The following is a 115,343-nucleotide window of genomic DNA, read 5'->3' as shown; positions in this document are numbered from 1 at the left end:
CCAGGTGAAGGCGGGCCAGAAGTCGTTGCGGGCGAAGGGGCCCGGGTCGAGCAGGTCGATCTTCATCTCAGGCTCCTCGCAGGCTGAGCGGGCGGGTGTCGGGCCAGTGCGCGTCCACGAACGCGGCGCACGCGTCCTCGGTGCCGTCGAAACCGGCCGGGGTCCAGCCGTCGGGCGTCTCGCGCGTGGCGGGGTACAGCGCGTACTGCCCCTCGTGGTTCACGAGGACCTGATGGGTGGTGGGCACGGTGTCCTCCGGGCTGGGGCGGGCGGATGCGGGTGGGCGGGGCGTGCGGGTGCGGGGGGGCGTGCGGACGTGTGCGGGGGGCGCGGGGCGTGCGGATGCGGGCGGGGCGTGCGGGCGTGCCGTTCGTCAGGGGGTGGGGGCGAGCGGGGCGCCCTCTCCCCGCAGCAGCCCGGCCAGGTGTTCCAGTACGGGCTCGGGGCGCCGCAGGACGGCGTGGTGGCCGCCGGTGGTGCGGTGCCGGGCGAATCCGGCGGTGGTGACGGCGGCCCAGCCGTCGAGCTCCTCGGAGCTGACGGTCTCGTCGCCGTCGGCGCCCCAGGCGTGCACCGGCACGTCGAGGCGGTCGCCGGGGCGGTGGACGTAACTCAGCGACAGCCGGGCGTCCTTGCGGAGCATCGCGACCATCAGGTCGCGGGTGGCCTCGTCGAGGAGCGCGGGGTCGACGCCCGCCGTGTCGAAGAGCTTGTCCAGTTCCTCCGCGTCGTCGACGATGCCCCGGCCGGCCCCGTCCCAGAAGCCGGGGGCCCGGCAGCCGCTGACCACCAGGGCCCGCGGCCGCACCAGGCGGGAGAGTTCGTAGCCGAGGAGCCCGCCGAAGCTGTGGCCGAAGACGATCAGCGGCCGGTCGGCGGCGACGGTGGCCGCCAGCTCCTTGGCGGCGGCGGCGACGGCCTCCCCGAAGGTGTCCGGCATGGGCTCGCGCCAGCGGTTCTCCCGGCCCGGCAGCTGTACGCCGTACACCTGCGCGGTGCCGGCCAGCTTGGGCTGCCAGGAGCGGAACTGCTGGCAGCCGGCCCCGGCCGGGGGCAGGCAGAGCAGCGCCGGGAGGGCGGCGTCCGCCGGATCGGCGCTCCAGGTCGAGATCCAGGTGCCCACGGCTCAGGCCCCCTCGGCGGAGTCGTCGGCGGCCGGTGCTTCCCGGGCGGCGAGGAGCCGGTCGAGTTCGGCGGCGAACTCCGAGGCCGTCGGCCGGTCCAGCAGCGTGTCCAGGCCGACGCGCAGGCCGGTGATCCGGCGCAGCTCGGACACCGCCCGGGCCGCGGCCAGGGAGTGGCCGCCCAGCTCGAAGAAGTCGGCGCGCAGGTCCGGCACCTCGATGGCGAGCACCTCGGCCCAGACGCCCGACACCAGGCGCTCGGTCGGGGTGGCCGCGGCGAACGCCCCGCGCGGGTCCGCGCCGGGCTCCGGCGCCTCCGGGGCGGACAGGGCCAGGGACAGCGCCTCGCGGTCGGCCTTGCCGGTGGTCAGGGTCGGGATCCGGTCGAGGACCCGTACGGTGCCCGGCACGGCGGCCGCGGGCAGCTGCTTGCGGCAGCGCTCCACGACGCGGGCGGACAGCCCGGCCGGGTCGGCGCCGGGAGCGGCGACCACGGCGAGTCCGAGGGCCTCGCCCGAGGCGAGCGGGCAGCAGGCCGCGGCGACGACCTCGGGGAGTTCGGCGGCGACCCGCTCCACCTCGCCCAGTTCGATGCGGTGTCCGCGGATCTTGACCTGGTCGTCCCGGCGGCCCCGGTACTCCAGTTCGCCGCCGGTGCGGCGGACGACGACGTCGCCGGTGCGGTACATGCGGGTGCCGCCGCCCAGGAAGGGGTCGGGCAGGAACCGGCTCGCGGTGAGTCCGGGGCGCCTGCGGTAGCCGCGCGCGACGGCGGGCCCGCCGAGGTACAGCTCGCCCTCGGTGCCGGCGGGTACCGGGAGCAGGTCCTCGTCCAGGACGTAGGCCCGGTAGCCGGGGAGCGGTCGCCCGATGGTGCTCACGTCGTCACCCCGTTTGCTGTCGGCCCAGGTCGCGGCGATGGTCACCTCCGTCGGCCCGTACACGTTCAGCAGGCGGCGGCCGCGGGCGTACCGCTCGGCCAGCGCGGCCGGGCAGGCCTCGCCGGCGACGAAGACCACCTCCGCCGAGTCGAGTCCGGCTCCGTGCGCGGCCAGCAGGGAGGGGGTGAGGGAGACGGTGCGCAGACCGGCGGGCAGGGCCTCGCGGCCCTCCGCGGCGGCCGCGCGCAGTCCGTCGAGGGAGAGGTCGACCAGGGCCACGCCCTGGCCGTGGGTGAGGTAGAGCAGGGTGCACCAGAGCCAGCCGTCGAAGGCGGGCGAGACGGCGTTGAGCCCGAGCCCGCCGGGCGGCAGTCCGAGCCCGACGAGGGCCTCGACGAAGGTGTCCAGGCCCCGGTAGGTGACCTCGACGCCCTTGGGGCGGCCGGTGGTTCCGGAGGTGTAGATGAGGTACGCGCAGCCGTCGGCGGCCGGTACGGACACCGCGAGCGGGCCGGGCGCAGTGCGGCGGACGTCGGTGGGGGTCAGCAGGTGGGCCGCGCCCGGCTCCAGTCCGTCGGGCGCCGCGGGGGCGACCAGTACGGCGGCGTCGGCGTCGCGCAGCACGTGGCCGAGGCGCTCGACCGGGTGGCCGGGGTCCAGCGGGACGGCGGTCGCGCCGAGGCTCCAGACGGCGAGGAGGGCGGGCACGCTTTCCCGGGAGCGGCCGAGGAGCAGTCCGACCGAGGTTTCCGGGCCGACGCCGGCGGCGGCGAGCGCGGTGGCGTAGCGGGCGGTGCGGGTGGTGAGCGCCGCGTAGGTGAGGGTGCCGTCCGAGGCCTTGACGGCGTACTCGTCGGGCTGCTCGCGGGTCCACCGCTCCAGCCGTGCGAACAGCGGCGGGAGCGTCTCGGCCGCGGGCCGCCCGGCGGCGGCGCTCGGAGTGCCCTCGGCCGCAGTGCCCGCGTCCGGGACACCGGCCGTCGGGCCGACCTCCGCCCACCCGGCGGGTGCCAGGTCGAACCGCTCCGGGTCGGCGGGGGTCGGGGTGTCGTCTGCCGGTACGCCGGGGGCGTTGGCGCCCCCGGGGTACGCGGCGGTCCGCTCGGTCATCCGTCGTTCCTCTCCGTGTCCGCGGGGCGGGCGGCCGCGGTGGACCGCAGCCGCGGGCCCACCACCTGGCCGCCGCCCTGGGGCAGTTGCATCGACTTGGTCTCCAGGAAGGCCTCCAGGCCGGCCGTGCCGCACTCGCGGCCGATCCCGGACTGCTTGAAGCCGCCGAACGGGGCGGCCGGGTTGAACTGGCCGCCGTTCACGTCGACCAGACCGGAGCGGAAGCGGCGCGCGACCCGCTCGGCGCGGGCGCCGTCGCCGGACCAGACCGCGCCGTGCAGCCCGTAGCGGGTGCCGTTGACGATCCGGACCGCCTCGTCCTCGTCGTCGTACGGGATGACCGAGAGCACGGGGCCGAAGATCTCCTCCTGGCCGATCGTGGTCAGCGGGTCCACGTCGGCGAAGATCGTCGGCTGGACGTAGTAGCCGGTGGCGAGTCCGGCGGGCCGGCCGGCGCCGCCGCGGACCAGGCGCGCACCGCCCTCCTCGATGCCGCGGCGGATGTACTCGGTGACGCGGGCGTGCGCGTCCGCGGACACCAGCGGGCCGAGGTCGGTCGCGGGGTCGCGCGGATCGCCGGTGACGTAGCCGTCCATGGCCTGCCCGGCGAGCTGTACGGCCTCGTCCTGGCGGGAGCGGGGCACCAGCAGCCGGCTCCACTGCAGGCAGGTCTGGCCGGTGTTGAAGAGCATCTGGTCGACGGTGGCGGCGACGGACGCCGCCAGGTCCGCGTCGTCCAGGACGAGGCTGGCGTTCTTACCGCCGAGTTCGAGGTGGACTCGCTTGATGCGGTCGGCGCCCAGTGCGGAGACCTCGCGGCCGGCCCGGGTGGATCCCGTCAGGGAGACCACGTCGACCAGCGGGTGGGTCACCAGGGCGGTGCCGACGGTGGGTCCGGTGCCGACGACCATGTTGAAGACGCCGGGCGGCAGATCGGCCTCGGCGATCGCCTCGGCGAGCAGCCGGGCGTGCAGCGGGGTGATCTCGCTGGGCTTGTGCACCACGGTGCAGCCAGCCGCCAGCGCGGGGAGGATCTTCTGCACCGTCAGGAGCAGCGGGGTGTTCCACGGGGTGATGCAGGCGGCCACTCCGGCCGCCTCGCGCACCACCAGGGAGTGGCCCACGCGCTGCTCGAAGGCGTACGAGGCCGCGGTCTCCACGCAGTGGGCGGCCATGCCGAGGGAGAGCCCGACGTGGGTCTGGCGTGCCATCCTGGCGGGCGCCCCGACTTCCGCGGTGATCACGTCGGCGAAGCGGTCGGCCCGCACCTCCATGGCCTCGACCACCCGGCGCAGCAGGGCGGCCCGTTCGCGGGGCGGGGTGGCGGCCCAGCGCTCGAAGGCGCCGGCGGCGGCGCGCGCCGCGAGGTCGGCGTCGCGGACGCTGCCCGCGGGCACGGTGGCCAGGGCCCGTTCGGTACTGGGGTCGGTCACGACGAGGCGGCCGTCGGCGTCGGAGGCGGTCCAGGCGCCGCCGATCCACTGGTCGTCGTAGCGCGGGGGCAGGGGGGTCCCGCCCGGGTCGGTTCTGCGCAGGCCGGAGTCCTGCGGCGCGGTGGGCACGGTCAGCACGGTCACGGTGGAGTCCTCACTCGGTCACGGAAATCGCGGGGATCGCGGGGATCGCTGCGTCGCGGAATCACGCGGGCGCCCGGACGGCGGCTCAGTCGGCCGCGCGGGCCAGGGCGGCCGGGGCCCTGTTGTCGGGCCGGGCCCGCCGCACCGGGCGGGCGAGGGCGGTCGTACGGGGATCCGCGCCCCACGCCGTGGCGGCGGCGGGCCGGCGGGCCGGGGACCGCAGCGCGCGGACGGTGGCGGGGGCGCCGGAGGGGGCGGCGTCGGGGGCGGAGGTCCGGGCGGCGGCCGGGATCAGGGCGCGCAGGAGCTGCTGGGTCTCGTGGCCGGGCGCCACGGCCAGCTCGTCGCGCATCCGGCGGGCGCACAGCTCGTACCAGCGCCGCACGCAGGCTAGTTCGCCCCGGCGGCCGTGCGCGGACATCAGCGCGCGGTACGTCTCCTCGTGGTGCCGGTCGATCTCCAGCGTGCGCATGCAGAGCTCTATCAGCTCGACCGCGTCCTCGCGGGCCTCGGCGTCGGTGCGCAGCACGCCGAGGGCCCGCAGTGCGAGCGCCCTGAGGTACTCGCGCTGTTCGACGACCCAGTCGGCGTTCTCGCCGCGCAGGAACTCCCCGCCGTACAGGTCGAGCGCCGCCCGCAGCCGGGTCCGGGCGAGCGGGGCGTCCCGGGCCACGGAGGCCCGCAGGCCGGTGTGCACGAGCTCCTGGAACCGGTCGAGGTCGGACCACAGGCCGTTGACGTGCAGGACGTAGCCGAAGTCGCGGTAGACCAGCCGGATCCCGGAGTCGCCCGGCCGGTCGGGGTGCGCGTCGAGCACCCGGCGCAGGGCGTGGGCCGCCACCTTCAGGGAGCTGCCCGAGGTGCTGTCGGTGCCGGGCCACAAGGACTCGTAGAGCCGGTCGCGGGTGAGCATCTGGCCGCGGTGGACCACGAGGTACTGGAACAGGCCACGGGCCTTGCCGGCCCTCCAGCGCTCCACGCGGGCGCCGTTGACGGTCAGTTCGAAGTCGCCGAGGAACCGGACCCGTACCCTCGGCTCCGCTGTCTCGATCGCTGCGGTGCTCATGGAGCCCTCCCCGTGGTCTGCGCCTGCCGCTCTGCCTGCGACGAGTGTGTTCGGGGGGGCTACAAGCTCTCTACAACGGCCGGAAGCGCACTGTGTAGAACGGTGAAAGGCCGGTTCTCCACCCTGATGAGCACGACCACCCGAACCGCCGACTCCGAAATGAGGGCTGTTTCATGACCAGCACCGACACCCGGCTTCAGAAGGTCGTCATCCTGGGCGGCGGCACGGCCGGCTGGATGACCGCCGCGTATCTCGGGAAGGCGCTCCAGGGCACGGTCGACATCACCGTCCTCGAGGCGCCCTCCATTCCGCGCATCGGCGTCGGCGAGGCCACGGTGCCCAACCTGCAGCGGTCGTTCTTCGACTACCTGGGCATCGCCGAGGACGAGTGGATGAGGGAGTGCAACGCCAGTTTCAAGATGGCCGTGCGCTTCGTCAACTGGCGCACCGGAGGGCAGGGCGAGGCGACGGCGCGCGAGCTGCCCGGCGGTGGCCCGGACCACTTCTACCACCCCTTCGGACTGCTCCCGGACTACGACCACACCCCGCTGTCGCACTACTGGTTCAAGCGGAAGTACGAGGGCCGAACCACCGAGCCGTTCGACTACGCCTGCTTCCGCGAACCCCCCGTGATGGACGCGATGAAGGCCCCGCGCTGGCTCGACGGCCGCCCGGCCACCCGGTACGCGTGGCACTTCGACGCCCAGCTCGTGGCCGACTTCCTGCGCCGCTTCGCCACGGAGAAGCAGGGCGTCAAGCACGTGCAGGACGAGATGACGCGCGTCGAACAGGACGACCGCGGCTACGTGACCCGCCTGCACACCAAGGGCGGACTCGCCCTGGAGGCCGACCTGTTCGTGGACTGCTCGGGCTTCCGCGGTCTGCTCATCAACCAGGCGCTGGCGGAGCCGTTCATCGACATGAGCGACCACCTGCTGTGCGACAGCGCGGTGGCCACCGCCGTCCCGCACGACGACGAGGCGAACGGCGTGGAGCCGTACACCTCGTCGATCGCGATGTCCTCCGGCTGGGCCTGGAAGATCCCCATGCTGGGGCGCTTCGGCACCGGCTACGTGTACTCCAGCAAGTTCACCGACCAGGACGCCGCCACCCGCGAGTTCGCGGACATGTGGGGCCTGGACGTGGAGGAGACGAAGTTCAACCACATCCGCTTCCGCGTCGGCCGCAACCGCCGCGCGTGGGTGAAGAACGTCGTCAGCATCGGCCTGTCGTCCTGCTTCCTGGAGCCGCTGGAGTCGACCGGGATCTACTTCATCACCGCGGCGATCTACCAGCTGGCCAAGCACTTCCCGGACAAGACCTTCAACAAGGGTCTGATCGACAGCTTCAACAACGAGATCGAGGTGATGTTCGACGACACCCGCGACTTCATCCAGGCGCACTTCTTCTACGCGCCGCGCAACGACACCCCGTTCTGGCAGGCGCAGAAGACGCTGACCCTCCCGGACAACATCCAGCAGAAGATCTCCGCCTACAAGGCCGGACTGCCCATCAACTCGCCGATCACCGACGAGTCCACGTACTACGGCAACTTCGAGGCGGAGTTCCGCAACTTCTGGACGAACGGCAGCTACTACTGCATCTTCGCGGGCCTCGGCCTCGAACCGGACGCCCCGCTGCCCTCCCTCGCCCACCGGCCGGAATCGGTCGCCGGCGCCGAGCCGCTCTTCGACACCGTCAAGCGCCAGCAGCAGAACCTGCTGGAGACCCTGCCCAGCGCATACGACTACCTGCGCCAACTGCACGGCGCGTAAGGCCTCCCGGCCGCCGCGCCCGCCCCACGGGCGCGGCGGCCGGCCCCCCGCTCCCACGGCCCGGCAGCACGGCTCTCCCGCCGGCTGCCGGGCCGCAGTGTTTCAGCCACCTCAGGAGTCAGACATGCCCCACCACTCCGCGCCCCATCCCACCGCACCACAGCAGGCGCCGCCCTCGCCGCCGGACGCCCCGGACGAGTCCGCGGCCACCGTCGGCCGGCGGGCCGACCTGCGCCCCTTCATGGCCGCCTTCCCCACCGGGGTGTCCGTCGTCACCACCCTGGACTCCGACGCCGCGCCCCACGGCCTGACCTGCAGCTCCGTGGCCAGCGTCGCACTGGAGCCGCCCACCCTCGTGGTGTGCATACGGGCCGCGAGCCCGACACTCGCCGTGCTCCTCGCCCAGGGCCACTTCGCCCTCAACCTGCTCCACGAGCGGGCCCGCGGCACCTCCGACCTGTTCGCCTCCGGAGCGGCCGACCGCTTCGACCGCACCGAGTGGCGGCTGCCGCTGGGCGCGGGCGGCCCGCACCTCACCGAGGACGCCCACGCCGTCGCGGACTGCACCGTGGTGCGGACCGTCGGCTTCGGGGACCACACCGCCGTGTTCGCCGAGGTCGGACGGGTGACCGTACGGGACGATCCGCAGCCGCTGCTGTACGGACTGCGCCGCTACGCGCTCTGGTCCGAGGCCGCCTCGGCGCCGCCGCCGGCCGCCGCCCTGCCCGCCGTCCCGCTCGTCCGGCCCGCCGCCACCGCCGAAGGAGGTACCCGTGTCATCCGCTGACCCGATGCCCGCGCTCCTGGTCGCCGTTCCCGTGGTGATCCTCGCCTGCCAGGCGGGGGCCGCCCTCTTCCGCCGCTTCGGCCAGCCGCCGGTGGTCGGCGAGATCGCCACCGGCATCCTGCTCGGCCCCTCGCTGCTGGGCTGGCTCTGGCCGGACGCCCAGCACTGGCTCTTCCCGCCGGCCGTGCTGCCGTACACCTCCGTGCTCGGCCAGCTCGGACTGCTGGCCTTCATGTTCCTGGTCGGGCTGGAACTCGACCTTAAGAGCCTGCGCGGACACACCCGCGTCGCGGTGGCCGTCAGTCAGGCCGGGATGCTGCTGCCCCTGGCCCTCGGCGCGCTCCTCGCGGTCGCGATGTACGGCGACTTCGCGCCGGACGGGGTGGGCCAGGTGCCGTTCACCCTGTTCATCGCGGTGGCCATGAGCATCACCGCGTTCCCCGTACTGGCCCGGATCCTCATCGACCGGGGGCTGTACGGGACCCCGCTCGGCGCGCTCGCCATGGCCTGCGCGGCCGTGGACGACGTCGTCGCGTGGTGCCTGCTCGCCCTGGTGGTGGCCCTGTCCTCCGCCGGCTCCCCGATGGAGGCGGCGACCACCGCGGCGCTCGCCGTGGCCTTCACCCTCGTCATGTTCTACCTGGTCAGGCCGCTCCTGGCCCGCTGGGCGGCCCGTGCCGAGCGGTACCAGGACGGGATCGTGCTCGTCGCGCTGTTCAGCGGGCTGAGCCTGTCGGCGCTGGCCACGGACCGGATCGGCGTGCACGCCCTGTTCGGCGCGTTCCTGTTCGGGGTCGTCACCCCGCGCACGGGCCACCGCATCGAGGCGTCCGCGGCGCGGCTGCGTGCCTTCACCGTGCCCGTGCTGCTGCCGCTGTTCTTCGTCCACACGGGACTGCGCACGGACATCGGGGGCCTGACGGCCACACCCGAGCTCTGGCTCTGGGCGGCGGCGATCCTCGTGGTGGCCGTCCTCGGCAAATGGGGCGGCGCGACGGCCGCGGCCCGCGCCTGCGGCAGACCCTGGCGGGAGTCGATGTCGATCGGGGCGCTGATGAACTGCCGGGGGCTGACCGAGCTGGTGGTCCTCAACGTCGGCCTCGAACTCGGCGTCATCGGGCCGGAGCTGTTCACCATGCTCGTGCTGATGGCGCTGGTGACGACGGCCGTCACCAGCCCGGCCCTGACCCTGCTCCGCTCCGGGAAGGCGCCCCGACCGGCCGCCCCGGTCAAACCCGTGCCCGAGAACGCGCTCTCCGGCCCCTGACGGGCGGCCGGGCCCGGCGCCGCCGCGGTGCGGTCCCCGCGTACGGGACCGCACCGCGGACGGCGGCCGTCACCGCGGGAGGGTGCGGTGCCGGGGCCGTACGGCATCAGGGCCCGTTCTCGGTCGGTACGCACAGCACCGGGACCGGCGAGAGGTGCAGCAGCTTGTGCGGGGTGGAACCCAACAGGGCGCCCCGGATCGGGCTGTCCCCCCAGCTGCCGACGATGATCACCCGGGCGTCGTGCCGCTCGGCGGCGTCGAGCAGGGCCTGCGCGGGCTTCTCGTCGACCACCTCGACCGCGGACGGCACGCCGGCCGCGTCGGCCGCCTCGACGGCGTGCGCCAGGGCGCTGCGGCCCGCCTGCCGGACGGCTTCGCGGTGGGCGCGGTACTCCTCCCCGGTGGAGCCGGGGGCGGCGGCGCCGAAGACGAGGACGAGGGGCTCCCCGAAGGCCGCCGCGACCTCCAGCGCCACCTGCAGGGCACGTTCCGCACCGGGCGACTCGTCGTACCCCAGGACGACGGACATCGGGCCTCCTCAGGATTTCTTCGCGTGGACGAGTTCCGGGTCGGCCACGCTGCGCCGCTCCTGCCAGAACCTGCCGTCCCGTACCCGCCAGAAACACATGACGAGCACGCCGACGACGGCGATCGCGATGCCGATGACCAGGGGCGGGCCGAGCCCGAACCAGGAGATGCCGCCGGCCGAGTTCTCCGGGTTCGCCATGTCGCCGATCGACTCCACGAGCAGCCACGCCAGCAGTCCGGCCCCGACCACCGGGCCGAGCCCGATGAGCACGAAGTTGTGCACGTTCTCCAGCAGGTGACGGCGGTAGTAGACGGCGCAGGCCAGCCCGGTGAGCGCGTAGTAGAACGCGATGAGCAGGGAGAGCGCGGTCAGCGAGTCCAGCAGCGCGTTCTCGCTGATCTGGTTGACGACGAGGTACCAGCCGATCGCGATGCCGGCCACCCACCACGTGCTCAGGTCGGGGGTCCGGAACCGCGGGTGGATGTGCGCGAGCCGCGTCGGCAGCGCGTGCCGGCGGGCCATCGACAGGGCCGTCCGGGAGGCCGGGATGATCGTGGTCTGCGTCGAGGCGAGCGCGGAGGTGCAGACGGCGAGGAGCACCACCCAGTCCCAGCCGCCCATGACCTCGTGGGCGAGGACCGCGAAGACGGCCTCCTCCTCGGAGGCGTTCTCGGCGAGGAAGACGGTGCCGGCGTACGCGACGACGGCGAAGCCCACCGCCAGGTAGGTCACCAGCAGCACCACGGTCGACCAGATCCCGGCCTTGCCGGGGGCGGTGGCGGAGTTCTCGACCTCTTCGGTGAGGTTGACCGCGGATTCCCAGCCCCAGTAGATGAACACGCCGAGCAGCAGTCCCCCGGTGAGCGCGGCGCCGCCGGCTCCGAACGGGTTGAGCCAGGCCGCGGACGGCTTGATCGAGTCGAGGGTGCTGGTGTCGGCGTAGACGCGGTAGAGGGCCACGACGGCGAAGACCAGGAGGAAGAAGACCTGGGCGAGGATCAGCACGTTCTGCAGCTTGGCGGACATCTCGGTGCCGATGACGCAGATGGCGGTCATCACCAGGATCACCAGGACGGCGAGGCCCTGGCGGACGAGCGCGTTGGTGGCCCAGCCGTCGAGACCCGCGGCGAGCAGGCCGAAGTGGACGGCCACGTCGGCGAGCGAGCCGATGACGAGGACTCCGGTCATCGCGATCGCCCAGCCGCCGAGCCACCCCGCCCAGGGCCCCATGGCCCGGGTGACCCACGAGAACGTCGTCCCGCAGTCCTGGTCGACCTTGTTCAGGTAGTAGAAGGCGGCGGCGATCAGCAGCATCGGGACGAAGGACGCCAGCATCACGCCGGGGGCGTAGATCCCGACCAGGGCCACGATCGGGCCGATCACCGCTGCCAGGGAGTACGCGGGCGAAGTGGAGTTCAGGCCGATGACGAGCGCGTCGAGGAACCCGATCGCGTTGGCCTTCAGCCCCGCTTCCGGGACCCGGGTCTCCGGTCCGCCGCCACCGCCCGCACCGTCGTCGTGGGCCATGTACGCATCGTCGCCCCGGGCCCGCGTCCGCGCGAGGCGAGCGGCCGGGAACAGGGCCGGCCGGGCGGGCCGGCGCCGGGCGGGTCAGGGGTGGGTGTTCCAGCCGGCGATCACCGGGAGCCCGTGCTCGGTGGACAGCACGCTGACCGTGCCGGTGCGGAGCAGGAACAGCCGGCCCTGCTCGGGACCGAGCCCCAGGTAGCGGGCGGTCAGGACGCGCAGGAAGTGACCGTGGGCCACCACGACGGCGTTCCCGGCGTCCGCCCGGAGCACCGGGGCGATCCGGGCCAGGACGCGGTCCGCCCGGGCGCCCACCTGGGCGGCGCTCTCCCCGGGGTGCTCGGCGTCGCCGGGGGGCACCCCGTCGGTCCACAGCGACCAGTCGGGGACGGTGCGCCGGATCTCGGCGGTGGTGACGCCCTCGTAGCCGCCGTAGTCCCACTCGTACAGGTCGGGGTCGGTCACCCCGCCGGTGAGGCCCGCGAGCTGCGCGGTGGCCACCGCCCTGCGCAGCGGGCTGGTCAGCACCAGTGCCGGGTGCCGGTCGCGGAAGAAGGGGGCGAGCGAGATGGCCTCCTCGACGCCGCGCGCGGTCAGCGGCACGTCGGTGCGCCCGGTGTGCCGCCCGTTGGCGCTCCACGCCGTTTCTCCGTGCCTCACCAACAGCAGGTCGCTCATCCTCCGGACCCTACGCCCTGCGGCCCGCGCGAAGCCCCCCGGCCCTCCCGGCATGTCGGCCCGGGACGATCCCGGGAGGCGTGTCACATTCGCGCGACATGGATGGTGTGGCGCTTCCTGGCGGGCGAGGGTCGGCCTGCGGAAACGGCCTGACGCTGCGGCCGCCGCTCATCGGCTGGCTGCACGCCGCGCAGGAGGGCTCCCGAGGAGCGCGGGCGCCCGGTCGCGGGGGCCGGTTCCGGGCTGTTGCGAGCCGTTCGGGGTCGCTGGGGAATCGATGCGAAAACGCTGCGAGTTTGCCGGGAGGGTCGTGCTCGCGAGGCTCGTGCCATGGACGACGAGGAACGCGAGGAACGCGTCACCGCCGGATTCGCGGCGGGCGACGAGGGCTGCATGGAGGCGGTCTACCGTCGCTGGCGGCCGCTGGTGCACTCCCTGGCACGCCGCTCACTGGGCGACGAGCGGGAGGCCGAGGACGTGACCCAGCAGGTGTTCCTGGCGGCCTGGCGCGGCCGGCACGGCTACCGCCCGGGGCCCGGCGGGCTCGGGGCCTGGCTCACCGGCATCACCCGGCACAAGGTGGCCGACGCCCTGGAGGCGCGGACCCGGCGCGCCCGCGCGGCCGCCGCGGCCGCGCGGGCCTTCCCGGCCCTGGTCCCGCGGCCCGGCGGGCACGCCTGGCCGGAGCCCGAGCCGGAGCGCGTGGTGGACCGGGTGCTCGTCCTCGGAGAGCTGTCCCGGCTGCCCTCGGCGCAGCAGCGGGTGCTGCGCCTGGCCTTCTACGGAGACCTCACCCAGACCCAGATCGCGGCCCGCACCGGGCTGCCGCTGGGCACCGTCAAGAGCCATATGCGGCGGGCGCTGCACGTCCTGCGCCGCTCGCTGGAGGCGCCCCCGCTGCCAGTGCCGCGATGACGTCGACCCCGGAGCGCAGTCCGAACAGCCGCTCGGTGCGCGGGTCCTGCGGCCCCGAGGCCCAGCCCGGTCCTGCGAGCAGCAGGGCCGAGTGCCCGCGGGCGCCGCGCAGTCCCCACTCGATCCCGGCCACGGAACGGACCAGGCCCCGGTCGGCGGTCGTCCGGGACTGGGACCACAGCACGACGGCACGGGGGCCGGTGCGCCGTACGGCCTCGTGCAGCGCTTCGGCGGGCAGCGCGGGCCCGAACATCCGTACCGGCAGGCCCCTCTCGCCGAGGGCCGCGGCCAGCGCCTCCATCGGCAGGCTGTGCAGCTCGCCGGGCACGCACGCGAGCAGCACCGGCGGGGTGCGCGGTCTGCCGGGCGCGGTCCGGATCCGGCGCAGCGCCGAGGAGACGTACCAGGACAGCAGGTGCTCGACCTCGACGTAGCGCTCCCCGGCCGAGGCCCACTTGCGACCCACCGCGTGCAGGGTCGGCGCGATGACCTCCTCCCAGGCGGTGACCAGGCCGTGCTCCGCGAGGGCGGCGTCCAGGAGTTCCTCCACGGCCGGCGCGTCCAGGCGTACGGCGGCCCGCGCGAGCCCCCGGCACTCCGGGCGGACCTCGCCGAGGGGCAGCGCGTTGGGCCCGCCGGGGGCCCGGCCCGTCTCCTCCCGTACGGCGGGTGCCGCGGGAGCGGTGTCCTGGGCGGCCCGCGCCGCCTCGGCCGGGGGCACGCCCTGCGCGGTGAGCCGGCACATCAGCTCCAGGCGGGCGATGTCCTGGGCGGTCCACCGGCGGTGCCGGCCGTCCTCGCGGCGGGCCGGGCCGATCGCGTACCGGCGCTCCCAGGAGCGCAGCGTGGTGGGTGACACCCCCAGGCGCCGGGCGACGGCTCCGGTGCTCAGCGCGGCGGCGGGGAGGTCCTGCGGCGGTGTGGTCGGCGGCACGGGCTGCACCCGCTCACGATACGTCCGGCGCGGGGCCGGACGTCCGGGTGCGGATCCCGCGCGCGGGGCTGCGGCGGGAGGGGCGCGGACCGGGGCGGTGGGTCCCGGGGCGGTACGCCGGCCCGGCGGCGCTCATCCGGTCCCCCGGCCGTTGCGGAACCGGTCGAGGCCGTCGGCGAGCTCCACCACCGGGTCCGGGTAGTCGTACCGCGCGCGCTCCGGGGCGGGCAGCCGCCAGGGCTCGTGCACGCGCGGCGCGGGCAGGTCGGCGAGCTCCGGCACCCAGCGGTGCACGTAGCGGCCCTCGGGGTCGTAGCGCAGGCCCTGGCGGACCGGGTTGAGGACGCGGTTGGGCCGGGTGTCGGTGCCCGTCCCGGCGACCCACTGCCAGTTGAGCTGGTTGTTGGCGAGGTCCCCGTCCACGAGCAGGTCCATGAAGTGGCGCGCGCCGACCCGCCAGTCGACGTACAGGGTCTTGGCGAGGAAGCTCGCGGCGAGCAGCCGGCCGCGGTTGTGCATCCAGCCCTCGTGGCGCAGCTGGCGCATCGCCGCGTCGACCACGGGGTAGCCGGTGCGCCCCTCCTTCCAGGCCTCGGTCTCCTCTTCGGCGGCGCGGCCCGTGCGCCAGTGGTCCTGGCGGTTGTGGTAGTCCTCGGCGGCGGCCGCGGGGCGGGCGGCGAGCACCTGGTGGTGGAAGTCGCGCCAGCAGAGCTGCCGTACGAAGGCGTCGGCGCCGGGGCCGCCCGCGGCGCGGGCGCGCTGCACGGCCTCGGTGGGCGAGAGGGTGCCGAAGTGGAGGTGCGGGGAGAGCCGGGAGGTGGCGTCACCCGCCAGGTCGTCGTGGACGTCCTCGTAGCGCGTGATGCCGGAGCGCAGCCAGTTCGTCAGCAGCAGGCGGGCCTCGCTCTCGCCGCCGCGGGCGAGCCCCGGGGAGGTGCCGGTGACGGCGGTGCGCTCGGGCAGCGGCTCGGAGCCGATGCCGTCGGGGACGCGCAGTGCGCGCGGGGCGTTGCCCACGGGCCGCGGCGGCAGGTCGGCCCAGCGGCGGAAGTACGGGGTGAAGACGGCGAAGTGGTCGGATCCGGCGGGGGTGACGGCGCCCGGGGCGACGGTGGTGACCACCATGTCGTGCACGTACAGCCGCCGGCCCTCGGCTTCGAGGGCGGCGCGCAGGCGTTCCTCGCGGGCGTGGGCGTAGGCGCTGACCCCGGCGGACATGTGGACCTCGTCGGCGTCGGCCTCCCGGACCAGGGCGGTGGTTTGCGCGACGGCGTCCCCGGAGCGGACGACGAGCCGGCCGCCGCGTTCGCGCAGGCCGGCGTCGAGATCGGTGAGGCAGTCGGCGAGGAACGCCCGCCGGTTGGGCGAGGCGAAACCGGGGGCGGTCTCGACGGCGCGGTCGCGGACGAAGAGCGGGACGACCCGGTCGCAGGAGGAGAGGGCCGCCAGCAGCGGCGGATGGTCGTGCAGGCGCAGGTCTGAGGTGTACAGGACCACCGCGACGTTCATGAGGCTCTCGCTCCGCGTCAGGACTGTGGGGGACGGCTGTCGACCGGTACTTCGGTGACGGGGCCCCCCTTGGATGCGCCGCCGCCCTCGGCGGCGTCGAGGCGTTCGGCGGCGCGGGCGATGTTGCGGGCCATGCCGCCGAAGACGACGGCGTGGAAGGGCGACACGCTCCACCAGTACAGGTGGCCCAGCAGCCCGTGCGGGTGGAACAGCGCCCGCTGCCGGTACCGCGTCCGGGCCGTCCCGGAGCCGGTGGCCGGCGCGCCGGGAACCGGAACCCCGTTCCGGCCGCCGTTCCCGTTCCCGCTGCCGTTCCCACTGCCGTTCCCGCTGCCGTTCCCGTTCCCACTGCCGTTCCCACTGCCGTTCCCACTGCCGTTCCCGCTGCCGTTCCCGCCGGGCGTTCCCGACTCGGCGGCGGCCGCCGTCCGGAGCGCCGGGCCCGAGCCGTTCCCCGCGCCGGGGGCGTCCTGGCAGGGGTCCGCGTGCATCTCCAGCCAGGCGAGTCCCGGCAGCCGCATCTCGGCGCGCAGACGCAGCAGGCGGCCCGGTTCGATCTCCTCCACCCGCCAGAAGTCGAGGGAGTCCCCCACCCGAAGGTGGACCGCGTCCCGCCGGCCGCGGCGGATGCCGACCCCGCCCGCGAGCCGGTCCAGCCAGCCCCGCACGGACCAGGCCAGCGGGAAGGAGTACCAGCCGTTCTCGCCGCCGATGCCCTCCACCACCCGCCACAGCGCCTCGGGCGAGGCACCGACGTCCCGCTCCCGCTCGTCCTTGTAGAGGCTGCCGCCGGCCCAGTCGGGGTCGGTCGGCAGCGGGTCGCTGGGCGCGCCCGGGACGGAGGCGGAGGACCAGCGGGTGTCCACCCTGGCCTCCCGCACCCGGCGCAGGGCCAGCGCGAGCGCCTGGTCGAAGCCGATGGGGGCGCCCGGCGGATCGGACACGTACCGCGCGATGTCGTGCTCGGAGCAGACCACCTCGTGGCGCAGGGATTCGGCCAGCGGCCGGGCCAGTGCCCGCGGTACCGGGGTGACGAGGCCGATCCAGTGGCTGGAGAGCCGGGGTGTGAGCATGGGCACCCTCAGGATGAGCCGTTTGGGGAGCTCCGCCACCACGGCGTACCGGCGCATCATCTCCTCGTACGTGAGCACGTCCGGGCCGCCGATGTCGAAGGCCCGGTCCGCCTCGGGCGGCATGGTGGCGCTGCCGACGAGGTAGCGCAGGACGTCGCGGACGGCGATGGGCTGGCAGCGGGTGCCGACCCAGCTGGGGGTGACCATGACCGGCAGTCGCTCGGTGAGGTAGCGCAGCATCTCGAAGGAAGCCGAGCCGGAGCCGATGATGACGGCGGCGCGCAGGACGGTGGCGGGGACGGTGCCCGCGAGGAGGATCTCACCGACCTCGGAGCGGGAGCGCAGGTGCGGGGAGAGTTCCCGGGTCGGGATGCCGGAGGGCGTGAGCCCGCCGAGGTAGACGATGCGGCGGACCCCGGCCGCGGCGGCCTGCTCGGCGAAGATCCGGGCGGCGTCCCGGTCACGGTCCTCGAAGCCGGAGCCGCCGCCGAGGGCGTGGACCAGGTAGTAGGCCACGTCGATGCCCTCCAGGGCGGCAGCGACCGATCCCGCGTCGGTGGCGTCGCCCGCCACCACCTCGGCGCGGCCCGCCCACGGGTGGTCGCGCAGCTTCGCCGGGGTGCGGGCCAGGCAGCGCACCCGGTGCCCGGCGTCGAGGAGTTCGGGCACCAGTCGGCCGCCGATGTAGCCGGTGGCCCCGGTGACCAGGCAATTCAGGCCCGTCATGGTCGTCTCCGCTCCTTGTCGTCCCGTACGGGTTTCCGATGGTCCGGCCCGTCCGGATGCGCCGTTCCCCCGATCGGCGCATCCGGATGACGTGTCCTGGCCGAAAGCCGATGCAGATACCCCCGACACTCGCACCGCGGCGCCGGGAGCGCCGCACCACCAGAGCCACCAGAGCCACCGCACCGAAGCACCACAAGCACCCGAAGCACCACAAGAACACAGACACCCCTCGGAACCGGGAGTGCCATGCACCCGTCCCCGCGGATCACCCGCCTGGTGATTCCGTTCCTGCTGCTGATCGGCTGGCTGGCCGTCGGCGGGCTGCTCGGCCCGTACGCCGGCAAGCTCGGCGAGGTCGCCACCAACGACCAGGCGGCCTTCCTCCCGCGCAGCGCGGAGTCCACCCGGGTGGTGGAGGCCCAGCGCGCCCTGCGGCAGACCGAATCGCTGCCCGCCGTCGTGGTGTGGACCGTCCCGGAGGGGCAGCGGGTGACCGCCGGCCAGCGGGAGGCCGCGACGGCCGCCCTCGCCTCGCTCGGAGGGCGGGCGGGCACGGCCGGACCGGCCTCGCCGGCGCTGCCGTCGCAGGACGGCCGGGCCCTGCAGGGCGTGGTACCGCTGCGGCCCGACCTCGGGGACGCGCTGCCGGACGTGCTGGACGAGGTACGGGAGGCGGCCGCGACCGTACCCGGGGCCACCGCGCTGCTCGCGGGACCGGCGGCCACCCAGGCGGACCTGGGCGACGCGTTCGCCGGGATCGACGGGCTGCTGGTGGGGGTGGCGCTGGCCACCGTCCTGGTCATCCTGCTCGGGGTCTACCGCAGCGTGCTGCTGCCGCTGGTGGTCGTCTTCGGGGCGGTGCTCGCCCTCGGGCTGGCGTGCGCGATCGTGTACGCGCTGGCCGACCGGGGCCTCGTACGGGTCGACGGACAGGTGCAGGGCATCCTGTCGATCCTGGTCATCGGCGCCGCGACGGACTACGCGCTGCTGCTGACGGCCCGGTTCCGCGAGGAGCTGGCCGAGCGGCCCGACCGGTTCGACGCGATGCGGGCCGCCTGGCGGCGTACGCTCGGCCCGGTCACGGCCAGCGCCGCCACGGTCGCCCTCGGGCTGCTGGCGCTCCTGCTCAGCGACCTCACCAACAACCGGGCGCTGGGCCCGGTGGGCGCGATCGGGATCGGCTGCGCGGTCCTGGCCGCCCTCACCTTCCTGCCCGCCGTCCTGGTCCTGCTGGGCCGCGCCGCGTACTGGCCGGCCCGCCCGAAGTCCGCCGCGGACGGCGGCCACCGGCTGTGGGCCCGGGTCGCGGCGCTGGTGGACCGGGCGCCGCGGCGGGTCTGGGCGCTGACCCTGGCCGGACTGCTGGCCTGCGCCGCCTTTTCCCCGATGCTGCACTCGAAGGGCGTGCCGCTCGACGAGATCTTCGTGAACGACGCTCCCTCCGTGTCCGCGCAGGCCTCGCTCGGCGCCCACTTCCCGGGCGGTGCGGGCAATCCGGCCGTGGTGATCGCCGACGCGGACCGCTCCGCCGAGGTCGTCGCCGCCGCCCGGGCCGTCCCGGGCGTGGCGAGCGCGGCCCAGACCGGGGCGCCCGGTCCGGGCGGGCGGGTCCGCATCGACGCCGTCCTGTCGGACGCGGCCGACAGCGACGCGGCCAAGGACGCGGTGGCCGGGCTGCGGACGGCAGTGCACGCGGTCCCCGGGGCCGACGCGCTCGTCGGCGGCTACACGGCCCAGCAGTACGACACCCAGCGGACCGCCGCCCGGGACCGGGTGCTGATCGTGCCGGTGGTGCTGGCGATCATCCTGGTGATCCTGGCGGGGCTGCTGCGCTCCCTGGTGATGCCGCTGCTGCTGGTGGCCACGGTGGCGCTCAACTTCCTCGCCACGCTGGGCGTCGCCGCCCTCGTCTTCGGCGGGGTGTTCGGGTTCACGGGCACGGACTCCTCCGTCCCGCTCTACGGCTTCGTCTTCCTGGTCGCCCTGGGCGTCGACTACAACATCTTCCTGATGTCCCGGGTCCGCGAGGAGACCGCGGCGCACGGCCACCGGGAGGGCGTCCTGCGCGGCCTGACGTCCACCGGCGGGGTGATCACCTCCGCCGGGGTGGTGCTCGCGGCGACCTTCGCGGCCCTCGGGGTCATCCCGCTCGCCTTCCTGGTGCAGATCGCCTTCATCGTGACGTTCGGCGTCCTGCTGGACACGCTGGTGGTCCGCTCGCTGCTCGTTCCGGCGCTCGTACTGGACCTCGGCCCGAAATCGTGGTGGCCCGGTTCGCCCGGCGACACATCCGGACCCCCTCCGGCTCCGAAGTACCGCTGAAGGAGGGAACGCGATGACCGAACGAGAAGGACCGCGGCCGCGCACGGCCGTGGTCGGCGGGGGCGTTTCGGGGCTTACGGCAGCATACGTGCTGGCCCGCAGCCACGAGGTCACCCTGTACGAGGCCGACGACCGGCTGGGCGGACACGCCCACACCCACGACCTGAAGGGCCCCGACGGACGGATACGGGCGGTGGACTCCGGCTTCATCGTCCACAACGACCGCACGTACCCGCAGCTGCTGCGGCTCTTCGCGGAACTGGGCGTCGCCACCCGGCCGACGACGATGAGCCTGTCGGTGCACTGCGAGGGCTGCGGTCTGGAATACGCCGGCGCCCGCGGGCCCCGGGGCCTGTTCGCCCGGCCGCGCAGCGCCCTGCGGCCCGCGTACCTGCGGATGCTGGCGCAGGTCCCGGTGTTCCACCGGCAGGCCCGGCGGCTGCTGGCCGCGCCGGAGACCACCCGCGAGATAACCCTCGGCGCGTTCCTGGAGCGCTGCGGCTTCGGCCCCTACTTCACCGCGCACTTCGCGATCCCGCTGGTGGCCTCGGTGTGGTCCTGCCCGGCGGACACCGCGCTGCGCTACCCCGCCCGCTACCTGTTCCGCTTCCTCGACCACCACGGGATGCTCGCGGTGGGCGGCTCGCCGAGCTGGCGCACGGTCACGGGCGGCTCGCAGCAGTACGTGGAACGGCTCCGGGAACGCCTGGACACGGTGTACTCCGCGACCCCGGTACGGGCCCTGGCGCGCACCCCGGAGGGCGTGCGCGTCACCACCGCGGGCGGCGCCGAGGTGCTGTACGACTCGGTGGTCGTGGCCGTCCACGCCGACCAGGCGCTGGGGCTGCTGACCGACCCGACGGACGCCGAGCGGGCCGCGCTCGGCGCGTTCCGCTACTCCCGCAACCGGACGGTCCTGCACACCGACGACTCGGTGCTGCCGCGCGCGGGCGGGGCCCGCGCCTGCTGGAACTACCGGCTGTCGGGCTGCGGGCCGGACGAGGCGCGGGTCCGGGTGAGCTACGACATGAACCGCCTCCAGGGGCTGGACTCGCCGGAGGCGTACGTGGTGACCCTGAACGCGGGCGCCGGCGCGGTGCGGCCGGACCGGGTCCTGGCGGAGATGGAGTACGAACACCCCGTGTACACGCCGGAGTCGGTGGCCGCCCAGCGGCTGCTGCCCGCCCTGTCCGGGCCGGTGACGGCCTTTGCCGGGGCCTACCACGGGTGGGGCTTCCACGAGGACGGCTGCCGTTCCGGCGTGGAGGCCGCGGCCGCGCTGGGCGTGGTGTGGTGAAGCCCGCCCTGTACGAGGCCGACATCCGGCACGTGCGCGCCGGCGGACCCGCGTACGCGCTGCGGCACCGCACCTACCTGTGGCTGGTGGACCTCGACGAACTGCCGCGCCTGCCGGGGCCGCTGCGGACCCTGGCCCGCTTCGACCCGCGGGACCACTTCGGCGGCGGCCGGCCCACCATCCGGGCGGGCCTGGACGGCTTCCTCGCGTCCCGGGGCGTGCCGCTGCCGCCCGGGAGCCGGGTGCGGATGCTCGCGCACGCCCGGGTCTTCGGGTACGTCTTCAACCCGCTCACCGTGTACTGGTGCCACGGCCCGGACGGGGCCCTGCGCCAGGTGGTGGCCGAGGTGCACAACACGTACGGCGGGCGCCACTGCTACCTGCTCGGCCCGGAGGCCGCCGAGGCCGAGGGCAGCGTGCCCAAGGAGTTCTACGTCTCCCCCTTCCTCGACGTGGACGGCGCCTACCGGATGCGGCTGCCCGCGCCGGACGGCCGCCTCGCCCTGAGCGTCCAGCTCGCCGGTGGGGCCGACGGTGCCCGGCTGACGGCCACCGTCCGCGGTGTGCGCCGACCAGCCGGCGCCCGCGGTGTCCTGCGGGCCGCCCTGCGCCACCCCTGGTCCACCGCCGCCGTGGCGGTGGGCATCCGTTTCCACGGCATCCGGCTGTGGCTGCGCGGCGTGCCGGTGCGGCCGCGCCCCCGACCCGTACCCCAGGAGGGTGTGAAGTGACCGCGACGACGACTCTTCCCTTGGTGCCGCCGTGCTCCCGGACCCGGGCGGCGGTCGGCCGGCTGATCATCCGCCGGGCCCTGGACCGGCTGCCGCTCCAGGTCCGGATGGGGCCCGACGGGACCCTGGGCCGGGGCGGTCCCGCCATGGCCGTGCACGACCCCATCGCCTTCGAGCGGCGGATCGCGGCCGAGGGCCTGATCGGCTTCGGCGAGTCCTACGTGGCCGGCGAGTGGGACGCCCGGGACCCGGTGGCGGTGCTGACGGTGCTGGCCGGGCACGTCGCGGCCCTGGTGCCGGCGCCGCTCCAGCGGCTGCGCGGGCTGTGGGCGGCCCGGCACCCGGTGACCGACCGCAACACCCCGGACGGCTCCCGCAGCAACATCGAGCGCCACTACGACCTGTCCAACGAGCTGTTCGGCGAGTTCCTCGACATGACGATGACGTACTCCTCGGCGGTGTTCCGCGCCCTGCCCGCCCGTCACGAGGACCTCGCCGCGGCGCAGCACCGGAAGATCGACATGCTGCTGGACCTGGCCGCCGTCGGCCCGGACACCCGGCTGCTGGAGATCGGCACCGGATGGGGCGAGCTGGCGATCCGGGCCGCCCGGCGGGGCGCCCGCGTCGTCACCCTGACCCTGTCGCGGGAACAGAAGGACCTCGCGGAGCGGCGGATCAAGGCCGCCGGGGTGGAGGACCGGGTGGAGGTCCGGCTCTGCGACTACCGCGAGGCGCGGGGCAGTTACGACGCCGTGGTCAGCGTGGAGATGATCGAGGCGGTCGGCGCCGAGTACTGGCCGGTCTACTTCGCCACGCTCGACCGGCTGGTGGCACCGGGCGGACGGGTGGCGATCCAGGCGATCACCATGCCGCACGAGCGGATGCTGGCGACCAAGGACACGTACACCTGGATCCACAAGTACATCTTCCCGGGCGGGATGCTGCCGTCGGTCCAGGTGGTGGAGGAGATGGCACGCCGGCACACCGGGCTGCGGGTGGCCCGCTGCGAGGGGTACGGGGCGCACTACGCGCAGACCCTGAAGCTGTGGCGGGAACGGTTCACCGAGCGGGCCGGCCGCGTCGCCGAGCTGGGTTTCGACGAGACCTTCCGGCGGATGTGGACCTTCTACCTGGCGTACTGCGAGGCCGGGTTCGCCTCGGGCTACCTGGACGTGCACCAGATCCTGCTGACGGCCGGGGACGCGGACGGTGACCGGGCGTGAACTGGTCCGGTTTCGGGATCAACCTGGCGGTCTCCGCCGCGGTCGCCCTCGCGGTCATGCTCGCCACCTTCGCGGTCGGCGTGCGCAAGCGGATGCACCGGGTCGTGGACGTGGCCTGGGGCCTCGCCTTCGCCGCGGTGGCCGCGGCGACGTACGGGATGTCCGACGGCGGCGGACGGGCGCTGCTGCTTGCCGTGCTCACGGCGGTCTGGGGGCTGCGGCTGGCCGGGCACATCGCGTGGCGCGGCGGCGGGCACGGCGAGGACCCGCGGTACGACCGGATGCTGGCGAAGGCTCCGGGGAACCGGAACCTGTACGCGCTGCGCATGGTCTACCTCCTCCAGGCGGCCCTGGTGTGGCTGGTGTCGATGCCGGTGCAAGCGGGGTCGTACGCGACCGGCGGGCTCGGCCCGCTCGCGCTCGCGGGCGTGCTGCTGTGGCTGACCGGGCTCGTCTTCGAGGCGGTGGGCGACCACCAGCTGGCCCGGTTCAAAGCGGATCCCGCGCACCGGGGGCGGATCATGGACCGGGGCCTGTGGTCCTGGACCCGGCATCCGAACTACTTCGGCGACTTCTGCGTGTGGTGGGGCATCTACCTGGTCGCCGCCGGTTCGGTGGGGGCGGCGGCGGTCTCGGTGGTGGCTCCGCTGGTCATGTCCTACCTGCTGACCGCGGGCAGCGGGAAGCGCCTGCTGGAGCGGCACATGGCGGACCGCCCGGGGTACGCCGCGTACCGGGAGCGGACGAGCGGCTTCTTCCCGTGGCCGCCGCGCGGCGGCCCGGCGCGCACCGGCTGACGGGGGCGGGCCGGGGGACGAGGCGGGCGGCGGACGGGGCGGACGACTGGTGGGGCGGGTCGGCTGATGGGCGGGTCGGCGGACAGGGCGGGCGGCGGACAGGTCTGGCCGGCTCGTGGCTCGGAGCGCGGCGCGGTGGGCCATTGGTACAGTCGCGGCATGGCGGTGGACGAGCTCGACACCAGAATCCTGCGCCTGCTGATCGAGCAGCCGCGCACCAGCGTCCGCGAGTACGCCCGGCTCCTCGGGGTGGCCCGCGGCACCCTTCAGGCCCGGCTGGACCGACTGGAGCGGACCGGGGTGATCACCGGGACCGGCCCCTCCCTGTCCCCCGCCGCGCTCGGGCACCCGGTGCTGGCCTTCGTTCACATCGAGGTCACCCAGGGGCACCTGGACGACGTGGGCGACGCCCTCTCGGCCGTCCCGGAGATCATCGAGGCCTTCTCCATCACCGGCGGCGGAGACCTGCTCACGCGCGTCGCGGCCCGGGACAACGCCCACCTGGAGGACGTGATCCAGCGGCTGATCCAGCTGCCCGGCGTGGTCCGCACCCGGACCGAGGTGGCCCTGCGCGAGCGGGTGGCGCACCGGCTGCTGCCGCTGGTCGAGTCCGTGGGCCGGGCCGCCCGCAAGACCTGACAGAATGGTCTAGACAGGACATGACCGGCAGGACGGGCGCATCGGATGATTTCCGTCATATTCGATCTCGACGGCACCCTCGTGGACAGCGAGCCGAACTACTACGAGTCCGGGCGCCGCACGCTGGCCCGGCACGGGGTACCCGATTTCACGTGGGAGCAGCACGCCCGCTTCATCGGCATCGGAACCCTGGAGACGCTGGAGATCCTCAAGGACCGGTACGCGATCGCGGCGCCGGTGGAGGAGCTGCTCGCCGAGCAGAACGCCGTCTACCTGGAGCTGGCCCGCACCGAGACCGAGGCCTTCCCCGAGATGCGCGCGTTCGTCGAGCGGCTGCACGCCGCCGGCGTGCCGATGGCGGTGGCCTCCGGCTCTTCCCTGGAGGCGATCGACGCCGTGCTGGCCGGCACCGGCCTGGACGCGCTGCTGACCACGGTGGTCTCCGCGGAGGAGGTCGCGCACGGCAAGCCTGCGCCGGACGTGTTCCTGGAGGCGGCCCGCCGGCTGGGCGCCGAACCGGCCGACTGCGTGGTCGTCGAGGACGCGGCGCCGGGCGCCCTGGCCGCGCGGGCGGCCGGTATGGCGTGCGTGGCCGTCCCGTACGTGGCGGAGACCGCGCACGACCCGGCGTTCACCGGCGCGGACCTCCTCTTCCCCGGCGGGCAGCGGGAGTTCAGCGCGGAGGCCGCGCACGACTGGCTGACGGCCCACCGGAGCGCCTGAACGGCGTTGGGGGCGGCGGCCGTTCACTGCGGCGCACGAACGGCGCCGCGCCATCCCTGGTGTCCCGCGCGGTCCGCTGCCACCATGCCCGGGTGACCGCCACCCTGCTGCCACCCCCGGGCACCGAGCGCGGACCGCGCCGGTGGCCCCTCCTCGGCAACCTCCCCGCCTTCGCCCGCGATCCGCTGGCCTTCTTCGCATCCCTGCGCGACGGCTACGGCGACTGGGTGCCGTGGTCGCTCGGCCTCCACCGCAACGTACTGGTGTCCCGGCCCGAGCACGCCGGTGAGCTGCTCGGCGCCCTCGAGTCCACCTTCAAGCCGACCGAACTGGGCTGGGCCTTCCGGCAGTTGCTGGGCAACGGCGTGGTCGTCGCCACCGGCGACGACTGGCGGCGCAAACGGGCGCTGGTCCAGCCCGCCGTACGGCCGCGCAAGGTCCGCTCGTACGCCACCGCGATGGTGGAGTGCGCGGACGCGCTGGTCCGCGGCTGGCGCGAGGGCGACCGGATCGACGTGCACCGGGAGATGGCCGGGCTCACCCAGCGGATCGCGGTCCGCACCCTGTTCGGGAGCGACGCCGCCGGCCGCGAGGCACCCATCAGCGCGGCGATGGCCACGGCGCAGCGGGAGCTGGGCACCGAGTTCCGCGGGATCACACTGTTCCTGCCGCCGTGGGTGCAGACCCCGGGGCGGCGACGGATGCGGGCCGCGGTCTCGGTCCTCGACCGGGAGATCGAGCACGTCATACGCGAGCACGAGAGCGCCTCCGCGGCGGGCGCCGAGCGGGACGACCTGCTGAGCCGGCTGCTCGCGGCCCGCGACGAACGGGGCGGCCCGCTGTCCCGCAAGGAACTGCGGGACGAGTCCATCACCCTGTACATCGGCGGCCACGAGGGTGGAGGCGGCGCTCGTGCTGGCCGTGCTCGGGCAGCGGTTCCACCTGGACACGGGGGCCCGGCGGACCGGGGTGTTCCCCGGCCTCACCCTGCAACCGGCGGGGCCCGTCCCGGCCGCCCTGCGCGCCGCCGGGACTTGAGGGGTGTCGTCACACGCGCTCCTGCCCCGCCCCCGGGCGTAACGACTTTGACGACACCCCTCGGCCGTCCCCTTCGGACCGCGCCGGGCCCGCACAGCCGGCACCACGCCTCGCCCGCGCCGGCCGCCCCAACTGCCGCCGCCACTGCCGCTCCGGGCCGTTTTACAGGCCTACGTTCGTTCCGCTACAGGACCGCGGCGGACCCTCCGCCGCCCACACCGGGAGAAGCCCCATGAAGAAGAACAAGCTCAAGGCCGGCGGCGCCGCGGCCGTGATCGCGGCGGGCATCGCGATCACGGCGGTGGGCGCGGCGAACGCGGCCGACACGGCCCCGAGCCAGTCCACGCGCATCACCTCCGTACAGCAGCTGCACGAGAACCTCGCGCAGGCGGTGGAGCAGGAGCAGGCGCTCGGCCTCCAGGGCACCATCGGCGGGCCCGTCGGCCGTGCGCTGGACGAGTCGACCGCCGCGATCGACGGCTGACGGGACGGGTGAGCACCGTGGGAACCGACCTGTCAGCAGCCGCGCCGGCGACGTGGTGCCCGAGCGGCGACGCCCGGGCCCCCGAGTCGGTCGTCCTCGGCGTCCGCTCGGGCGCCGACGGCCGGGTGACGTACCTCGCCGACCCGGTCCCGGCGTCCGAGGTGCTCGGCGCCGTGCCGGAGGGGATCGAGCCGACCCGCGTCCTGCGGTTCGCCTCGCACTGCGTCACCGGCTGCGCGAACCGGCGGGGGAACGACTGCACCCTGGTGGAACGGGTGCTGACCCTGCCGCCGCCGGCGGCGGCCGATGCCCGCGCGGTCCCACGGTGCCACCTCCGCTCCCGCTGCCAGTGGTGGCAGCAGACCGGCGTCGACGCCTGCCACCGCTGCCCGGCCGTCACCACGGCCACCTTCCAGGAGGACGAGCTGGCCACCCTGGTCGCCGACCCGTCCACCACCCCGGAGCAGCTCGCCTCCTGGATCGCCGCGTCCGCCTGACCGGCGCGCCCACGCCCGCCGGGTCCGCCTCCGGGCCGCCTCCGGGCGCCGTCCCGGACCGGCCCGGCCCCTGGCCCCGAACCCTGGCCCGACAGCACCCTCCCGCCCGGAGCACCCGGAGCACCCGGAGCGGCCGAGGGGCTGCCGGGCCTTCGGCGCGTCCGGCGCCGCCCGCGGGGTCCGGGACCGCCGCGTCCACGGCGGCGTGTCCCAATATCGGAGACACGGGGTCCATTGGTCGAGACACCATTGACCCGCCTCCGGCCATCTGGCTGGGTTTCGCCGCATGTTGCGTTCAGCCATGCTCACCACGCGCGGTCACATCGACCTGCTGCGGGTGGCCTCCGCCGCGTGTCGCCGCGGCTGCTGACGCCCTCTCTTCCCTGACGTGACACGAGCGCTCCGCGCTCGGCTTCCGCGCGCCCTGAGCTCCCCGGTCCGGTGATCCGGCCCCGCGGCCCGGTCCTGCACTCCGGTCCGCAGCCACCTCTACCTGAACGTGTACGCCGGAATCCGCGGGGTTGACGAGCAACTGATCGAGGCCGGCGGCGCGTTGGGCCTCGGACGCTGGGGACTGGTGCGGCACGTGGTCCTGCCGGGCGCACTGCCCGGGTTCATGACCGGCCTGCGGTACTCCCTGGCCACCGCCTGGCTGGCCCTGGTGTTCGGCGAGTCCATCAACGCCGACGCCGGCATCGGCTTCCTGATGAACCAGGCCCGCGAGTTCTTCCGCACCGACGTGATCGTCGTCTGCCTCGTCGTCTACGCCTTCCTCGGCCTCACCGCCGACCTCGTCGTCCGCGCTCTCGAAAGGCTGCTGCTGCAATGGCGACCGACCTTCACGGGGCAGTAGCCGCCCCCACCGCCGTACGGGTGGCCGGGCTGACCCGGTCCTTCGACGGGCGGGCCGTCATCGACCGCCTCGATCTGACGCTGCGCGCCGGGTAGTTCACCGTCCTCCTGGGCCGCGGCGGATGCGGGAAGTCGACCCTGCTGCGCGTCCTGGCCGGCCTGGACCGCGAGATCGACGGCGAGGTCCTGGTCCCGGAGCGGCGCGCGGTGGCCTTCCAGGCCCCCCGGCTGATGCCCTGGAAACGGGTCTGGCGCAACGTCCTCCTCGGACTCCCGGGCCGCCCCGACCGCGAGCGCGCCGAACGGGCGCTGGCCGAGGTCGGCCTGGAGCACCGTACGGACGCCTGGCCCAAAACCCTGTCCGGCGGCGAGGCCCAGCGCGCCTCGCTCGCCCGGGCGCTGGTGCGCGAACCCGATCTGCTGCTGCTCGACGAGCCGTTCGGCGCACTCGACGCCCTCACCCGCATCAAGGCCCAGCAGTTGGTGGCCCAGCTGTGGCAGCGGCGCGGCTGCGCGGTGCTGCTGGTCACGCACGACGTCGACGAGGCCGTCCTGCTGGCCGACCGCGTCCTGGTCATGGACGAGGGCTGGATCTCCTACGACACCCAGGTCCCGCTGGACCGCCCGCGCGACGTCGGCGACCCGGGGTTCGCCGCGCTGCGCTCCCGGTTCCTCGCCGAGCTCGGCGTCGTCTGACCACGCGTCCGGCCACCCGCTCCCCCACCCCCGTCATCCTGCCCCGCCTCCCCTCCCCGCCCCTCCCCGCCCCGCCCCGCCCGTACGAGAGATCGAAGAGAAGCGACATGAGACGCCACTCCCTTTCCCTGCCCCTGCTGGCCACCCTGATCCCGCTGTCCCTGGCCCTGACGGCCTGCGGTGGCGACACCGCCGCGGACACCGGCCCGGCGCCCGCCGCGGACACCGGCAAGAGCGGCGCCAAGATCACCCTCAGCATCGGGGACCAGAAGGGCGGCAACGAGTCGCTCCTGCGCGCCGCCGGTGAGCTGGACGGCCTCGACTACTCCATCAAGTGGTCCACCTTCACCTCCGGGCCGCCGCTGCTGGAGGCCGTCAACGCCAAGGCCGTCGACATCGACGGCGTGGGCAACACCCCGCCCGTGTTCGCCGTCGGCGCCAAGTCGAAGATCACCGTGGTGGCCGCCACCCACGGCTCCTCCACCGGCGAGGCGATCCTCGTCCCGAAGGGCTCCGCCCTCCAGTCCCCCGCCGAGCTCCGCGGGAAGAAGATCGCTGTGGCGCAGGGCAGTTCGGCGCACTTCCAGCTCATCGCGTCCCTCGAGCAGGCGGGCCCGAAGCTCTCCGACGTGACCGTCAACTTCCCCCAGCCGGCAGGCGCCCTGGCCGCCTTCAACAGCGGCTCGGTCGACGCCTGGGCGGTCTGGGACCCGTACACCTCCCAGGTGCTGCGCACCGGCGCCCGCATCCTCACCTCCGGCGAGGGGGTGGTCAACGGCCTCGGCTTCCGGGAAGATCCCCGCACCCCCGCGGGTTGGTAGAACCGTGAACGATCTCATGCGGGGCGCGGGCGGGAACCCGGACACGGACGTCGACGTGGTGGTGGTCGGCGCGGGGCAGGCGGGCCTGTCCAGCGCGTACCACCTCACCCGGGCGGGGCTGGAGCACGTGGTCCTGGACCACTCGCCCCGCCCGGGCGGGGCCTGGCAGTTCCGCTGGCCCTCGCTCACCTACGGCAGGGTCCACGGGATGCACTCCCTGCCCGGCATGGAGCTGACCGGGGCCGACCCGCTGCGGCCCTCGTCGGAGGTGGTCGGGGAGTACTTCGCCGCGTACGAGGACCGCTTCGGCCTGCGCGTACGGCGTCCCGTGGACGTCTCGGCGGTACGCGGCGCCGCCGACGGCCGGCTGCGGGTGGAAACCTCCGCCGGCAGCTGGTCGGCGCGGGCCCTGATCAATGCCACGGGCACCTGGGACCGCCCGTTCTGGCCCCGGTACGCCGGTCAGGAGACCTTCCGCGGCCGCCAGCTGCACACCGCGAACTACCCGGGGCCGCAGGAGTTCGCGGGGGCCCGCGTGATCGTGGTGGGCGGCGGCACCTCCGCGGTGCAGCACCTGCTGGAGATATCCGAGGTGGCGGCGGAGACCGTCTGGGTGACACGCCGGCCGCCGGTGTTCCGCGACGGGGACTTCGGCGAGGCGGAGGGCCGCGCGGCGGTCGCGCTGGTCGACGAGCGGGTGCGGCGGGGGCTGCCGTCGCGGAGCGTGGTCAGCGTGACCGGGCTCCCGCTGAACGCGGCGGTACGGGCCGGCCTGGCCTCGGGGGTCCTCGACCGCAGGCCCGTGTTCGACCGCATCACCCCCACGGGGGTCCTCTGGGCGGACGGCAGCCGCGTGGAGGCGGACGTGATCCTGTGGGCCACCGGCTTCCGCGCGGCGGTCGACCACCTGGCCCCGCTGCACCTGCGCGAGCCCGGCGGCGGCATCCGCGTCGAGGGCACCCGGGCCGTCCGCGACGAGCGGATCCACCTGGTGGGCTACGGCCCCTCGGCGTCGACGATCGGCGCGAACCGCGCGGGCGGCGCCGCCGCCCGGGAGATCCGCCGCCTGCTGAACCGGGAGCGGGCCGCGGCACCGGGGGCAGCGGCGTCGCTCCAGGCGGCCGACGCACCGGCGGGCTGATCCGCGCGGGCCGCTTCCGGGCCCCCGCCGGGGCCTCTTCCGGACCGCCGCCGCACAGGAGGAGCACGGCCCGCTGCGGCCGGTCGCCGGCGGTGAAGTCCACCCGGACCTCGGTCCCCTGATCGGCGTGGACCGGTTCCGCGAGGGGCTGGCCGAACGTCAGTGCGCGGGGGGTCCGGCCTTGGCGCGGGCGCCCGCGGCGGCGCGGAGGCGGTTGAACTCCGCCACGTGCTTCTTGTGCTCCTCGTACGTCGCCGAGAAGCGGGTGTCCCCCGGCCTGACCGTCACGAAGAACAGCCAGTCGCCGGGCGTCGGGGCGACGGCGGCCGTCATGGCCTCCAGCCCGGGGATGTCGATCGGGGTGGGCGGCAGGCCCTGGCGTTCGTAGGAGTTGAAGGGGCTGTCGATGCGCGTCTCGGCCAGCGTGGTGTCGACCGTGCTGCGGTTCAGCGCGTAGTTGATCGTGGAGTCCATCTGGAGCGGCATCGACTTCGCCAGCCGGTTGTGCACCACGCGGGCGACCTTGCCCATGTCGGTGCGGCTGTCGGCCTCCGCCTCGATGACGCTGGCCAGCGTCGCCGTCTGGTACGGGGTCATCCCGTGCACCCTGCCGCCGTCCGTGACGGCCCGGGTGGCGAGCTTCCGGTTCGCCGTCTGCACCATGTACGCGAGGAGGCCGGCCGGCGTGGACTTCGAGGTCACCGGGTACGTCGCCGGGAAGAGGTAGCCCTCCGGGTTGCCCTTCGCCTCCGCGGGCAGTGCCAGTCCGGCGGTCGCCGCTGCGGCCTTCGCCGAGCCGGCGGGGAGTTTGAGCTCGCGGTCGACCGCGGCGTACACCTGCGAGGCCCGCCAGCCCTCGGAGATCACCAGCATCCGGGGTTGTTCGGGGGCTTCCGCACCCCGCAGCAGCGGTATCAGGACCACTGCCCCGATCGCGAGGATCGTACCGAGGAAGAGCGCCAGCCGGCCTCGGCGGGTGAGCCGGGAACGGCGCTGTGGTGGCGGCAGGTACTCATGACGCATGCGGGAACGCTAACCCGCGAAACATCACATTCCCGACACCCCACCCGTGCGCCGGTCATACGATCACACGTTCACCGGGGCCAACTCGGCGCCCTGCGCCGTTCCCGCACTCCGGCCCCCGTCCGGCGCCGCCACCGGCGCCAGCGCGGCGTCCCGGTCCCGGCGGACCAGGGCCGCGTACCGGCCTTCGGCCTCCAGCAGCTCCTCGTGCGTACCGCGCTCGGCTATGCGCCCCGCGTCGAGGACCACGATCTGGTCGGCGTCGCGGACGGTGGACAGGCGGTGCGCGATGGTGATGGTGGTGCGGCCCGCGGAGAGGTTGTCGATGGCCTGCTGGACGGCGTGTTCGGTGCGGGTGTCCAGGGCGCTGGTGGCCTCGTCGAGGATGAGCACCGGCGGGTCCCGCAGGATGGTGCGGGCGATGGCGAGCCGCTGCTTCTCACCCCCGGAGAACCGGTAGCCGCGCTCGCCGACGAGGGTGTCGTACCCGTCCGGCAGGGACGCGATGTGGTCGTGGATCTGGGCCGCCCGGGCCGCGTCGGCGATCTCCTCGTCGGTCGCGTCCGGCTTGGCGAAGCGCAGGTTGTCGGCGACCGAGGCGTGGAAGAGGTAGGTCTCCTGGGAGACCACGCCTATGGAGCGGGCCAGCGAGTCGAAGTCGAGGTCACGGACGTCGACCCCGTCCAGGGCCACGCGTCCGCCGGTCACGTCGTAGAGCCGGGGCACGAGGTAGCTCAGGGTGCTCTTCCCGGAGCCCGTCGCGCCGACCACGGCGAGGGAACTGCCGGCCGGGACGGTGATGTCGATCCCCTTCAGGGCAGGCCCGTTCTCCGCGTCGTACGCGAAGTCCACGGCCTCCAGCCGAACCTCGCCCGCGGCCCGCCCCAGGCGCACCGCGTCCTCGCGTTCCGTGATGTCCACCGGCAGGTCGAGGTACTCGAAGATGCGGGCGAACAGGGCGAGCGAGGTCTGGATCTGCACGCCGGTCGACAGCAGGCTCACGGCGGGCCGGAACAGGCCCTGCTGGAGGGTGACGAAGGCGACGAGGGTGCCGACGGAGAGCGAGGGCGCGCCCGTCTGCAGCGCGATGCCGGCCGCCCAGTAGATCAGGGCGGGCATGGCGGCCATGACGATGCCGATCGTGGACATCCGCCAGCGCCCGGCCATGCTGGAGCGCACCTCCAGGCTGACGAGCTTCTCGGACTCGTCGGAGAAGGACGAGGTCAGAGAGTCGGAGCGCCCCATGGTGCGGCCGAGCAGGATGCCGCTGACCGACAGCGACTCGGTCACGGTCGCGGCCATCGCGGCCATCTGTTTCTGGCGCTGCGTGGTGATCTTCTTGCGCTCGCGGCCGACCCGCCGGCTGATCCACACGAAGACGGGGAGCAGCAGCAGCGAGACGAGCGTGAGCCGCCAGTCGAGCGCGAGCATGGCGACGACCGAGGCGATGACCGCCGTCAGGTTGGAGACGAGCGAGGTCGCGGTCGAGGTGACCGTGGCCTGCATCCCGCCGATGTCGTTGGCGATGCGGGACTGCACCTCGCCGGTGCGGGTGCGGGTGAAGAAGGCCAGCGGCATCCGCTGGAGCTGGGCGTAGACGGCGGTGCGCAGGTCGTGCATGACGCGCTGGCCGACCGTGGTCGATATGTAGGTCTGGAGCACGCCGAAGACGCTCGTGACCACGGCGGTCAGGATCATGCCGAGCGCGAGGAGGCTGAGCAGCCCGGTGCGGCCCTGCGGGATCGCGACGTCGAGGATCTCCCTCAGCAGGAAGGGCGAGGCGACCCCGACCAGCGAGGAGGCGCCGACCAGGAGGCCGACGACGGCGAGGCGGCCCCGGTACGGCCGAAAGAGGGAGACGATGCGGCGCAGCTCACGGGGCTGCTCCGCCGGGGCGGGGCGGTTGGGGTCGAGGGATTCGTTCGATGGGGTCCACTTCGGTTCTTCGGGGCGCATGGGCCTCCTTCCTGACGAGACTCGAATGAGCATAGCTCATTGTTACCTATGCTCACAATGAATCCGGTCCTGATACTGTCTCCCAGTATGAGGACACCTTCCGAGACCGACACCACAGACGGCGTTCTCGCCGAGCAGCTGCTGCGCCTGACCCGTCGGCTCCACCGCATCCAGAAGCGCCACATGGAGCCGCTCGGCATCACTCCCGCCCAGGGCCGCCTGCTGCGCCTGGTCTCGCACTACGAAGGCGCTCAGCCGCCCCGGATGGCGGACCTCGCCGCCCGTCTGGAGGTCGTCCCCCGCGCCGTCACCACGCTCGTGGACGGCCTGGAGGCCGCGGACTGCGTGCGCCGCGCGCCGGACACCGCGAACCGGCGGGTCATAAGGATCGAGCTCACGGACACCGGCCGCGCCACGCTGCGCCGCCTGCGCAACGCGCGAACCGACGCCGCAGAGGAGATCCTGGCTCCACTGACCGCCGATCAGCGCGAGATGCTCGGGGGCCTGCTGAACGCCCTGGCGGACGCTCCGCCGGAGGGCGTCTGCCGATAGGCCACGCGCGGGCCGCGACGAGGCGAGGGGTCGGACATGCCGATGCTGGAACCGAAGCCGGGAGCGCTGCGCCCGCGCGGCATCGGCGGCCCCGCCCCCGACCGGCTGCCCGAGCACCGGGCCGGCGGTACCCCGGAGCCGCTGCGCACCGAGCTGACCGAGCTGCTCGGCGCGGAGAAGGTCCTGTGGAAGGTGTCCGACCTGGTCCGCTACGCCTCGGACGCCTCGCCCTACCGCTTCGTGCCCCAGGTCGTGGTGATCGCCGAGGACATCGACGACGTCTCCGCCGTCCTTTCCTACGCGCACGGCAGGCAGCGCGAGGTGGTCTTCCGCGCAGCCGGGACCTCGCTCAACGGCCAGGCGCAGGGCGAGGACATCCTCGTGGACGTGCGCCGCCACTGGGCCGGCGTCGAGGTGCTGGACGAGGGCCGGCGCGCCCGCATCCGCCCCGGGACCACCGTCGTACGGGCCAACGCCGCGCTGGCCCGGCACGGGCGGATCCTCGGCCCCGACCCGGCCAGCGCCATCGCCTGCACCCTCGGCGGGGTCGTCGCGAACAACGCCTCCGGCATGATGGCGGGGACCACGAGGAACTCGTACCGCACCCTCTCCTCCCTCACCCTCGTCCTGCCGACCGGGACCGTGGTGGACACGGCCGATCCGCTCGCCGACGAGGGGCTGGCCCGCGCGGAACCGGCCCTGTGCCGCGGGCTGATGGAGATCAAGCGGGAGATCGAGGCCGACCCGGAGCTCGTCGCCCGCATCCGCGCCAAGTACGAGATCAAGAACACCACCGGCTACCGTCTGGACGCCTACCTGGACGGCGCCACCCCCGTCGAGATCCTGCGCGGTCTGGCGGTCGGATCGGAGGGCACCCTCGGCTTCATCTCCGAGGTCGTGTTCGACACGCTCCCGCTGGACCGCGAGCTCTGCACCGGCCTGCTGTTCTTCCCCTCCCTGCCGGCCGCGGCCGCCGCCGTCCCGCTCTTCAACGCGGCGGGCGCCCTCGCCGTCGAGCTGATGGACGGCAACACCCTGCGCGCCTCGGTCAGCGTCGCCGGCGTCCCCGCCGACTGGGCCGACCTGCCGCGGGAGACCACGGCGCTGCTGGTGGAGTTCCGGGCGCCGGACGAGGCGGGACGCGCCGCCTGCGAGCGCCGCGCGGCCGAGGTCCTCGCGGGGCTCGACCTGGTCGCGCCGGCCGCCTCCGTGACCAACTCCTTCACCCGGGACGCGCAGACCATCAGCGGCTACTGGACGGCCCGCAAGGCCTTCGTCACCGCCGTCGGCGGAGCCCGCGCCCCGGGCACCACCCTGATCACCGAGGACTTCGCCGTACCGCCCTCGCGGCTGGCCGAGGCCTGCGAGGCCCTCCTCGAACTCCAGGCCCGGCACGGCTTCGACGCGGCCGTCGCCGGCCACGCGGCCCACGGCAACCTGCACTTCCTGCTCGCCTTCGACGCCGCCGACCCCTCCGACGTCGAGCGGTACGCCGCCTTCATGGACGCCTTCTGCCGGCTCACCGTGGAGCGCTTCGACGGTTCCCTGAAGGCCGAGCACTCCACCGGACGCAACATGGCGCCCTTCCTCGAACTGGAATGGGGCGCCGGGGCCACCGAGCTGATGTGGCGCACCAAGCGGATCGTGGACCCGGACGGGGTGCTCGCCCCGCGCATCCTCCTCGACCGCGACCCGCGGGGCCACCTGCGCGGGCTGAAGACGATTCCGCGGGTGGAGGCGGTGGCGGACCCGTGCATCGAGTGCGGCTTCTGCGAACCGACCTGTCCCAGCGGGGACCTGACGACCACACCGCGCCAGCGGATCGTGCTGCGGCGCGAGATGACCCGCCAGCAGCCGGGCTCCCCCGTGCTGGACGGCCTGCTCGACGCCTACGGCTACGACGCGGTCGACACCTGCGCCGGCGACTCCACCTGCAGGCTCGCCTGCCCGGTCGGCATCGACACCGGCGCCCTGATGAAGGACTTCCGCCACCGCCGGCACAGCGCCCGCGAGGAGCGGGCCGCCGCGCTCGCCGCGCGGCGGTTCGCGGCCGTGGAGACGGCCGCCCGGCTGGCCGTAGCCGCCGCCGGGAAGATCACCGACCGGGTCGGGAACCGGCTGCTCGAAGCCGTCACGGGGGCCGCGCGCAGGGCCGTACGCCCGGACCTCGTACCGCGGTGGCTGCCACAGGTCCCCGGGCCCGCGGCCCGGCGGCTGCCCCTCACCCCACGGGTGGGCGCCGCGGCCGTCTACTACCCGGCCTGCGTCAACCGGATCTTCGGCGGCCCGGACGGCCGCCCCGGCCCCTCCCTGCCGCAGGCCGTGGTGGCCGTGTCGCAGCGGGCCGGGAGACCGGTGTGGATCCCCCGCGACGTGCACGGCACCTGCTGCGCGACGATCTGGCACTCCAAGGGGTACGACGCGGGGAACCGGGTGATGGCCAACCGGATCGTCGAGGCGGCCTGGGGATGGACGGCCGGCGGGCGGCTGCCGCTGGTGGTCGACGCCTCCTCCTGCACGCTCGGCATCGCGCGCGAGGTGGTCCCGTACCTGACGGACGACAACCGGGCGCTGCACGCGGAGCTCACCGTCGTCGACTCGGTCGTCTGGGCGGCGGACGAACTGCTGCCGCACCTGGAGATCCGGCGCACCGCCGGATCGGCCGTGCTCCACCCCACCTGTTCGATGCGGCACTTGGGCGACGAGGCGCAGCTGCTCGCGGTCGCCGCGGCGTGCGCCGACGAGGTGGTCGTACCGGACGACGCCGGCTGCTGCGCCTTCGCGGGCGACCGCGGCATGCTGCACCCGGAGCTGGCGGCCTCGGCGACGGCCCGGGAGGCCGCCGAGGTGACCGCTCGGTCCTTCGACGCGCACCTGTCGGCGAACCGCATGTGCGAGGTGGGCATGGACCGGGCCACCGGGCGGAGCTACTACTCGGCCCTGCTCGAACTGGAGCACGCCACTCGTCCCTGAACGGCAGAGACGCACCGCGACGCCCGCCCGCGGGTGGAAAATCGATTGCCCGGAACGGGTCCGGAAGGCGAACCTTGCACGGTTTGAACCACTCGACCGTCATGGGGCGTCATGCAGATCAGCGATCTTCCGTATCCGGACCCCGGGGTACCCGACGCTCGCTCCGGCCCCCGCTTCCTCGTGTGGCTCGGACGCGGCCAACTCGGCGGCCAGGCCAAGAGCCTGTGCTGGGGTCTGGTGCACTTCTCCGGCATCGCCGGACTCCCCTACGCGCTGGGTCTCGGCGTCGACGCGGTCGTCGACCGCGACGCGCACCGGCTGCTGCTCGTCGGCGGCCTGCTCCTCCTGCTCGGCGTGGCCATCACCGTCGGCGACGCCATGCTCCACCGCACCGCCGTCACCAACTGGATCACCGCCGCCGCCCGCGTGCAGCAGCTGCTCGCGCGCAAGACGGCCGAACTGGGCTCCGCGCTGAGCCGGCGGGTCGCCGCCGGTGAGGTGATCGCGGTGTCCACAGGCGACGTCGAGAAGATCGGCTGGTTCGTCGAAGCCGTGTCCCGGTTCCTCGCCGCCGCCTTCGCCGTCGTCCTCGTCTGCGTCGGGCTGCTCTTCTACGCCCCCGCCCTCGGCGTGGTCGTGGCGATCGGCGTCCCCGTGGTCGCCCTGGCCGCGCTGCCGCTGCTGCCGCGCGCCACCCGGCGCGCCGACTTCCAGCGGGAGAAGGCGGGCAGGGCGACCGAGCTGGCCTCGGACACGGTCGCGGGCCTGCGGGTGCTGCGCGGAATCGGCGGCGAGGAGCTGTTCCTCGGCCGCTACCGCGAGGCCTCGCAGGAGGTCCGCAAGGCCGCCGTGCGCAGTGCCCGGATGTGGGCGCTGATCTCCGCGATCCAGGTGCTCCTGCCGGGCGCGCTGCTGATCACGGTCGTCTGGCACGGGGCCACGCTGGTCGTGGACGGGCGCATCGAGGTGGGCGAACTCGTGGCCGCGTTCAGCGCGGTGGCCACGCTGCTCTACCCGCTGCGGCACTTCGAGGAGATCGCCATGGCGTACTCCTTCTCCCGCCCCTCCGCCGAGCGGGCCGCCCGGGTGCTGTCGCTGACGCGCGCGGAGGCCGGGGAGCCGGGAGCCGCGGAGCAGGGGGCGGGCCCGGTTCCGGACGCACCCGCGCCGGGAGCCGACCTGTATGACCCGGAGACCGGGCTGCTGGCGCCGACGGGCCGGTTCACCGCCGTGGTGTGCGGGGACCCGGACCTCGCGGGGCGGCTCGCCGAGCGGCTGGGCGGGCATCCGATGGACGGGGCCGGCGGCCCCTCGGTGCTGCTGGGCGGGGTCGCGCTGGACGAGCTCGCGCTGGACACCGCGCGCACGCTGGTCCTCGTACAGGACAAGGACCCGGTGCTGCTGTCGGGCACCCTGCGCGAGCTGTTCGACGTACCGGCCTCGGGAGCGGTCGAACCGGCGGCCGCGCTGGAGGCCGCCCGGTGCGCGGACGTGCTGGACGCGTTGGCGCAGGCGGCCCCGGACGGGGTCGACGACCCGATGGACGCGCGGATCACCGAGCGCGGCCGGTCGCTGTCCGGCGGGCAGCGCCAGCGCCTCGCGCTGGCGCGGTCGCTGGTGACCGACCCGGAGGTGCTGGTGCTGGACGAGCCGACGTCGGCGGTCGACTCGCACACGGAGGCGCGGATCGCGGACGGCATCGCGGCCCTGCGCGCCGGGCGCACCACGGTGGTGCTGGCGTCCTCGCCGCTACTGCTGGACCGCGCCGACCGGGTCGTCCTGGTCCACGGGGGTGTGGTGGCGGCGACCGGTACGCACCGCGAGCTGCTGCACGGCGAACCGCTCTACCGGGCGGTCGTCACCCGTGAGACGGAAGAGGAACAGCGGCTCGCACGGCTTGAACTGACCGAGCTCGAAGAAACACTCACAGAGATCGAGGAGTCCGCATGATCGGCGTGGCGCCGCCGGACTACGATCCGGCGGCCCCCGAATCGGCCGCGACCCTGCCCGTGGGCACGTCGGCGACCGTACGGGGCTATGTGCGCGGGCTGTTCCGGCGGCACCGGCGGGCCTTCGTGCTGCTGGTGACGGTCAACGCGGTCGCGGTGATCGCCTCCATGGTCGGCCCGTACCTGCTGGGCCGGGTCGTGGACGACCTGACGGCGGGGGTGCGCGAGCTCCATCTGGGGCAGGTGGCGCTGCTGTTCGCGGCGGCGCTCGCCGTGCAGACCTGCTTCGTCCGGCTGGTCCGGCTGCGCGGGGCGGTGCTCGGCGAGGAGATGCTGGCCGACCTGCGCGAGGACTTCCTGGTGCGGTCGGTGGGGCTGCCTCCGGGCGTCCTGGAGCGGGCCGGCACCGGTGACCTGCTGTCGCGGATCACCACCGACATCGACCGGCTGGCCAACGCCATGCGCGAGGCGGTGCCGCAGCTGGCCATCGGCGTGGTGTGGGCGGGGCTGCTCTTCGGGGCGCTCGCGGTGACGGCGCCTCCGCTGGCGCTGGCCGCGCTGGTGGCGCTGCCGGTCCTGGTGATCGGCTGCCGCTGGTACTTCCGGCGGGCGCCGTCGGCGTACCGGTCGGAGTCGGCGGGATACGCGGCGGTCGCGGCCGTGCTCTCCGAGACGGTCGACGCGGGCCGCACGGTCGAGGCGCACCGCCTGGGACGGGACCGGATCTCGCTGTCGGAGCGGCGGATCAAGGAGTGGACGGCCTGGGAGCGGTACACCCTGTTCCTGCGCACGGTCCTCTTCCCCGTCGTGAACGTCACCTACATGACGATCCTCGGCTCGGTCCTGCTGGTCGGCGGCTACTGCGTGCTGCGGGGCTGGATCTCGGTGGGACAGATGACCACGGGGGCGCTGCTGGCGCAGATGATGGTCGACCCGATCGGGCTGATCCTGCGCTGGTACGACGAGCTGCAGATCGCGCAGGTGTCCCTGGCACGCCTGGTGGGCGTGCGGGAGATCGAGCCGGACGCGGGTGACGCGGCCGTCGCCCCGGAGGGCCGCGCGGTCCGCGCGGACGAGGTGCACTTCGGCTACCGGGAGGGCGTGGACGTCCTGCACCGGGTCTCGATGGCGGTGCCGCCGGGGACCCGGATGGCGCTGGTCGGCCCGTCGGGCGCGGGCAAGTCCACGCTGGGCCGGCTGCTGGCGGGCATCTACGCGCCCCGGACCGGGGAGGTCACCCTCGGCGGGGCGCAGTTGTCGCGGATGCCGGCGGAGCGGGTGCGCGAGCACGTGGCGCTGGTCAATCAGGAGCACCACGTGTTCGTGGGCTCGCTGCGGGACAACCTGCGCCTCGCGCGTACGGGCGCCGGGGACGCGGAGCTGTGGTCGGCGCTGGAGGCGGTCGACGCCGAGGGCTGGGCGCGGGCCCTGGAGGCCGGTCTGGACACCGAGGTCGGTTCCGGCGGCACGGCGCTGACCCCGGCGCAGGCGCAGCAGGTCGCGCTGGCCCGGCTGGTGCTGGCGGATCCGCACACGCTGGTCCTGGACGAGGCCACGTCGCTGCTGGATCCGCGCGCGGCGCGGCACCTGGAGCGCTCGCTCGCCCGGGTGCTGGACGGCCGTACGGTCATCGCGATCGCCCACCGGCTGCACACGGCGCACGACGCGGACGTGATCGCGGTGGTCGAGGACGGCCGGATCAGCGAACTCGGCTCCCACGACGAGCTGGTGGCGGCCGACGGCGCGTACGCGTCGCTGTGGCGCTCCTGGCACGGCTGACCGGACCGGCGGCCGGCCGCGGGGCGCGGCCGTGCACGAGGCCCCCGGCGCCACCCGCATCAGCGGGGACCGGGGGCCTCGTACGTGCTGCGGGGACCCCGCCGGAGGGATCAGATGAAGCCGAGGGCGGAGGCTCCGCCGAAGCCGCCGAGCAGCACGAACACCGGCATGAGGACCTTGAGCTCCACCCAGCTGCCCGCGCGGAAGCGCATCATCTTGGGCGGACCGATCGGGTACCAGCGCTTGCCGGCGATCGGGAGCGGCCACAGGACGGGGCAGCCGGAGACGGTCAGGGCGTCGCCGATGTCGTGGACCAGGGCTCCGAGCATGATCGGCAGGCCGAGCCACAGGTACTCCTGGCCCGGGGCGTCGAACAGCCAGCCCGCGCCGTTGCCCGGCTGGTCGAGCACGCCGGCCAGGGTCCAGGCGCTGGTGGCGCCGAGCAGCCAGACCAGGATGTCGCTGGACATCCGGGCGGCCCGCCAGAGCAGTCCTTCGACGGCCAGCACGAGGTGGACGAAGAGGAGCGCGAGCACGCCCCACCGGTCGGTGGTGACGGCCAGCACGGAGGCTCCGGCGCCGATCACGACCGCCCAGAGCCAGGTGTGCGTCAGGGTCCGGTGGCCGCCGGTGCGGCGGGCGTCCCTCGGGGAGCGGGTCGCCTTGTAGACGGCGTAGGAGATCTTGTCGACCACCTCGCACATGCCGCGGGAGAGCGGACCGAAGGCGCGCGAGATCGTCGCCGACTTGTGGTCGAGGTCGGGGGCCAGGGCCGCTCCGGCGCAGATCAGCGCGCCGACGACGAGGACCGGCCACGGCATCGGGTATCCGGCGGCCGCCGTCGCCGCTCCCACCCCCAGCCATGCTGCCGCGCCGGACAGTGAGTGCGCCGGACCCATCATGGTCGTTTCCCGCCCCGGTGGTGTGCTGGTCGGGCCCGGTTGACGGAGTCGATCGGGCCTCATCGACGGCACAGCGTACCGTTGACGATCTTCGTTCCGTCCGCCGGTTCCCGCATCCGGGGGGAAGCCAGGCAAGATGGGGGGCGTGACCCTCATTGATCAGCTCCCGCCGACTGCCGACCCCGACGCCCTCTTCGAGGCCTTCTCCTCGTGGGCGGAGGGCCAGGGCATCACCCTGTACCCGGCACAGGAGGAGGCGCTGATCGAGGTCGTGTCCGGCGCGAACGTGATCCTGTCCACCCCGACCGGCTCCGGCAAGAGCCTGGTGGCCGCGGGCGCACACTTCACGGCGCTGGCCCAGGACAAGGTGACCTTCTACACGGCCCCCATCAAGGCGCTCGTGTCGGAGAAGTTCTTCGACCTGTGCAAGCTCTTCGGCACCGAGAACGTCGGCATGCTGACCGGCGACGCCTCCGTGAACTCGGACGCCCCGGTGATCTGCTGTACCGCCGAGGTCCTCGCCTCCATCGCCCTGCGCGACGGCAAGCACGCCGACATCGGCCAGGTCGTCATGGACGAGTTCCACTTCTATGCCGAGCCGGACCGCGGCTGGGCGTGGCAGATCCCGCTGCTGGAGCTGCCGCAGGCGCAGTTCGTCCTGATGTCGGCGACCCTCGGCGACATGAAGCGGTTCGAGGAGGACCTGACCCGGCGCACCGGGCGCCCCACCTCGATGGTCCGCTCCGCCACCCGGCCGGTCCCGCTCTCGTACGAGTACGTCACCACGCCGATCACCGACACGATCACCGAGCTGCTGGAGACCCGGCAGGCACCGGTCTACATCGTGCACTTCACCCAGGCCCAGGCGGTCGAGCGGGCGCAGTCGCTCATGAGCATCAACATGTGCACCCGCGAGGAGAAGGACAAGATCGCCGAGCTCATCGGCAACTTCCGCTTCACGACCAAGTTCGGCCAGAACCTCTCCCGCTACGTGCGGCACGGCATCGGCGTGCACCACGCCGGCATGCTGCCCAAGTACCGGCGCCTGGTGGAGAAGCTCGCCCAGGCCGGTCTGCTGAAGGTCATCTGCGGTACCGACACCCTCGGCGTCGGCGTCAACGTGCCCATCCGCACCGTGCTGTTCACCGCACTCACCAAGTACGACGGCAACCGGGTCCGGACGCTGCGCGCGCGCGAGTTCCACCAGATCGCCGGCCGGGCCGGCCGCGCCGGCTTCGACACGGCGGGCTACGTGGTCGCCCAGGCGCCCGAGCACGTCATCGAGAACGAGAAGGCCCTCGCGAAGGCGGGCGACGACCCGAAGAAGCGCCGCAAGGTGGTGCGCAAGAAGGCCCCCGAGGGCTTCGTCGCCTGGTCGGACACCACCTTCGAGAAGCTCATCGCCGCCGATCCGGAGGCGCTGACCTCGCGCTTCAAGGTCACCAACATCATGCTGCTGTCGGTCATCGCCCGGCCCGGCGACGCCTTCAAGGCGATGCGCCACCTCCTCGAGGACAACCACGAACCGCGCAAGGCCCAGCTGCGGCACATCCGCCGGGCCATCGCGATCTACCGCTCGCTGCTGGACGGCGGGGTCGTCGAGAAGCTGGACACCCCCGACGCGGAGGGCCGCACCATCCGGCTCACCGTCGACCTCCAGCAGGACTTCGCGCTGAACCAGCCGCTGTCGACCTTCGCGCTGGCCTCGTTCGACCTGCTGGACCCGGAGTCCCCCTCCTACGCGCTGGACATGGTGTCGGTCGTCGAGTCCACGCTCGACGACCCGCGTCAGATCCTCGCCGCGCAGCAGAACAAGGAACGCGGCACGGCGATCGGCCAGATGAAGGCCGACGGGGTCGAGTACGAGGAGCGGATGGAACGGCTCCAGGACATCACCTACCCCAAGCCGCTCGAAGAGCTCCTCTTCCACGCCTACGACGTGTACGCGAAGAGCCACCCGTGGGTGCGGGACCACCCCGTTTCCCCGAAGTCGATCATCCGCGACATGTACGAGCGCGCGATGACCTTCACCGAGTTCACCTCCTTCTACGAGCTGGCCCGCACCGAGGGCATCGTGCTGCGCTACCTGGCCGGTGCCTTCAAGGCGCTGGACCACACCATTCCCGACGACCTGAAGTCCGAGGACCTCCAGGACCTGATCGCCTGGCTGGGCGAGCTGGTCCGCCAGGTCGACTCCAGCCTGCTGGACGAGTGGGAGCAGCTGGCGAACCCGGAGGTGGAGACGGCGGAGCAGGCCCAGGAGAAGGCGGACCAGGTCAAGCCGGTCACCGCCAACGCGCGCGCCTTCCGCGTCCTGGTCCGCAACGCCATGTTCCGCCGGGTGGAGCTGGCCGCCCTGGACCACGTCAACGTACTGGGCGAGCTGGACGCCGAGTCCGGCTGGGACGCCGACGCCTGGGGCGAGGCCATGGACGGGTACTGGGACGAGTACGACGACCTGGGCACCGGCCCGGACGCCCGCGGACCCAAGCTCCTGCAGATCGAGGAGGACCCGGCGCACGGCCTGTGGCGCGTCCGCCAGACCTTCGCGGACCCCAACGGGGACCATGGCTGGGGCATCAGCGCCGAGGTCGACCTCGCCGCCTCCGACGAGGAGGGCCGCGCGGTCCTCCGCGTCACCTCGGTGGGTGAGCTCGGCCAGCTCTGACCGGCTCCCGCCGCCCGCCAACCCCCGCAGCCCCGCCGGAGCCGCCGTAGCCACCGGAACCGACAGGGCCGCCGAACCCGCCGGACCAGACAGTGGAGACCCCCTGATGACGAACCCCGCCGAGAGACTCGTCGACCTGCTCGACCTGGAACAGATCGAGGTCAACATCTTCCGCGGCGCCAGCCCGCAGGAGTCCCTCCAGCGGGTCTTCGGCGGCCAGGTCGCCGGCCAGGCGCTGGTCGCCGCGGGGCGCACCACCGAGAGTGACCGACCCGTCCACTCGCTGCACGCGTACTTCCTGCGCCCCGGCATTCCCGGGGTGCCGATCGTGTACCAGGTGGAGCGGGTGCGCGACGGGCGGTCCTTCACCACGCGCCGGGTCACCGCGGTCCAGCAGGGCAAGACGATCTTCAACCTCACCGCCTCCTTCCATCATCCGGAGGAAGGCGGCATCGAACACCAGCTGCCGCCCCGCCTCGACTTCCCCCATCCGGACACGCTCCCGAAGGTCGCGGACGAGATCCGCGAGCACCTGGGTGCCCTGCCCGAGGCGCTGGAGCGGATGGCCCGCCGCCAGCCCTTCGACATCCGGTACGTGGACCGGCTCCGCTGGACTCCGGAGGAGCTCAAGGACGCCGATCCGCGCAGCGCGGTGTGGATGCGCGCCGTCGGCCCGCTGGGTGACGACCCGCTCGTGCACACCTGCGCCCTCACCTACGCCAGTGACATGACCCTCCTGGACGCCGTGCGCATCCCGGTGGAGCCCCTCTGGGGGATGCGTGGTTTCGACATGGCGAGCCTCGACCACGCCATGTGGTTCCACCGGCCGTTCCGGGCGGACGAGTGGTTCCTGTACGACCAGGAGTCGCCCATCGCCCACGGCGGCCGCGGCCTGGCCCGAGGCCGCATCTACGACGTGGAGGGCAGGCTGCTGGTCTCCGTCGTTCAGGAGGGCCTCTTCCGCCCGTACGCGGCGAAGCCGACCGCGTCGGCTCCCGCCTCCCCCGCCTCCCCCGTCTCCCCCGTCTCCGAAGCCTCTCCCGAGAACTGAGCACGCCCATGCCCACCCCGGCCCTCCCCTGCCCCTGCGGGCTGCCCGCCGCCTACCCGGAGTGCTGCGGCCGCTTCCATTCCGGTGATGGGCAGGCCCCCACCGCCGAGCGGCTGATGCGCTCCCGCTTCAGCGCCTTCGCCGTCGGCGACACCGCCTACCTGCTGCGCTCCTGGCATCCCTCGACCCGGCCGGACCGGCTCGACCTGGACCCGGGACAGCGCTGGGACCGGTTGGAGATCCTCGCCACCGATCGCGGCGGGATGTTCGAGACGGAGGGCTCGGTGGAGTTCCGGGCGCACTACCGCGAGGGCCGGCACACCGGTTCCCTGCACGAGCACAGCGCTTTCGCGCGGGAGGACGGGGCCTGGGTCTACGTCGGCCCCCTCTCCCCCGTCGAATTCGGCTGACCGCGCGCCCCGGCCAGGGCGAAGTCCAGGCTGGCGCGGTACCAGTGGACCTCGTCCGGCGGCTCGGCGCGCAACAGCCGCTCCGCCACGGCAGCGGCCGCCGGAGCCTGCGGGTGGCCGTACGGAGGGGGCGGGGCGAGCGCGGCCAGGATGATGCGCTCCTCCGGATCGGGAACGGCGTCGCGCACGTCGTGCTCCGGCAGTACGGAGGCCAGCACGGCCGCCCCTTCCCACGGGTCGGCGGTCCGTCTCAGCAGCAGCCCCACGTGCCGGCCGCGCCACTTCCGCGGCCGCAGGTCCGTCTTGGCCGCCATCACCTCCCGGTCGGCCGGGGGCGCGCTCCCGCGCAGCATCCCCGGTTCCCGGACGGCGAACTCCCGCAGCTCCCCGGCCAGGTAGAGCCAGACCACCGCCCGGTAGCGGTTGATCCGGTAGCCGACCGGGACGACGTGCCCGCACCGCGCGAGCCGGGTGAACCGGCTCGGGCCGACGCCCAGCACCGCCGCCGCGGCCTCCGCCCCGGCCACGGTCTCCAGCCGTCCGCGCAGTGCGGCCGGCGACCCCTCGGCCACCCGGGCCCGGTCCAGCTCGGCCCGGGCGTAGCGTGCGGCTCCCCCGGCGGCGGGCGGGCCCGCCCGTACGATCCCGAGCTGAACGGCCCGGGCGAACTCGCTCCGGCTCAGGCCCAGTTCCGCTGCGGCCTGCACTCCGCCCACCGACTCATCCGCACGCCCCTCCGTCTGCGCGGCCACGGTCACGGCCACGCCCCCGGAACCGGCCACGGCCGCGGCCGCGGCCTCAGCCACTCCTCCTGCCACACCGACAGCCACACCGGCGGTCACATCGTCCTGGCGTACGGTCCCCATGCGCATCATCACGGTCCTCCCCCACGAGCAGCGATTACTCTGTGTGAAGACCGTAACTCAGCGCGACGACACGGTGCGATGCCTGTGGAAAACCTCCGGGGGCACTGGCCCCGAGGACCGTCGACTCAGCCGCCGACTCAGCCGCCGACTCAGCCGCCGGTCAGCCGCCGCTCCGCGACCCCCAGGTGTTCCCCCACCCGGTTGACCAGCAGCGTCATCTCGTACGCGACCTGGCCGATGTCTGCCTCGGAAGCGCTCAGCACGCACAGGCAGCTGCCCGCGCCCGCCGCCATGACGAACAGGACCCCCTCGTCGTACTCCACCATCGTCTGCCGGACCTCCCCGGCCCGGAAGTGCCGGCCCGAGCCCTTGGCCAGGCTCTGCAGGCCGGCCGCGACGGCGGCCAAGTGCTCCGCGTCCTCCCGTGCCAGCCCCGCGCTCGCGCCTGTCACCAGGCCGTCGTTGGACAGCACCACCGCGTGCCGCACCTGCTGGACCCTGCGCGTCAGGTCGTCCAGCAGCCAGTCGAGCTGCTTGTCCAGTGCCATTTCGAGCCCCTCCCGTGGGCGCCGCCGCCGTGGCCGCACCCCACCCCGCGTAGTCGTGCCGCCAGCCTTCCCCACCAGCGCCTTTCCGACAAGGAGGATGTCCCCATGGCGAAGAAGATGACCCAAGAGGAATGGCGGGCTTTCGTCTCTCATTCCACCCGTACCGGCAAACTCTCCAGCGTCCGCGAGGACGGCAGTCCGCACATCGCCCCCATCTGGTTCGTGCTCGACGGCGACTCCTTCGTGTTCAACACCGGCAAGGACACCGTCAAGGGGCGGAACCTGGCCCGCGACGGCCGCGTCGCGCTCTGCGTCGACGACGACCGGCCGCCGTTCGCGTACGTCGTGCTCCAGGGCCGCGCCGAGATCAGCGAGTACGCCGACGACCCGGAGACGATGCTCACCTGGGCGACCAGGATCGCCGCCCGCTACATGGGCGAGGAGCGCGGCGGCGCCTTCGGCCGCCGCAACGCCGTCCCGGGCGAGCTCCTCGTCCGGGTTGCGATCGACAAGGTGATCGCCACCGCGGGAGTGGCGGACTGACGAGCGCCCGGCCGGAGCGCCTCGGCGCTCCGGCGCACTTCGGCCGGGCAGCGGGCCGGCTCACACCGGGTCGGCCTGCGGCTCCACCGAGTCGAGCAGCCGGGCCGTGTGCACCCGCCCCGCGTACTCGACCAGCCTGATCAGCACTTCCTTCCCCGAGTCCTTGTCCCGCGCGTCGCACAGCAGGACCGGCGTGCCCTGGTTCAGGTCCAGCGCCCGCGACACGTCGTGCGCTCCGTACCGGCGCGCGTCCGAGAAGCAGTTGACGGCGACGACGAACGGGATCCGCCGGTGCTCGAAGTAGTCGACCGCCGGGAAGCAGTCCTCCAGCCGCCGCGTGTCGGCGAGGACCACGGCGCCGAGCGCTCCCTGCGACAGCTCGTCCCACAGGAACCAGAAGCGGTCCTGCCCCGGCGTCCCGAACAGGTACAGCGACAGCCCGGACCGGATCGTGATCCGCCCGAAGTCCATGGCCACGGTCGTGGTCGTCTTCTGGTCCACCCCGTCCGTGTCGTCGACCAGTTCGCCCGCCTCGCTCAGCGCCTCCTCCGTCCGCAGCGGACGGATCTCGCTCACGGCGCCCACCAGCGTGGTCTTCCCGACCCCGAAACCGCCGGCCACCAGGATCTTCAGCGCCAGTGCGGCCAGTTCCCCGTCGTCGTCGGGATCGGCGTCCGCGGCGGCGGCGTCCCACGGATCGGTGTCCGGGGCCCGGTCCGCGGAACCGGCGTCCCCGGGACCGGTGTGCCGGGCCCGGCCCCCGGACCCGTCGTCATGTCGTCCCATCACAGCGCTCGCAATCCGTCGATGACTTCACGCAGAATCCGCTCGTCCGGCAGTTGGGCCGGCGGCACCGGTCTGCTGACCTTGACGTGCCCGCCCTCCAGCAGGTCCCCGAGGAGGACCCGCACCACGCCCACCGGCAGGTCGGCGTCGGCGGCCAGCTCCGCCACCGACTGGGTCTCGGACCGGCAGAGCCGGAGCAGGGAACGGTGTTCGGGGCCGAGGAGCGCCTCGGTGTCCGCGTCGGTTCCCCCCGGGTCCACGACGACCAGGGCGATCAGGTCGAAGCGCACCCCGTGGGGTCCCGGCTTCGTCCGTCCGCCGGTCATGGCGTAAGGGCGGACCAGCGGGCCCGCGTCGGCGTCGTACCACTGGCCGTTCACGTCCCGGACCGCCCTCAGCCGGCGGCCGGCGGGCGTGCCGCGAGCCGGGCCGGGGTGTAGAGGTGCTCGCCGACCTGCTTGACCAGCCGGGCCATCTCGTAGGCGATGAGGCCGATGTCCGCGGTGGCGGCGCTGAGGACGGCCAGGCACGAGCCGTCCCCGGCCGCCGCCACGAACAGGAACCCCTCGTCCATCTCCACCATCGTCTGGCGCACGCCCCCGGCGTGGAAGTGCCGGCCCGCGCCCTTGGCCAGGCTGTGGAAGCCGGAGGCCACGGCGGCCAGGTGCTCCGCGTCCTCGCGGCTCAGTGCGCTGGAGGCGCCGACCGCCAGCCCGTCGTTGGACAGGACCACGGCGTGCCGGACCTCGCGGACCCGCATCACCAGATCGTCCAGGAGCCAGTCCAGTTCGCCGGGCCTGCGGGCTCCGTCGAGGTCGGTCCACTTGTGTTCGATCATCGTTCTTCTCCTTCACTGGCGGCGTGGGAGGCGTTCTCCCGGGACCCCCGGACCCATCCGTCCCGGTAGGCCGCCATCCGGTCCCGGGCCTGTTCCGGGCTGCGGCCCGGCGGGTCCTCGGGGCTGCGGGCGCCGGCCGGGACCGTGGGCTCGGGAGCCTCCCGGAGCTGCGGTACCAGGCTGGCCTGGCGCACGCGGCGCGGCAGTTCCGTCACCGAGGCGTCCGGGACGTCCCGGGCGCCGGGCGGCCCGTCCGCCGCGGCGGCCGCTGTACGGGTGACCGCGCCGCCGGGGGTACGCGGCCGGAGCGGCGCCACCGGGGCGGGGCGCGGCTGCGGCGCGGGCGGCGACCCCGGCCCGGCGGGGGTCCGGTCCGGGAGCGCGGCCGCGTGCGGCTCCTCCCGTACGGCCGAGGCGCGCGGCTCCTCCCGAACGGCGGTGGTACGCGGAGCCTCCCGTACGGCCGCGGCACGGGTCGCCTCCCGTACGGGCGCGGCGGAGGGCGGCTGCTCGGCGGCGAAGCGGGCGGCGGGCGGCTCCTGGGGTTCCGGTGCGGGGGCACCGGGCGTGAGGGCGCCCTGGAGCAGGGAGTGCGGCAGGAGCACCACGGCAGTGGTCCCTCCATAGGGTGAGGTGCGCAGGTGGACCCGGATCCCGTGGCGGGCCGAGAGGCGGCTGACCACGAAGAGGCCGAGCCGGCCGCTGTCGAAGAGGTCGAGCGCCTCGGACTGCTCGATGCGGCGGTTGGCGTCGTTCAGGGGGCCGCGGCCCATGCCCAGGCCGCGGTCCTCGACCTCCAGGACGTAGCCGGCGCCGACGGGCTCGCCGCTGACCCGGACCTTGGTGTGGGGCGGGGAGAACTGGGTGGCGTTCTCGATGAGTTCGGCGAGCAGGTGGGTGAGGTCGGCGACGGCGCCGCCGACGACGGCGGCCTCGGCGAGCTGGCGCACCTCGACCCGCGGGTAGTCCTCGATCTCGGAGACCGCGGCCCGGACGACGTTGGTGAGGGGGATCGGCATGCGCCAGGCGCGTCCCGGGGCGGCTCCCGACAGGATGATCAGGCTTTCGGCGTGGCGGCGCATCCGAGTGGTGAGGTGGTCGAGCCGGAAGAGGTCGCCGAGCTCGCCTGGGTCGTCGGCGCGGCGTTCCATGGAGTCGAGCAGGGTGAGCTGCTTGTGGACGAGGACCTGGCTGCGGCGGGCCAGGTTGACGAACACCCCGGAGACCCCGCTGGCGAGTTCGGCGCGTTCGACGGCGGCGCTGAGCGCGGCCCGGTGAACGGTGGCCAGCGCCTCGCCGACCTGGGTGATCTCATCGTCTGCGGCGGCGACGGGCGGGGTCTCGGCGGCGACGTCGATCTCCTCGCCGGCACGCAGCCGGTCCATCGCGTCCGGGAGTTTGCGGCGGGCGATCTCCAGGGCGGTGTTGCGCAGCGAGACGAGTTCCACCACCAGCGCCCGCCCGATGCGGACCGAGATGACGAGCGAGGCGGCGACGGAGGCGAGGCCGAGCAGTACGGCGGCCCCGGCGGCGCTGAGCGCTCCCTCGGCGAACGGGTCCGCACGGTCGGCGGCGGCGGTGCGCGCCGCTTCGCCGATCTCCCGCATCGAGGCGCCGACCGAGGCGTGGAGGGCCTCCCATCCGGCGGGCGCCCCCTGGGCCTCGCGGGCCGTGCCGACGGCCAGTGCCCGGTCCTCGGCGCCGGTGAGGCCGGCGTAGACGGCGCTTTCGGCGACGGCCTGCCAGGAGGCCCGCCGGCCGGCGGGGAGGTCGCGGGCGGCGGAGTCGGTGAGGGTGCGGCGGGTCTCGACGGCGCTGGTCAGCTGCCGAAGCGTTTCGGCGCTGCGCTGGCCCGGCAGGGCGAGCAGGGCGTCCTCCCGGGACAGCAGTTCCGCGGCGCGGTCGAATTCGAGGAGGACCCGTGCCTCGGGGGCGAGTTCGGCGTCCTCGCCACCGGTGAGGGCCCCGCCCACGGCCAGGGCGGCGTCGACGGCCCGGGTGTACGCCTGGTAGGCGGCCTCGGGCGCGGTGCGCCGGCCGGCGATGTCCTCGCGGCCGGGTGCCAGGGCCTCGGCGGCGGCGACGAACCCGCCCAGGCGCGCCACGATGTCGGCGCGGTGGCCGCCGGAGTCGGCGACGGTGTGCCGGTCGCCGAGCCGTAGCCGCCGGACGGCGCCGTCGGTGCGGCGGGCCTGCTGGTCGAGGGCGGCCCGCTGGTCGGCGGCGGGGTCGGCGAGCAGGCGTACGGCGATGCGCCGTTCGGCCTGGAGCTCGGTGACGGCGGCCGCGACGGGGGTGCGTATCTCGGCGTCGATGCGCTGGACCCGGCTGAGGCGGGCGATGTCCTGGGCGGTGCTGACGGTGGCGAAGCCCCAGAGGGCGAGGAGGGAGACGACCGGGACCATCAGCAGCGAGACGATCTTCGCCCGGACGGCACGGGGACGCAGGCGCAGCCGGGGCCGGTACCCCTGCGCGGCGGCCGGACCGGGGCGACCGTACGGGGAGGCCTCCGGTGGCGCCGGCTCTTGGGCCGGGGGCCCGGCGTGCGCCCGGCGTCCGCGGGCCGGGGGCGCGGGCAGCCGCTGCGCCGCTGCTTCCGGTTTTCTGCGGGGTGTGCGCATGGGCTCCTCGTTCCGGGGCGGTGCCTACGGGTGCGGTGGTGCGTGCTGCGGGGCGGGGCGGGGCGGTAATTGCGGAGCCGGCGTGCTGCGGTGGTTGCGTGCGGGGCGGGGCGGTGGTTGCGGAGCCGGCGTGCTGCGGTGGGACGGGGCGGTACGCGTCCCACGGCGTTCGGTGCCGCGGCGGCCCGGCCCGCTCAGTGCGCGACGGCCCGCTCCCCCAGGTTCTGGGCGGAGGCGGAGGCGGCGCGCTCGACGGCGGTCGGGGAGAGCGCGACGAAGGCGGCGGTGATGAACAGGTAGGAGCCGAGCCCCACCGCGAGCGGGAAGATGAACTGGGTGGCGGTGGCTCCGGGCAGGGCCGCCTCCGAGGGGGTGACCCTGACGGCGACGGCCAGCATCCCCGTGTAGTGCATGCTGCTGACGGCGGCCCCCATCACGAGCGAGGCGCCGGCCACGGCCAGCGGCGACTTGATGTTGAGCGCGGCCCACAGCGCGGCGGTGGCGGCGATCACGGCGATGGCGACGGAGAGCCCGACGGCGAGCGGGTCGTAGGAGACCTCGCCGTGCAGGCGCAGGGCCGCCATGCCCAGGTAGTGCATGCTGGCGACGCCCAGGCCGGTGGTGAGGCCGCCCAGGACGAGGGCCCGGCGGGGGCTCTTGCCATAACCGACGGCGAAGATCCCGGCGCCGACGACCGCCATCGCCACGAGGAGGCTGAGGATGGTCAGCGGCACGTTGTAGTGGATCTCGGTGCCGATGACGTCGAATCCCAGCATCGCGACGAAGTGCATCGTCCAGATGCCGGTACCGAGGGCGGAGGCGGCGGCGAGGAGCCAGTTGCGGCGGGAGGCGCCCGTCGCGGCGAGCGCGCGGACGGTGCAGCGCAGGCCGAGGGCGGCGCCGATCGATGCCATCACGTATGACAGTGCGGGTGTCAGCCAGCCGTAGGCGGCGTGGTCCAGGTGTCCCATGGCCACCGGACGCTAGTCCGGGTGAGGGCGCGAACAGGGGGCGCATTTCGAAAGCCGCTGGAACTGCTGGAATATGACAGAGATACGTTTGTCTTCGATCACGCCACGTACCACCTTGTGCACGGTCCGCATGCGCCGGCGCCGGCCGCGGTGGGGGATCATGGGCGCATGAGCGAAGACCACACACACGTGCAGGAGTTCTTCGGGGCGCGCGCCGCGGACTGGGACCGCAAGTTCCCCGGGGACGGGCCCGCCTTCACGACGGCCGTGGCCGGGTTCGCACTGCGGCCGGGCGACCGCGTGCTCGACGCGGGCTGCGGCACCGGACGGGCGCTGCCCGCCCTGCGCGCGGCCGTGGGCCCCTCCGGTACGGTGCTCGGCGCCGACCTGACCCCGCAGATGCTGGCCGCCGCACAGCGGGCCGGACGGGCGGCCGACGGCGCGCTGCTGCTCGCGGACGTCGCCCGGCTGCCGCTGCGCGACGGGTGCCTGGACGCGGTGTTCGCGGCCGGTCTCATCGCCCACCTGCCCGACCCGGGGGCGAACCTGCGCGAGCTGGCCCGGGTGGTCCGCCCCGGCGGCGGGCTCGCGCTGTTCCACCCGATCGGGCGGGCCGCCCTGGCCGCGCGCCACGGCCGCGAGCTCACCCCGCAGGACATGCGGGCCGAGCCCAACCTCAGCCCGCTGCTGGCCGGTTCGGGCTGGGACATGACCTCGTACGCCGACGAGGACGACCGCTACCTGGTGCTGGCCGTGCGTCGCGCGTGAGCGGGGCCGGTGCGCCGATGCGGCGGTTCAGACGGGCGCGAGGGGCGGGCGGCGCGGGACCGCACGAGGCGGGCGCGGGGCGTGCCCGCGCACGGTCTCGTACGTCGGCCCCGCGCCCGGGACGCGCGGACGGACCCGGGATCACGCCGGAGGCTGAGCCTCGGCTCCGGCGGGCCGGCGGGGATGCGGTACGGGGCAGCCGCCCGCGCCGGGCACGGGGAACGTGCCGAGCTCGCCCACGTCGTAGCCACCGGGGTAGCTCTTGATCTCCGGGTTCTGGCGGGCGTAGTGCGGGGTCCGGCGCGGCGGCAGCAGCCGTACGGCGCGACCGCGCAGCCGCAGGGCGCCGCGGACCAGCCGCCGGACGCCCGCGTTCGGCCGGCCGTAGCGGAAGGCGTCCAGCAGCGCCTCGTCCAGGAGGGCGAGGCCGGCGCCGCGCACGGCGGGGGCCAGGGGCGCCGGATACCAGGAGGCCATCAGGTCGATGGTGGAGTCGGCGACCTTGCGGCCGCCCTCGTGCCAGCCGAAGTGGGCCCTCTCGTAGGCGTCCATCGTGGACTCGAACTCCTCGAAGGAGTCCGGGATGTCCGTGATGCCCAGGTGCCGGCCGAGGGCGGCGTAGTAGTTGGCCGACGCCCTGCGCTCGTGGTGGGTCAGCGGGCGCCAGCCGTACGCGTCCAGCCAGCGTGCCGGAACCACCACGAACGTGCACAGGACGTAGCGCATGTCGTCGCCGGAGATGTCGTAGCTGCGGTGCATCTGGTTGACGCGGCGGATCGCGGTGCGCGCGGTGTCGCTCTCGAAGCCGTGCTCCACGACGGCGTCGAGGAGCAGCGCGGTGTCGTCGTAGCGCCGCTGGGCCCGGTCGGTGAACTCTGCGGTCTCGGCCAGGAGGCGGCCGATGGAAGGGACCGCGTAGGTGCGGAAGAGGGCGAGTTCGAGGGCCCTGGCGAAGTCCCAGGGGAACTCGTAGGTGGCGGTGAGCCGGTAGATGGCGAGGAAGTCCTGGTCCGGGTCGAGCCGGAGGATCTCTTTCAGCCGGTCGTATCGCTGCACCGGATGTCCCTTTCTGTGGCGGGACCCCAACTCTACGTGCAGGTAGCGTCCTTGGAAATCGTCACCCGCAGGCTCTCGACGGGCGGGTTACCCGCTGGTTAGGGTGCGCCGACGAGAGAGCTACCGGGAGGCCAGGTGTCCGACGACGAGGGTGGCGGCTCGCTGTACGTGCTGACCGCCGTACTGATGACCCCCGCGCAGTTCCCGAGCATCTTGGGCGACGACTTCCCCGAGGCGTGCGCGCTGCTGGGCGTGGCGCCGGCGCGGGCCGGATACGGGCTGGTGCTCGGCCAGGACGAGGAGGGCGCGCGCTGGACGGTCGTCGTGGACGACGTCTCGCTGGTGGCCGCGGCCATCGCCTCCTGGGACTGCGGCATGGAGTACGACCTGTCGCCCGACGAGCGGACGATCGTCGTCTCGCTGGCGGGCTGGCCGCTGGAGCTGTCGGTGGCGGCCTCGGGGATCCCGGAGCCGCACGATCCGGAGCAGGGTGCGGACGGCACCGGGCGGGTGCCGCTGGCTCCGCCCTCGGCCGAGACCTGGGGGCCGGTCCAGCGCCGGATGGGCGCGGACCAGATCGCCCGGGAGTGGGCCGACTGGCGCGAGCGCGTGGCGACGGACGGCGGTGTGGCCGCCGCGGCGCACCCGGGGCTGGCCCGGGCGCTGGAGGAGGCCGCAGGGTACGCCCGGACCCCGCCACCGCCCGGTCGGGTGCGGTCCTCCTTCGCGGGCGAGGGGGCCCGGACGCTGCGGGCTGACGGGGCCGGCTGGTCGCTCGTGGCGCGGACCGGCGACGTGGCGTTCGTCCTGCTGGACGAGGAGCCGGGCGAGGTGCTCGCGGTCCCCCGGGAGGGGCGGCCGGAGCTGCCGGAGCTGCTGGCGGCGCTGGACCGTGTGGCGGTCCGCCCCGCCTGACCTCGCGGGCCGACCTCGCGGCCGGACCGCTGGGCGGAGGCGGAGTGGGAGCGCGCGTCCGTCAAGGCGGTCCTCGACGGATCCCGGTCGGACCGCCGAAGCGGTCGGCCGGCCGTCGGACGAAGCGCTGACCGGCGGGGCGCGCCGGTGGCGCGCGGCGCCACATGGTTGCCCGACGCGGCTCCCGGCGCCGCCGTAGCCGCCGGGAGTCGCGTGGAGGCCGGTGTCAGCGGCCGATCTGCTTCCGGGATATACCCCGGAGGCGACGGCGCTGGGAGGAGTCCAGCAGGAGGTAGGCGGCAGCGGGTACACCGATCAGGACCAGCAGCCCCGCCCAGAACCCGACCGCCCAGAACAACACGATGGCTGCCACGACTCCGGCAACCGCGACCTTTCCGCTCGTGGACATCTGCGGACACCTCCTTCTGTCGTCGACCACTACCCCCCTCAACGCGCCGCTCCGACCCCTCGTTCCCCGACACGCGAAGCGGCAGGAAAGTGACCCGGGTCACGGCCCGGACTGGGCCTTCCCGGTCCCGGGTGGGGTACTCTCAGCCACCCTGCTCGGTAGTCAAGTTTGAGGAATGCGTGTTTCCTGAGATCCCCGGCCTCGATCACCTCCTCCACTGCTCGGCCGTGTTCCTTCCTGACGACCCCGCGCGGGGCGGCAGGATCGCGCTCTGGCACCCGGACGGCGAGGCTCCGCGCCTCTGGGCCGGTTTCAGTGCCGGTGCCGACGCCCGTGCCGGTGCCGACGCCAGCACCGGCCCCGGCCGGCTCGAAGAGCTGACCGTCGTCGCGCCCGACCTGCGCCGCACCGCCGTGACCGCGCTCGTCCTGCCCGTCGGCGTGGCCCTGCCGCTGCTCACCCGGGCCCGGGCCGCCGTGTTCGGTGCGGACTCCCCGCCCGATCCCGGCGGCCCCTCCTCCCCCGGTTCCGCCACGGCCTTCTGGGGCGCCGCCGCCCTGCTGGCCCTGGGCTTCGCGGCCCGCGGGCAGCTGCTGCCCGGCCTCAGTCCCGGGGGCCGGGACGCCTGGCGGATCGGGCCACTGGCGCCCGCCGATCTCGACGCGGTCCGGGAACTCGCCGCCGCCATGCCCCCCGGAGCCCGCTGCGTGCCCCTGACCGCGGACGGACCGCCGCGGCTGCCCGCACCGGAACCCCTGCTCAGGGCCTTCCTCGACGCCGTCGCCGACACCCTGCCCCGTTCCCCCGCCGCGCCCGCCGCCGCCGGCGGGCCCGCCTACGCCGCCCGGGAGTCCCGGCTCCAGCCGGGCCTGCGCGACTGGGCCGCCGAGGTGGCCGCCGGGCACGACGCGGGAGTACGGATCTCGCTGCGGATCGAGCTCGTCGCAACCCCCGGCGCCGATGCCGACGACGGCGCCGCCGCCTCCTTCCGCGCCGTCCTCCAGATGCACAGCCTGGCCGACGCCGCCCTGGTGGCCGACGCCGCCGACGTGTGGGCCGGGGCCGGCGCCGCCGCGGCCGCCTTCCCGCCCCGGGCCCGGATGGACGCCCTGCGCGCGCTGCGCCGCGCCGCGCGGCTGTGGCCTCCGCTCGACCCGCTGCTGGGCGCGGCCGTGCCGGACGCCGTCGGGCTCGCCGACGAGGAGGTCACCGAACTGCTCGGGGCGGTTTCCCGCGCCCTGGACGCAGAGGGGGTACAGGTGCACTGGCCGCGCGGGTTCGCCCGTACCCTCACCGCCCGCGCCGTCGTCGGAGCGCCGGAGCCCCCCGGCTCCACGGACCCCGCCGGCTCCGCGGACCCCACCGGCCCCACCTGTCGCACCGGCCCCACCCCTCGCACCGGCTCAGCCCCTCCCCCCTCCGCGCCCTCCGGCCTGCTCTCCCCTGACACTCTGCTCTCCTTCGGCTGGCGCTTCGCGCTCGGCGGCCAGGGCGACCTGACCGCCGCCGAGCTCGACCGGCTCGCCGAGGCCAACCGTCCCCTGGTCCGGCTGCGCGACCAGTGGGTCCTCATCGACCCGGCCGAGGCCCGCCGGGCCCGCGCCCGGCGCGACGGCAAGGTCTCCGGCGCGGACGCGCTGGCGGCCGTACTCACCGGTTCGGCGGACCTGGACGGCAGGCCGGTACCGGTCGAGGCCACGGGCGCCCTCGCACAGCTGCGGGCGCGGCTCACCGCCGACCCGTCGGGGGAGGAGGGTCCCGACGCTCCGCCGGAACTGCGGGCCGTCCTGCGCGACTACCAGCTGCGCGGCCTGCGCTGGCTGGCCCGGATGACCTCGCTCGGCCTCGGCGCCTGCCTGGCCGACGACATGGGCCTCGGCAAGACGGTGACCCTCATCGCCCTCCACCTCCACCGCAACGCCCCGGACCGGCCCGCCACCGCCGGGCCGACGCTCGTGGTGTGCCCGGCCTCGCTGCTGGGCAACTGGCAGCGGGAGATCGAGAAGTTCGCGCCGGGCACCCCGGTGCGCCGCTTCCACGGCCCCGGCCGCAGCCTCGCCGGTGTCACCGGAGGGTTCGTCCTGACCACGTACGGCACGATGCGCCTGGACGCGGCCGTGCTCGCGGCCGCCCGCTGGGGCATGGTCGTCGCCGACGAGGCCCAGCACGTCAAGAACCCGCACTCCTCGACCGCCAAGGCCCTGCGCACCATCCCGTCCCCCGCCCGCGTGGCGCTGACCGGAACGCCTGTCGAGAACAACCTCTCCGAGCTGTGGGCCGTCCTCGACTGGACCACGCCCGGACTCCTCGGCCGCCTCGGCACCTTCCGCAGCCGCTACGCCGACCCCGTCGAGAGCGGGCGCGACCCCGGGGCGGCCGCCCGACTGGGCGCGCTCGTCCGGCCGTTCCTGCTCCGCCGCAAGAAGTCCGACCCCGGGATCGCGCCCGAGCTGCCGCCCAAGACCGAGACCGACCACGCCGTCGCCCTCAGTCCGGCGCAGACCGCGCTGTACGAGGCCGTCGTGCGCGAGACGCTCGCCTCGATCGCGGAGGCGGACGGGATGGAGCGACGCGGCCTGGTGGTCAAACTGCTCACCTCCCTCAAGCAGATCTGCAACCACCCCGCGCAGTACCTGCACGGGCACGGCGCGGGTCCCGGGGGCGCCGCGGGCGGACGTTCCGGGAAGCTGGACCTCCTCGACGAACTGCTGGACACGATCCTCGCCGAGGGTGGATACGTCCTCGTGTTCACCCAGTACGTGGCCATGGCCAGGATCCTGGAGAAGCACCTCGCCGGGCGCGGGATCGCCGCGCAGCTGCTGCACGGCGGGACGCCGGTGCCGCGCCGCGAGGAGTTGGTCGACCGCTTCCAGGACGGCGGGGTCCCGGTGTTCCTGCTGTCCCTCAAGGCGGCCGGGACCGGACTGAACCTGACCCGGGCCGGACACGTCATCCACTACGACCGCTGGTGGAACCCGGCCGTCGAGGAGCAGGCCACCGACCGCGCCTACCGGATCAGCCAGACCCAGCCCGTACAAGTCCACCGGATCATCGCCGAAGGCACCGTCGAGGACCGGATCGCCGACATGCTGGCGCGCAAGCGGGCCCTGGCCGACTCCGTCCTCACGGGCGGCGAGGGCGCGCTGACCGAACTGACCGACGCCGAACTGGCCGAGCTCGTGGCGCTGCGCCCGGCCGCGGGGAGTGATGGATGAGTAGCAGGGACCCGTACGAGAAGACCTTCGCGGCGCTCCCGCCCACCCCGCCCGGCCGCGGCTTCGCGCACACGTGGTGGGGCCATGCCTGGCTGCGCGCCCTGGAGGACAGCGCCCTCGACGGGGAGCAGGTCAAGAAGGGCCGCCGGTACGCGCGCACCGGCGCGGTGGGGGCGGTCTCGGTACGCCCGGGCGGGCTGACCGCGGTGGTGCGCGACCGGGACGGGACGGCGCACCGCACCGACGTGCTGGTGCAGGAGTTCACGGAGGCGCAGTGGAACCGGCTGCTCGGGCTCGCGGCGGCCGAGTCGGGGCACATCGCGGCGCTCCTGGACCGGGAGGTGCCGCCGGAGCTGGCCGAGGACGCGGCGGAGGCGGGGGTGGAGCTGCTGCCCGGCATCGGGGACCTCGACCCGCGGTGCGACTGCGGGGAGTGGGACCACTGTCCGCACACGGCGGCGCTGTGCTACCAGGTGGCACGGCTGCTGGACCAGGACCCGTTCGTGCTGCTGCTGCTGCGCGGCCGCGGCGAACAGGAGCTGGTGGACGGGCTGGAGGAACGCAGCAGCGCGGAGGCCGAGGCGGACGGCGGTCCGGAACCCGCCGCAGCGGACCTGGCGGGTGTCCCGGCGGCAGAGGCGTACGCGGCCCCCGGGGCCCCGGCCGCGCTGCCCGCGCCGCCCGCCCTGCCGGAGGCGCCGGGCCAGCCGCCGACGCTGGACACGGAGGCCGAGCCGGACGGGCTGGACGTGGACGCGGTGGAGTTCCTGGCACAGGCCGCCGCGGCCGAGGCGTACCGGCTGCTGGCGCGCGCGCTGGCTCCCGGCCACGCCGAGCGCGCCCCGTCGGCCCCGCTGACGACCGCCGAAGACGCTGTACGGCTCACGGCGGAGGCCGGCGACGTCCGGGTCCGGTCCCGTCTGGCGGCGGCTCTCGGAAGGGACCGGGCCGCGATGGAACTGGCCGTACGGGCCTGGGGCTTCGGCCGGGCACCGGCCCTCGCGGCGCTGGAGGACGACTGGACGCCGGACCGGGCGGGGCTGGCCCGGGCCCGGGCGGCGCTCACCGCGGCCTGGGCGGACGAGGAGGCGCCGGCGCTCCGCCGGGTCCGTGCCCGCTGGACCTCGGCGGACACCGGGCGCCAGCTCCGGCTGGGCCGGGAGGGCCGCTGGTGGCCGTACCGCCGCGAGTCGGGGCGGTGGGTCCCGGCGGGCCCGTCGACCCCGGACCCGGCCTCGGCCTGGACGGCTCTGGACCCGGAACCCGGTCCCGCCGCCACGGACCCCCCGGGGGCCCCGGAGTCCCGCTAGAACGGGGCCCGCGCGGAGGGCCCGCCCGGGGCCGCGCCGGTAAATCCCCCCGAGTCCTGGCCGACGTACCGCTTGTCGGGGCCCGGATGCGGGACGACGATGGGGGCGCTCCGGGGACAGCGGCACCACGGGAGGATGACATGGGCGATCCGTTGGTGGCGCTGCCGGGCGGGGCCGACCCCGTCGAGCGCACGCGGGAACTGCGGCGCGCGCACGCCGCGTTCACCCGGGACGGCCGGGTCGAGGCGCCGGTCCGGGCGGTGATCGCGCGGTCGTGGCGGCGGTGCGCCCGGGCCCGCGTCAGCCCCGAGTGCGCGCCCCGGGTGGAGCTGGCGGAGGCGGAGCTGTGCCGCTACCGCGCGGAGCATCCGCTGGCCCGGGTGATGCCGGTTTTCCGGGACCTCGTCGGGGCCTTCGCGGCGCACGGGGGCCATCTGCTGGCGGTGTGCGACGCGCGGGGCGGCCTGCTCTGGGTGGAGGGCGAGCCGGGCACCCTGCGGCGGGCGGAGCGGCTCGGCTTCGTCCCCGGGGCGCGCTGGTCGGAGACGGCGATGGGCACCAACGCCCCCGGCACGGCGGTCGCGGTCGGCGAACCCGTGCAGGTCTTCGGGGCGGAGCACTTCAGCCGCCGCGTGCACCCGTGGACGTGCGCGGCGGCCCCGGTGCGGGACCCGCGTACCGGCGGCGTGCTGGGCGCGGTGGACATCACCGGCGGCGACGGGCTCGCGCTCCCGCACGCGCTCGCCTTCGTGCGGGCGGTGGCCCGGGCGGCCGAGGCCCAGTTGGCCCTCCTCGACCCGGAGCCGTACCGGTACCCGGAGCCGGAGCCTTACCCGGCGTCCGCCGCCACCGCCGCCACCGCGGCCGCCGCGGACACGCTCACCGCGCTCGGCCGGGACGAGGCGCTGCTGGTCTCGGGGGGCCGCACGGTGCGGCTGAGCCGGCGGCACAGCGAGATCATGGCGCTGCTGGCACACCACCCGGAGGGTCTGTCGGGCGAGGAGCTGGCGATCGCGCTGTACGAGGACGAGTCCGTGTCACCGGTGACGTTGCGCGCCGAGATGTCGCGGCTGCGCGCACTCCTGGGCGACGGCGCACCGCTGTCGCGGCCCTACCGTACGGCCGCTCCGCTGGCGGCGGACTTCACCGCCCTGACCCGTCGCCTGGCCGGCGGGGCCGTCTCAGCCGCCCTGCACCGGTACCGCGGCCCCCTGCTGCCCGCCTCCACGGCGCCGGGCATCGTCCGGCTGCGCCGCCGCATCGAGGACCAGGCGCGGGCGGCGGTCGTCGCCCGGGCCGATGCCGGGCTGCTGACGGACTGGGTGTGCAGCCCGTGGGGTGCGGACGACCCGGAGGCCTGGCAGGCGCTGGCGCACGCGCTGCCGCCCGGGCGCCGGGCGGCGGCGCTGGCCCGCGTACGCGCCCTGGACTTCGAACTGGGCCCGCGGCAGGGCCCCGTACGCCCGGATGCGGTCCGCGGCGGGCGTGCAACCCGGTCGCAACCCGCGCGCCCCTAGCGTCCTCGCGTGCGCTGCCGACGGCGGCGGCGCCCGGCTGGGGAGGACTCCATGTCCCGATACGCTGCGCCCGGAACCGAGGGGGCGCTCATGTCGTACGCGTCCCGCTACGACCACTTCATCGGCGGCGCGTACGTCGAACCGGTCCGTGGCCGGTACTTCGCCAACCCCTCCCCCGTCAACGGGGAGGCGTTCACGGAGGTCGCGCGCGGGACCGCCGAGGACGTGGAGGCGGCACTGGACGCGGCCCACGCGGCCGCCCCGGCCTGGGGGCGCACCTCCGTCGCGGAGCGGTCCACGATCCTGCTGCGCGTCGCGGACCGGATGGAACAGAACCTGGAAGCCCTGGCCGTCGCCGAGACCTGGGAGAACGGCAAGCCGGTCCGGGAGACCCTGGCCGCCGACATCCCGCTGGCCGTCGACCAGTTCCGCTACTTCGCGGGGGCGCTGCGCGCGCAGGAGGGGGCACTCAGCCAGATCGACGACGACACGGTGGCCTACCACTTCCACGAACCGATGGGCGTGGTCGGTCAGATCATCCCGTGGAACTTCCCGATCCTGATGGCCGTGTGGAAGCTCGCACCGGCTCTGGCGGCCGGGAACACGGTGGTGCTGAAACCGGCCGAACAGACTCCGGTCTCGGTGCACTTCTGGCTGAGCCTGGTGGCGGACCTGCTGCCGCCGGGGGTGGTGAACATCGCCAACGGCTTCGGCGAGGAGGCCGGCAAGCCCCTCGCCTCCAGCCCGCGCGTGGCGAAGATCGCGTTCACCGGGGAGACGTCCACGGGGCGGCTGATCATGCAGTACGCGGCGGAACACCTGAAGCCCGTCACGCTGGAACTCGGCGGCAAGAGCCCCAACCTCTTCTTCGACGACATCTGGACGGCGGACGACGGGCTGCGCGACAAGGCACTGGAGGGCTTCACGATGTTCGCCCTCAACCAGGGCGAGGTCTGTACGAGCCCCTCGCGCGCACTGATCGAGCGCGGCCGGTACGCGGACTTCCTCGATGCGGCCGTCGCACGCACCGAACTGATCGTGCCCGGGCACCCGTTGGACACGGAGACGATGATCGGCGCGCAGGCCTCGCAGGAGCAGCTGCGGAAGATCCTGTCGTACGTGGAGATCGGCCGGCGGGAGGGCGCGAAGGTCCTCACGGGCGGAGAGCGCATCGACCACGGCGGCGACCTGGCGGGCGGCTACTACGTCCAGCCGACCGTGTTCGAGGGCGACAACCGCATGCGGATCTTCCAGGAGGAGATTTTCGGACCGGTGGTGTCGGTGACCTCGTTCCAGGACTTCGACGACGCCGTACGGATCGCCAACGACACGGCGTACGGCCTGGGCGCGGGCGTGTGGACCCGCGACGTCAACACGGCCTACCGCGCGGGCCGTGCGATCCAGGCGGGCCGCGTGTGGACGAACTGCTACCACGCCTACCCGGCCCACGCGGCCTTCGGCGGCTACAAGCAGTCCGGCATCGGCCGCGAGACCCACAAGATGATGTTGGAGCACTACCAGCAGACGAAGAACTTATTAGTGAGCTATTCCCCCAAAAAGCTCGGCTTCTTCTAGGAAGTTGAGCACGGTGCCTGACCTGCACAAACGGCCGGTCAGGCGCGGTTGCCCTGGTCTCGAGACGGCTACCGAAGTCCGGTGATTGCAGAGTTCACTTGCCTCCGATATCTCACTTCACAGAGAAGATCCGGGCCATGCACGGGCCGGCGCGATCGCCGTTCCACCGTGCATACCAGCAGACGCTGAGCCTCTCACGATCCCAAAGCCCCGGCGGCGACACCGTTCGCCATCAGCCGCCGGTGCGGCCCGACTGCCTGGCCGGAACACGCCGAGACTGCACCCGCCTCTCCGGTCCCGCCACGGCCGGGCCCCCGGGGTGGCCGTGGCGGGGATGCGGTGGCCCATGGTCGAGCGGCCGCTGCCGAGGGCCAAGGGCAGGGCACCTGTCAGCCCGTCAGGGACGTCCACACGGTCAGGGGTCGGTCCTCGACCGTGATCTGGTCCTCGTGGCCGTGGCCGTCGCGGATCACGATGATCCGGTACTGGTCCTGGTGGAACACCCAGAACAGACTCATGCCGTTGATCCGCTGCATGTCCGGGACCGCGAGGAATTCGTCGACCCGTGTGATCCCGGTCAGTGATCGCCATAGGTCGAGCCCTCGGTCGCCGCGCTCGAGGGCGTCCTGGTGCATCCTGCCGTCGGCGACCGAGATGAGCCGGTAGACCTGACGACCCATGAGGGTGTGGAAGACCCAGTAGTGGCTCTTGCCGTTCACCCGCTGCATGTCGGGCACCGGCAGGAAGGCGTCCACCCTTTCGATGCCGCTGAACGAGGCCCAAGCGGAGAGCGAACGGTCCGCCAGGTCGGTCCCGGCCGCCTGCTCGGGAGGGAGCCCGGACTCGGCGCCGTCGGCGATCCAGATCCGCCGGTAGACCTGCCGGCCCTCGACGGTGTGGAACAGCCAGAACCGGCTGCGGCCATTGATCCGCTGTTCGTCCGGGACGGGCAGGACCGCGTCGACCTTCGTCACTCCGATGTAGCACGGCCACATGGTCAGCGGCCGGTCGGGGCGCTCGATGACGTCCGTGTGCTCGTCCCCGTCGGCGATAGAGACGGTTCGGCAGACGGCGCCGTCACTGCCCGCCCCATACGCCCAGTACCAGCTCTTGCCCTTGTCCCGTTGCATGTCGGGGATGGGCAGGAAGGCGTCGGTCGGCCGGACTACGGTGGGCGGCTTGTCGGTGAGCCGGCCGTCACCGAGCAGCCGTAGCAGGGTCAGCGAGGGAGCGAAGGCGTAGACGGACCCCTCGGTGAAGACGAACTGGCTCAGGCTCAGCTGCGTGGTCTTGCCGGGGGTCTCGTAACTGAGCTTGCCGGCGGCGCCGACCATTCCGTCGGGGCCGGGCTTGTTGGTCCGGTTGGGTGGGAAGTCCGGGCTGTCGATCCATGCCTTCTGGATGAACTCGAACTGCTGCACAAGGTCCGACTGGTAGCAGACGAAGAGCAGGCCGCGCTTCTCGTCGGGCCCTCCGGGGCCATCCGAGGCGGGGTCGAAGGGCGCGCCGTACGGGGCGCCGCGGCGGATGATCCGGCGGCGGTCCATCACCGGATTCTCGTCGAACGGCGGATCACCGGGCTTCTCCTGCAGGCCGTCCCGGGGGTTGGTCTTGCGCAGGTGCGAGAAGAGCGGAGTGATGAAGCCCTCGGGGTCGTTGCGGTAGCCGAAGTCGTTGTCCTCCCCGGCCAGCGCGCTGGAGGGCCGGTCGGCATTCGGGCACGTGGCGACGGGGGTGCCGGACCGCCACCGGCCGACGAGGCGGGCGGCCAGCCACTCCGTGGTGGCCTCAGGCGGCACCACCTTGGCCTGCTTGAGCGCCTTCAGCTGCCCGGCGACCTGGAACCAGAAGCCGGGGACGTCCTGGCCGAGCCGGCGCACCACCTGGAAGCTGCCGTTGTCAGCCCAGTCGGGCGTCTCGTGCGGCACGCCGCCGACCCGGTCGTGCCCGACGACGAACTCGCCGGGCGGGATCAGCCGGGTGCCGTGATGGCCCTTGACGTACTCGGGCTTGACGGGGTCCGGCTCGTCGAAGCCGATGACACCGGGCTCGCTGACGCCGTCCTTGAAGCCGAAGTGCTCCTTCCCCCTCCGGCTGCCGGACAGGGTGGCGGCGTCCTGCTGGAACACGATCACGATCTTGGCCGCGGCGCACGCCTCGCGCTGCTGTCTGACCGTCGCCTGGAGGTCCTGGACGGTGTCCGAGGCGACGGTGAGCACGGCGTGGACGACCTGGCCCTTGCCGTTGCCGAAGAGCCACATCTCCGGCGAGCTGTCGCCGGTGTCCCCGAGTGCCCGCTTGTCCGAGCCCTGCTTGAAGGCCTCCAGACCGCTGCCGGGCTTGACGGAGGGCAGCGGGTCCTTTCCGGTCAGCTCCCGCAGGCCCGCGCAGGTGAAACTGACATTGATCCAGGTGGCCTTCAGCGCCTTCGGGTCGTCGCCGGCCGAGGCCTTCCTGGCCTTGCTGAAGGCGGCATTGAAGGTCGCCACCTGCCTCGTCGTGGAAATCTGCGGTTCCAGCGCCTTGACCCAGGTGCGCGCCCGCGCTGCATCCTCGAACTTGAGGAACAGCAGGGTCATCTGGTCCTTCTTGAAGCCGGCGATCACATCGCCCTGGATGTCGTCGCTCTCACGCAGCTTGAGATCGTCCACCATGCTCTCCCTAGAAGATCGACACCTCTACGCCAATGCTGCGCAGAGTAATCAACAACGTATGCGGCACTCCCATGCCCTCCCACCGGCCGACTGGCCGATTACGCCGACCGCCACCCATTTACGCCTCGAATGCGCTGGTAGAAGGCGTGCAGATCCTTTGGGTTGGTCGGAGTCACCCGCCTGCACGTCTCGGAGTGACAGCCGACCGGCGCGCCTCAACACTGAAGATCGTCACTGTGCGTGAACATGTGGCAGTCCTGGTGCAGCCCGTGTCAGCCGACGTGTCCCCCAGCCGGGGCCGCTGCGCCTTCCTCTCGCCAGCAAGGAGTCCCATGTCCCGCAGCAATCCGCGCCTACCCGCCCGCCGGAGGCTCGCCACGGCGATCTCAGTCTGCGCCGCCACCGCGATGGCCGTGTCCATGGCCCTGGCGTCGGCAGGCCCCGTACTCGCCCACACCGGTCACGGAGACGAGGGCGATGCCGTCCCGTACGGCCCCGCCTCCCGGGCGGCGAGCGCACCGGTCACCGTCGACCCGGAGGAGGCTGCGACGCTCGGCAGGGAACACGCCGAGGAGCACGCCCGCACCCGGATGGCCATGGCCGGCGTCGGCGAGTACCCGCAGACCACCCGTACGGAGCGGCTCAAGGCGCTGACCGCCTCCCAGGAGAAGGCCAACGCGTCCTTCGACGCGGCCGAGTTCGGCCGGTTCCAGGAGTACTTCCAGTCCCCGGACTTCGCGGCCCACGTCGCGCTGCTGCCCACCGGCAAGGTCCTGCTGTTCTCCTTCGAGCGGATCGAGACCAACCCGCAGAATGAGCCCGCCCCCACACAAACCATCGGCAAGGAGAACGCCGGCCGCGCCTGGATCTGGGACCCCGCCAAGGGGACCGGCGCCGGCGCGTTCACCGAGAAGAAGCCGCCGGTCATCAACATGCCCGACGGCAAGAACGAACCCCGCCCGGCCCCGTTCTTCTGCGCCGGCCACTCCTACCTGCCCAACGGCATGCTCGGCGTCTTCGGCGGCAACCTTGGCGGCAACGGAGGCAGCGGCGCCAAGCTGTCCCTGGTCTTCGACCCGTGGGCGGAGGAGTGGTACCTGAACAAGGACATGTCCGTCGGCCGGTGGTACCCGAGCGTGGTCACCGGCGCCGACGGACGCCAGGTGATCATGTCCGGTCAGTCGGAGCTCGGCTGGGGCACCCCCACCCCCGTCGTCGAGCGCTTCCCCGCCGCGACCCACCAGGTGCCCTTCGAGAAGTCGGTCAAGCCGATCGGCTGGGGAGTGGACCAGCTCAAGACCGAAGCCCCCTTCAAGTGGGACTATCCGCAGCTGTTCTCGCTGCGCGACGGGAAGATCTACGGACTCGGCCGTTCCGTGGACCAGCAATGGCTCTTCGACACCGTCGCCGACACCAAGACCGACCTGCCGAACCGCCCGGACATCAACAAGGCCAAGCCGGGCCCGGACGGCGGGGAGTGGAGGCGCAACTACGGCTCCGCGGTCCCCCTCCCGGCCGGTTTCAGAGGCCCCGACTCGGTCCTGGTCCTCGGCGGCGACCGCAACGACCCGAACACCTACCGTCTGGCCGGCGGCAAGTGGAACACCGAGAAGCCCCGCGCCTTCGGCCGTACCCAGGACGACACTCTGCTCCTGCCCGACGGCAACCTGCTCACCGTCAACGGTGCCTTCGACATCCGCGACTACGGCAACGGGCCGTACAACCCCAACGCCGACCTCAAGTACCGCCAGGTCGAACTGCGCGACGAGAACGGCGACTGGAAGCTGGGCCCCGTCCAGCGGCTTCCGCGCGGCTACCACTCCAACGCCGTGGTCCTCCCGGACGGCCGAGTCATGGTCACGGGCGACGAGCTCCAGCAGCTCGCCAACGACCCCGATATCACCGACAACAACAACGGCAGCATCGAGATCTACGAGCCCGCCTATCTCCACCAGGGCAGCCGCCCCGCGCTCGGCCTGATCTTCAACCCCAGCGTCGCCTACAACGAAAAAATCACGGTCAGCACCAGCACGCCCAACGACGTCACCCGCGCCGTCCTATTGGCCCCGACCACCGCCACCCACTCGATCAACACCAGCCAGCGTCACCTAGAACTACGCATCAAGAGCCGCAGCGGCAACTTCCTGGAGCTCCAGGCCCCACCGACCGCCGCCGCGGCCCCGCCCGGCCACTACATGCTCTTCCTCCTCAACGAGGAAGGCGCACCGAGCAAGGCGGGCTGGATCCAGCTCAAGCCCCCGGCGGTCGCCGCGGGTGCCACCGCCACGAAGGCGAAGGCCGGCGGCTGACACCTGCCGGCACCTCCGGGACGAGCCCCCAGCCTGGTCGCGGGACACGGCTGGGGGCACTCCACGCGTACCGCCCACGTGAGCCCCGCTGCCCCTCAGGGTGGCCGGGGGATGGGCGGGCGGCCCGTGCAGCCAGCTCCCCGGCACGGCCGGGGCCTGGGCGCAGTCGCCGCCGGACTTCCACCCACGGCTGGTCCGCCGACCAGGCGAGCTCGGTGGGCAGGGAGTCGCCGAGCAGGCCGACGATCGCGTCGTACCCGGCCAGTTCCGCGGGGCGCCCTGAAATCCCGGTGCCGAACACCACTCGGTCGGTGTCGAGCAGATCGCCCCGCAGAAGCGCCCACACGCCCTGGATCAGGGTGCCGAGGGTGAGGCCGTACCGTGCCGCTCGCTCCACCAGCCTCGCCGTCACCATGATCACTCGGGTGGCTGCAGTACTGCCGACCACGACCAAGATCCGGGCCAGTTCCGGACCAGGCCACGCCCCTCCCCCGCATTCACACCCATTCCTGCTGGTCAGGTGGGGTGCGGCGCGTGTACCAGCAGCACACGAAGAACTTGTTAGTAAGCTACTCCGCGAAGAAGATCGGCTTCTTCTGAGAAGAAGAGCGCGGCGCCTAATGGGAGCTACGGAACCGGGGAATGCTCGGTTCCGTAGCCGCCAGCTGGTGAGCACTTTCGACGCCGGAGCCTTCGAGTTCTGAGGTCAGACCGTGCCCTTGCTGGTCGGCCGGGAGGCCAGACCGCTGATGGGGTGGCGTGCCCGCCCGTCAGGGCGTGAGCACTGGATCCATTAGGCCGCGTGCCGTGCCTTCCGCAGGCTGCACCGCTGTGGGAAGTACGTGACTGGGGAGGGTCTGTTGCTGCTGATCGGTGATGACTGGGCCGAGGATCACCACGATGTCGAGGTCCAGGACGAGAGTGGCCGGAAGCTGGCCGCCGCGAACCTGCCCGAGGGAGTTGCGGGCATCGCGAAACTGCACGAACTCGTCGCCCGCCACGGCGGCGAGGGCCTGGTCCCGGGCGAGGTGGTGGTCGGGATCGAGACCGACCGCGGCTCGTGGGTTCAGGCCCTGATCGCCTCCGGCTACCAGGTGTTCGCGATCAACCCCCGGCAGATCAACCGCTTCAAGGAACGGTATGGATCCTCCGGAGCCAAGAGCGACAAGGGCGACGCGCACGCGCTCGCCGACATGGTCCGCATCGACCGGGCTCAGCTGCGTCCGGTGGCCGGCGACAGCGAGCACGCCCAGGCCGTCAAGGTCGTCGCCCGCGCCCACCAGACCCTGATCTGGGAACGCACCCGCACCTTCCAGCGGCTTCGCACCACACTGCGCGAGCACTTCCCCGCCGCCCTGAACGCCTACGCGGACCTGGCACTGACCAGCACAGACCCGCTGGAACTGCTGGTCAAGGCACCCACCCCCGCCACGGCGGCAAAGCTGACCCGCACCCAGATCGCCGCCGTCCTGACCCGCCACCGCCGCCACAACCGGGACGCGAAAGCGGCCGCCATCCAGAGCGCGCTGCGCGAGCGGCAGCTTGGCCTGCCCAAGCCGGTCACCGCCGCCTACGCGGCCGCCGCCACCGCTCACGCCCGTCTGATCATCGCGCTGAACGAGCAGATCGCCGTGATGGAAGAGCAGGTGAGGGCACATTTTCTGGCGCACCCGGACGCTGAGATCTACCTCTCGATGCCCGGCATCGGTGAGATCGTCGGAGCCCGGGTGCTCGCCGAGTTCGGAGACGACCCCACCCGATACGCCTCCGCGAAGGCCCGCAAGAACTACGCCGGCACGAGCCCCATCACCCGGGCCTCCGGCAAGAGCCAAACCGTCCAGGCCCGCTACGTCCGCAACAACCGGCTCGCCGACGCGCTCCAGACCCAAGCCTTCTGCGCCCTGCGGGCCTCACCCGGAGCCCGTGGCTACTACGACAAGCAACGCGCCCGCGAGGCCGGCTACAACCCCGCCCTCCGCCAGCTCGGCAACCGACTCGTCGGCATCCTCCACGGCTGCCTCAAAACCCGCACCCGCTACGACGAAGCGACCGCCTGGTCCCACCACACCCAACCCCATGCCGCTTGACACCAAACGACATGGGGTGTCCGACCTGCACAAACACCACCGTCGGGTACTCTCCGATATCCCACTCCATCGAGAATATCCGGGCCATGCACGGGCCAGAGCGCCCTCCGGACCACCCCGGCTACCAGCAGATCCTGGCCGCTGCACCACGCGGCAACCCACCACCGACGCACCGCCCTGGCCCCGCGACTGAGATCGTCCTGCAAGCCGGGGACCAGACCGCGCGATCCGATCAAGGCACTTCGAAGATCTCGACGCCGGACCAGATCGCGAGCGCGAGCATACACAGGCAGCCGGTCGATGCCCGGCCGGAGGCCTCGCCCGCCCGCCTCGTACGCAGGGCCCGGCCACCGGGAGCCCGAGGCTCCAGTGTGTCGACGACCGGTTCGCGGCGCTACTCCCCTTCGCAACCGCCGACGCCACCCCACCTGGCTGGGGAACCTGGAACGCCTCCGGTTCATGGATGCAGTGTTGCCTCGCCCTTGACGAGGATGCCGGTGCGCTGGCCCGGGCGTACCGCGACGGGCCCGGCGATTCGGATGCCGACCGGACTCTCCAGGCCGTCGACGGAGACGGTGACCATGGCGTCGTGGCCGTAGAAGGTCACGTCGGTGACGGTGCCCTGGGCGGCCGTCGCGGTTTCGGTGAGCTGGAGTTGCTCGGGCCGCAGGAGGACGGTGCCCTCGCTCCGGCCTCCCGGGGGCGCCGCGAGGGCAAGGCGGCCGAGCGCGGTCGTTGCGGTGCTGTGGTCGGCGGTGCCGGGGATGAGTACGGCGTCGCCGACGAAGCGGGCCACCCAGGGGTCCGCGGGGCGGCGGTAGACCTCCTGCGGTGTGTCGCACTGAGCCACGCGGCCGTCGCGTACGACAGCGACCAGGTCAGCGGTGGAGAGGGCTTCCTGCTGGTCGTGGGTGACCAGGAGGGCGGTGGCTCCCGTGGCGCGCAGGGCGGCCCGGACATCTGTCCTCACCCCGGCGCGCAGGGCGCTGTCGAGGGCGTTGAACGGTTCGTCGAGCAGGACCAGTGCGGGTTCCGGCGCCAGGGCTCGGGCGAGCGCGATGCGTTGTTGCTGGCCGCCGGACAGTTCGTGCGGCATCCGGCCGCCGTAGCCGCCGAGGCCGACGAGTTCGAGCATCTCCTCGGTGCGGCTGCGGCGTTCGGCGCGGTCGTGGCCGGCCAGGCCGAAGGCGACGTTGTGGGCGACGCTCAAGTGCGGGAAGAGAGCGCCTTCCTGGGGGACGATGCCGATGCGGCGGCGCTCGGGTGGAAGGTGGACGCCGGGGCCGGACAGGGTGCGTCCGCCGACGGTGACGGTGCCCGCGTCGGCGCGCAGGAAGCCGGCGATGATGCGGAGCAGGGTGGTCTTGCCGCAGCCGGAGGGGCCGAGGAGCGCTGCCAGGGTGCCGGCGGGGACGGTGAGGTCGAGTCCGCGCAGGACGGCGGCGTCCGGGCCGTAGGACTTCGACACTCCGGTGATCTGTACGTCGGTCATGTGCGGTGCCGCCCGAGGAGGTAGGAGGGGATGGCCGCCAGCAGGATCAGCGCCGCGGCGTAGGGGGCCGCGGCCGCGAACGATCCGGTCCCGGTCTCGGTCCAGAGCCGGGTGGCCAGGGTGTCCATGCCGGTGGGGCGCAGCAGGAGGGTCGCAGGGAGTTCCTTCATGCACACGACGAAGGTCAGGGCAGCTCCGGCGGCGACCCCGGGCGCGGCGAGTGGCACGGTGACCTCGCGCAGTACGCGCAGGGGGCTGCGGCCGAGTGAGCGGGCGACGTCCTCCAGCACCGGCGGGGACTGGAGGACGGCGGCGCGGGTGGCGGCCACCGCGACGGGCAGGAAGAGCACGGCGTACGCGCAGACCAGCAGCGGGAGTTCCTGGTAGAGCGCTTCGGCGTAGCGGACCGCGAAGAAGACCAGGGACAGTGCGACGGTGATGCCGGGCAGCGCGTGTCCGGCGTAGGCGGACTGCTCCAGCAGGTGTGCGGTCCGGCCCCGGTGGCGGGCGGCGATCACCCCTACAGGCAGGGCGAGGAGAGTCGTGAGCGCGGCGCCGGCGGCGGCGACGCCGAGGGTGGTGCCGGCGGTGTCGAGGAGCGTGGCCGGGTCCCACGTCGCCGAATTGCCGACGGCGAGCCAGTACCCGAGAGTGGCCAGCGGCATGAGTACGGCGACGGCCGTGACCGCCGTGCACCAGGTCAGGACGGGTATCCGCCACCGGCCGAGCGGCGCGGGAACGGGGGGGCGTGCGGTGCCGGTCCCGGTCCTGGCGTGGCCCGCGCGGCCGCGGGTACGGGCTTCGGCGGCGACGAGCAGGATCGTCATCACCACCAGGACGACGCTCAGCGCGGCGGCCGGGGTGCGGTCGAAGCTGGCCCGGTAGGAGGTGTAGATGCCGCGGGTGAAGGTGTCGTACCGCATCAGCGAGACGGCGCCGAAGTCGGAGAACACGTACAGCGCGACCAGGACGGCTCCCCCAGCCGCGGCGGGGCGCAGCTGCGGCAGCGTGACGCGCAGGAAGGTCCGCAGCGGCCCGTGGCCGAGCGAGCGCGAGACCTCCTCCTGTGCCGGATCGGCCCCGCGCAGTGCGGCGGTGACGGGCAGGTAGACGTACGGGAAGCTCACCAGCGTCAGGGCGAGCGCGGCCCCAGGGAAGCCCACGAGGCCGGGGAAGGCCGACAGCCAGGTGAAGGCGGCGACGTAGCTCGGCACGGCCAGGGGCAGGGTCACCACCACCGACCAGGCCCGGGCGCCGGGCAGTGCGGTCCGTACCGTGAGCCAGGCCAGGGACACGCCCAGCACCAGGCAGGCCGACACGACGACGGCGGCCAGCCCGAGGCTGCGGGCGAGCAGGTGGGCGGTGCGCTCGTTGGCGATGACGTCCCAGGCGAACGCGGGACCGCGCTCCAAGGAGCGGACGGCCAGGTAGCCGAGCGGCAGCAGCGCGAACACCGCGGCGAGGGCCGCGGGAACGAGCAGGACGGCGGGCGGGCGACGCCCGGCACGCAGCCGCCCGGCCGGCGCGGTGGCGCCTGCCGGGCGGACTGCGGGATCCACCGGTACGACGGGATCCGAGGAGTGCATGAGGGTCAGACCATCCCGGCTTCCTGGAGCATCTTCAGGGTCTCCTGAAGCGATTCCAGCCTGCCGAGGTCGATCTTGGGGGCGTCGAGCGAGGCCAGCGGCGGCAGGTCCTTGACGGTGCTGGTGACACCGGCGGCGAGAGGGTACTCCTTGGTGTCGTCGGCAAAGTACCTCTGGGCCTTCTCCGAGAGCAGGAAGTCGACGGCCTTCTGCGCCGGCGACGCCTGGTCGCTGCCCTTGAGGATGCCGACTCCGGCCGCGTTGACGAGGGCGCCGGGGTCACCGCCCGGCAGGAAGTGGATCTTTGCCTTGACCTTGCTCTCGCCCTTCTCGGCGACCTGCTCGTACCAGTAGTAGTGGTTGACGAGGCCGAGCGACACCTCGCCCTTCCCTACACCGTCGAGCACCTTCAGGTTGTTGTCGTAGACCTTCGGCTCGTTGGCCTTCAGACCCCCCAGCCAGGCGCGGGTGGCGTCGTCGCCCTCCAGCACCCGCATGCCGGTGACGAAGGCCTGGAAGGAAGCGTTGGTCGGGACGTAGCCGATCTTGCCCTTCCACTCCGGCTTGACCAGATCGTGCACGCTGTCGGGCACCTTGGAGACCTGGGCTGGGTTGTACGCGAGGACGCGGACGCGTCCGGAGGTACCGACCCAGTCGCCCGCGCCGCCGCGGAATGCCGGGTCGACCTTGTCGAGCGAGGCCTGGGGCAGCTTCTCCAGCAGGCCCTTGGCGGAGAGCGCGCCGAGGGCGCCGGCGTCCTGTGAGAAGAACAGGCCCGCCTTGGTCTTGTCGCCCTCTTCCCGGATCTGGGCGGCGAGTTCGGCGCTCTCGCCGTAGCGGACGGCGACCGTGGTGCCGACGGCCTTCTCGAGGTCGTCCAGGAGTGGCTTGACCAGCTTCTCGTTGCGGCCGGAGTAGATCACGAGCCCGGCGTCGTCCTCGTCGACGCCGCAGCCCGCGAGGGCGGGAAGGAGGAGCGCCGCCGCGGAGAACGCGGCGAGACAGTGGACCAAGGGGCGTCGCATGGGAAGCCTTCCTGCACGTGCAGCGAGAACCTGTGAACGACCTATAAGTAAGGTAAAGCTAACCTAAAGGTCAAGGTGACGCACGCAACGTTCCGGCCACACCGGGGATTCGGCGAAGCCGACCTTACCTGTGAATTCCTTATGGATCTTCCCTGTCTCATCTGTGACTTTCCTGTGACTATCCAATGAGGTAAGCCTTTCCTAAGATGCGTTCGTGAAAGCTCCTTCCGCCCTGCTGCCAGGCACCGACACCGCCCCCTTCGCCAGCGCTCTCGCGACCCACGGCGACCGCACCGCGGTCATCACCGCCGATGGCCCCGTGACCTACCGCGAGCTCGCCGCCCGGGTGGAAGCGACAGCCCATCGCCTGGGTCGGGCGCGCCGTCTGGTCCTGGTGGTCGGCGCCAACACCATCGAGGCGCTCGTCGTTCACCTCGCGGCTCTCTCGGCGGGGCACCCGGTCCTGTTGGTGCCGGGCGACCATCTGGAAGCCGTGCAGTCACTCATCGACGCGTACGACCCGGACGTCGTGGCGCACCCGGACGGCGGACAGTGGGTACTCGACGAGCGGCGCCCCGTCTCGGCGCATGACCTGCACCCGGATCTCGCGCTACTGCTGAGCACTTCCGGATCGACCGGTTCGCCGAAACTCGTTCGCCTGTCGCACGAAAACCTTCAGGCCAACGCGGAGTCCATAGCCGAGTACCTCGAAATCCGAGACACCGACCGCGCGGCCACGACGCTGCCGATGCACTACTGCTACGGCCTGTCCGTCATCCACAGCCATCTGCTGCGCGGCGCCGCGCTGATCCTCACCGGCCTCTCCGTCGCCGACGGTTGCTTCTGGGACCTGTTCCGGACCGCCCGCGGGACGACCTTCGCAGGTGTCCCGTACACCTTCGACCTGCTCGACCGCGTCGGCTTCGCCTCGATGGACCTGCCCCACCTGCGCTACGTCACCCAGGCAGGCGGCCGGCTCGCGCCCGACCGGGTCCGGCACTACGCGGCTCTCGGCCGCGCCGCCGGCTGGGAGCTGTTCGCGATGTACGGCCAGACCGAGGCGACTGCCCGCATGGCCTACCTGCCGCCCGTCCTCGCGGAAACCCACCCCGAGGCAGCCGGAGTTCCGATCCCCGGCGGCTCCTTCCGCCTCGAGCCGCTGCCCGACTGGCCCGAGCAGGACACCGGGGAGCTCGTCTACGCGGGGCCGAACGTCATGCTCGGCTACGCCGACACCCCCGAAGACCTCGCCCTGGGCCGGACCATGGATGAGCTGCACACCGGCGACATCGCGCGGCGCACCGCCGAGGGCATGTACGAAATCGTCGGACGGCGCAGCCGGTTCGCGAAGATCCTCGGCCTGCGCATCGACCCCGCCCAGGTCGAGGCCATGCTCGCCCGGCACGGGGTCACCGCGCTGTGCACCGGCGATGACGCCGCGCTGTCCGTGGCTGCCGTCAGCGTCGCCGCCGGTGCCCACGCCGCCGACGCCCGGCGGATACGAAACCTGGTGACGAGCGAGTGCGGCCTGCCCGCCCGGGCGGTCCGGGTCCACGTCCTGGCGGACCTTCCCCGCCTGCCTACGGGCAAGCCCGACTACCGGGCCGTACGCGAACTGGCCCGCCCGGCCGACGCCGACTCATCAGACCAAGGCCGGGGCCCCGGTCCCGGTCCCGGCCCCGAAGACCTGTGCCTGCTCTACGCACGCGTACTCGACCGGACCGACGTGACGCGGGACAGCACCTTCGTCAGCCTGGGCGGCGACTCGCTCTCGTACGTCGAGATGTCCCTCCACGTCGAAGAGCGGCTCGGCCACCTGCCGAGCGACTGGCACACCACTCCGATCCGGGAGCTCAGGCCGCCGGAGGTCGCCATCCCCGCACACAGGCGGACACTGGAAACCAGCGTCGCCCTGCGCGCCGTGGCGATCTTCTGCATCGTCGGATCGCACGTCCACGTCTTCGGCATCAAGGGCGGAGCACACCTGCTCCTCGCCATCGCGGGCTACAACTTCGCCCGCTTCCACCTGACCACCGCTGAACGCGGCGAACGCATCCGGCGCGCCTGCCTCAGCATCACACGGGTCGCGGTGCCGGCCGTGATCTGGATCGGCTTCGCACTCCTCTTCACCAACGACTACACCCTGACCAACCTCGCCCTCCTCGACAGCGTGCTGGGGCCCGAGGACAGCGAGACGGGCATGCACTTCTGGTTCATCGAGGCGCTGGTCTACATCCTGATCGTCGCCGCGGCCCTCCTGGCGCTTCCCCTCGCGGACCGGGCAGAGCGCCGATTCCCCTACGGCCTGCCCCTGACGCTCGCCGCTCTCGGCCTGCTCACCCGCTACGACCTGCTCGGCCTCCCCGACCGCACCCGGATGCCCGACGCGGTCACCGTCTTCTGGCTGTTCGCGCTCGGCTGGGCGGCGGCGAAAGCCCGGACCAAGACGCAGCGGATCGTGGTCACGGCCGCCGCCCTGGCCACGGTGCCCGGCTTCTTCCCCGGCGACCCCGGACGAGAAGCGATCATCATCGCCACGTTCGCCCTGCTCGTGTGGGTGCCGTCCCTCCCCGGCCGCGAACGCGTCAATCAGGTCGCCGCCCTCCTGGCCAGCAGCTCGCTGTACATCTACCTGACCCACTGGCAGATCTTCCCGTTGATCGACGGGTTTTCCAGGCACTTGGCCTTTCTCGCCTCACTGGTCTTCGGCATCGCCTACGGCATCGCAGCGACCCGAGTGATGCGCGGACTTCGCTCGCCGTTCTCACCGGGTTCGCTGCGCAGACGCGCCGGTCCGGGACTCCGGGCCCGGTTCGGTGACCGCAGTGGAGCGGCTCCGCCGAACTCGTCCCCAGCGGCTTCCGTTCAAGGTGACGGAGGTCCTTGAGGAGGAGGCAGCGCACTCTGCGGGCCACGGAAGGTCGCGGGCCGCCGGTCGTGTTCGGCGCGGACGCGCCCGCCGTAGTGGTAGACGGCGTCGTATCCGCCCCACAGGATGCGGTTGTCCGCGGAGAGGCGGACGTAGTGGAACTGGTTCGCGCTGTCCGCGAAGCCCTGGCGCCACGTCCAGCCGATGGAGGCGAGCTGCGCCGCGGTCAGCGGCTCGGTCATCAGCGCGTAGTCGTACACGGGGACGGTGTACGGGCGGTGGCGCCGGACCAGGGAGGGGTAGGCGTTGGTGGCGAGCGCGACGCGCCGGGCGGTGATCCGGCCGTAGGGGGTACGGACGCCGATCACGGCCCCGTGCTCGGCGAGCGAGGTGGCGGGGGTGTGCTCGTGGATCCGGACGCCCCGGGCGGCACAGGCGCTCTTGAGTCCCCAGGCGAGCCCGGCCGGGTTGACCAGGGCGACGTCGGCCTTGTTTCACAGGCCGCCGAGGAAGGCCGGGGAGCTGGTACGGCTCGGTGGCCACCACGATGGAGCCGGTGCGCTCCCAGTCGCAGTCGATCCCGTGGCGCTCCGCGGCGTCCTCGATGGCCTGAACGTGCGGCGAGGTCGCGGAGCAGCGCCTCCGCGCGTGCGGCGGGCCACCCTTCGGGCAGGTGCCCGGCGTTCGGCCGAGGCCACCGGTCGGCCGCCGTCAGCCGCCGTCAGCCGCCGGGCGGAGCGCCGCCACCGCACCGAGCATCAGATCCAGGGCGAAGGGGTAGCCGCTGTCGCGCATGTCGGCGGCGAGCAGCGGGAAGGTCGCCGCGATGTTCGGGTGGGTTTCAGGCGACAGCCTGCCGTACACCGCGTGCCAGACCTCCTCGTCCGTCTCCCGGGCCGCCTCCGGCAGGGTGAGCGCGGCGGCGTCCTGGGCGGCGAAGGCGAGAGCCTGGTCGACGAAGGCGTGGTAGATCCGCACGGCGTGGGCGTCCGGGAAACCTCCGGAACGCAGGATGCCGAGGATCGTCTCGACGGCCCGGGTCTCGTGGGGGCGCCCTGTCGTGCGGTGGGCCGTGAGGAGCGCGGCCTGGGGGTTGGACTGGTAGGAGGCGTGGATGCGCAGCCCGATGGCACGCAGGTCGGTCCGCCAGTCACCGGTGGCCGACCAGCCCTCCTGCGCACGCCCGATCAGCTCGTCGGACAGGGCGAGGAGCAGGGCGTCGGTGTTGCGGAAGTAGCGGTAGAGGGCGCTGGGATCCGCGCCGAGCGCCGCGCCGAGCCTGCGCGCCGAGAGCGCCGCCGCGCCGTGCTGCGCGACCAGGCGCAGGGCCGTGTCGATGATCAGCCGTTCCGAGAGTACGGCGCCCTGCTTGGTCGGTCGGTGACGCCGACGCCCGCCTTCTGGAATCACTCGTTCGGCCATGGGCGGACCTTACGTCAACACCATTGACGTGTAAACGGCCGTCCCGCTTCCATGTCTCCACCAACCGTCGCCTCATGTACTGGAGCTCCGTATGGACAAGGCCGATCTGGTCTTCACCCGCGGCCCCGTCTTCACCGTCGATCCGGCCCGCACCCGGGCGACCTCGCTCGCCGTCGTCGGCGAGCGGATCGTGGCCGTCGGCCACGACGAGGTCCGGGAGCTCATCGGCCCCCGCACCGAGGTCGTCGATCTGACGGGCAAGCTGCTGATCCCGGGGTTCCAGGATGCCCATGTCCACGCCGTCTACGGCGGTACGGAGCTGGCCGAATGCGATCTGACGGGGACGGTCGGCGTCGCGGAGTACCTGACCCGGATCCGGGCGTACGCGGACGCCCACCCGGACCACGCGTGGATCACCGGCAGCGGCTGGTCGATGGAGAGCTTCGACGGAGGCCTGCCCACCCGACAGCTGCTGGATTCCGTACTTCCGGACCGGCCGGTGTTCCTCGTCAACCGGGACCACCACGGCGCCTGGGCCAACACCCGGGCGCTCGAGCTCGCCGGGATCACCGCCGAGACCCCCGATCCGGCCGACGGCCGGATCGAACGGGAGCCGGACGGCGGTCCCAGCGGAGTGCTCCAGGAGGGCGCCACCGCGCTGGTCTCCCGTCTCGTGCCCGCGAGCACCCCCGCCGACCGGCTGGCAGGCCTCCTGCGGGCCCAGGAACTGCTGCACTCGCTCGGCATCACCGGCTGGCAGGACGCGCTGCTCGGCGTGTTCGGCGGCAAGCCCGATCCTTCGGACGCCTACGTGAGCGCCGCCCGGGACGGGTCGCTCACCGCGCGGGTGACCGGTGCGCTCTGGTGGGACCGGGACCGCGGCGCCGAGCAGATCGAGGAACTGGTCGCACTGCGGGAGAAGCTGAGCCACGGCCGCTTCCGGGCCGGCTCCGTGAAGATCATGCAGGACGGGATCGCCGAGAACTTCACGGCCGCCATGACCGCCCCGTACCTGGACGGCTGCGGCTGCGCGACGGCCAACACCGGCCTCAGTTTCGTCGAGCCGATGGCGCTGCGCGGGTACACCACCGCACTCGACGCCCTCGGATTCCAGATCCACTTCCACGCCCTGGGCGACCGGGCCGTCCGCGAGGCCCTCGACGCGCTCGAAGCCGCCGTCGCCGCCAACGGCCCGCGCGGCAACCGCCATCACCTCGCCCACCTCCAGGTCGTGCACCCCGACGACCTCCCCCGCTTCGCCAGGCTCGGGGCCATCGCCAACATCCAGCCGCTCTGGGCCGCGCACGAACCGCAGATGGACGAGCTGACCATCCCCTTCCTCGGCCCCGAGCGCGCCGCCTGGCAGTACCCCTTCGGCGATCTGCTGCGGGCCGGCGCCACCCTGGCCGCCGGGAGCGACTGGCCCGTCAGCAGCCCCGACCCCCTCGAGGGCATCCACGTCGCCGTCAACCGCAAGGACCCCGAGGCCGGCGCCGACAACCGGGTCTTCCTGCCCGAACAGCGCCTCGACCTCGCGACCGCGCTGGCCGCCTACACGGCCGGCTCCGCCCATGTGAACGGCCTCGACGACGCGGGCAGCCTGCGCCCCGGCCACCTCGCCGACCTGGTCGTACTGGACCGCGACATCTTCGCCGCACCCCCGGAGGAGATCGCCGGGGCCCGGGTGGAGCGGACCTACGTCGGCGGCAGGCTCGTCCACTCCGTCTGAGGGTGCACCGGCTGGGGGCGCCGCACCGAGGATGCCCGTACGTCGAGCCGGGTCGGCACGAGCAACCCGGCCGACTCCCGGCGCCCGTCCTCCAGGACCGCCACGAGGAGCTCGATGCCGGCCTCCGCGACCGCCTCGGGCCGCAGGCTCAGCGTCGTCACCGGGGGTTCGGTGTGCTCCGCCGTCACGTCCTCGCTCACACAGACGAGCAGCAGGTCGCCGGGGACCTCGTAGCCCTGGCGGCGCGCCGCCTCCAAAACGAGGGGCGGGCTCGCCTCGGCCACGACGAAGAGGGCGTCGGGGCGCACGCGGTCCGGCCCCTCCCCGTCCCCCGCCAGGGCGGTCTCGATCGCCCGTACGACCGGTCCGTTGCCCGGGGCCGCGGCGCGCGCGACCCGCTCCGGCAGGCCGCGCGCGGCGCACCAGGCGCGGTACCCGGCGAGCACCTCCGTGTGGAACAGGGTGGTGCTGTCGGGCAGGACGAGCGCGGGGCGCCGGGCCCCCTGCTCCCCGAGGTGGTCCAGGCTCTCGCGCACCGCCGCCACGGCGTCGACGTCCACCCAGTGGGCGCCCGGCCGCCCCTCGACGGAGCGGTCGCTGAAGACCGGGATGTGCGCCGCGAGCAGGTCGTCGACGATCCGGTCGTCCGCGACCGGATCGGCTACGACGACCGCGTCGAGGGGCAGCTCGGCCCACTCGCTCTGCAGGGTGCCCGCGGGCAGCAGCACCACGGCGTAGCCGTGCCTCAGCGCGGTCGCGGCGGTGGCCCCGGTCAGCCTGGCGAAGTACGGGGATTCCAGAAAAGTCCAGGGGGTGTCCGCGAACTCCCCCACCGCGTATCCGATCAGCCGGGCCCGCCCCGCGCGTAGTTGCCGTGCGGTGGCGTTGGGCCGGTAGCCCATGGCGCGCGCGGTCTCGCGCGCCTTCTCCCGCACCTCGGGAGAGAGCCGCCCGGTGCCGTTGAGCGCTGCCGAGACGGTCGTCTTGGACAGTCCCGCCTCGCGGGCCACGTCGACGAGGCGGACGCGTCGGGTGGGCTGCGTGGCGGCCCCGTCGTGCCGTGAAACATCGGTCATGGGTCGATGCTGCCACCCTCGCGACCTCTGCAAAACCGTTCCCGCAAACTCTTGTGCGGGAACGTTCCCGCATTAATACTCGCTCCATCCCCCAGCGCCCGTCACTACACCCGTAAAGGGGTGGGTCTGCATGCGCACGCCCAGGATCACCACTCTTCTCGCCTGTACCGCCGCACTCGCGGCCACCAGCAGCGCCTGCTCCGGCGCCTCCACCCACCAGTCCGCCGGCGGTGGCGGCTACCAGATCACCGCCACCTCGCCGCCCGCGCAGGGCTCCCTGGACTCCTTCACCTGGTCCCTGTACGCCGAGCCCTACACCCTCGACTACGCCCTCGCGTACGACTACCCGCCGAACACCGTGCTCGCCAACGTCTGCGAGCAGCTCCTGCGGGTCACACCCGACATGAAGATCGAGCCCGGTCTCGCCGTCAAATACGCGCAGCCCGACCCCCGGACGCTGGTCTACACCCTGCGGCCCGGGGTGAAGTTCCACGACGGGACGACGATGACCGCCGATGACGTGGTCGTCTCCCTGGGCCGCCACACGGACCCGGAGACCGGATCGCCCTGGGGCTCGGCGTTCAAGAACGTCACCGCCATCGAGAAGACCGGCCCCCTGGAGGTGACGATCCGGCTCTCCCAGCCGGACGTCCTCCTGAACGAGCTCATGGCCGCCTCCCCCGGCACCATCGAGAGCGCGGCCACCCTGGCCAAGGCCGGCAAGGACTACGGCACCCCCAAGGGCACGGTCAACTGCACCGGCCCGTTCGTCCTCGACCGGTGGGCCCAGGGCGAGAGCATCACCCTCAAGAAGAACGCCGACTACTGGGACCGGTCGCTGACCCCCAAGTCCGACAGCGTGAAGTTCACCTTCACCGAGGACCCTGCCGCCCGGGCCAACGCCTTCCTCTCCGGCACCGCCGACGGCGGGTACATGGTGCCCTCCGCCTCCCTCGCCCAGCTGCGCTCCGGCGGCAAGGGGAGCGTGCTGTTCGGCCCCAATACCGCCGCTTCGAACCTGGCCGTCCTCAACTTCCACGGCCCGCTCGGCGACCTCAAGGTCCGCAAGGCCCTGTCCATGGCCCTCGACAGGAAGAACATCGTCAAGGCCGCGGCCGGCGGCGTCGGCTTCCCCGCCAAGGCCCCCGCCGCGCGCGGCGCCTGGGCGCTGGCCCCGGAGAAGACCGCCTCGCTCTACGACTCCCTGTCCGAGCCGGTGTTCGACGTCAAGGCCGCGAAGCAGCTCGTCCAGGAGGCGGGAGCGACCGGCCGCACGATCACCCTGGTCACCAGCACGCTCGCGCCCGAGATCAGCGTCGTCGCCAACGCCGTCCAGGCCGCGGGGCGCCAGATCGGCCTCGACGTCCAGCTCAAGGCTGTCGCCCCGGACGCGTACAGCAGCATCTTCGTCGACCCGAACGCGCGCGCCGGCCTCGACCTGGTCATCACCAACGGATACGACAACACCCCCGACCCGCTGGAGTTCTACCAGTACCTGCGCACCGGGGACTTCGGGAACTACGGCAGCTGGACGAACGCCGAGTACGACGCCGCCTTCGACCGGGCCAACGCGCAGCCCGATCCGGCCGAACGGGCGGAGCTGACCGCCGAGCTCCAGCGGATCGCACTGCGCGAACTGCCGATCATCCCCGTGTACGAGGCGCCCTACTCGGTTTTCCTCGGCGATCGGGTGACCGGCGCACCGACCGGCATCGTGCAGCTGTACTACCCGTGGGCCGCGACGATCGGGGCCGCGAAGCGATGACCCGCTACCTCGTCGGACGGTTCCTCGGCCTGGTGACGGTGCTGTTCGTGACCTCTCTCGTGGTCTTCGGCTCCATCCACCTGGCCCCCGGCGACCCGGTGTCGTTCCTGCTCCACGGCCGCCCCGCGACCCCCGAGGCCGTGGCGGCCCTGCGCGCCCAGTACCACCTGAACGACCCGCTGCCCGTGCAGTATGCGAAGTGGCTCGGCGGCGTCCTGCGCGGCGACTTCGGCCGCTCCGCGCAGTTCCACCAGGACGTCACCGAGCTCATCGGCTCCCGGCTGCCCGGCACCGCCGTGCTCGTCGGGTACGCGGCCCTGCTGGTCAGCGTTCTCGGTGTGGCGGGCGGCATCCTCGCGGCGCTGCGCCCCGGCGTGCTGGACCGCGCGGTGCTCCTCGGCACCGGCGTGGCCACGGCGACCCCCTCGTTCGTCACCGCCATCGGGCTCGTATCGCTCTTCTCCGTCCAACTGGGCTGGTTCCCGGGGCCGGGCGGCACCCCCGTGGGCTTCTCGGACCGGCTGTACCACCTGACGCTGCCTGCCTTCGCCCTGGCGCTGACCTTCGGGGGTCTGCTCGCCCGGGTGACCCGCTCGGCGATGCTCGACGAGCTCGGCCGCGAACACGTCGAGGTGGCGCACGCCCGCGGTGTCGCACCGCGGACCGTGGTCCGCAAGCACGTGCTGCGCAATGCGCTGGGCCCGGTCGTCACCGTCGGCGGCACGATGCTCGCCGGACTGCTCGTCAGCACCTCGATCGTGGAGACCGCCTTCGATGTGCCCGGCCTCGGGTCCCTGCTCGTGCAGTCGGTGTCCGCCAAGGACTTCGCCGTCGTCCAGGCGATCACGCTGCTCAGCGTGGCGGCCTTCGTCCTGGTGAACCTCGCCGTGGACCTGCTCGCCCCCCTCATCGACCCCCGGCTGTCCCTCCGGGGGGAAGGCTCCTCATGACCCTCACCACACCCTCCGCCGCCTCCCCGGTCGGCGCGGCGCCCACGCCGCTGCGCCGCCGGTTCGGCCTGCGCTTCCTGCGCCGGCTCGGCCAGGGCCCGATGTTCACGGCCTCGGTCGCGGTGCTCGCCGTGCTCGTCCTGGTCGCCGCCCTCGCCCCCGTCCTCTCCCCGTACGACCCCGAGGTCCTCGACCTCTCCTCGCCGCTGGCCGGAACCACCGGCGAGCACCTGCTCGGCACCGACCAGTCCGGGCGGGACGTCCTGTCCCGGATGATCCACGGCGCCCGCACCGGCCTGCTCGGGCCGCTGCTCGTCGTCGGCGTCTCCACCCTCCTCGGCACCCTGCTCGGCGTCGTGGCGGCCTGGCGCGGCGGCTGGGCGGACTCGGTCCTGTCCCGCTCGATGGACATGGCCTTCGCGATCCCCGGTCTGCTGCTCGCGATCCTGCTCGTGTCCGTCGTCGGCTCCGGCATGATCGCGCCCGTGATCGCCATGTCCGTGGCCTACACCCCTTACGTGGGACGGCTGGTGCGCGGGATCGCTCGTCAGGAGAAGGCCCGCCCGTACATCGAGTCCTACCGGGTGCAGGGCTTCTCCGGCTGGAACGTCTGCATGCGCCACCTGCTGCCGAACATCGCCCCGACCGTCTTCGCCCAGTCCGCGATGAACTTCGGGTACGCGCTGATGGACCTGGCGGCGCTCTCCTTCCTCGGCTTCGGCGTGCAACCGCCGACCGCCGACTGGGGAGCCATGATCAACGAAGGCCAGTCGGCCGTCCAGCAAGGGGCGATGCTGCCCGCCCTGGCCCCCTCGGCGTGCATCGTGCTCGCCGTGGTGGCGTTCGGCATCGTCGGCGAGGGACTCGCCGACCGGATCGCGAGGCGGGAACGGTGAACACCATGACCGAGGAGAAGACCCCGGCCGCAGGCCCACCCGTCCTGGAGATCGACGGGCTCGGCATCCGCCTGCCGGACGACCGGGCGGCCCGCCCGATCCTGGACGGGGTCAGCCTGCGGGTACTGCCCGGCGAGACGGTCGGCCTGGTCGGCGAATCCGGCTCCGGCAAATCGGTGGCCTGCCGCAGCGTTCTCGGCCTGCTGCCCGCCGGCGCCCGCACCAGCGGACAGGTCCGGGTCACCGGCCGGGACGTGCTCACCATGAACCGAGCCGAGCGGACCGCCCTGCGGGCCCGGCAGGTCGCGATGGTCTTCCAGGACCCGCGGGCCTCCGTCAACCCCCTGCGCCGGGTCGGCGACTTCCTCACCGAAGGACTGCGCGCCGCGGGAACCCCCGCCGCCGCGGCCACCGCCCGGGCCGAGGAACTCCTGGGCGCGGTCGGCATCCGCGACCCGCGGAGCGCCCTGCGCCGCCGTCCGCACGAGTTCTCCGGGGGCATGCTCCAGCGGGTGGTCATCGCCGCGGCGCTCGCGGCCGAACCCGCCCTGCTCGTGGCCGACGAGCCGACCACGGCCCTGGACGTCACAACCCAGGCGGAGATCATCGCGATCCTCACCCGGCTGCGGGCCGAGCGGGGCACGGGCCTGCTCTTCGTCACCCACGACCTCGAACTGGCCTCCGCGATCTGCGACCGGGTGTACGTGATGTACGCGGGCCGGATCGTCGAGACGCGGGGCACGGACGAGCTGTTCGAACGGCCGCGCCATCCGTACACGGCGGGGCTGCTCGCCTGCACCCCGCGCATCGAACGGGGCTCACCGGCACCCCGGCCGATCCCCGGCCGCCCCGTCTCCCTCTCCGAGGCGCCACCCGGCTGCGCCTTCGCCGCGCGCTGCGCCCACGCGCTGCCGCGCTGCTCCGAGGAGACACCCGCACTTGCGCGGTACGGCGACGGACTCGCCGCCTGCCACCGCGCCGACGAAGGGATCACGCTGTGACCACCGCGACGCAGGGACTGGTCGTCGAGGGGCTGTGCAAGCGGTACGGGAACCACGCCGCCGTCGATGGCGTGTCCTTCACCCTGGCACCGGGTGCCTCCCTCGCCCTCGTCGGGGAGTCCGGCAGCGGCAAGACCACGACGGTCCGCATGCTCGTCGGCCTGGAACGTCCGGATGCCGGCACCGTCCGTCTCGGGGGCCGGAACCGTTCGGCGCGGGTCCGCGCCCGATCCGAACGCCTCTCCCGGGCCCGGGAGATCCAGATGGTCTTCCAGGACCCGTACCTCTCGCTGGACCCGCGGATCACGGCGGCCGGATGCGTGGACGAGGTTGTGCGGCTCCACACCCCGCTGGACACCAATGCCCGCCGGGCCCGGGTCGCCGGGCTCCTGGAGCAGGTCGGCCTCGGCGAGCGCGAGGCCTCGGCGCTGCCGCGGCGCCTCTCCGGCGGGCAGCGCCAGCGCGTGGCCATCGCGCGCGCCCTCGCGGTGGAGCCCAGCGTCCTCGTCCTCGACGAGGCGGTCGCGGCGCTCGACGTCTCCATCCAGGCGCAGATCCTCGAACTGCTCTCCACGATCCGCCGCGAGGCGGGCATCGGCTGTCTCTTCGTCACCCACGATCTGGCGGTGGTCCGGCACATCGCGGACGAGGTGCTGGTGCTCAAGTCGGGAAGGGTCGTGGAATCGGGCCCGACCGGCGACGTACTGGACGCACCGCAGCACCCGTACACGCGCCTGCTGCTCGACTCCGTACCCCGGCGCGGCTGGGATCCGGCCGCCTCGCTGTCGGGGCCCCCGGCGCTCGACTGACCGGCATCGGGCCCGCGCAAGATCATCACGTGTGGCCGCCGGGGCCGGGGATCGGCGTGCTCGGTAGCGTGACCATCTGCTGCATGGAGTGTCCATGTGTCCGGCTGGTCCGTGCGAGGGCTCCCGACGAAAGTGATGAGGCGGCAATGAGCGAACTGACGAAGCCCGAGGTCGACGTTCCGGAGGGTGACGCTCCTACCGAGCTGACCATCCGGGACCTGGTCGTCGGGGACGGGGCTGAGGTGAAGCCGGGCATGGTGGTCAGGGTCCACTACGTCGGGGTGACCTTCGCGTCCGGGAGGGAGTTCGACGCCTCCTGGGACCGGGGCGAGCCGTTCAAGTTCGCCCTGGGCAGCGGCAGGGTCATCAAGGGCTGGGACCGGGGGGTGAGGGGGATGAGGGTCGGCGGTCGGCGCCAGATCATCGTTCCCCCGCGTCTCGGCTACGGCAATCAGTCGCCCTCGGCGTTGATCCCGGCGGGCTCGACCCTGGTTTTCGTGGTGGACCTGCTTGACTCGTTTTCCAGCACATCCGGGTGGAGCAACCCCTGACGGTTGTCCCGCAAACGCCGGCTGCGTTGCGCCCGGGTGAGAGCCGGGATACTCGCGAGACTCCGACGCGGCAGCTGTGGCAGCCTGCCGACATGCCATGGGAGCTGAGAGAACGTGCAGGCCGTCACTACGCCGTCCTGTTCCACTACGCCTTGCCCGACGATGGCTGGGCCGTGGAGCTGAGCGAGGCTCGGTCTGCGCCGGCCAAGGAGGCTGAGAACTCCAACGCCGTGGTGACCCACTTTCCCGGTTCCGCCCTGCTGGTAGCGCTTGTCCCGGACGAGGACCCGAATCCGGAGCCGACCGTCCGCGTCTACGGCCCTGACGAGCGCGTTGTCCCCTACGAGATCATGCGCTGGTTCATGGAGCAGGTGGCCGACCAGGTTGAACGCTGCCGCACGGCGTTCGAGCAGGGAGGACCTGAAGCAGTGCAATGATCACGCGGCGACTGGTGTGATCACGGCGTCGGAACCTTCCTCGACAGCCCCGTTCAGCGGACTGGGCCCGCGGCAGTTCGGGAAGCTGATCGCGGCGTTACGACGGGCGCGCGGGGGCCGGGGCCGGGGACGGGCCGGGTTCACCTGGGCCGCCCATGCAAGCGTCCACCTTTGCCGGTGACGTCCAGCCGGACGGAGCCCTTCGTGTACACAGCCGGTCTGCGTCCCGTGGGAAACGCTGGAATGGCCGGCCAGGCCACAACTCCGCCGAGTTGCAGGCATGACTGTTCTCGCGGGTCAGCATGGGTACGCGCGCTGTACCACCAGGAGACGAAGATTCTCCTCGCGTTGTACTCCCCGAAGAAGCTCGGCTTCCTCTGAGGTGCGGGGGGAGGCGTCTGGCCTGGGCATTGGCCCGTCAGGCGCCTTCCGCACGGCGCTCTCACATCAAGGACCGATTCATGTGCCCCATCCCGGCTCCTCCCCTCACCGTCCCACCCCTGACCAGCGGTTCCGGACCAGTCACGGACCGGATCCGGCCGGCCGTCCTGCGGCAGCCCGACCGGCACGCCGGTTCCGCTCGCAGGGACTGCCTTATGAGCCGGTCGGAGCCCTCCTGGGCGCCGGCGAGGACCGTGGCGGATGGAGGCAGGCAGGCCGGCCGACGGGTGACGGTCCGCCCGACGCCGTCGGGCCACCAAGTGCGGCCGGTGAGGGTGCAACCGGGTCCGAGCCAGGGAGCTTCAACGGCTTCGGTCATGAGGGCTTCCGGGTGGGTGTCGCCGTCGCGGGTCGGGGCGTCTGCGGTGTTCCAAGGCCCGTGGAGGGTACGCAAAGGTGATCTCAGGGGTCTTGACGACGTCGTTGTGAGCGTTAACACTTTTGTAACGCCAGGCCAGAGCAGTGCGGCAAGGCAGTGCACACCAGCGGCCCGGCACCAGCCCACGCCGCCGACGGGGGACCGAAGGGCCACGCCAGGCCGGGCCCCTGTCACGCCGAGTCACGGCGTATCACTGGAGGAAACGTGCGAAGAATCTCGACAGGCTTCGTTGTGGCGGCCCTCGGCCTGACCTTGGCGGCCTGCGGCCAGAGCGCGAACGGCGTCGGGGCCGACGCGGACGCGGGCGACACCAAGGGGGGCCTGGTCGGGATCGCCATGCCGACCAAGTCCTCCGAGCGCTGGATCAACGACGGCGCCAACATGGTCAAGCAGTTCCAGGCCAAGGGCTACAAGACGGATCTCCAGTTCGGCGACAATGTCGTCGAGAACCAGGTCGCCCAGGTCGAGAACATGATCACCAAGGGTGCCAAGCTCCTGGTGATCGCTCCGATCGACGGCTCCTCGCTCAGCGACGTGCTCCGCAAGGCCGCCGACGCGAAGATAAGGGTCATCTCCTACGACCGCCTGATCCGCGGCACCGGGGACGTCGACTACTACGCCACCTTCGACAACTACAAGGTCGGCGTCCTCCAGGCCACGTACATCGCCGACCGGCTCGGTCTCCAGGACGGCAAGGGCCCCTTCAACATCGAGCTCTTCGCCGGATCACCGGACGACAACAACGCCGCCTTCTTCTACCAGGGCGCCATGAGCGTCCTGCAGCCCCACATCGACGCCAAGAAGCTCGTGGTCAAGAGCGGCCAGACCGAGTTCACCCAGGCAGCCACCCTGCGCTGGGACGGCGGCCTGGCCCAGTCACGGATGGACAACCTGCTCAGCAAGGCCTACTCGTCCGCCACCGTCGACGCGGTGCTCTCGCCCTACGACGGCATCTCGATCGGCGTCGTGTCGTCCCTCAAGGGTGTCGGCTACGGAGGGACGGGCAAACCGCTGCCCATCGTCACCGGCCAGGACGCCGAACTCGCCTCCGTGAAGTCCATCATCGCCGGCGAGCAGACCCAGACCGTGTACAAGGACACCCGCGAACTCGCCAAGGTGGCCGTGCAGATGGGTGACGCTCTACTCAGCGGCCGAACGCCCGAAGTCAACGACACCAAGCAGTACGACAACGGGGTGAAGGTCGTGCCCTCCTACCTGCTGCAGCCGGTCAGCGTCGACAAGGAGAACTACCGGAAACTGCTCGTCGACTCCGGGCAGTACACCGCCGACCAGCTGAAGTAGCCGCCACCGGGCCCACCCACCGGGGCCGAAGAGCCGGTGATGCGGCGCCGCCCCGACCGGCCCGCCGCATCACCCCAGTCGAACGGACTCACCACCATGGCCGGACCCGTCCTCGAGATGCGTTCGATCAGCAAGTCCTTCCCCGGCGTCAAGGCGCTGTCGGACGTCAGCCTGACCGTCGCCGCCGGCGAGGTCCACGCCATCTGCGGCGAGAACGGGGCGGGCAAGTCCACTTTGATGAAGGTGCTCAGCGGCGTGTACCCGCACGGTTCCTACGAAGGCCAGATCCGGTTCCGGGGAGAACCGTGCGCCTTCGGCGACATCCGGGCCAGCGAGCGCCGGGGCATTGTGATTATCCATCAGGAACTGGCGCTAATCCCCTACTTGTCCATCGCCGAGAACGTCTTCCTCGGCAACGAGCACGCCTCGCGCGGCTTCATCAGCTGGCACCGGACGCTCACCCACGCCCGGACCCTGCTCCAACGGGTAGGGCTGCCGGACAACCCGCAGACCCGCGTCGCGGACATCGGCGTGGGCAAGCAGCAGCTCGTCGAGATCGCCAAGGCCCTCGCGAAGGAGGTCAAGCTGCTGATCCTGGACGAACCGACGGCCGCGCTCAACGATGAGGACAGCCGCAAACTGCTCGACCTCATCCTCGAGCTCAAGGCCCAGGGCATCGCCTGCATCATCATCTCGCACAAGCTCAACGAGATCGCCCGCGTCGCCGACGCCGTCACCATCCTGCGCGACGGCCGGACCATCGAGACCATCTCGGTCGAATCAGAGGGCATCTCCGAGGACCGCATCATCCGCGGGATGGTCGGCCGAGACCTGGAGCACCGCTACCCCGAGCGCACCCCGGACATCGGGGAGATCGCGCTGGCGGTCGAGGACTGGACCGTCCTGCACCCGATCGACGTGCACCGCAAGGTGGTCGACGGGGCGTCGCTCACGGTCCGGCGCGGCGAGATCGTCGGTATGGCGGGCCTGATGGGCGCGGGCCGGACCGAGCTCGCGATGAGCGTCTTCGGCCGCTCCTACGGACGCCGCACCAGCGGCCGGGTGCTGCTCGACGGCAAGGAGATCCGTACGCGCACGGTCCCCGAGGCGATCGCCCACGGCCTCGCCTACGTCACCGAGGACCGCAAGAGCCTCGGGCTCAACCTCACGGAGGACATCCGCCGCAACATCTCGCTGAGCGCGCTCGCCAAGGTCTCCCGCCGGGGCTGGGTGAACCAGCACGAGGAGACCCGCGTCGCGGAGAGGTACCGCCGCACCATGAACATCAAGGCGCCCTCGGTGTTCGCGGAGACCGGCAAGCTCAGCGGCGGGAACCAGCAGAAGGTCGTCCTCAGCAAGTGGATCTTCTCCGATCCCGAAGTGCTCATCCTCGACGAGCCCACCCGGGGCATCGACATCGGTGCGAAGGCCGAGATCTACACGGTGATCGCCGAGCTGGCCGCCCAGGGCAAGGCCGTCCTGGTGATCTCGTCCGAACTGCCGGAGCTGCTCGGGCTGTGCGACCGCATCTACACCATGGCCGAGGGGCGCATCACCGGTGAGACGGACCGGACGGACGCGACCCAGGAATCCCTCATGCGCCTCATGACCGTGGGCGCCGCAACCCAGAACGAGCAGGTGTGAGGCATGACCCAGATCCAGAGCCCCGCGACCGATGCCGCGGAAACCGCCCCGGGCGGGACCAGGGGCACCGGTGCGCCTGAAGGCCCGCGCGCCCTCCTCATGGACCTCCTGCGCGGCAACATCCGGCAGTACGGCATGCTGGTCGCCCTGGCGCTGATCATCGTGCTGTTCCAGATCTGGACCGACGGAACACTGCTCAAACCGCTCAACGTCACCAACCTGATCCAGCAGAACGGCTACATCCTGATCCTGGCCATCGGGATGATGATCGTCATCATCGCCGGGCACATCGATCTGTCGGTGGGATCCCTGGCGGCCTTCGTCGGAGCCGCGGCCGCGGTGATGATGGTGCACCACGACGTCCCCTGGCCCGTGGCGGCCGCAGCCGCGCTCCTCATAGGGGCCGCGGCCGGGGCGTGGCAGGGCTTCTGGATCGCCTACGTGGGCATCCCGTCGTTCATCGTGACGCTCGCGGGGATGCTGCTCTTCCGGGGCGGAACGCAGATCCTGCTCCAGGGCCAGTCGGTGGCCCCCTTCCCCCAGGGTTTCCGGCAGATCAGCAGCGGCTTCCTGCCGGAGGCCGGCCCGCACACGAACTACCACAACCTCACCCTGCTGCTCGGCCTCGGCGTGCTCGCGCTGGCCGTCGTACAGGAGGTCCGAGGCCGCCGCCAGGCCGCCTCCTACGGACTGCGGCTGCTGCCGATGGGCTTCTTCCTCGCCAAACTGGCGGCGATCACCACCGCGGTGGCGGCCTTCACCCTGCTGCTCGCGAGCTACCACGGCTTCCCGATCGTGCTGCTCATCCTCGGCGTGCTCCTGGTCGCCTTCGGCTACGTGATGCGCAACTCCATCCTGGGCCGTCACACGTACGCCATCGGCGGCAACGAGCCCGCCGCCAGGCTGTCCGGCGTCAAGAGCAAGCGGATCGTCTTCCTCGCCTTCGTCAACATGGGCGTCCTGGCGGCGCTGGCCGGGCTGGTCTTCGCGGCCCGCCTCAACGCGGGTACGCCACAGGCGGGCATCAACTTCGAGCTGGAGGCGATCGCGGCGGCCTTCATCGGCGGCGCCTCGGCCTCCGGCGGTGTCGGCACGGTGCTCGGCGCGATCATCGGCGGTCTCGTACTGGGCGTACTCAACAACGGCATGTCACTGGTCGGCATCGGCACCGACTACCAGCAGGTCATCAAGGGGCTCGTGCTGTTGGCGGCGGTCGGTTTCGACGTGTGGAACAAGCGCAAGGCCGGCTCCTGAGGGTCGCCACGCGACGACGGTTCACCCCGGCCACGGCCGGGGTGAACCGTTCGCCTTCCTGTGTCGGGGCACGTCAGCCGTCGCCTCCCGAGGGGATGGAGGGGGTCGGTGGGACGAAAGTACGGGGGACAAAGCACCAGTGGGAGCGCTCCCACCATGCGCCCGGACGGGCATGCGGTCAAGATGCGCGACTCGGCGAGAAAGCAGGGCGGCGCCGCGACAAAGCCGGGCACGGCTCTGTTCGCCGGCCGGGCCACGCGCTATGGTCCAGCCTTACCAGTGGGAGCGATTCCGTCAGTTGACGCTGCGTCACGCATGCGTCTGAGCTGTAAGGAGTCGCTCATGCGACACCCTCCGCACCTGCCCGCGTTACTCGTGGGCGCGGCCCTCACCATGGTGAGCGCCTCGCCCCTCCCCCATCTCCCGGCGGCCGCGGCCGCGCCCGTCTGCGTCGTCGAGTACACCCTCACCCACACCTGGGACCAGGGCTTCCAGGGGGCGGTCACCCTCACCAACAAGGGGGCTCCGCTGTCCGGGTGGAGGCTCGCTTTCGATTTTCCCGGCACCCAGAGGGTCAGTCAGGGATGGAACGCGAAGTGGTCCCAGAGCTCGCGTACCGCGACTGCGGTCAACGAGACGTGGAACGGCGGGCTCGGCACCGGATCGAGCGTCGCGCTCGGCTTCCTGGGCTCTTGGTCGTCAAGCAACCCGTCTCCCACGGCCTTCGCTCTCAATGGGAACATCTGCGCCACCGTGCCCGGCCGCCCGACCGAGCCGCCGACACCGACACCGACACCCACACCCGGGGAGGATCCACCTGCCCTGCGTGTGAGCGGTAACAAGCTCGTCGACGCCTCAGGCGAAACCCGCCGTCTGAGGGGGGTCAACCGCTCCGGCGGCGAGTTCATGTGCGTCCAGGGCCACGGGATCTTCGACGGTCCCGTGGACGACCACGCCGTCGCGGCCATCGCCGACTGGAACGTCAACTCGGTCCGCATCCCCCTCAACGAGGAGTGCTGGCTCGGCTTGGACAACGTCAAGCCCGAGTACGCCGGAGCCCGCTACCGCGACGCGGTGACCGCCCTGGTGCGGCGCATCGAGGACCACGGCATGACCCCGATCGTCGAACTGCACTGGTCCTGGGGCCAGTACACCGGCAACTCCGCGGGCTGTGCGGACGTCCACGCCACTTGCCAGAAGCCGATGCCGGACGCCCGCTACGCGCCCGCCTTCTGGACCTCGGTCGCGAACACCTTCAAGGGCGACCCCGCCGTCGTCCTCGACCTGTTCAACGAGCCCTATCCGGACCGCGCCGGTTCCACCCCCTCCCAGGCCTGGAGCTGCTGGCGGGACGGCGGCAGCTGTCCCGGCATCGGCTACGAGGTGGCGGGCATGCAGGACCTCCTCGACGCGGTACGGGCCACCGGAGCGCGGAACCTGGTCCTGGCGGCGGGCATCGCGTACGCCAACGACCTCAGCCGGTGGTGGGCGCACCGGCCGCACGACCCGGCCGGCAATCTCGCCGCCGCCTGGCACGTCTACAACTTCAACGCCTGCGCCGACGAGGCCTGCTGGGACGCCACGCTCGGTCCGCTCGCGGCCGAACTGCCGATCGTGGCAGGCGAGATCGGTGAGAACACCTGCTCGCACGCGTTTGTCGACCGGGTGATGCGGTGGTTCGACGGCCGCGGACTGTCCTATCTCGGCTGGACCTGGAACACGTGGGACTGTTCCTCCGGCCCCGCACTGATCACCTCCTACGAGGGCACCCCCACGGCCTTCGGCATCGGGCTCCGCGACCACCTGCGCGCCCTCCCCGCACGCGAAGGAAAGGACACCCCATGACCTCCACGACTTCACTCCGTCCCCGTACCGCCTTACTGGCGGCCGCGGCCCTCGTCGCCGCGGCCACCGGTACCGCGACCGCCGTGTCCACCGGCGGCGCGGGAACGGCCGCAGCCGGGTGCAAGGTCGACTACACCGTGCAGAACCAGTGGGGTTCCGGCTTCACCGCCGCGGTCACCGTCACGAACACCGGCTCGGCCGTCCAGAGCTGGCAGCTGGAGTGGACCTTCGCCGGAAACCAGCAGGTCACCCAGGGCTGGAACGCCGGCCTGACGCAGAGCGGCGCCGGCGTCACCGCCAGGAACGTCGCCTACAACGGGTCGCTCGGCACAGGCGCCTCCGCCTCGTTCGGATTCAACGCCTCGTTCAGCGGGGCCAACCCCCTCCCGGCCGCGTTCAAGCTGAACGGCGTCACCTGCGGCACCGGCCCCGGCCCCACGGACCCGCCCGGCCCGACCGACCCGCCCGGGCCCACCGACCCGCCCGGGACCCGTGTCGACAACCCGTACCGTGGAGCGTCGGTCTACGTGAACCCCGAGTGGTCCGCGAAGGCCGCTGCCGAGCCCGGCGGCAGCAGGGTCTCCGGCCAGCCGACCGGCGTGTGGCTGGACCGGATCGCCGCCATCGCCGGCACGTCGAGCAGCCGGGGGCTGCGCGCGCACCTCGACGAGGCCCTGCGGCAGAAGGGGTCGGGGGAGCTGGTCGTCCAGCTCGTCATCTACAACCTGCCCGGCCGCGACTGCGCGGCCCTCGCCTCCAACGGCGAGCTGAAGGCTGACGAGATCGACGCGTACAAGGCGCGGTACATCGACCCGATCGCAACGATCCTGGCCGACCCCCGGTACGCCGCCCTGCGCATCGTCACCACGGTCGAGATCGACTCCCTGCCCAATCTCGTCACCAACACCGGCAGCCGGCCGACCGCCACCCCGCAGTGCGACACCATGAAGGCCAACGGCAACTACGTGAAGGGCGTCGGGTACGCCCTGAAGAAGCTCGGAGCCGTCCCCAACGTCTACAACTACGTCGACGCGGGGCACCACGGGTGGATCGGCTGGGACGACAACTTCGCTCCCTCGGCCGACCTGTTCAAGCAGGCCGCCACGGCCGAGGGCAGCACCGTCGCCTCCGTGCACGGATTCATCACCAACACCGCCAACTACAGCGCCCTGAAGGAGGAGCACTTCTCGGTCGGCGACTCGGTCGCCGGCAAGTCCGTCCGCGAGTCGAAATGGGTGGACTGGAACCGCTACGTGGACGAACTCTCCTTCGCGCAGGCCTTCCGCGCCAAGCTCGTCTCCGTCGGCTTCGACCCGGGAATCGGCATGCTCATCGACACCTCCCGCAACGGCTGGGGCGGCGCCGCCAGGCCGAGCGGCCCAGGCTCCCCGGCCGGCGTGGACACGTACGTCGACGGAGGCCGCTTCGACCGCCGCATCCACATCGGAAACTGGTGCAACCAGTCCGGTGCGGGGCTCGGCGAGCGTCCGGCGGCCCACCCCGCTCCGGGAATCGACGCGTACGTGTGGATGAAGCCGCCCGGCGAGTCCGACGGCTCCAGCAGCGAGATCCCCAACGACGAGGGCAAGGGATTCGACCGGATGTGCGACCCGACGTACGGGGGCAACCCGCGGAACGGGTTCAACCCGTCGGGAGCCCTGCCGGGCGCGCCCGTTTCGGGCCGGTGGTTCTCCGTACAGTTCCAGGAACTGATGCGCAACGCCTACCCGCCGCTGCGCTAGCCGGCGCCGCCGCAGGCGGGTGACGCGCGGCCGTCGGCGACCTCCCGGGCCGTCGGCGGCCGCGCCCGCACGGCGTCCGCCCACCGTCGCGCGCGCCCCGCGCGAGAGGTGTTCAATGAGATGAGGAGCGTCCTCGATCCTGCCGGAGTGAGACACGCGTGAGCGACAACGGCCCGGGAGAACCCGTCGCGGCAGCGGACTTCCCCACGGCTGTTCTGGTACTCGACGCCGCCGCCAAGGTCCTGACGGGCACACGTTCGGCGGCGACGCTCTTGGGCGCTCCCGAGGCCGCCTGGGGCCCCGGGGCCGAGCAGCTGGACGCGGAAGCGCTCTTCGAGGATCCCGGCCTGTGGGCCCGCCTGGTCGCGGGAGCCGTCGGAGGTGCCAGGCGCAGTGCCCGGGCCCGGCTGCTGCGGCCGGACGGCGGCGTGCTGGAGGCCGACGTCGACATCATCTCCCTCATGGAGGGCTCGTCGGCGCGGTTCCTGCTGCGCATGCGCCCCGCCGACCCGGACCACCCCGTACCGGTCGCCGTCGCCGGTGACGTCCGTCGCGCACCGCCCCTGCCGCCGGCGGACCGGCGTGCCGCCGAGCGGCTGGCGCTGCTCAACGCGGCCGCCGCGGAGATCGGCAGCTCCCTGGACATGGTGCGCGACGCCGAGCAGCTGGCCGGGGTGCTCGTCCCCGCGTTCGCCGACCTGGCGGCCGTCGACCTCACCGAACCCGTGCTGCTCGGCGAGGAGCCGGGAGAGCTGGTCACCGGAGCGCCGATGCGGCGCGTCGCCGTCCGAGCCGCCGACGGGCCGTGGCCGCCCGAGAGCCACGCCGTGGGCGACACCATCCGTCTCAGGAACGTCGAGAGCATGCACGTGCGCGGGAGCTCGGCAGTCTTCCTTCCCGACCTGACCGAGCTCCGCGCGGTGCTATCGGGCGAGGAGGAACGCGCACGGCTGCTCCTTCCGCCCCGGGCCGCCTCCCTCATGCTGATCCCGTTGCAGGCGCGCGGCGCAGTCCTCGGCGCCCTGGTCCTGTGGCGCACCGCGGAGCGCCGCCCGTTCGACCAGGAGGACGCGGTCCTCGGTGAGGAGATCGGCTCCCGGGCCTCGCTCAGCATGGACAACGCACGCCGCTACACCCGTGAGCGGCGTACCGCGGAGGCCCTGCAGCGCAGCCTCCTGCCCAGGCCGGTCAGCGACGTCACCGGCGCCGAGGCCTCGGGTGTCCACGTGCCCGCCGCCGCGACCCCGGCCATCGGGAGCAGCTGGTTCGACGTCATCCAACTCCCCTCGCTGCGGCTTGCGTTCGTCATGGGCGCGGTGGCCGGGCACGGCCTCGACGCCACGGCCGCGATGGGGCGTCTGCGGTCGGCCGTGCAGACTCTGGCCGACCTCGACCTCAGTCCGGACGAACTGCTGGCTCACCTCGACGACCTCGTGGTGCGCTTCATCGAGGACGACGACCGCCAGCAACGGGACGCGGGTGCACCGAGCGCACTGACCGGCGCCACCTGTCTCTACGCCACCTACGACCCGGTGTCCCGCACCTGCGTGCTGGCCGGAGCCGGCCACCCCCCGCCCGTGCTCGCTGCCAGGGGACCGGCCGGGAGCGGCCCGGTGGCGTACCGCCCCGGTCCGGTCCTGGGCACCGGCGGGCAGCCGTTCGAACCCACGGAGCTGTGCCTGGGGCCCGGTGACGTACTGGCCTTCTACGGCGGAGCGCTCGACGAGGGCACCGACCGCTCGGAGCGGCGGCTGGAGGCGGTCCGGGCGGGTGTGCGGGACGGCGCCGACAGCGGGCTGCCGGTCACCGAGATCGGGCACCGGATCCTTGGCGCCCTGTTGAACGAGCCGCCGGACGACGACCGGGCACTGCTCGTGGTGCGGGTCGGGGAGGTGTCCGCCGATGACACCGCCGTGTGGGAGTTGCCCGCCGACCCCTCCCTCGTCGGGCGGGCCCGGGAACTCGTCTCGGACCAGCTGACCGGTTGGGGCCTGGAGGACCTCGTCTTCACCACGGAGCTGATCGTCAGCGAGCTGGTCACGAACTCCATCCGGTACGCGGGCGGTCCGGTCGGCCTGCGGCTGATCAAGGACCGTGTGCTGATCTGCGAGGTCTCCGACCCGAGCCAGACACAGCCGCATCTGCGCCGGGCACAGCTCACCGACGAGGGCGGCCGCGGCCTGTTCCTCGTCGCACAGCTCACCCACCGCTGGGGCAGCCGGTACACGGCGGCGGGCAAGACCATCTGGACGGAACAGCTCCTGGCGGACGGTTGAGGCTCCGGGCCCACCGGCCGGACGCCGGTGGGCGAGGGCGCGCCGCGGCTACTCCAGTCGGAAAGTGGCGTCGGCGTTGGCCAACGTGGTGACCACCGGCTCCACGTACAGCAGGAAGTCGCGGTGCCGCAGGAAGCGTCCGGGCGCGCCGTACGACTCGTAGGAGACCCCCGCCGCGTCGGCGAGTCCGGCGCGCTGTTGGAAGGTGGAGCTGCTCCGGAAGGCGGCGCTGCCGTCGTTTTCCTCCAGCCTCACCTCGCCGTTCCTCTCACGGAGGTAGGAGCCGGGGAGGTTCGCCGACTCCAGCGACACGGTGCCGCTGCCCGCGAGCCCGGGTACGGTGCGGAACTGGGAGTCGGCCAGGTTCCTGATGTCCGCGTCCAGCCTGCCCCGGAACTCCCGGTGGCGAACGTGGCGGTCGGGGTGATTGACGGAGGCGAGGCGGTGCGGGGAGGCACCGTCGGCGACCGGGATGCCGAAGTTGGGTGTGCCGTCAACGTTCCAGTACAGCTTCTGGATGCGGGTGCGGCGGTTGGGGTCGTCCAGCGGGTCGCCGGAGATGTCCTTGTAACCGCGGTCGTGGTAGACGAGGACGTCGCCCCTGCCGTCCTCGGTCTTGGTGAAGGAGTTGTGTCCCGGCCCGTACTGTCCGGTGGCGGTGTTGCTGGTGAAGACCGGGGTCGGGCTCTTGGTCCACACGCCGGGATCGAGAAGGTTGCTCGACGCCGACGCGGAGAGCAGGCCGAGGCAGTAGTTGCTGTCCGTGGCGGAGGCGGAGTAGCTGAGGAACACCCTGCCCGCGCGCTCGATGAGGGCGGGAGCCTCGTTCACCTTGAAGCCGGCCGTCTCCCAGGGGTGGGTGGGAACCGTCAGACGGGTCGGTGTGCCGGAGAGGGTCCAGGGGTTCGGCATCCTGGCGAGGTACACGTTCGAGTTGGTGGCGACGGCCGGGTCCTTCTGCGCCCAGCTGAGGTAGCGGATGCCGCCCACCACGAAGGTGGTGGCGTCCAGCGCGAAGCTGTCCATGGGCGTGGCGATCCGCCCCTTCTCGGTCCAGCCGCCGGTCAGCGGGTTGGCCGCGGAGCTCTCCAGCACGTACATCCGGATCTTCCAGATGTCGTCGCTCCGGCCTGCGGCGAAGTAGACGTACCACTTGCCGTCGATGAAGTGGATTTCGGGTGCCCAGATGTGGGCGCCCATGTCACCGGTGGCGTGCTTGGTCCAGATCACGGCCTCCGGCGCGGTCGACAGTCCCTGGAGGGTGGTGGCGCGGCGCAGGACGATGCGGTCGTATGAGGGGACGGTGGCTGTGAAGTAGTAGAAGCCGTCGCTGTGCTTGAGGATCTGGGCGTCCGCGCGCCGCTCGGCCAGCGGGTTGGTGTAGGCGGCCGTAGCCGGCGGGCCCGCCAGGGCGGGGGCGGGGGGCGGCAGTACGACGAAGGTCAGCAGGGCCGCCGCGGCCGCGAGGACTCGCGCGTACAGGAGTGTTCCGGTCATCTCTTCTCCTCTTCCGTACGGAGTCGCGTGGTCAGCCGGTCCGGAGCTGCCACTCCTGGCAGGGGTTGGCGAGCCAGGTCCACTGGCGGACTCCCGTGCCGTCGCGGGTGCCGCAGTCGGCGATGTCGGCGACCTTCCGGCTGTGCGCGTTCTCCAGCCGCAGCAGGCCGCCCGCGCCGGTGATGAGCCGGAAGCGCTGGCAGGCGTTGTCCAGCCAGGTCCACTGGCGCAGTTCCGCTCCGTCGGCGGCGGAGCAGTCCGCCACGTCGAGCGCCTTGCCGCCGGCCACGTTGATCAGCCGGCTCGTGTCGTCCCCCTGGTCCTCGAAGCGCCATTTCTGCGCTGTGCTGCCGTTGCACGACCACAGCCTGACGTCCGCTCCGTCGGCGGAGGACCCGTTCGCGAGGTCCAGGCATTTTCCGCTGTGGGGGTTCACCAGCGTGTACGCGGCGGGGGTGGCCGCCGTCTCGCCCGCCGGGGCGGGCAGTGGCGTGCCGACCGCCGCCGGAGTACCGAAGTCCGGTGTGCCGTCCGGGTGCCAGGTGAACTTCTGGACCCGTGTGGTGCGCCTGTTGTCGCAGCCGCCCGCGGTGGTGTCGTTGGCGTGGTAGACGAGCCAGCTCTCCGTGCCGTCCGGGGAGTTGAAGAACCCGTTGTGGCCCGGTCCGTACACTCCTGCCGCGTCGCTGCGCTGGAACACCGGGGCGGGGGCCTTGGTCCAGGACGCGGCGCTGAGCGGGTCGGCGCCGGTGAGCTCCAGCCGGCCCAGCTTGTAGTCCGGGGTGTTGCAGCTGGAGGCGGAGTAGGTGAGGAAGGTCCGGCCTTCGTGGTACAGCGGCTCGGGGCCCTCGTTGACCGATCCGCCCTGACTCTCCCAGCTCAGGGTGGGACCGGAGATGACCCGGAACGGACCGCTGAGCGTGTAGGGGTTGCCGAGAGGAGCGATCACCAGGCTCTGCCGGCTGCCGTTGATGAAGCCGCTGCCCAGCAGGTACAGCTTTCCGCTCACCCGCAGCAGGCTCGCGTCGATCAGCCATCCGCCGGGCACCAGGTTGGCGCCGGTCAGGATGTTCTTGTAGGTGTACGGGCCCATCGGGTCGCTGCCGGCGCTCTGCAGCACGTGGGTGCGCTGCGAGTCGCAGCATGCGGCGCCTGCCTGCCCGGCTGAGTAGTAGAGGTACCAGCGCCCGTCGACGAAGTGCATCTCGGGCGCCCAGATGTTGGTGCTGCGCGAGGGGGTGTTGTCGGACCACACCCGTACGCTCGGAGCGGTGGAAAGGCCCTCCAGAGTCGGCGACTTGCGCATCGTGATCTCGCCGGTGAAGGTCGAGGCGACCAGGTGGTAGTTGCCCTCGTGGTACTGCAGCCAGGGGTCGGCGCCCTTCTGGGCCTTCACCGGGTTGGTGTACGTACGGCCCGCTGCGGCCTCGGCAGGGCCGCCGGTGACGGCCGTGGTCGGGAGCAGCGCCAGCAGGACGACCGACAGGGCGATCCAGAGCGGCGGACGGGGACGTCGTGCCGCGGTACGGCGTAACACGGCGCGGGGCGAGCGGAAGTGGATCACGTGTGTCCCTTCTGAACGGCGGTCACGGTGGTGGCGGACGTCAGAAGCCCTGCGCCAGCCGGTGGTAGGCCTGGTTCCAGCGGATCTCCTGGGTGAACCGGCGGATGCCGGTGTCCCCGTCGATGACCAGCAGCTCCGTGCCGAGCATGTCGGCGAGGTCACCGAGTTCCTCGGTGCCCACGGCGCTCGACAGCACGGTGTGGTGCGGTGCTCCGGCGATGAGCCAGGCTTCGGTCGAAGTCCGCAGGTCCGGCCGGGGCTGCCACACGGCCCGGGCCACGGGCAGGTTCGGCAGGGGCTCGGCGGGCTCGACCACGTCGATCTCGTTGGCGACCAGGCGGAAGCGGTCGCCCATGTCGGCGAGACCGACGACCACCGCCGGACCGGTGTGTGCGTCGAAGACCAGGCGGACGGGATCCTCCCGGCCGCCGATCCCCAACGGGTGGATCTCGCAGGAGGGAACCGTGGCCGCGATCGACGGGCAGACCTCCAGCATGTGCGCGCCGAGGATCAGTTCCCTGCCGGGTTCCAGGTGGTAGGTGTAGTCCTCCATGAAGGACACCCCGCCCGGCAGCCCCTCCGACATCACCTTGAGCGTGCGCAGCAGGGCCGAGGTCTTCCAGTCGCCCTCGCCGCCGAAGCCGTATCCGTCGGCCATCAGTCGCTGGACGGCCAGCCCCGGTAGCTGCCGCAGCCCCCCGAGGTCCTCGAAGTTGGTGGTGAAGGCACGGAAGCCGCCCGCGGTGAGGAACCCGCGCAGACCGAGTTCGATCCGCGCGGCGTGGCGCAGCGAGGCGTGGCGGTCCCCGCCGGCCCGCATCTCCGGAGCGACCCGGTAGGTGGCCTCGTACTCCTTGGTGAGTTCGGTGACATCGGCCTCCGGGGTGCCGTCGACGACCTCGACGAGGTCGTTGACCCCGTACGTGTTGACGGAGACGCCGAAGCGCAGTTGCGCCTCCACCTTGTCGCCTTCGGTGACGGCGACGTCCCGCATGTTGTCGCCGAAGCGGGCCATCCTGAGGCCGCGCAGTTCGGCCCGCCCCGCCGCCGCCCGGGTCCACGAGGCGATGCGGGCGGCCACGGAGGGGTCGCTCACGTGGCCCGCCACCGTCTTGCGGGTGACACCGATGCGGGACTGGATGTAGCCGAACTCCCTGTCTCCGTGCGCCGCTTGGTTGAGATTCATGAAGTCCATGTCTATGGACGACCAGGGCAGGGCGACGTTGGCCTGGGTGTGGAGGTGGAGCAGGGGCTTGCACAGCGCGTCGAGGCCGGCGATCCACATCTTGGCCGGGGAGAACGTGTGCATCCAGGCGATGAGCCCGATGCAGGCGTCGTCGGAGTTCGCCGCCAGGCAGGTGCGGCGGACCGCCTCGGCGTCGGTGAGGACGGGCTTCCAGACGATCCTGACGGGGACGCCGGGATCGCTGTGCAGGGTGTCGGCGATCTGCTGGGACTGCCGGGCCACCTGGCGCAGGGTCTCGTCTCCGTAAAGGGACTGGCTGCCGGTCAGGAACCACACTTCGCGTTCTTCGAGTGTCGCCACGGGGAAGCTCCTCACCGGCCGGCCTGCTGGCCGTACACGTTCTGGTAGCGGTGGTTCAGTGCGTCGATGTCGCTCTGCGCGAGGGGCAGCGGCTCCCCGAGCTGGCGTGAGATGTGGACCGTGCGGGCGACGTCCTCGCACATCACGGCGGCCTTGACCGCTGCCTTGGCGTCCTTGCCGACGGTGAAGACGCCGTGGCTCTTCATCAGGACGGCGGGCGAGCGGTGTCCGCGCAGCGTCTCGACGATGCCCCGGCCGATGGAGTCGTCCCCGATCAGCGCGAAGGGGCCGACGGGGATCTCGGCTCCGAACTCGTCGGCCATTGCGGTCAGGACACAGGGGACGGCCTCGCCGCGCGCCGCCCAGGCGCAGGCGTAGGTGGAATGGGTGTGCACCACCCCTGCGACCCGCGGCATGTGCCGGTAGACGTAGGCGTGCGCGGCGGTGTCGGAGGAGGGGGCGTAGTCGCCCTCGACCACCTTCCCGTCCAGGTCGCAGACGATCATGTGCTCGGGGGTCAGGTCCTCGTAGGGGACACCGCTGGGTTTGATCACCATGAGGTCCTCGCCCGGTACGCGGGCGGAGACGTTCCCCGCCGTCCAGACGACGAGGCCGTAGCGGACCAGTTCCTGGTGCAGGTCGCTGACCTCGCGGCGCAGCTGCTCGATCGGTGGCGTCATGAGCGGTCAGGGCCTCTCGGTGGGGGCAGCGGGGGCGGTGGGGGCGGTCTGGGCGGTCGAGGCCGTCAGGGCGGCGTTGCGCAGGGCACGCAGCCGGTGCAGCTGCATGTCGGGGCCGGTGCCGAAGTGGTCGTGCAGGACGCGGTACTCCGCGTACAGCGCGTCGTAGGCGTCGGCCCGGGCGGGGTCCGGCAGGTAGGCGGCCCGCTGGACACGGCCCATGGCCGCCGCGGCGGCGCGTACGCCGGGGTGCGCGCCGGCGGCGACGGCCGCGTGGATGGCAGCGCCGAGGGCCGGGCCCTGGGCGGAGGCCGCGAGGGACACCGGGCGGCGGAGCACGTCGGCGTATATCTGCATCAGCAGGGCGTTCTTCTTCAGGCCGCCGGTGACGATGAACTCGTGCACCGGTACCCCGCCCCGCTCCAGGGCGTTGACGATGGTGCGGGTGCCGAAGGCGGTGGCCTCCAGCAGGGCTCGGTAGACGTCCTCGGGCCGCGTCGACAGGGTGAGCCCGACGATGACGCCGGAGAGGTGGTGGTCCACCAGGGTGGAGCGGTTTCCGTTCATCCAGTCGAGGGCGACCAGGCCGTGGCCGCCGACGGGCTGGTCGGCGCACTTGCGGGTCAGCAGCTGGTGCAGGTCCTCGCCGCGGGCCTCGGCCTGCGCCCGGTAGTCGGCCGGGACGCCTTGGGCGAGCCACCAGGCGAAGATGTCGCCGACGGCGCTCTGTCCCGCCTCGTAGCCGTACGCGCCGTCGACGATCCCGCCGTCCACGACCCCGCAGATGCCGGGCACGTCGGCCAGCGCGGCGCCGTTCACCACGTGGCAGGTGGAGGTGCCCATGACCGCGAGCAGCCGGCCGTTCTCGACGGCCTGGGCCGCGGCGGCGGCGACGTGGGCGTCCACGGTGCCGACGGCGACCGCGATGCCCTCGGGAAGGCCCGTCCACGCGGCGGCCTGCGCGGTGAGCGAGCCGGCCCGGGAACCCAGCGGGGAAAGCGGATGCTCCAGGCGGGTACGGGCGAAGTCCCCGAAGCCCGGGTGCAGGGCGGCGAGGTACTCCTCGCTCGGGTATGCGCCGTCCTGGTGGATGCCCTTGTAGCCGGCGGTGCAGGTGTTGCGGGTCTCGGTACCCGTGAGCTGCCAGACGATCCAGTCGGCGGCCTCGATCCAGCGCTCGGTCGCCGCGTACGTCTGCGGGTCCTCCTCCAGCACCTGGAGCGCCTTCGCGAACTGCCATTCGGCGGAGATCCTGCCGCCGTACCGGGCGATCCACTTCTCGGCACGCAGATGGGCGAGGTCGTTGATCCGGTCGGCCTGGCCCTGGGCCGCGTGGTGCTTCCAGAGCTTGGGCCAGGCGTGCGGGCGGTGGCCCAGCCCGGTCTCGGAGAGCGGCCGCCCGTCGCGCCGTACCGGCAGGACCGTGCAGGCGGTGAAATCGGTCGCGATGCCTATGACGAGCCCGGGGTCCACGCCCGACGAGGTGACGGCGTCCGGGACGGCGGTGCGCAGCACCTCGCGCCAGTCGTCCGGATGCTGAAGTGCCCAGTCGGGCGGCAAGGCGGCCCTGGTGGTGGGCAGTTCACGGTCGATGACGCCGTGGCGGTACGGGTGGACGGCGGAGCCGAGCTCCTCACCGTCGTGTACGCGGACCACCACCGCGCGGCCGGACAGCGTGCCGAAGTCGACACCGACGACGTAGCGCACGGCGTCCGGGGCGGCTGGGGGGCGGGACGGGGTCACGTTCACATCCTTCGTGCGTAGCCCGGCGCCCCGGTACGGAACCCGGGCAGCAGGGGACGGCGGCGCGCGAGCCGCCCTGAGGTCAGATTGTGAGCGTTAACAATGGGCCTTCACAAGAGCCCCCTCATGCAGCGTTACCCAATCTTGACCTCAGGCCCCGGGCACCCCTGGCGGCGCCCGGGGACCCCTGACCTGCCCGGATGCCCGAGGCTCCCCAAAACTACCGGGGTGCGCGGCCCGTGCTGCGGCGGAGCACTATCTCCGTGGGGACCAGGACGTGCCTGCTCGGGGACTCCGGCGCCGCATCGTGCCCCCTGCCGCCCGCGCCGGCCGTGCGGTCGTTTCCAGTCAACTCGTCGACCAGCAATTCCAGCGCACGTCTGCCCAGTTCGCTGAAGTCCTGTCGGACCGTGGTCAGCGGCGGTGCGAAGTACGCGGCTTCGGAGATGTCGTCGAAACCGACCACGCTGATGTCCCCGGGGATCGCCCGGCCCGCTTCGTGCAGCGCGCGCAGCAGGCCCAGCGCCAGCTGGTCGTTCGCGCAGAACACCGCGGAGACGGCGTGGTCCTCGGCGATCCGAAGGCCGGCCTCGTATCCGGCGCGGGCGCTCCAGTCCCCGGCATGGGCCTCGGGCACCGGCGCGCCGGCCTCCTCGAGGGCCCTGCGCCACCCGGCCTGCCGGGCCGTGGTCTCCAGCCAGCCCGGCGGGCCGGCGATGTGGTGGACCGTGGCGTGCCCGAGGTCGAGCAGGTGTCGGGTGACGGCATGGGCGCCCGCCTCGTTGTCGACCGAGACCGTGGGCACGCGCGCCCCGCTTCCCGACCCGACCGCCACCACGGGCACCGCCGTGGAAAGCTGGGCTATCGCTCGCACCGCCGGGGTCTGCGGCGCGATCACCACGATGCCCTCGACGCCTTGATCCCTGAGCCGGTCCACGGCCTCCTGCACCGCGCGCGCGTCCGGGGACCGGATGCTCGCCACGCTGACGAAGTAGCCAGCACTGCGCGCGGCCTGCTCGATGCCGTCCAGCATGGAGGCCGGCCCGTACAGCGCACTGCCGAAACTCACCACGCCGAGCGTCTGGGACCGGCGGGTGACCAGAGTCCGGGCCGCCACGTTGGGGCGGTAGTCCAGCTCGCGGATGGCGGCGAGCACCCGCTCACGTGTGCCGGGGCGGACGTGGGGTGCGCCGTTGAGCACCCGCGACACCGTCTGGTGCGACACTCCGGCGACGCGCGCGACATCAGCCATCACAGGCTGGCGTGGTTCAGGTTGTTCCGTACGTGCCGTTCCCACTGATAGCCCTCTCGTCGGCGAAGCCCCCGGCGGCCGGCCCGGGCTCCGGTGCGCAGACCGATTCGCGGTGGTGCCTGCACAGGAGTGTCACGGAGGCGAGTGTAATTGTTCACGATCACAGGCCCGCACGCGTCCAGCGGGACGACGACCCGCTTCCGCGTCCCCCCGTGCGGATGGCGGAGCACCGCGGCCGCCGGGCCGTGGCCGGCCGTCGCCGGCGTCGACCTCTGGCTGACCGCTCCCGCGTGGGTCAGCGTACGGAGGCGATGCGGCGCAGGCGACGGACACCGCGATGCGCTGTCCGTCGCCCCCGAAGCCGGCGGCACTGTCAGCGACCCCAGGTGAGGGCGGCAAAGGCATGCAGGCGCGCGGCGAGCTGAGCGACAGCGCCGATATCGCCGCCCTCGCCACCGCGCTGCTGGCCGCCATCCAGGGCGGCATGCCGCTGTCCCAGGTCCGTCGGTCGAGCACCGCCTGCCGGCAGGCCGTGTCAGCGGTGATCGACCACATCGAGAGCCACCTCGTCCGGTAGCGGCGCGACGCCGATCCCCGAAGAAGCCAAGGACCGGCTGGCCGGCCCGCGTCATGCTCCTTCACGAACCTCCGGGGTACGGGTTCGTACCCGTACCCCGGTTCGGTGCTACTCGTTCAGGTGGGCGAGGAGGAGGTTGGGGTCCTCGGCCGTGACGTAGGCCGCGCTCAGGACGTAGGCGGTGTCGCCGCGCAGGGCGATGGAGGTGGGGTTCTGCAGGCCGTCGGCGGCGGTCAGGACGGTGGTGTGGGTGCCGTCCGGCTGGACGAGGGCGACCTCGCCGGGGCCGTTGAGGGCAGCCAGGATCTGGTCTCCGCGGCCGGTGAAGGCGAAGTCGTCCATCCCGGCCAGACCGGTGGCTCGGGTCTGGACCGCGCCGGCGGCCGAGGCGACGCCGGGGCCGGTCGCGGCGACGGTGGCCAGCGTCAGTACGGCGGCTGACAGGACGGTCTTGGACCACTTGTTCCTGAACATGGGTTCCTTGACTGTTCGTGGGCACGCGGGAGCGGTACGCCGGCGCACCGGGGTGAGGGGGCTTCGGGGTAAGGGGAGGCTTCGGTCGGGGCGTCGTGCGCCGGGACCTGCTCGGGCAGCGGACGGTGTCCGCCCGCGCCCGGGTGGGTCGAGGACGGGCGCTCGCCGGATGTCGGCCCGGCGCCCGGCGGTGGGCCGGTTCGGCCGGCGTCGGCCGGGGCTTCCGGTCGCGCCGGGTCACCCTGCGGGCCGACGTGGGCGAGGAGGGCCAGCGCGGTCCGCGCCGGCGAACCGCCCTCCGTGGTGGCGACCACGATGTTCTGGCTCGGGCCCTGGCTCAAGGTCTGCTGGGTGACGGTCAGCGGGCCGAGCAGCGGATGCCGCATCTCGTAGGTGGCGACGGCGCACGCCTTGACGCGGTGGTCGGCCCACATCGAGGCGAAGTCCGCGCTCTTCGCGCTCAGTTCACCCACCAGCGCGTGAAGCGCGATGTCGTCCGGATACCGGCCTGCCACCAGGCGCAGATTCCCCACCACGGCCCGGGCCTTGGCAGGTCAGTCCGCGTACAGGTCACGGGTGTGCGCGTCGAGGAACACCAGTCGGGCCATGTTGGGTCGTTCCGTCGGCCGGTCGGCGGCGCCCGGATCCAGGTGTCCGGCGAACAGCGCGTGGCCCAGCCCGTTCCATGCAAGGACGTCACTGCGGCGGCCGGTCACGATCGCCGGAACGTGGGCCAGTGCCTCCAACAGCTGACCGGTCGCCCGCGTCACCCGCTCCGGGGCGGGCCGTCGGCCCCGGCCTGGGGCACTTGGCCGGCCGGGCCAGGTTGTGCAGGTGCACGCGCTCGGTCTCCTGTAGCCGCAGGGCCCGGGCGATGGCGTCCAGCACCTGCGGCGAGGCGTTCAGGGACTGCCCTTGTTCCAGGCGGGTGTAGTAGGAGACGCTCACACCGGCCAGCAGCGCCAGTTCCTCGCGCCGAAGGCCCGGCACACGCCGCCGCTCTCCGTAGGTGGGCACCCCGATCGCCTCGGGCAGCAGCTGGGAGCGTCGTTTCTGCAGGAAGTCCCCGGGCCGCACTTTTCCGTTCATGGATCCGAGTATGGGTCGAGCCCTACCGCACAGCCTGACCCTGGCGGGGATAGGCACCAGCGGATCTGGCACTGACGAAACCGGTGACGACGTGGGCGGCGCGGACGGTGGCGAGCTCCGGCCAGCGGCGCAGGAGCGGGAGTCGGTCCAAGCCGGCGGCAGGGGGCGGCAAGGGGCCAGCCTTGCATGCGCCTCGGACACCGTGACCGCTCTCCGAAGCCGGCTCCCTCCGTAACGACCGCTGGTAGCGCCTTGCCGCCCCGCTACCGCACCCGGTCCCCCTCCGTGGTCGCGGTCCCGGCCGTCGCGGACCACCGGCCGGATCCACCGTCGTCCGGTCCCGGGCATCGGCTACGGTCCTGGCTGTGAACCGTACCGAGCGTCTGTACGCCCTCGTGGAGGAGCTACGTGCGGTCTCGCCCCGGCCGCGCAGCGCCCGGTGGCTCGCCGAGCGCTTCGGCGTCAGCACCCGCACCATCGAGCGCGACCTCAGCGCCCTGCAGCAGTCCGGTGTGCCGCTCTACGCCGAACCGGGCCGCAGCGGCGGATACGTGGTGGACAAGGACCACACCCTGCCGCCCCTGGCCATCACACCGGCCGAGGCGGCGGCCCTGGCCGTCGCCCTGCACGCGCTGTCCGGGACACCGTTCGACGCGGACGCCCGCTCAGCGCTGTGCAAGCTGTTCGCCGTCATGCCGCAGCGAGAACTCCGGGCAGCGCGCGAGCTCGCCGCCCGGGTACGGCTCGCCGCGCATCCCGTTCGGCCGCCCGCGCTCCCGCGCACCCTGCGCGAGGCACTCTCGAACCGCCGGCTGCTGCACCTGCGTTACGCCGACGAACAGGGCGAGGTCACCGAACACACCGTCGAACCCCTGGGCTTCCTCGGAGGCGAGCACTGGTACCTCATCGGCTGGTGCCGGCTGCGCTCCGCAGTACGGGGCTTCCGGCTCGACCGCATTCGGGAAGCCCGGGCACTGGAGGAGACGGCGGAGCCGCGTCCGGTCGACCTGTCCGAACTGGACACTCCTGGGCAGGAGTTCGTGGCACTCGACGAACTCTATGGTTTCGCTTGAGCCGCCGTCGGGAGGGCTAAACACCGACAGGGGGTTGTCGCCCCCGGCCCGGAGGCTGGGTGACCACGACCGAACCACGGAAGGCAACCATGTCTGTGACGACTATCCCCGCCACCGACTCCGCTCCGCTGACCCGGGAGGCCGGCACCCGGCTGGTGGAGGGCTGGACGGCGCTCTGGAACGGAGACATCGCCCCCGCGGAGCAGATCCTCTCCCCCGACTTCCGGCTGCACTTCGCGGACGACTTCGACGGCACCGGCTCTGCCAAGACGTTCGGCCAGGACGAACTGACGGCGTTCATTTCGGCCAACAGCCAGGCCCTGACCGGCCTGACGTTCGCCGCCGACGCCGCACCCCTGATCGACTCCGAGCGCGGCGAGATGGCCTGCCGGTGGATCGAGAGCCACGCCGACGGCGACGGCGACATCATCGTCAAGAGCGGCATCGACATGTTCGCGGTCACGGACGGCCGGATCTCCGCCGTGTGGTCGCTCACCGGCAACCGCCGCTTCGCCGCCTGACCGGCACGATCCGGTGCCGGGCGCCGGCCTCCCCCGAGGGCGCGTACCTGGAGGACGAGGAGGGCCGTCCGCCCGCTGCTCCAGGACGGCATGCGGGCCTGGCCCACGGCGTCGAAGTAGAGCGGGGCGTCGTCGAGGGCGGCGAGCACGCGGGGCGCCGCCCAGCCGACGCCGGCGAAGGTGCGGCGCGGGATCGTGACGATGCCGGCGCGGCCGATCTCGTCGAGGCCGCGGACGTCGGACAGGAAGGCGAGCGTGGCTCGGATGGTGCCGAGGTCGTCCGGGCCCAGGGTGACGCTGCGCCCGCGGCCGGCGCTGTGCCAGCGCCACAGGTCGGTGTCGTCGGCCGTGCGGGGAACGGTCAGGTAGGCGGTGCAGAAGCCGAGCTCGCGCACGACGTCGGTGCCGGTGCCGGGAAGGACCAGGGATCGGGTGCGGGAGCGCAGGCCTTCGGCGACGACCACCAGGTCGAAGGTGCGCCGCGCTCCGTCGGCGAAGGTGACCGTGACCCCGTCCCCCTCGTCGTCGTCAAGGACCGTGATCCGGTTGCCGAAGACGTATGCGGTCGCGTCATCGGGTGCGGTCGACGTGGATGCGGGACAGCTGGCCCCGCAGGATCTCCAGCTCGGCCGTGGCACCGCCGGAGTCGGACGTTCCGGCCGCGAAACGGGCGAGAGGGGTGCCGGCGACGTCGACGCGGTCTCCCGCCGGGTCGCCACTCTCACGCGTACGCCCTCGGCGTCGCCTTCCAGCGCACCCTCGGGATCCGCCCGGCGGAACACCGCGCCTGAGCCCGCACACCGGCGTGAAGATCCCGAAGCCCGGACCGGCGCCGGTGGAAGCGGAGGCGGCCTTCTACCCGGTCACGGGCTCGTGCCCGTAGCGCGGACCGGCGGCGCCGCCCCGGGCACCGTCCGGCCGCGCGGCACCCACGGGCCGGGTGAGCGGGCCGAGGTCGTGCGCGTAGTGGCCCACCGCGTCGGCGATGACGTCGATGTTGACGTCGAGCGCCCGCATGTCGATGTTGGTGATGTCGTCGCCGGCCGTGTGGTGGTTCACGTCGTACGCGACACCGGCCCGGCCGCCGAACCTGGCTGCCTGGGACTCGGTCTTGATGCCGTCGGCGCCGGTGAAGGTGCCTCCGGACGGGATGCCGGCCGCGATGAACGGGGCGTAGTCCGAGAGGCCGGTGAAGTCGGTGCCCTCGTACGGGATCCCCTTCGAGCCGAGGAAGTCCGTGATGCCCTTCTCCAGCTGGGCGGAGCCCTCGGGGCCGGGGCCCGCGCCGACGCCGTCCGAGTCGTCGCCGTCGTTGACGAAGTAGGCGGCGTTCGGGGAGCCGATCGTGTCGAAGTTCAGGTAGAGCCTGATCTGCCTCTTCTGCTCCTCCGACAGGGAGGCGAGGTACGCCTGCGAGCCCAGGACGCCGAACTCCTCGGCCGACCACCAGGCGAACCTGACCTTGTTCTTGATCCTGTCCTGGGACGAGGCCAGCCTGACCGCGACCTGGAGGATGCCGGCCGAGCCCGAGCCGTTGTCGTTGATGCCCGGGCTGTCGTGGAGCGAGTCCAGGTGGGAGCCGAGGAGGACGGTGTCGGCCGCGTCGCCGCCGCGGGTCTCCGCGACCACGTTGAAGCTCCGGCGGTTCTCGCGCAGTTCGTGGATGTCGAGGGTGACCGTGACCGGGCCCGCGGCGGCCTCGGCGGCCAGCGCCTCGCCGTCCTCCTGGCTGATGCCGCCGGTGGGGATCTTCGCGAGGGCCGCGTCGCCGATGGTGCCGTTGATCTTGCCCGTGGTGTTGTTGTACACGACGGCGCCGAGCGCACCGGCGGCGTGGGCGTTGGCCTGCTTGACGGCGAAGGAGCATCCGCCGCGCTTGATCAGCGCGATCCTGCCGGTGAAGGCGCCCGCGGCGAAGTCGGCGGGCTCGCAGCCGTGGGTGGCGTCGGCGTCGACGGGGACGATGGCCACGTCCGCGGTCACCCCGCCCTCGGGGCCCTTGGCGGTGTAGGCCATCAGCTGGATCGTGATGTCGCGCGGCGTGGGCGAGAGCACCGTGAGGGTCTCGGCGATGTCGTCGGTGTAGACGAAGTCGAACGCCTGCCGGGAGACCCGGTAGCCGGCGGCCCTGAGTACGGCTTCGACGTAGGCGGTCGACTGCTCGTGGCCCCGGGAACTCGCCACGCGGGTGCCGCCGTTGTAGTCGGCTATCGCCTGGAAGGTCTTCAGGTGGCGGAAGGCGTCCTTGGCCGTCGCCTCCTTGACGAGCTTCGCCGCCAGTGCGTCGCCCCGGTCGGCCCGGCCCGGGGCGTCGGCTCCCGCGGTGGCGGGCCCGGCGAGCAGGAGGGGGGAAACGAGTAACGCGGCGGCCAGGGTGGCCGTCGCCGCCGCGATGCGACGTGCGGGCATGGAGGTCCTCTCACAGCAGGTCGACGGATCGATCGACGGTCGGGAAGAACGTGCTCAGCGGGAGGAGATCGAGGCACGCTAACCCTGTGGCGGCCCCCTGCCAAGGAGAAGTCCCGAGTCGGTCCGGGTGACCGGATGTTTGGCTGAGTTTGAGCGGGAGCGGTAAGAGGGGACGCCGCGCCGGTCACAACTCGCCGATGGTGAACTTGGCTTGTTCGAGCCCATGACACTCTCTCCATCGATCCCGTATCCATGACGTGAGCGCCGGTAGGCCCTACCGCGTGCCGACCGACAGGACAGCGCGCCTGAGGGCGCGCCGGTTACGCGGGGGTGTCAGATCATGCTGGCCAGAACCGAAAGATCCTCGGCAGACCCTTCCTTACCCGGCTGTACGGGAACCGCCCCCGGCCTGCCGGCCCCGCCCGGGGACGCGGAGAGGGAACCGACGCCGGCGGACGGGCCGACGTACCGGATCCTGGGACCCCTGGAGGTCCACCGGGCGGGGGTGCTCTGCACACCCACCTCCCTCAAGCGGCGCGCCCTGCTCACGCTGCTGCTGCTCCACGCCAACCGGCGCTTCCCGATCTGCACGCTGATCGGCGAGCTGTGGGACGACCGGCCGCCGCCGTCGGCCGTGGCCGCCGTCCAGATGTACGTGTCGGGACTGCGGCGCGTCCTGGACCCCGCGCACAGCCGCGACGGCGGCGACGCGCGGCGGCATCCGCTGCTGCTCACCGCCGGGAACGGCTATCTGCTGCGTGTACGACCGGGCGACCTGGACCTCGACCGGTTCCGTGCGCTGGCCGGGCTCGGGCGGGACCAGCGGGCCGCGGGCGACTGCACCTCCTCGGCAAAATCGTTTCATCAAGCCCTCGCCCTCTGGCGGGGCACCTCTCCCGGCGACCTCGAACAGGCGTCCCTTCCCGCGCACTACACGGTGCGGCTGGAAGAAGAACGACTGGCCCTGGTGCACGACCGGATCGGCGCGGACATCTGCACGGGCCGGGCGCGCGAGGTCGTCGGCGAGCTCGAGGAACTCTGCGCACGCCACCCCCTCCGCGAGGACTTCCACGAGCAGTTGATGCTCGCCCTGGCCACGGCGGGGCGCCGCGCCGAAGCGCTCAACGCCTACGCCCGCGCCCGGCGCACCGTGGTGGAGAACACCGGCATCGAACCGGGACCGGGCCTGCGCACGGCGCAGCAGACCCTGCTGAGCGGTGACCGGCCGGACAACGCCCGGCACGACCGCTGCCGCCCCGCGGTGGTGCTCCGGCCGGCCGCGCTCGACGACTGACGCCTCGCGGCGGCCACCTCCGTACGGGCCCGTGGCCCGGCCGGCGGCCCCGGCCCCCCCCCCCCCCCCCCGGGGGCGGGGCGCCGGCGGGGCGGGCGCGGGGGGGGGGGGCCCGACAACAGTGGTGGCGGGGGGGGGAGTAA

General features: G+C 72.9%; 90 protein-coding genes and 5 pseudogenes (1 of these 95 running past the window's edge). 55 read left to right on the top strand and 40 right to left on the bottom strand.

Going from position 1 to position 115,343, the window contains the following annotated elements; genetic code table 11:
- The 6 genes and pseudogenes from ACFWTC_RS13015 to ACFWTC_RS12990 form a co-directional block, all read right to left on the bottom strand.
- On the bottom strand, positions 1–66 hold the 5' portion of the coding sequence (locus ACFWTC_RS13015) for a cytochrome P450 (RefSeq protein WP_384027014.1). Its footprint begins 1,146 nt before the window's first position; only the first 66 of its 1,212 coding nucleotides appear in the window; the start codon lies at positions 64–66; its stop codon lies off the left edge, out of view.
- Position 67: 1 nt separating this feature from the next.
- Positions 68–250: pseudogene (locus tag ACFWTC_RS13010) on the bottom strand (MbtH family protein); the annotation flags it as partial.
- Between the two features lie 123 nt (positions 251–373).
- Positions 374–1,123 carry a thioesterase II family protein gene (locus ACFWTC_RS13005; RefSeq protein WP_383915614.1) on the bottom strand — a complete coding sequence of 250 codons (750 nt, stop codon included), beginning with the start codon at positions 1,121–1,123 and terminating at the stop codon, positions 374–376.
- A gap of 3 nt (positions 1,124–1,126) precedes the next feature.
- Entirely contained in the window at positions 1,127–3,115 is a 1,989-nt protein-coding gene (locus tag ACFWTC_RS13000) for a non-ribosomal peptide synthetase (RefSeq protein WP_384027016.1), read from the bottom strand.
- The gene (locus ACFWTC_RS12995; RefSeq protein WP_383915638.1) at positions 3,112–4,620 is read right to left on the bottom strand and encodes an aldehyde dehydrogenase family protein; all 1,509 of its coding nucleotides are present in this window, start codon (positions 4,618–4,620) and stop codon (positions 3,112–3,114) included. The genes ACFWTC_RS13000 and ACFWTC_RS12995 overlap by 4 nt, the downstream gene beginning before the upstream one ends.
- Before the next feature lie 157 nt (positions 4,621–4,777).
- Positions 4,778–5,758 (bottom strand): BTAD domain-containing putative transcriptional regulator, encoded by a 981-nt coding sequence (locus ACFWTC_RS12990; protein ID WP_383915618.1) that lies wholly within the window; start codon positions 5,756–5,758, stop codon positions 4,778–4,780.
- Positions 5,759–5,931: 173 nt separating this feature from the next.
- Between ACFWTC_RS12990 and ACFWTC_RS12985 the strand changes: the two genes are divergently transcribed.
- The 3 genes from ACFWTC_RS12985 to ACFWTC_RS12975 all read left to right on the top strand — a co-directional run bounded on the left by ACFWTC_RS12985 (position 5,932) and on the right by ACFWTC_RS12975 (position 9,587).
- Positions 5,932–7,533, top strand: a complete 1,602-nt coding sequence (locus tag ACFWTC_RS12985) for a tryptophan halogenase family protein (protein ID WP_383915620.1) — start codon at positions 5,932–5,934, stop codon at positions 7,531–7,533.
- Between the two features lie 124 nt (positions 7,534–7,657).
- The gene (locus tag ACFWTC_RS12980; RefSeq protein ID WP_383916785.1) at positions 7,658–8,320 is read left to right on the top strand and encodes a flavin reductase family protein; all 663 of its coding nucleotides are present in this window, start codon (positions 7,658–7,660) and stop codon (positions 8,318–8,320) included.
- On the top strand, positions 8,307–9,587 hold the full coding sequence (locus tag ACFWTC_RS12975; RefSeq protein ID WP_384027018.1) for a cation:proton antiporter: 1,281 nt from the start codon (positions 8,307–8,309) through the stop codon (positions 9,585–9,587). The genes ACFWTC_RS12980 and ACFWTC_RS12975 overlap by 14 nt, the downstream gene beginning before the upstream one ends.
- Before the next feature lie 106 nt (positions 9,588–9,693).
- Here ACFWTC_RS12975 and ACFWTC_RS12970 read toward each other — a convergent pair whose 3' ends face one another.
- The 3 genes from ACFWTC_RS12970 to ACFWTC_RS12960 form a co-directional block, all read right to left on the bottom strand.
- Positions 9,694–10,116 carry a universal stress protein gene (locus ACFWTC_RS12970; protein ID WP_384027020.1) on the bottom strand — a complete coding sequence of 141 codons (423 nt, stop codon included), beginning with the start codon at positions 10,114–10,116 and terminating at the stop codon, positions 9,694–9,696.
- A 9-nt stretch (positions 10,117–10,125) separates the two neighbouring features.
- Positions 10,126–11,643: an APC family permease gene (locus ACFWTC_RS12965; protein ID WP_383916776.1), complete on the bottom strand. Its 1,518-nt coding sequence runs from the start codon at positions 11,641–11,643 to the stop codon at positions 10,126–10,128.
- Between the two features lie 84 nt (positions 11,644–11,727).
- Entirely contained in the window at positions 11,728–12,321 is a 594-nt protein-coding gene (locus ACFWTC_RS12960; RefSeq protein ID WP_383916773.1) for a histidine phosphatase family protein, read from the bottom strand.
- Positions 12,322–12,651: 330 nt separating this feature from the next.
- On the opposite strand from ACFWTC_RS12960, the gene ACFWTC_RS12955 reads away from it, so the two are divergent.
- Positions 12,652–13,236: an RNA polymerase sigma factor gene (locus ACFWTC_RS12955; RefSeq protein WP_383916770.1), complete on the top strand. Its 585-nt coding sequence runs from the start codon at positions 12,652–12,654 to the stop codon at positions 13,234–13,236.
- Here ACFWTC_RS12955 and ACFWTC_RS12950 read toward each other — a convergent pair.
- From ACFWTC_RS12950 to ACFWTC_RS12940, 3 genes are all read right to left on the bottom strand, one after another.
- Positions 13,160–14,179, bottom strand: a complete 1,020-nt coding sequence (locus ACFWTC_RS12950; RefSeq protein WP_383916768.1) for a MerR family transcriptional regulator — start codon at positions 14,177–14,179, stop codon at positions 13,160–13,162. The genes ACFWTC_RS12955 and ACFWTC_RS12950 overlap by 77 nt on opposite strands.
- Positions 14,180–14,302: 123 nt before the next feature.
- Positions 14,303–15,679 carry a cryptochrome/photolyase family protein gene (locus ACFWTC_RS12945; RefSeq protein WP_383916765.1) on the bottom strand — a complete coding sequence of 459 codons (1,377 nt, stop codon included), beginning with the start codon at positions 15,677–15,679 and terminating at the stop codon, positions 14,303–14,305.
- Positions 15,680–15,696: 17 nt separating this feature from the next.
- A complete protein-coding gene (locus tag ACFWTC_RS12940) occupies positions 15,697–17,478 on the bottom strand; it encodes an SDR family oxidoreductase (protein ID WP_384027021.1) in 1,782 nt (593 codons plus the stop codon).
- A 246-nt stretch (positions 17,479–17,724) separates the two neighbouring features.
- Between ACFWTC_RS12940 and ACFWTC_RS12935 the strand changes: the two genes are divergently transcribed.
- The 16 genes and pseudogenes from ACFWTC_RS12935 to ACFWTC_RS12860 all read left to right on the top strand — a co-directional run bounded on the left by ACFWTC_RS12935 (position 17,725) and on the right by ACFWTC_RS12860 (position 30,739).
- Positions 17,725–19,800: an MMPL family transporter gene (locus tag ACFWTC_RS12935; protein WP_384027023.1), complete on the top strand. Its 2,076-nt coding sequence runs from the start codon at positions 17,725–17,727 to the stop codon at positions 19,798–19,800.
- Between the two features lie 13 nt (positions 19,801–19,813).
- Positions 19,814–21,097 (top strand): NAD(P)/FAD-dependent oxidoreductase, encoded by a 1,284-nt coding sequence (locus ACFWTC_RS12930; RefSeq protein WP_384027025.1) that lies wholly within the window; start codon positions 19,814–19,816, stop codon positions 21,095–21,097.
- The gene (locus ACFWTC_RS12925; RefSeq protein WP_384027027.1) at positions 21,091–21,828 is read left to right on the top strand and encodes a DUF1365 domain-containing protein; all 738 of its coding nucleotides are present in this window, start codon (positions 21,091–21,093) and stop codon (positions 21,826–21,828) included. Before ACFWTC_RS12930 ends, ACFWTC_RS12925 begins: the two co-directional genes overlap by 7 nt.
- Positions 21,714–23,051 (top strand): class I SAM-dependent methyltransferase, encoded by a 1,338-nt coding sequence (locus ACFWTC_RS12920; RefSeq protein WP_383916806.1) that lies wholly within the window; start codon positions 21,714–21,716, stop codon positions 23,049–23,051. The genes ACFWTC_RS12925 and ACFWTC_RS12920 overlap by 115 nt, the downstream gene beginning before the upstream one ends.
- Entirely contained in the window at positions 23,048–23,848 is an 801-nt protein-coding gene (locus tag ACFWTC_RS12915; protein ID WP_383916751.1) for a DUF1295 domain-containing protein, read from the top strand. The genes ACFWTC_RS12920 and ACFWTC_RS12915 overlap by 4 nt, the downstream gene beginning before the upstream one ends.
- 159 nt (positions 23,849–24,007) lie before the next feature.
- Positions 24,008–24,487: an Lrp/AsnC family transcriptional regulator gene (locus tag ACFWTC_RS12910; RefSeq protein ID WP_267719050.1), complete on the top strand. Its 480-nt coding sequence runs from the start codon at positions 24,008–24,010 to the stop codon at positions 24,485–24,487.
- Positions 24,488–24,532: 45 nt separating this feature from the next.
- Positions 24,533–25,210 carry an HAD family hydrolase gene (locus ACFWTC_RS12905; protein ID WP_383916748.1) on the top strand — a complete coding sequence of 226 codons (678 nt, stop codon included), beginning with the start codon at positions 24,533–24,535 and terminating at the stop codon, positions 25,208–25,210.
- Positions 25,211–25,302: 92 nt separating this feature from the next.
- On the top strand, positions 25,303–26,484 hold the full coding sequence (locus tag ACFWTC_RS12900; protein ID WP_384027029.1) for a cytochrome P450: 1,182 nt from the start codon (positions 25,303–25,305) through the stop codon (positions 26,482–26,484).
- A complete protein-coding gene (locus tag ACFWTC_RS12895) occupies positions 26,481–26,732 on the top strand; it encodes a hypothetical protein (protein WP_267719047.1) in 252 nt (83 codons plus the stop codon). The genes ACFWTC_RS12900 and ACFWTC_RS12895 overlap by 4 nt, the downstream gene beginning before the upstream one ends.
- A gap of 17 nt (positions 26,733–26,749) precedes the next feature.
- Positions 26,750–27,229: a hypothetical protein gene (locus ACFWTC_RS12890; RefSeq protein WP_383916742.1), complete on the top strand. Its 480-nt coding sequence runs from the start codon at positions 26,750–26,752 to the stop codon at positions 27,227–27,229.
- A 286-nt stretch (positions 27,230–27,515) separates the two neighbouring features.
- On the top strand, positions 27,516–27,599 hold the full coding sequence (locus tag ACFWTC_RS12885; RefSeq protein WP_351276907.1) for a putative leader peptide: 84 nt from the start codon (positions 27,516–27,518) through the stop codon (positions 27,597–27,599).
- Positions 27,600–27,704: 105 nt separating this feature from the next.
- Positions 27,705–28,082 (top strand): annotated as a pseudogene (locus ACFWTC_RS12880) (ABC transporter permease); the annotation flags it as partial.
- Positions 28,055–28,177 carry a hypothetical protein gene (locus tag ACFWTC_RS12875; protein ID WP_384027031.1) on the top strand — a complete coding sequence of 41 codons (123 nt, stop codon included), beginning with the start codon at positions 28,055–28,057 and terminating at the stop codon, positions 28,175–28,177. The pseudogene ACFWTC_RS12880 and the gene ACFWTC_RS12875, both read left to right, overlap by 28 nt.
- Before the next feature lie 12 nt (positions 28,178–28,189).
- Complete coding sequence (locus tag ACFWTC_RS12870) at positions 28,190–28,777, top strand: ABC transporter ATP-binding protein (RefSeq protein ID WP_384027117.1); 588 nt, start codon at positions 28,190–28,192, stop codon at positions 28,775–28,777.
- A 107-nt stretch (positions 28,778–28,884) separates the two neighbouring features.
- Positions 28,885–29,568: pseudogene (locus ACFWTC_RS12865) on the top strand (ABC transporter substrate-binding protein); the annotation flags it as partial.
- Positions 29,569–29,614: 46 nt separating this feature from the next.
- Positions 29,615–30,739, top strand: coding sequence for an FAD-dependent oxidoreductase (locus ACFWTC_RS12860; protein ID WP_383916803.1), 1,125 nt, complete (start codon positions 29,615–29,617; stop codon positions 30,737–30,739).
- 159 nt (positions 30,740–30,898) lie between these two features.
- Here the strand turns inward: ACFWTC_RS12860 and mltG are convergent, their stop codons facing one another.
- Together mltG and ACFWTC_RS12850 are read right to left on the bottom strand one after the other, a co-directional pair.
- Positions 30,899–31,762 (bottom strand): endolytic transglycosylase MltG, encoded by an 864-nt coding sequence (gene mltG / locus ACFWTC_RS12855; RefSeq protein WP_384027032.1) that lies wholly within the window; start codon positions 31,760–31,762, stop codon positions 30,899–30,901.
- 63 nt (positions 31,763–31,825) lie between these two features.
- Entirely contained in the window at positions 31,826–33,718 is a 1,893-nt protein-coding gene (locus tag ACFWTC_RS12850; protein ID WP_383916735.1) for an ABC transporter ATP-binding protein, read from the bottom strand.
- 87 nt (positions 33,719–33,805) lie between these two features.
- Here ACFWTC_RS12850 and ACFWTC_RS12845 point away from each other — a divergent pair, with 87 nt between their 5' ends.
- From ACFWTC_RS12845 to ACFWTC_RS12830, 4 genes are all read left to right on the top strand, one after another.
- Positions 33,806–34,270 (top strand): MarR family winged helix-turn-helix transcriptional regulator, encoded by a 465-nt coding sequence (locus tag ACFWTC_RS12845; protein WP_383916732.1) that lies wholly within the window; start codon positions 33,806–33,808, stop codon positions 34,268–34,270.
- A 36-nt stretch (positions 34,271–34,306) separates the two neighbouring features.
- A complete protein-coding gene (locus ACFWTC_RS12840; RefSeq protein WP_384027034.1) occupies positions 34,307–37,243 on the top strand; it encodes an FAD-binding and (Fe-S)-binding domain-containing protein in 2,937 nt (978 codons plus the stop codon).
- Positions 37,244–37,354: 111 nt separating this feature from the next.
- Positions 37,355–39,193, top strand: coding sequence for an ABC transporter transmembrane domain-containing protein (locus ACFWTC_RS12835; RefSeq protein WP_383916726.1), 1,839 nt, complete (start codon positions 37,355–37,357; stop codon positions 39,191–39,193).
- A complete protein-coding gene (locus ACFWTC_RS12830; protein WP_383916723.1) occupies positions 39,190–40,971 on the top strand; it encodes an ABC transporter ATP-binding protein in 1,782 nt (593 codons plus the stop codon). Before ACFWTC_RS12835 ends, ACFWTC_RS12830 begins: the two co-directional genes overlap by 4 nt.
- 110 nt (positions 40,972–41,081) lie before the next feature.
- Here the strand turns inward: ACFWTC_RS12830 and ACFWTC_RS12825 are convergent, their stop codons facing one another.
- Positions 41,082–41,873 carry a metal-dependent hydrolase gene (locus ACFWTC_RS12825; RefSeq protein ID WP_383916720.1) on the bottom strand — a complete coding sequence of 264 codons (792 nt, stop codon included), beginning with the start codon at positions 41,871–41,873 and terminating at the stop codon, positions 41,082–41,084.
- A 145-nt stretch (positions 41,874–42,018) separates the two neighbouring features.
- On the opposite strand from ACFWTC_RS12825, the gene ACFWTC_RS12820 reads away from it, so the two are divergent.
- From ACFWTC_RS12820 to ACFWTC_RS12810, 3 genes are all read left to right on the top strand, one after another.
- On the top strand, positions 42,019–44,541 hold the full coding sequence (locus ACFWTC_RS12820) for a DEAD/DEAH box helicase (RefSeq protein WP_383916717.1): 2,523 nt from the start codon (positions 42,019–42,021) through the stop codon (positions 44,539–44,541).
- Positions 44,542–44,647: 106 nt separating this feature from the next.
- Positions 44,648–45,592: an acyl-CoA thioesterase gene (locus ACFWTC_RS12815; RefSeq protein ID WP_384027036.1), complete on the top strand. Its 945-nt coding sequence runs from the start codon at positions 44,648–44,650 to the stop codon at positions 45,590–45,592.
- Positions 45,593–45,600: 8 nt separating this feature from the next.
- The gene (locus ACFWTC_RS12810; RefSeq protein WP_383916711.1) at positions 45,601–46,002 is read left to right on the top strand and encodes a YchJ family protein; all 402 of its coding nucleotides are present in this window, start codon (positions 45,601–45,603) and stop codon (positions 46,000–46,002) included.
- Here ACFWTC_RS12810 and ACFWTC_RS12805 read toward each other — a convergent pair.
- Together ACFWTC_RS12805 and ACFWTC_RS12800 are read right to left on the bottom strand one after the other, a co-directional pair.
- The gene (locus ACFWTC_RS12805) at positions 45,966–46,808 is read right to left on the bottom strand and encodes a DUF6397 family protein (RefSeq protein ID WP_384027038.1); all 843 of its coding nucleotides are present in this window, start codon (positions 46,806–46,808) and stop codon (positions 45,966–45,968) included. The genes ACFWTC_RS12810 and ACFWTC_RS12805 overlap by 37 nt on opposite strands.
- A 209-nt stretch (positions 46,809–47,017) precedes the next feature.
- On the bottom strand, positions 47,018–47,416 hold the full coding sequence (locus tag ACFWTC_RS12800; RefSeq protein ID WP_383916705.1) for a roadblock/LC7 domain-containing protein: 399 nt from the start codon (positions 47,414–47,416) through the stop codon (positions 47,018–47,020).
- A gap of 105 nt (positions 47,417–47,521) precedes the next feature.
- Here ACFWTC_RS12800 and ACFWTC_RS12795 point away from each other — a divergent pair, with 105 nt between their 5' ends.
- Positions 47,522–47,959 (top strand): PPOX class F420-dependent oxidoreductase, encoded by a 438-nt coding sequence (locus ACFWTC_RS12795; protein WP_383916703.1) that lies wholly within the window; start codon positions 47,522–47,524, stop codon positions 47,957–47,959.
- Positions 47,960–48,019: 60 nt separating this feature from the next.
- Here the strand turns inward: ACFWTC_RS12795 and ACFWTC_RS12790 are convergent, their stop codons facing one another.
- The 5 genes from ACFWTC_RS12790 to ACFWTC_RS12770 all read right to left on the bottom strand — a co-directional run bounded on the left by ACFWTC_RS12790 (position 48,020) and on the right by ACFWTC_RS12770 (position 53,175).
- On the bottom strand, positions 48,020–48,745 hold the full coding sequence (locus ACFWTC_RS12790; RefSeq protein WP_383916700.1) for an ATP/GTP-binding protein: 726 nt from the start codon (positions 48,743–48,745) through the stop codon (positions 48,020–48,022).
- Positions 48,745–49,071, bottom strand: coding sequence for a DUF742 domain-containing protein (locus ACFWTC_RS12785; RefSeq protein ID WP_383916800.1), 327 nt, complete (start codon positions 49,069–49,071; stop codon positions 48,745–48,747). Before ACFWTC_RS12785 ends, ACFWTC_RS12790 begins: the two co-directional genes overlap by 1 nt.
- 68 nt (positions 49,072–49,139) lie before the next feature.
- Positions 49,140–49,583, bottom strand: coding sequence for a roadblock/LC7 domain-containing protein (locus ACFWTC_RS12780; RefSeq protein ID WP_383916698.1), 444 nt, complete (start codon positions 49,581–49,583; stop codon positions 49,140–49,142).
- A complete protein-coding gene (locus tag ACFWTC_RS12775; RefSeq protein WP_384027040.1) occupies positions 49,580–52,204 on the bottom strand; it encodes a nitrate- and nitrite sensing domain-containing protein in 2,625 nt (874 codons plus the stop codon). The genes ACFWTC_RS12780 and ACFWTC_RS12775 overlap by 4 nt, the downstream gene beginning before the upstream one ends.
- Before the next feature lie 194 nt (positions 52,205–52,398).
- Positions 52,399–53,175 (bottom strand): MHYT domain-containing protein, encoded by a 777-nt coding sequence (locus tag ACFWTC_RS12770; RefSeq protein ID WP_383916692.1) that lies wholly within the window; start codon positions 53,173–53,175, stop codon positions 52,399–52,401.
- A 168-nt stretch (positions 53,176–53,343) separates the two neighbouring features.
- Here ACFWTC_RS12770 and ACFWTC_RS12765 point away from each other — a divergent pair, with 168 nt between their 5' ends.
- The gene (locus ACFWTC_RS12765) at positions 53,344–53,943 is read left to right on the top strand and encodes a class I SAM-dependent methyltransferase (RefSeq protein WP_383916689.1); all 600 of its coding nucleotides are present in this window, start codon (positions 53,344–53,346) and stop codon (positions 53,941–53,943) included.
- Positions 53,944–54,084: 141 nt separating this feature from the next.
- Here ACFWTC_RS12765 and ACFWTC_RS12760 read toward each other — a convergent pair whose 3' ends face one another.
- Positions 54,085–54,999, bottom strand: a complete 915-nt coding sequence (locus ACFWTC_RS12760) for an oxygenase MpaB family protein (protein ID WP_384027042.1) — start codon at positions 54,997–54,999, stop codon at positions 54,085–54,087.
- A gap of 135 nt (positions 55,000–55,134) precedes the next feature.
- Here ACFWTC_RS12760 and ACFWTC_RS12755 point away from each other — a divergent pair, with 135 nt between their 5' ends.
- Positions 55,135–55,914: a hypothetical protein gene (locus ACFWTC_RS12755; RefSeq protein WP_383916685.1), complete on the top strand. Its 780-nt coding sequence runs from the start codon at positions 55,135–55,137 to the stop codon at positions 55,912–55,914.
- Between the two features lie 226 nt (positions 55,915–56,140).
- Here ACFWTC_RS12755 and ACFWTC_RS12750 read toward each other — a convergent pair whose 3' ends face one another.
- Positions 56,141–56,323: a hypothetical protein gene (locus ACFWTC_RS12750; protein WP_215150480.1), complete on the bottom strand. Its 183-nt coding sequence runs from the start codon at positions 56,321–56,323 to the stop codon at positions 56,141–56,143.
- A 179-nt stretch (positions 56,324–56,502) separates the two neighbouring features.
- Between ACFWTC_RS12750 and ACFWTC_RS12745 the strand changes: the two genes are divergently transcribed.
- From ACFWTC_RS12745 to ACFWTC_RS12730, 4 genes are all read left to right on the top strand, one after another.
- On the top strand, positions 56,503–59,538 hold the full coding sequence (locus ACFWTC_RS12745) for a DEAD/DEAH box helicase (RefSeq protein ID WP_384027044.1): 3,036 nt from the start codon (positions 56,503–56,505) through the stop codon (positions 59,536–59,538).
- Positions 59,535–60,848 (top strand): SWF or SNF family helicase, encoded by a 1,314-nt coding sequence (locus ACFWTC_RS12740; protein ID WP_384027045.1) that lies wholly within the window; start codon positions 59,535–59,537, stop codon positions 60,846–60,848. The genes ACFWTC_RS12745 and ACFWTC_RS12740 overlap by 4 nt, the downstream gene beginning before the upstream one ends.
- Positions 60,849–60,988: 140 nt before the next feature.
- Positions 60,989–62,365, top strand: coding sequence for a GAF domain-containing protein (locus tag ACFWTC_RS12735; RefSeq protein WP_384027047.1), 1,377 nt, complete (start codon positions 60,989–60,991; stop codon positions 62,363–62,365).
- A 51-nt stretch (positions 62,366–62,416) separates the two neighbouring features.
- Positions 62,417–63,940, top strand: a complete 1,524-nt coding sequence (locus ACFWTC_RS12730) for an aldehyde dehydrogenase family protein (RefSeq protein ID WP_384027049.1) — start codon at positions 62,417–62,419, stop codon at positions 63,938–63,940.
- 389 nt (positions 63,941–64,329) lie between these two features.
- Here ACFWTC_RS12730 and ACFWTC_RS12725 read toward each other — a convergent pair whose 3' ends face one another.
- Positions 64,330–66,594: a Dyp-type peroxidase gene (locus ACFWTC_RS12725; RefSeq protein WP_384027051.1), complete on the bottom strand. Its 2,265-nt coding sequence runs from the start codon at positions 66,592–66,594 to the stop codon at positions 64,330–64,332.
- A gap of 332 nt (positions 66,595–66,926) precedes the next feature.
- Here ACFWTC_RS12725 and ACFWTC_RS12720 point away from each other — a divergent pair, with 332 nt between their 5' ends.
- Both ACFWTC_RS12720 and ACFWTC_RS12715 read left to right on the top strand, forming a co-directional pair.
- Positions 66,927–68,903 carry a galactose oxidase-like domain-containing protein gene (locus ACFWTC_RS12720; protein WP_383916668.1) on the top strand — a complete coding sequence of 659 codons (1,977 nt, stop codon included), beginning with the start codon at positions 66,927–66,929 and terminating at the stop codon, positions 68,901–68,903.
- Positions 68,904–69,763: 860 nt separating this feature from the next.
- Positions 69,764–70,990, top strand: a complete 1,227-nt coding sequence (locus ACFWTC_RS12715; protein ID WP_384027118.1) for an IS110 family transposase — start codon at positions 69,764–69,766, stop codon at positions 70,988–70,990.
- Between the two features lie 457 nt (positions 70,991–71,447).
- Here ACFWTC_RS12715 and ACFWTC_RS12710 read toward each other — a convergent pair whose 3' ends face one another.
- The 3 genes from ACFWTC_RS12710 to ACFWTC_RS12700 are packed head-to-tail and all read right to left on the bottom strand — an operon-like array spanning position 71,448 to position 75,093.
- Positions 71,448–72,482 (bottom strand): ABC transporter ATP-binding protein, encoded by a 1,035-nt coding sequence (locus ACFWTC_RS12710; protein ID WP_383916665.1) that lies wholly within the window; start codon positions 72,480–72,482, stop codon positions 71,448–71,450.
- Positions 72,479–74,068 carry an ABC transporter permease gene (locus tag ACFWTC_RS12705; RefSeq protein WP_383916662.1) on the bottom strand — a complete coding sequence of 530 codons (1,590 nt, stop codon included), beginning with the start codon at positions 74,066–74,068 and terminating at the stop codon, positions 72,479–72,481. The genes ACFWTC_RS12710 and ACFWTC_RS12705 overlap by 4 nt, the downstream gene beginning before the upstream one ends.
- Before the next feature lie 5 nt (positions 74,069–74,073).
- Positions 74,074–75,093, bottom strand: a complete 1,020-nt coding sequence (locus tag ACFWTC_RS12700; protein WP_383916659.1) for an iron ABC transporter substrate-binding protein — start codon at positions 75,091–75,093, stop codon at positions 74,074–74,076.
- Between the two features lie 214 nt (positions 75,094–75,307).
- Between ACFWTC_RS12700 and ACFWTC_RS12695 the strand changes: the two genes are divergently transcribed.
- Entirely contained in the window at positions 75,308–77,980 is a 2,673-nt protein-coding gene (locus tag ACFWTC_RS12695; RefSeq protein WP_384027053.1) for an AMP-binding protein, read from the top strand.
- Between the two features lie 29 nt (positions 77,981–78,009).
- On the opposite strand, the pseudogene ACFWTC_RS12690 reads toward ACFWTC_RS12695, so the two are convergent.
- Positions 78,010–78,580: pseudogene (locus ACFWTC_RS12690) on the bottom strand (NAD(P)/FAD-dependent oxidoreductase); the annotation flags it as partial.
- Positions 78,581–78,673: 93 nt separating this feature from the next.
- Complete coding sequence (locus ACFWTC_RS12685; RefSeq protein WP_383916653.1) at positions 78,674–79,384, bottom strand: TetR/AcrR family transcriptional regulator; 711 nt, start codon at positions 79,382–79,384, stop codon at positions 78,674–78,676.
- Between the two features lie 91 nt (positions 79,385–79,475).
- On the opposite strand from ACFWTC_RS12685, the gene ACFWTC_RS12680 reads away from it, so the two are divergent.
- Positions 79,476–81,113, top strand: coding sequence for an amidohydrolase (locus tag ACFWTC_RS12680; RefSeq protein ID WP_383916651.1), 1,638 nt, complete (start codon positions 79,476–79,478; stop codon positions 81,111–81,113).
- Here ACFWTC_RS12680 and ACFWTC_RS12675 read toward each other — a convergent pair.
- The gene (locus ACFWTC_RS12675) at positions 81,080–82,189 is read right to left on the bottom strand and encodes a LacI family DNA-binding transcriptional regulator (RefSeq protein WP_383916648.1); all 1,110 of its coding nucleotides are present in this window, start codon (positions 82,187–82,189) and stop codon (positions 81,080–81,082) included. The two genes, ACFWTC_RS12680 and ACFWTC_RS12675, sit on opposite strands and share 34 nt — an antisense overlap.
- Before the next feature lie 130 nt (positions 82,190–82,319).
- Between ACFWTC_RS12675 and ACFWTC_RS12670 the strand changes: the two genes are divergently transcribed.
- From ACFWTC_RS12670 to ACFWTC_RS12610, 13 genes are all read left to right on the top strand, one after another.
- On the top strand, positions 82,320–83,954 hold the full coding sequence (locus ACFWTC_RS12670; protein ID WP_383916645.1) for an ABC transporter substrate-binding protein: 1,635 nt from the start codon (positions 82,320–82,322) through the stop codon (positions 83,952–83,954).
- The gene (locus tag ACFWTC_RS12665; RefSeq protein ID WP_383916642.1) at positions 83,951–84,904 is read left to right on the top strand and encodes an ABC transporter permease; all 954 of its coding nucleotides are present in this window, start codon (positions 83,951–83,953) and stop codon (positions 84,902–84,904) included. The genes ACFWTC_RS12670 and ACFWTC_RS12665 overlap by 4 nt, the downstream gene beginning before the upstream one ends.
- The gene (locus ACFWTC_RS12660; protein ID WP_384027055.1) at positions 84,901–85,800 is read left to right on the top strand and encodes an ABC transporter permease; all 900 of its coding nucleotides are present in this window, start codon (positions 84,901–84,903) and stop codon (positions 85,798–85,800) included. Before ACFWTC_RS12665 ends, ACFWTC_RS12660 begins: the two co-directional genes overlap by 4 nt.
- Positions 85,801–85,805: 5 nt before the next feature.
- On the top strand, positions 85,806–86,801 hold the full coding sequence (locus ACFWTC_RS12655; RefSeq protein ID WP_383916794.1) for an ABC transporter ATP-binding protein: 996 nt from the start codon (positions 85,806–85,808) through the stop codon (positions 86,799–86,801).
- On the top strand, positions 86,798–87,610 hold the full coding sequence (locus ACFWTC_RS12650) for an ABC transporter ATP-binding protein (RefSeq protein WP_383916636.1): 813 nt from the start codon (positions 86,798–86,800) through the stop codon (positions 87,608–87,610). Before ACFWTC_RS12655 ends, ACFWTC_RS12650 begins: the two co-directional genes overlap by 4 nt.
- Before the next feature lie 146 nt (positions 87,611–87,756).
- Positions 87,757–88,161: an FKBP-type peptidyl-prolyl cis-trans isomerase gene (locus tag ACFWTC_RS12645; RefSeq protein WP_383916633.1), complete on the top strand. Its 405-nt coding sequence runs from the start codon at positions 87,757–87,759 to the stop codon at positions 88,159–88,161.
- 92 nt (positions 88,162–88,253) lie between these two features.
- Positions 88,254–88,598, top strand: a complete 345-nt coding sequence (locus tag ACFWTC_RS12640; RefSeq protein WP_384027057.1) for a hypothetical protein — start codon at positions 88,254–88,256, stop codon at positions 88,596–88,598.
- A 1,024-nt stretch (positions 88,599–89,622) separates the two neighbouring features.
- Positions 89,623–90,720: a multiple monosaccharide ABC transporter substrate-binding protein gene (chvE, locus tag ACFWTC_RS12635; RefSeq protein WP_383916627.1), complete on the top strand. Its 1,098-nt coding sequence runs from the start codon at positions 89,623–89,625 to the stop codon at positions 90,718–90,720.
- 96 nt (positions 90,721–90,816) lie between these two features.
- On the top strand, positions 90,817–92,364 hold the full coding sequence (gene mmsA, locus ACFWTC_RS12630; protein ID WP_384027120.1) for a multiple monosaccharide ABC transporter ATP-binding protein: 1,548 nt from the start codon (positions 90,817–90,819) through the stop codon (positions 92,362–92,364).
- 3 nt (positions 92,365–92,367) lie between these two features.
- Positions 92,368–93,618 (top strand): multiple monosaccharide ABC transporter permease, encoded by a 1,251-nt coding sequence (mmsB, locus tag ACFWTC_RS12625; protein ID WP_384027059.1) that lies wholly within the window; start codon positions 92,368–92,370, stop codon positions 93,616–93,618.
- Between the two features lie 342 nt (positions 93,619–93,960).
- Entirely contained in the window at positions 93,961–95,463 is a 1,503-nt protein-coding gene (locus ACFWTC_RS12620; RefSeq protein WP_384027061.1) for a cellulose binding domain-containing protein, read from the top strand.
- Positions 95,460–97,205, top strand: a complete 1,746-nt coding sequence (locus ACFWTC_RS12615) for a glycoside hydrolase family 6 protein (protein ID WP_384027062.1) — start codon at positions 95,460–95,462, stop codon at positions 97,203–97,205. The genes ACFWTC_RS12620 and ACFWTC_RS12615 overlap by 4 nt, the downstream gene beginning before the upstream one ends.
- A 158-nt stretch (positions 97,206–97,363) precedes the next feature.
- Positions 97,364–99,481, top strand: a complete 2,118-nt coding sequence (locus tag ACFWTC_RS12610; RefSeq protein ID WP_384027064.1) for a SpoIIE family protein phosphatase — start codon at positions 97,364–97,366, stop codon at positions 99,479–99,481.
- Between the two features lie 48 nt (positions 99,482–99,529).
- Here ACFWTC_RS12610 and ACFWTC_RS12605 read toward each other — a convergent pair whose 3' ends face one another.
- The 6 genes from ACFWTC_RS12605 to ACFWTC_RS12580 form a co-directional block, all read right to left on the bottom strand.
- A complete protein-coding gene (locus ACFWTC_RS12605; RefSeq protein ID WP_384027066.1) occupies positions 99,530–100,978 on the bottom strand; it encodes a family 43 glycosylhydrolase in 1,449 nt (482 codons plus the stop codon).
- Positions 100,979–101,009: 31 nt separating this feature from the next.
- The gene (locus tag ACFWTC_RS12600) at positions 101,010–102,515 is read right to left on the bottom strand and encodes a family 43 glycosylhydrolase (protein ID WP_384074183.1); all 1,506 of its coding nucleotides are present in this window, start codon (positions 102,513–102,515) and stop codon (positions 101,010–101,012) included.
- A gap of 67 nt (positions 102,516–102,582) precedes the next feature.
- Entirely contained in the window at positions 102,583–104,088 is a 1,506-nt protein-coding gene (gene araA, locus ACFWTC_RS12595; RefSeq protein ID WP_384027068.1) for an L-arabinose isomerase, read from the bottom strand.
- 11 nt (positions 104,089–104,099) lie between these two features.
- Positions 104,100–104,768: an L-ribulose-5-phosphate 4-epimerase gene (locus tag ACFWTC_RS12590; RefSeq protein ID WP_383916606.1), complete on the bottom strand. Its 669-nt coding sequence runs from the start codon at positions 104,766–104,768 to the stop codon at positions 104,100–104,102.
- A 6-nt stretch (positions 104,769–104,774) separates the two neighbouring features.
- On the bottom strand, positions 104,775–106,511 hold the full coding sequence (locus ACFWTC_RS12585) for a ribulokinase (RefSeq protein ID WP_383916603.1): 1,737 nt from the start codon (positions 106,509–106,511) through the stop codon (positions 104,775–104,777).
- A gap of 220 nt (positions 106,512–106,731) precedes the next feature.
- Positions 106,732–107,763, bottom strand: coding sequence for a LacI family DNA-binding transcriptional regulator (locus ACFWTC_RS12580; RefSeq protein WP_384027070.1), 1,032 nt, complete (start codon positions 107,761–107,763; stop codon positions 106,732–106,734).
- Between the two features lie 403 nt (positions 107,764–108,166).
- Between ACFWTC_RS12580 and ACFWTC_RS12575 the strand changes: the two genes are divergently transcribed.
- Positions 108,167–108,340, top strand: coding sequence for a hypothetical protein (locus ACFWTC_RS12575; protein ID WP_383916597.1), 174 nt, complete (start codon positions 108,167–108,169; stop codon positions 108,338–108,340).
- A gap of 108 nt (positions 108,341–108,448) precedes the next feature.
- On the opposite strand, the gene ACFWTC_RS12570 is transcribed toward ACFWTC_RS12575, so the two are convergent.
- Together ACFWTC_RS12570 and ACFWTC_RS12565 are read right to left on the bottom strand one after the other, a co-directional pair.
- A complete protein-coding gene (locus tag ACFWTC_RS12570) occupies positions 108,449–108,814 on the bottom strand; it encodes a hypothetical protein (RefSeq protein WP_384027072.1) in 366 nt (121 codons plus the stop codon).
- A 203-nt stretch (positions 108,815–109,017) separates the two neighbouring features.
- Positions 109,018–109,903: pseudogene (locus ACFWTC_RS12565) on the bottom strand (helix-turn-helix domain-containing protein); the annotation flags it as partial.
- 365 nt (positions 109,904–110,268) lie between these two features.
- On the opposite strand from ACFWTC_RS12565, the gene ACFWTC_RS12560 reads away from it, so the two are divergent.
- Complete coding sequence (locus tag ACFWTC_RS12560; protein ID WP_383916594.1) at positions 110,269–110,976, top strand: helix-turn-helix transcriptional regulator; 708 nt, start codon at positions 110,269–110,271, stop codon at positions 110,974–110,976.
- 89 nt (positions 110,977–111,065) lie between these two features.
- Positions 111,066–111,497, top strand: a complete 432-nt coding sequence (locus tag ACFWTC_RS12555) for a hypothetical protein (protein ID WP_383916591.1) — start codon at positions 111,066–111,068, stop codon at positions 111,495–111,497.
- Positions 111,498–112,352: 855 nt separating this feature from the next.
- On the opposite strand, the gene ACFWTC_RS12550 is transcribed toward ACFWTC_RS12555, so the two are convergent.
- Positions 112,353–113,906, bottom strand: a complete 1,554-nt coding sequence (locus ACFWTC_RS12550) for a M28 family peptidase (protein ID WP_384027074.1) — start codon at positions 113,904–113,906, stop codon at positions 112,353–112,355.
- Positions 113,907–114,246: 340 nt separating this feature from the next.
- Here ACFWTC_RS12550 and ACFWTC_RS12545 point away from each other — a divergent pair, with 340 nt between their 5' ends.
- Positions 114,247–115,200 (top strand): BTAD domain-containing putative transcriptional regulator, encoded by a 954-nt coding sequence (locus ACFWTC_RS12545; protein WP_384027076.1) that lies wholly within the window; start codon positions 114,247–114,249, stop codon positions 115,198–115,200.
- Positions 115,201–115,343 lie beyond the last annotated feature (143 nt).

Source organism: Streptomyces sp. NPDC058619 (assembly GCF_042717785.1).
Taxonomy (GTDB): Bacteria; Actinomycetota; Actinomycetes; order Streptomycetales; family Streptomycetaceae; genus Streptomyces.
Note: the sequence above shows the minus strand (reverse complement) of the source record. Positions and strands in the feature narration are given on the sequence as shown.

Bases quoted from the DNA above. Each gene is read 5' to 3' on its own strand.
- ACFWTC_RS13000 (WP_384027016.1), bottom strand. From the start codon at position 3,115: ATGACCGAGCGGACCGCCGCGTACCCCGGGGGCGCCAACGCCCCCGGC.
- ACFWTC_RS12990 (WP_383915618.1), bottom strand. From the start codon at position 5,758: ATGAGCACCGCAGCGATCGAGACAGCGGAGCCGAGGGTACGGGTCCGG.
- ACFWTC_RS12985 (WP_383915620.1), top strand. From the start codon at position 5,932: ATGACCAGCACCGACACCCGGCTTCAGAAGGTCGTCATCCTGGGCGGC.
- ACFWTC_RS12980 (WP_383916785.1), top strand. From the start codon at position 7,658: ATGCCCCACCACTCCGCGCCCCATCCCACCGCACCACAGCAGGCGCCG.
- ACFWTC_RS12970 (WP_384027020.1), bottom strand. From the start codon at position 10,116: ATGTCCGTCGTCCTGGGGTACGACGAGTCGCCCGGTGCGGAACGTGCC.
- ACFWTC_RS12965 (WP_383916776.1), bottom strand. From the start codon at position 11,643: ATGGCCCACGACGACGGTGCGGGCGGTGGCGGCGGACCGGAGACCCGG.
- ACFWTC_RS12960 (WP_383916773.1), bottom strand. From the start codon at position 12,321: ATGAGCGACCTGCTGTTGGTGAGGCACGGAGAAACGGCGTGGAGCGCC.
- ACFWTC_RS12955 (WP_383916770.1), top strand. From the start codon at position 12,652: ATGGACGACGAGGAACGCGAGGAACGCGTCACCGCCGGATTCGCGGCG.
- ACFWTC_RS12945 (WP_383916765.1), bottom strand. From the start codon at position 15,679: ATGAACGTCGCGGTGGTCCTGTACACCTCAGACCTGCGCCTGCACGAC.
- ACFWTC_RS12940 (WP_384027021.1), bottom strand. From the start codon at position 17,478: ATGACGGGCCTGAATTGCCTGGTCACCGGGGCCACCGGCTACATCGGC.
- ACFWTC_RS12935 (WP_384027023.1), top strand. From the start codon at position 17,725: ATGCACCCGTCCCCGCGGATCACCCGCCTGGTGATTCCGTTCCTGCTG.
- ACFWTC_RS12930 (WP_384027025.1), top strand. From the start codon at position 19,814: ATGACCGAACGAGAAGGACCGCGGCCGCGCACGGCCGTGGTCGGCGGG.
- ACFWTC_RS12910 (WP_267719050.1), top strand. From the start codon at position 24,008: ATGGCGGTGGACGAGCTCGACACCAGAATCCTGCGCCTGCTGATCGAG.
- ACFWTC_RS12905 (WP_383916748.1), top strand. From the start codon at position 24,533: ATGATTTCCGTCATATTCGATCTCGACGGCACCCTCGTGGACAGCGAG.
- ACFWTC_RS12895 (WP_267719047.1), top strand. From the start codon at position 26,481: ATGAAGAAGAACAAGCTCAAGGCCGGCGGCGCCGCGGCCGTGATCGCG.
- ACFWTC_RS12885 (WP_351276907.1), top strand. From the start codon at position 27,516: ATGTTGCGTTCAGCCATGCTCACCACGCGCGGTCACATCGACCTGCTG.
- ACFWTC_RS12875 (WP_384027031.1), top strand. From the start codon at position 28,055: ATGGCGACCGACCTTCACGGGGCAGTAGCCGCCCCCACCGCCGTACGG.
- ACFWTC_RS12860 (WP_383916803.1), top strand. From the start codon at position 29,615: ATGCGGGGCGCGGGCGGGAACCCGGACACGGACGTCGACGTGGTGGTG.
- mltG (WP_384027032.1), bottom strand. From the start codon at position 31,762: ATGCGTCATGAGTACCTGCCGCCACCACAGCGCCGTTCCCGGCTCACC.
- ACFWTC_RS12850 (WP_383916735.1), bottom strand. From the start codon at position 33,718: ATGCGCCCCGAAGAACCGAAGTGGACCCCATCGAACGAATCCCTCGAC.
- ACFWTC_RS12845 (WP_383916732.1), top strand. From the start codon at position 33,806: ATGAGGACACCTTCCGAGACCGACACCACAGACGGCGTTCTCGCCGAG.
- ACFWTC_RS12840 (WP_384027034.1), top strand. From the start codon at position 34,307: ATGCCGATGCTGGAACCGAAGCCGGGAGCGCTGCGCCCGCGCGGCATC.
- ACFWTC_RS12835 (WP_383916726.1), top strand. From the start codon at position 37,355: ATGCAGATCAGCGATCTTCCGTATCCGGACCCCGGGGTACCCGACGCT.
- ACFWTC_RS12830 (WP_383916723.1), top strand. From the start codon at position 39,190: ATGATCGGCGTGGCGCCGCCGGACTACGATCCGGCGGCCCCCGAATCG.
- ACFWTC_RS12825 (WP_383916720.1), bottom strand. From the start codon at position 41,873: ATGATGGGTCCGGCGCACTCACTGTCCGGCGCGGCAGCATGGCTGGGG.
- ACFWTC_RS12815 (WP_384027036.1), top strand. From the start codon at position 44,648: ATGACGAACCCCGCCGAGAGACTCGTCGACCTGCTCGACCTGGAACAG.
- ACFWTC_RS12810 (WP_383916711.1), top strand. From the start codon at position 45,601: ATGCCCACCCCGGCCCTCCCCTGCCCCTGCGGGCTGCCCGCCGCCTAC.
- ACFWTC_RS12800 (WP_383916705.1), bottom strand. From the start codon at position 47,416: ATGGCACTGGACAAGCAGCTCGACTGGCTGCTGGACGACCTGACGCGC.
- ACFWTC_RS12795 (WP_383916703.1), top strand. From the start codon at position 47,522: ATGGCGAAGAAGATGACCCAAGAGGAATGGCGGGCTTTCGTCTCTCAT.
- ACFWTC_RS12790 (WP_383916700.1), bottom strand. From the start codon at position 48,745: ATGGGACGACATGACGACGGGTCCGGGGGCCGGGCCCGGCACACCGGT.
- ACFWTC_RS12785 (WP_383916800.1), bottom strand. From the start codon at position 49,071: ATGACCGGCGGACGGACGAAGCCGGGACCCCACGGGGTGCGCTTCGAC.
- ACFWTC_RS12780 (WP_383916698.1), bottom strand. From the start codon at position 49,583: ATGATCGAACACAAGTGGACCGACCTCGACGGAGCCCGCAGGCCCGGC.
- ACFWTC_RS12775 (WP_384027040.1), bottom strand. From the start codon at position 52,204: ATGCGCACACCCCGCAGAAAACCGGAAGCAGCGGCGCAGCGGCTGCCC.
- ACFWTC_RS12770 (WP_383916692.1), bottom strand. From the start codon at position 53,175: ATGGGACACCTGGACCACGCCGCCTACGGCTGGCTGACACCCGCACTG.
- ACFWTC_RS12765 (WP_383916689.1), top strand. From the start codon at position 53,344: ATGAGCGAAGACCACACACACGTGCAGGAGTTCTTCGGGGCGCGCGCC.
- ACFWTC_RS12750 (WP_215150480.1), bottom strand. From the start codon at position 56,323: ATGTCCACGAGCGGAAAGGTCGCGGTTGCCGGAGTCGTGGCAGCCATC.
- ACFWTC_RS12740 (WP_384027045.1), top strand. From the start codon at position 59,535: ATGAGTAGCAGGGACCCGTACGAGAAGACCTTCGCGGCGCTCCCGCCC.
- ACFWTC_RS12735 (WP_384027047.1), top strand. From the start codon at position 60,989: ATGGGCGATCCGTTGGTGGCGCTGCCGGGCGGGGCCGACCCCGTCGAG.
- ACFWTC_RS12730 (WP_384027049.1), top strand. From the start codon at position 62,417: ATGTCCCGATACGCTGCGCCCGGAACCGAGGGGGCGCTCATGTCGTAC.
- ACFWTC_RS12725 (WP_384027051.1), bottom strand. From the start codon at position 66,594: ATGGTGGACGATCTCAAGCTGCGTGAGAGCGACGACATCCAGGGCGAT.
- ACFWTC_RS12720 (WP_383916668.1), top strand. From the start codon at position 66,927: ATGTCCCGCAGCAATCCGCGCCTACCCGCCCGCCGGAGGCTCGCCACG.
- ACFWTC_RS12710 (WP_383916665.1), bottom strand. From the start codon at position 72,482: ATGACCGACGTACAGATCACCGGAGTGTCGAAGTCCTACGGCCCGGAC.
- ACFWTC_RS12705 (WP_383916662.1), bottom strand. From the start codon at position 74,068: ATGCACTCCTCGGATCCCGTCGTACCGGTGGATCCCGCAGTCCGCCCG.
- ACFWTC_RS12700 (WP_383916659.1), bottom strand. From the start codon at position 75,093: ATGCGACGCCCCTTGGTCCACTGTCTCGCCGCGTTCTCCGCGGCGGCG.
- ACFWTC_RS12685 (WP_383916653.1), bottom strand. From the start codon at position 79,384: ATGGCCGAACGAGTGATTCCAGAAGGCGGGCGTCGGCGTCACCGACCG.
- ACFWTC_RS12680 (WP_383916651.1), top strand. From the start codon at position 79,476: ATGGACAAGGCCGATCTGGTCTTCACCCGCGGCCCCGTCTTCACCGTC.
- ACFWTC_RS12675 (WP_383916648.1), bottom strand. From the start codon at position 82,189: ATGACCGATGTTTCACGGCACGACGGGGCCGCCACGCAGCCCACCCGA.
- ACFWTC_RS12670 (WP_383916645.1), top strand. From the start codon at position 82,320: ATGCGCACGCCCAGGATCACCACTCTTCTCGCCTGTACCGCCGCACTC.
- ACFWTC_RS12665 (WP_383916642.1), top strand. From the start codon at position 83,951: ATGACCCGCTACCTCGTCGGACGGTTCCTCGGCCTGGTGACGGTGCTG.
- ACFWTC_RS12660 (WP_384027055.1), top strand. From the start codon at position 84,901: ATGACCCTCACCACACCCTCCGCCGCCTCCCCGGTCGGCGCGGCGCCC.
- ACFWTC_RS12655 (WP_383916794.1), top strand. From the start codon at position 85,806: ATGACCGAGGAGAAGACCCCGGCCGCAGGCCCACCCGTCCTGGAGATC.
- ACFWTC_RS12645 (WP_383916633.1), top strand. From the start codon at position 87,757: ATGAGCGAACTGACGAAGCCCGAGGTCGACGTTCCGGAGGGTGACGCT.
- ACFWTC_RS12640 (WP_384027057.1), top strand. From the start codon at position 88,254: ATGCCATGGGAGCTGAGAGAACGTGCAGGCCGTCACTACGCCGTCCTG.
- mmsA (WP_384027120.1), top strand. From the start codon at position 90,817: ATGGCCGGACCCGTCCTCGAGATGCGTTCGATCAGCAAGTCCTTCCCC.
- mmsB (WP_384027059.1), top strand. From the start codon at position 92,368: ATGACCCAGATCCAGAGCCCCGCGACCGATGCCGCGGAAACCGCCCCG.
- ACFWTC_RS12620 (WP_384027061.1), top strand. From the start codon at position 93,961: ATGCGACACCCTCCGCACCTGCCCGCGTTACTCGTGGGCGCGGCCCTC.
- ACFWTC_RS12615 (WP_384027062.1), top strand. From the start codon at position 95,460: ATGACCTCCACGACTTCACTCCGTCCCCGTACCGCCTTACTGGCGGCC.
- ACFWTC_RS12605 (WP_384027066.1), bottom strand. From the start codon at position 100,978: ATGACCGGAACACTCCTGTACGCGCGAGTCCTCGCGGCCGCGGCGGCC.
- ACFWTC_RS12590 (WP_383916606.1), bottom strand. From the start codon at position 104,768: ATGACGCCACCGATCGAGCAGCTGCGCCGCGAGGTCAGCGACCTGCAC.
- ACFWTC_RS12580 (WP_384027070.1), bottom strand. From the start codon at position 107,763: ATGGCTGATGTCGCGCGCGTCGCCGGAGTGTCGCACCAGACGGTGTCG.
- ACFWTC_RS12575 (WP_383916597.1), top strand. From the start codon at position 108,167: ATGCAGGCGCGCGGCGAGCTGAGCGACAGCGCCGATATCGCCGCCCTC.
- ACFWTC_RS12570 (WP_384027072.1), bottom strand. From the start codon at position 108,814: ATGTTCAGGAACAAGTGGTCCAAGACCGTCCTGTCAGCCGCCGTACTG.
- ACFWTC_RS12555 (WP_383916591.1), top strand. From the start codon at position 111,066: ATGTCTGTGACGACTATCCCCGCCACCGACTCCGCTCCGCTGACCCGG.
- ACFWTC_RS12550 (WP_384027074.1), bottom strand. From the start codon at position 113,906: ATGCCCGCACGTCGCATCGCGGCGGCGACGGCCACCCTGGCCGCCGCG.
- ACFWTC_RS12545 (WP_384027076.1), top strand. From the start codon at position 114,247: ATGCTGGCCAGAACCGAAAGATCCTCGGCAGACCCTTCCTTACCCGGC.